The organism is Novosphingobium indicum, assembly GCF_014645195.1.
Taxonomy (GTDB): Bacteria; Pseudomonadota; Alphaproteobacteria; order Sphingomonadales; family Sphingomonadaceae; genus Novosphingobium; species Novosphingobium indicum.
This window is the reverse complement of record NZ_BMLK01000006.1, coordinates 1-114,628: the sequence shown is the minus strand read 5'-3', so window position 1 is coordinate 114,628 and position 114,628 is coordinate 1. Positions and strand designations below refer to the sequence as shown.

Below are 114,628 nucleotides of genomic sequence, written 5' to 3'. Positions count from 1 at the left end.
TCCGCATGAAGCTGCTTGGCGCCGAGGTGGTGCCGGTGGAATCGGGCGCCAAGACGCTCAAGGACGCAATGAACGAGGCGCTGCGCGACTGGGTCGCCAACGTCCACGACACCTTCTACATTATCGGCACCGCCGCCGGACCGCACCCCTATCCGGAACTGGTGCGCGACTTCCAGAGCGTCATCGGTACCGAGACCAGGGCACAAATGCTGGAGGCCGAGGGCCGCCTGCCCGACATGCTGCTCGCCTGCGTCGGCGGCGGATCGAATGCGATCGGCATGTTCCATCCCTTCCTCGACGATCCCGAAGTGGCGATGGTCGGTGTGGAAGCGGCAGGCCACGGCATCGAAACCGGCCAGCACGCCGCCAGCCTCACCGGCGGCAAGCCGGGCATCCTCCACGGCAACAAGACCTACCTGCTGCAGGACGAGGATGGCCAGATCACCGAAGCGCACTCCATCAGCGCGGGCCTCGACTATCCCGGCCTCGGCCCAGAGCACTCGTGGCTGCATGAAAACGGCCGCGTGCGCTACGTGCCGATCACCGACGATCAGGCGCTGGAAGCTTTCCAGCAGTGCTGCGCGCTGGAGGGGATCATTCCGGCTCTCGAAAGCGCCCACGCTCTCGCAGCCCTGCCCCAACTCACCACAGAGATGGACGAAGACAAGATCCTCGTCGTCAACGTCTCGGGCCGCGGCGACAAGGACATCTTCACCGTCGCCGAGGCACTGGGGGTGGAGCTTTGAGCGCACACTGCTGCGACATGATGGATGCTCAAATCAGTTTGACCTGCAAACAGCACCCTGAACGCAGCGACTGCCCAGATTGCCTAATCAGCTACGACCCAGCCTTTTTGCGTTATGGGATCATGATCCACGATGGTGGCTCGTCTATGATCGCGATTGATTACTGCCCTTGGTGCGGGTGCAAGTTGCCCGAACCGGAAGATAACAACGAGGATTACCCGATCCATGAGTGATCGCTTCGAAACCGCCTTCTCCAAGGGACCCGCCTTGGTCTGCTTCATCACCGGGGGTGACGGTGACACCGCGACCAACCTCGACGCGCTCGTCGAAGGCGGCGCCGATGTGATCGAACTCGGTATGCCCTTCACCGATCCCATGGCGGACGGTCCGGCCATTCAGGAAGCCAACCTGCGCTCGCTCGGCAAGGGCACGCGCACGGACGACATCTTCCGCTACGCCGCCGAGTTCCGCCAGCGCCACCCGCAGATTCCGCTGGTGCTGATGGGCTATGCCAATCCGATGACCATCCGCGGTCCCGAATGGTTCGCCGAAGAGTGTGCCAAAGCCGGCGTCGATGGCGTAATCTGCGTCGATATTCCGCCCGAAGAGGATGCCGCACTTGGCCCCGCTTTGCGGGACGCAGGCGTGTCGCTGATCCGCCTCGCCACGCCGACCACCGATGCCGCTCGGCTTCCCGCCGTGCTCGAAGGCTCCTCGGGCTTTCTCTACTACGTCTCGGTGGCCGGTATCACCGGCATGCAGCAGGCCGCACAGGGCTCGATCGAAGAGGCCGTGGCCAAGCTCAAGGCCGCCAGCGATATTCCCGTTGCCGTCGGCTTCGGCGTGCGTACGCCCGAGCAGGCGAGCTCGATCGCCAAAGTTGCGGACGGCGTGGTCGTCGGCTCGGCGCTGGTCGACCTCGTCAAGCAGCACGGGGACAAGGCCGCAGGACCGCTCAAGGAGCTGACCTCGGCGCTGGCCGAAGCGGTGCATTCGGCGCGCTGAAGGTGGGCGACTTCGCGGTATCGGACGATCCCCGCGTACAGGCCCAGCTAGACCGCCTGGACGCCCTTTCCGTTCCGCAAGGACGGCTGGGGCTCGACACGATCCGTGCGCTGCTGAAGCGGCTCGGTAACCCGCAGCGCCGCCTCCCGCCGGTGTTCCACGTCGCCGGCACCAACGGCAAGGGCTCGACCTGTGCCTTCCTGCGCGCCGCTCTGGAAGCGGCCGGGCACCGCGTCCACGTTTTCACCAGCCCTCATCTCGTGCGCTTCAACGAGCGCATGCGGGTGGCGGGCACGCTGATTTCCGACGAGATGCTGGCGGACCTCCTCGCGGAAGTGCTCGATGAAGCCGAGGCGGCCGGCATCGGCGCCAGCTTCTTCGAAGTCTCCACTGCTGCAGCCTTCCTCGCCTTTGCGCGGACACCCGCTGATGCCTGCGTGATCGAAGTCGGGCTCGGCGGCCGTTTCGATGCCACCAATGTGATCGAGACGCCGACAGTCTGCGGCATTGCGTCGCTCGGGATCGATCACGAGGCTTTTCTTCTGTCTCCCGATCCCGAGGCGCCCAAGGAACCCCACATCCGCATCGCCTTCGAGAAGGCCGGCATCGCCAAGGCCGGCGCGCCGCTGGTCACGCTCGATTACAACTTCGGCATGAACGAGGCTATCGACGCCAAGGCGCTGCAAGTCGGCACCGAGGTTATTCGCCGCACGCGCGACTGGTCCATCGGGCCCACCCAGAGCGGCTTCGCCTATCGCGACGACAAGGGCTCGCTCCACCTCCCGCTTCCCGCGCTGGCCGGCAATCACCAGGCCGTCAATGCAGGCCTCGCCATTGCCATGCTGCGCCATCAGAACGCGCTCAGCGTGCCCGACGCCGCGCTGGTAGCCGCCATGGGATGGGCGCGCTGGCCCGCCCGTCTGCAACGTCTGGGTGAAGGACCGCTGACCGCGCTGCTGCCGCCCGGTACGCCTTGCTGGCTCGACGGCGGGCACAATCCGGATGCGGGGAAAGCACTGGCCCTGCACTTTCGCGAGCGCCGCCCGCACATTCATCTCGTCATCGGCATGCTGGCGAACAAGAATCCGAACGCCCTGATCGCCCCACTGGCCGATCGCCTCGCCAGCGTGACGGTCGTCCCGGTGCCCGGCCATGCCTGCCATGAAGCCTCGGCGTTCAATCACGTCTTCGCGCCCGAAGCCTCCGCTTCAGATAGCGTGGCCGAAGCGCTCAAACGGATCGAACCGGCCAAGGGCGAGTGCGTGCTGATTGCCGGTTCGTTGTACCTTGCCGGGGGCGTCCTTCGCGAAAACGACGAACAGCCGGACTAATCCCGCGCGTCGCCCTCGCCGACTTCGCCCGCCGTGCCCATCGCATCGTCGACAAGGCCGGTGCGCATCATCCACCAGAACAGCACGATGCCGGGCAGTGCAGCGACCGTGGTGAGCAGGTAGAAGTTCACATACCCCATCATCTCGATCAGCGAGCCCGCAGTCGTACCGGTCAGGAAACGCCCGACGATGCTCGCACCCGCCGAGATCAGCGCATATTGCGCGGCAGTGAAGCGCAGGTCGCAAAGCGCCGAGAAATAGGCGACCACCACGACACCGCCGTACCCGCTGGCGAAGTTCTCGAAACCGATGGCCCCGGCCATGCCTAGATTGCTGTGCCCCGCCGCCGCGAGCATCGCGAAGCTGAGATTGGAAACAGCCATGAGCACCAGCGCGATCAGGACCGAACGCTTGAGGCCCATCCGCGCGTAGATCACGCCGCCGACGAAGACGCCGATGATCAGTGCCCAGAAGCCCACACCCACGTCGTAGAGCGCGATTTCGTTGTTTGTGAACCCAAGGTCGTTGAACAGCAGACGGAACGTCAGGTTCGCCAAGGTGTCGCCAATCTTGTGGACCAGAATGAAAAGCAGAACGAGCAATGCGCCGTTGCGCCGAAAGAACTCCTGAAACGGGCCTACGATAGAGGTCCAGACTTCCGAAAGCTCGCGCTTTTCATACACCACCTGATGCCTGATGGGTTCGCCCATCACGATCGCGGTGATCATGGCAGGCAGTGCAAAGACGGCGCAGGCGGCATAGGCCATGTGCCAGTCGAACCGCGATGCCAGCACGAGCGCCACGGCGCCCGCAGCGGCTGCGCCGATGCGCCAGCCGTACTGGCTCATGCCGGAGCCGGTACCGAGCTGATAAGGCTTCAGGGTCTCGATTCGAAAGGCATCGATCACGATGTCGAAGCTTGCGCCGGCCAGCCCGAGCAATACTGCCGCCAGCACCGTGGGTCCGATATTGTCGGGCGACGGATTTACAAGCGCGAGGTTCACGGTCGCCGCCATGACCAGCAGACCGATCACGATCATCCACGAGACGCGCTGCCCCATCCGAACCAGAACGGGGATCTTCACGCCATCGACCACCCAGGCCCAGAACGGCTTCAGATTGTAGACGAAGAACGCCAGCGTGAAGGCGGTGATCGTCGACTTCTCGATCCCGTCCTGCGCCAGCCTCGTCGTCAACGTGGCCGCCAACAGCGCGAAGGGATAGCCCGAAGACACCCCGAGGAAGAAGGACGCAAGGGATTCCTTTTCGAGGTAAGGCTCGATCGAAGCCGCAATGCCACGCCGTTTGCTGGTATTTTCGGCGCTCACGCCATTCTCCCCGAAACCAAACCGCCAACTTAGCGTCGCACGAAGCGATGGGAAGGCTGGATGAAGCCGCGATCAACAGGTATGGCGCCGCAAATGTCCAAACCACCTCACAAATCGGGCGGCTCACGGCGCGGCAGCCCTTCTCAGGGGCGCCCCTCGCAAGGCCCCAGCCGCGGTGCCCCGCCGCGTGGCGCCAGCAAGACCGGCAAACCCCGCTCCGCAAGCTCCGCATCGAAGGCGCCTGCGCCCCCTCCGCGCCCCAAAGACCGCGAAGGAGACCGGATCGCCAAGCTGCTCGCCCGCGCGGGCGTAGCCAGCCGCCGGGAAGCCGAGCGAATGATCGCGGAAGGGCGCGTGAGGCTGGGCGAGGATTTGATAGAGACGCCCGCCACAGTGCTCACCAGCCTGAACGGCGTTACGGTCGACGGCAAGCCGGTTAAGGAAGCGGAAGCCACGCGTCTCTTCGCCTTCCACAAACCCGCAGGCCTGATCACCGCCGAACGCGATCCGGCCGGGCGGCCGACCATCTATACCGCCCTGCGTAATGCCCTGCCTGCCGGAGCCGGGCGCGTCATGCCCGTGGGTCGCCTCGACTTCAGTACCGAGGGACTGCTGCTGCTCACCAACGATGGCGAATTCAAGCGCCAGCTCGAGCTGCCTGCTACCGGCGTTCCGCGCACGTACCGTGCACGGGCCTTTGGCGATGTCACCCAGAAGCAACTCGAGGACCTGATCGACGGCATCGAGATCGACGGCGTGCGCTACGGCAAGATTAACGCCAACATGGAGCGCAAGACCGGCCGCAATCAGTGGATCGAAATGACGCTGACCGAGGGCAAGAACCGCGAAGTGCGCCGTGTTCTCGAACACCTGGGCCTCAAGGTCAGCCGCCTTATCCGTGTGGGCTACGGTCCCTTCGCACTCGACGAGCTACCCAAAGGCAGCGCGGTCGAGATCGCCACGCGCGATCTGGAGGCTTTCCGCCGTACGCTTGGCGGCGCTAAGGCATGAGAAAAGGCGCCAACGCGGGAATGCGCATCGTCGCCGGCGAGTGGCGCGGCCGGAAGCTGGCCGCTCCCGAAGGCGACGCCACCCGGCCGACTGCCGACCGGACGCGCGAAACGCTGTTTTCGATGCTCACCAGCCGGCTCGGCACTTTCGAGGGGCTCAAGGTCGCCGATCTGTTTGCCGGATCGGGTGCGCTCGGACTGGAGGCGCTTTCGCGCGGGGCAGCGCATTGTCTTTTCGTCGATCAGGACCCGGCAGCGATTCGGGCCATTCGCCGCAACATTGCCAATCTCAATGCCCAGTCGCGGTCGGATGTGAGGACCAGCTCCGTGATGGCCATGGGCGCGGGTAAGGAACCGCTCGATCTGGTGCTGCTCGACCCGCCGTACGAGACCGGTGCCGGCAGCGTCGCAATCGACAAGCTGGCGCGACTTGGCTGGATCGGAGAGGCGACTTGGGTCAGCCTGGAGACGGCCAAGCAGGAATCCGTGTCGATAAAGGGCTTCGTGGCTGAAGCGACCCGCGACGTCGGCAAGGCCCGTATCCACATTCTGCGCCGCGAAGCCTGAGGCGCATACGCAAAGGGTTACCCAAAGCCGGCGCCCTTATCCAGAACACGTCGGGAGAAGCGGCCTAGGAACCCTGCATCTGGCCGGTTCACCCGAGTTCCCTGCAGGGCGATCCTGAGAAAATTGCCACACCTGACAGATCACAGGAAAATGGGCGCCATCAGCTGGCGCCCATCCTCGTCGCAGATTGTAAACGAAGTCAGATACTGCCGGGATTGCGGCAGCTATCCTGAATGTCCTTGCTGCAGACCGGATAGTCCTTGTTCATGGCCGAAGCCGGGGGCGGGGTCAGTGCGCCCTTGTAGGGTCCGCCCTGATAGCTTTCGTCAGCCGGCATCGCTGGCGGCACATCCTGGCTTGCCGTCTTGGGAGCAGGCACGCCCTTCGTCGGCATGCCCTTGCCCGGAGGGTTGGCCTGTCCCGGCGGCGTCGTGGGGGTCTGTCCCGCCAGCTGCTGAACGACCGACTGCCATGCCAGCTTTCGCTGTTCGGGCGTCATGTCGTAGATCCGGCCCCGCTGGTCCGGCGTCAGGGCCCAGTAGCCCTTCTGCTGTTGGGGCGTCAGCGTCCAGTAGTAGACCTTGTATTCGTTCGGCCATGCGTCGTAGTCGGACTGCAGATCGGCAGCCCAGGCATCGTACGCGGCTTGCTGTTCCGCGGTGAGCACTGGCGCCTCGGCCGTCGCCTGCGAAGGCATGGCTGCACCGGACGTATCCGTGGCCATAAAGCCTTGGGCCAGCACCGCCGTGGGGGCTGCTGCCAGGGCGAACACGGCGGCGCCGTTCAGTAGAAGTTTGCGCATAGGATCTCTCTCCTTTGTCGATTGTCGTGTCGCCCTTTCGACGAACCGACACCGCCAATGTTTCCCCACTTGCGACGAAGCGACCTTGCGCAGCGTCTGTCCGTTCCCTAGTTGTTCGCGGGTGAACGACCTGCAATCCCCCCTGCCCACCAATGCCCAAGACCCTTTGCTGGGCGGATTGAACGCGCCGCAACGCGATGCCGTTTTGACGACCGAAGGCCCCGTCCTGATGCTGGCCGGAGCGGGAACGGGGAAGACATCGGCGCTCACCCGGCGGCTGGCGAACCTCGTGCGCAGCCGGCTTGCCTGGCCCAGCGAGATCCTGTGCGTGACCTTCACCAACAAGGCGGCGCGCGAGATGCGCGAGCGCGTGGGGCACCTGATCGGGCCTGCGGTGGAAGGCATGCCGTGGCTGGGCACGTTTCACGCGATTGCGGCCAAGATGCTGCGCCGTCACGCCGAACTGGTCGGACTGCAATCCAACTATACAATTATCGACACCGACGATCAGCTCCGCCTGCTCAAGCAGCTCATCCAGTCGGAAGGGCTCGACGAAAAGCGCTGGCCGCCGCGCCAGCTGGCAGGCTGCATCGATCGCTGGAAGAACCGCGGCCTCAACCCGGAGGACCTCGATGCCGGCGAGAACGAGGCCTATGCCAATGGCAAGGGCCAGCATTTCTACCGTCTCTATCAGGACCGGTTGAAGGCCCTGAACGCCTGCGACTTCGGCGATCTTCTGCTGCACATGCTCAACATCCTGCGCACCAATCGCGAGGTTCTGGAGCAGTACCAGCAGCGCTTCAAATACGTGATGGTGGACGAGTATCAGGACACCAACCAAGTCCAGTACCTGTGGCTGCGCCTGATCGCGCAGGGCCGCCAGAACATCTGCGTGGTGGGTGACGATGACCAGTCAATCTATTCATGGCGCGGCGCAGAAGTTGCCAATATCCTGCGGTTTGAAAAGGATTTTCCGGGCGCCAAGGTCATCCGTCTGGAACAGAACTACCGCTCCACGCCGCAGATCCTCGCAGCCGCTTCCGGCCTCATCAACGAGAACAGCCAGCGCCTCGGCAAGACGCTGTGGACCGAAAAGCACCCCGGCGACAAGCTGCGCGTCATCGGCGTGTGGGATGCCCCAGAGGAAGCCCGCCGCGTGGGTGACGATATCGAGCGGCTCGAACGCGAAGGCGCCCCGCTCGATCAGATCGCCATCCTCGTACGCGCGCAGTACCAGACCCGCGAGTTCGAAGACCGGTTCATAAGTATCGGCCTCAAGTACCGGATTATCGGCGGTTTCCGCTTCTATGAACGTGCGGAAATTCGCGACGCGCTGGCCTATCTTCGGGTGATCGCCCAGCCGGCCGACGATCTTGCGTTCGAACGCATCTACAATTCGCCCAAGCGCGGCCTTGGCGCCAAGGCACTCGAAAAGCTGCACCTGCTCGCCCGGCGCCGGTCGATCCCGCTGGCGGCAGCCGCGATCGAGATCATCGACACCGACGAGCTGCCTGCGCGCGCGCGCAACACGTTCCTTTCGCTGATGCGAGACTTCGCCCGCTGGCGCGATCTCGAGAAGACCGAGAACCCGGCCGATCTGATACGCACGGTGCTCGATGAAAGCGGCTACACCGATGCCCTGCAGGCGGAAAAGACCGCCGAAGCTGCAGGCCGTCTCGAAAACCTCACCGAGCTCGCAAGAGCCATGGAGGAATACGAGAGCCTAGGCGATTTCCTCGAACACGTCAGCCTGGTGATGGACAACGAGGCCGCCTCGGAAGAGGAAAAGGTCACGATCATGACCATGCACGCCGCCAAGGGGCTGGAATTCGACCACGTCTTCCTGCCCGGCTGGGAGGAAGGCGTTTTCCCCTCGCAGCGCTCGCTCGACGAAGGCGGGCTCGCCAGCCTCGAAGAGGAACGCCGGCTCGCCTACGTGGCAATTACTCGCGCGCGCCGGAAATGCACGATCCTGCACGCCGCGAACCGCCGCATCTATGGCCAGTGGACCAGTTCGATCCCCTCACGCTTCATTGCCGAGCTGCCCGACGACCACGTCGACAGCGAAACGACGCTGACCGGCGGTGCGTCGCTCTGGCGGGCGCAGTGGTCCGAACATGCCGATCCCTTCGCCGATGTCGCTCGCGCGCAGCCTGCCCGTACCATTACACGCGGTCCCGGTTGGCAACGGGCAGCCCGGCAGGAATTCGATCCCAAACCGCGCCGCATCACCGAAAGCACGCGCAGCGCCGCCAGCTTTGCCGCCAAACCGCGCACCGACCTCACCATTGGCGCGCGCGTGTTTCATGAGAAGTTCGGTTACGGCACGATTGCCGAGCAGGAAGGCAATAAGCTGGAAATCGAATTTGAGAAATCCGGCCGCAAGCGCGTACTCGACAGCTTCGTGAAGGTGGCCGACTAGACGCCCCAGCGCGTCAGCCGTTCGGCCAGCCACTCCACGCTGCGCGCGATTGCCGTCTCGTATCCCTCTGCTTCGATAGCCGGACCGAGAAACTCGATGTCGAAGTACCCGCAGTAGCCTGCATCGAGAAGTTCGCCAATGAGCCATTCGAGCGGGATGGAACCATCGCCGGGCACGCGGCGATTGAACTTCAGATCCTCGCCGACTTTGAAGTCGCTGACGTTGACGATCAGAAATCTTTCGTGATGTTCCCGAAACAGTCGCGGCAGATCGCGCTCGTGCCAGCAGTTCTGCAGTTCCACCACCACACCGAGGTCAGCGCGCACGCCCAGTTCGCAGGCAGCAGCAAGCGAACTCACGAAACCGAGTTCGCGATTGGCGATGGAGTTGTGCTCCACCCCCAGCCGCACGCCAGACTGGATCGCATAGCCATTGGCGAGCCCCATCATCGCGACCAGACGATCAAACGCTTCGTCGGTCGGCATGCGCTCGGGCGCGGGCCTGGATACAGTGAAGGCAGAAGGGCAGTTCAAAGCGACCGCCGCGTCGATCAGCGGGCGCAGATGGCCCAGCGTTGTTTGGGCATCATCGATCAGCGAGGCACCGCCGGTTCCGACAGACGCCACTTTCATACCGCTCCCGCCAACCAGGTCGATCACCTCATCCGGCGGATCGCCAAGCCGTGCAGTCGTCAGCGATATGGCGCCTACGCCAAGGCCGGAAAGAAAATCGAGGGTCCGGGCAACGGGCCAGCGCATGGCCGAAACCACGCTGACCGAAATGCGGGGATGAACAGCGGCTGAAGTCATGGCTCCAGCCTAACGGCCAGAGCTGTGACTTGTCGCGGTGATTCGTTCAGACGAGAGCGGAAACGTGAAGGAATTCGGGGACCGGACCGTTCCAGCCATCGTCAACCGGCTCGGGTTGGGAGCGACGCGGACGACGTTCCTTGCGCGGCTCTTCCGAACGCGCTTCCTTGGCTTCCTGGCGGGGAGCGGCCTCGGCACGCTCTGCGCCCTCGTCCTTCCTGGCTCGCCGGGGACGCTGTGCCTTTGGCTTTTCCTCGACAGCTTCAGCAGCCTCGGCAGGCTGCTCTCCGGAGAACTCGAACAGCGGTATCTCACCGCCAGTCAGCTTCTCAACGTTCTGGACAGCTTCTGCATCTTCCGGAGTAACGAACGTGAAGGCACGTCCGCGGGCCCCGCCGCGACCAGTGCGGCCGACACGGTGAACATAGTCGTCCGGATGCCAGGGCGTATCGAAGTTGAAAACATGGCTGACGCCTTTGACATCGAGACCACGCGCAGCGACGTCCGAGGCGCAAAGGATATTGATCTCACCAGCCTTGAAACGATCAAGCTCTCCGATGCGAGAGGACTGATCCATGTCGCCATGAATCTCGCCAGCACCAAAACCGTGCTGTTTGAGGCTCTTGGCCAGTTCACGCACCGTGGTCTTGCGATTGCAGAAGACAATAGCCGTCGACACATTGTCCGTGCGTAGCAGGTGACGCAACATCTCGCGCTTCTTGCGGGCCGTTACCGGGACCTTGTACTGCACAATATTGATGTTCGTCGTCGCCGGACGTGCAACTTCGATATATTTCGGATTGGAGAGGAACTTGTCCGACAGCTTCTTGATCGGCGGCGGCATCGTCGCCGAAAACAGCATCGTCTGGCGATTGGTCGGCAGCTTGGCGCAGATGCTTTCGATGTCCGGGATGAAGCCCATGTCGAGCATGCGGTCCGCCTCGTCAATCACGAGCAGTTCGCAGCCGGTCAGCAGGATCTTGCCGCGTTCGAACAGGTCCATCAATCGGCCGGGCGTGGCGATGAGCACGTCAACGCCTTCGGACAGTGCCTTGATCTGATCGCCCATCTGCACGCCGCCAATCAGCAGCGCCATCTTGAGGTCGTGGTTCTTGCCGTATTTCTCGAAATTTTCGGCCACCTGAGCCGCGAGTTCGCGCGTCGGCTCGAGGATGAGCGAGCGCGGCATCAGCGCGCGACGGCGACCGTGCGCAAGAATATCAATCATGGGGAGCACGAAGCTGGCGGTCTTGCCGGTACCGGTCTGCGCGATGCCGATAAGATCCTTCATCATCAGGACCGGCGGGATCGCCTGTGCCTGGATCGGAGTCGGTTCGGTATAGCCTGCGGCTTCCACCGCTTGCAGCAATTCGTCAGACAGGCCGAGATCGGCAAAACTCATAGGCAGTAAATTTCCGGAAAATCAGAGGTGGCCACACTTTACAGATCCGCGCGGGAATTTGACATCCCATAGGAACCCGACGTGCGATTGCGCGCGCCCTATGCGGACAAGGGCACTAAAGTCAAGGAAATCCCGCCAGTCTGGCGTGCACGAATCAGCGATCTGTCTCGACGAGCTGGCGAATTCGCGTCAGCTTGCAGTTCATTCCGTTACGCGAGAGCAAGGTATCGCGATCGACGCAGAGATTTCCGTCCGACGTCTTCGCGAGATAGAAACCCGAATAGAAATCTCGCGCCCGACAGGACCGTTCGAGCTCCGCCGCAATCAACCTTCGATCCCGCAAATAGAGCATCAGACGATTGCCCCGATCGGGATGGACACCGGCGATGTCCGTAATCGCGAGGCACTTGCCAATCTTTCGTTCGGTGAAATGTACGCTGAAGTCGCCATCGGGGATACCGACAAACATGTCCTGCGGTCGCGGCGCCCGGCCACGCGGCGAAATGCGGATCTGCACGCGCTGCTCGATATGCACCTGCCAGCCCGGACGCGGCTCTACATCCTGCAACATGCGCACGGAGAAAGGCCGTCGCGGCATCAGCACCTGCGGCGGCAAATCGGGCCAGACATAGTGCGGGGCTGGCGTCTCGGTTTCCGACGCCACCACCGGCTCGTCCGCTTGGGAGTCGCTATCGACCGCCCCGGCCGCAGGCAGCAGCAGGGCAATCGGATAGAGAAGTGCGGCAGCGAGATTCATTCTTCAGTGGGTCCCCGGAATACGGCCATGCCGTTGTCCCTGCCTTACGACAAGAGCTTGAACCGTCGCTTAACTCGACAGCTTCGTGGGATGAAACGCTCCACGGTCTGTGCCATAGGGCCTGCATGATGACTTCAAACGTATTTCTGGACGAAGCCGCCGCCATCCTGGGGCCGCGCGGCCTGACCCGCGACGCGGAGCTTGTTTCCCCCTGGCTTACCGACTGGCGCGGCCGCTACACCGGCAAGGCATGCGCAATGGCATCGCCTGCGAGCACCGAAGAACTCGCCCAGCTCGTGAAGCTGTGCGCGGCACATGGCGTACCGATCGTGCCGCAAGGCGGGAACAGCGGCATGTCGGGCGGCGCCACCCCCGACGAGACGGGCAATGCCATTCTCCTTTCGATGCGGCGCATGAATGCGATCCGGGAGATCGACGTCGAAGCGCGCCGGGTGACCTGCGAAGCCGGGGTCGTGCTCCAGACACTGCACGAAGCCGTCGAAGAGAAAGACCTGCGTTTTCCTCTGACACTGGGTGGCAAAGGCTCCGCAACGGTTGGCGGCCTGATCTCCACCAATGCGGGTGGTTGCCAGGTTTTGCGGCATGGATCGATGCGCGCGCTCGTTCTCGGCCTCGAAGCCGTGCTGCCGGATGGGCAGGTGTACTCGATGCTCACACCGCTGAAGAAGGACAACCGCGGCTTCGACCTCAAGCAACTGCTCATCGGTTCGGAAGGCACGATGGGCATCGTCACGGCAGCCACTCTGCAGCTGGTTCCCGCACTGGCGGACCGCGTGGTGATCTGGGCAGGCCTACCCTCGCTCGGCATCGCGCGCAGCCTGCTGCTCCATTGCGAGGACATGGCCGGTGACGCTCTGGAGGGCTTCGAAGTCATGCCGCAGGCATGCCTCGATGCCGTCCTTACTCATCTGCCCGCAGCACGCGCGCCTCTGGAAGGCAGACACGCCTGGCATGTACTCATCGAAGTGGTAGCCGACAGCGCGTCTGCGGCAACCTTGCGCGAGCGATGCGAGACGATGATGGCCGAGGCCTTCGACAAGGATCTGGTCGACGACGCCGTCCTGTCCACCAGCGAAACACAGGCGGAGGCGTTCTGGCTCCTGCGCGAATCGGTGGCACCAGCCGAGCGCGAACGCGGCCCGGCGGTTCAGCACGACATTTCCGTACCGGTCGAGAAGATGCCCGACTTCGTGGAGACGACCGTCCCAATGCTTGAGGCAGAGTGGCCAGGCACGGAAGCCGTTGCCTTCGGACACCTGGGCGACGGCAATGTCCATTACCACATCATAGCCCCCACCGTTACCGACGGGCCTGCCTGGCAAAAGAACGAAGGCAAGGCGATCAGCCGCCGCGTGCACGATCTGGTGACGGAATGGGGCGGATCGATCAGTGCTGAGCACGGCATCGGACAGGTCAAGCGGGACGAACTGGCCCGACTCGGCGATCCGGTCGCCCTGTCGATGCTGCGCGCCGTCAAGAACGCCCTCGACCCGCAAGGCCTGCTCAATCCGGGAAAGCTGGTTTGAGGTTTTGACTCCAGCGCTTCTCTGGCAACAGCAATCCCCGAACCGCAAAGGCACCGTGCTTGCGCGGTTCGGAGCCAGCCTCTAAAGCGACGCCACGTTTTTCAAGAGCCCTATCTCGCGGAGAGTACAAAATGGCGACCGCGCCGCAAAATCCTGCCCTGCCCCTGTTCTACAAGGACCTCATTCCGCTCAATTCGCAGCAGCACGCAAACTGGAAAACCCGCTCCACTGACAAGGCCACCTGGCTGGTGGGCGTCAATTCCATTCCGCTGACCGTCGAAGAGTTCCCGCAGGCGCAGCGCAATTTCCCGATTATCTTCACTTCGGGCGACAATCCGATCCCTCTCGCCCTCATGGGCATGAACGAAGGCATCAACGTTTTCGTCGACGAGGACGGCACGCTGAATACTCCGGTCTACGTTCCGGCGTACGCCCGTCGCTACCCCTTCATGCTTGCCAAGCTGCGCCCGGAAGCGGAAGAGCTTTCGCTCTGTGTCGACCCGTCCAGCGATCTGGTGGGTGAAATCGAAGAAGGCGAAGCCCTGTTCGCGGGTTCGGAGCCGACCGACGCCACCAAGAACATGCTGAAGTTCTGCGAAAACTTCGAGGTTGCCGGCAACAAGACCGCCAACTTCATGGCCGAACTCAAGAAGCATGACCTGCTGATGGACGGTGAACTGAACATCGACACCGGCAACGGCCAGCCGTTCAACTATCGCGGCTTCCAGATGATCGACGAGAACAAGCTGCGCGAAGTACGCGGCGACGTTCTGCGCCAGTGGAATCAGAACGGCATGCTGCCGTTGATCTACGCCCACCTGTTCTCGCTTGAACTCGTTCGCGACATTTTCGGACGCCAGATGGCGCAGGGCAAGATGCCCCAGCCTGTCGCAAACGTTTGATTTATAAAGATAGCGCGGAAGTTATTGCTATTTTGTCACACTTCCGCCCAATCTTTTTAAGAACGCAAAGCAGGGCTGGACAAAGAGCCCTCATTTTGCATCAACGAATCTCTTGAATGTCAGATCAGGCATGCGTATGCTGGCTATGCCTGATCGGCGCTACCCTCATGGCCCGTTCAGGTTGGTGCACATCGTGCACCTCCTCCCTGAACCTTGGCCACCTCGCGCATAGCGCGGGGTGGTTTTTTATGTGCGGTAGCGATCGGATGCGAAAAGCGCGCTATTCCGCCGCCAGCGGCCACTCTCTGTCGCTCGAATCCTGACCCAGGTCGGACACCACTGCTGCCAACTGGCGGACAAGTACACTCAGATCCTGGATCATTGCGGCCATACCGGCGCCCGGTTCGACCATGTCAGCATCGAGGTAGCGACTGCGGTCGATTTCAACCTGCAAGGCGTGAACCCCCGCTTGCGGATCGGCATGGCGTTCGAGCACATAGCCGCCTGCATAAGGACGATTGTGCGCTGCCTCCCGCCTGAACGCGGCCAATTGGGCAAAGGCTGTGGCGACTACACTGCCGTGACACGTCGCACCGAAACGATCGCCTATGACAACTTGCGGTCCCGCTGCGCCGATCCGGCCCTGCAGGGGCGGCATCGAATGCAGGTCTATCAGCAAAGCCGCACCCCATCGTTCTCGCAGAGCAACCAAGGCATCGGCCAGAGCTGCATGATAGGGCCGGTGGACTCCATCGATCCGCCCCTTCAAGTCTTCCTGCCGGAACCGCCGTCGCCAAAGTTCGCCGATGCCCGGCAGCCGGCGTGGGATAACACCAAGGCCACTGCGGACCCGGCGGCTCGGTAGCCCCAGAGGCCCCGAAGGACGCTCCGACCGCAGGAACATGTCCCAGTCGACATCGTCGGGCGCCCGGTTGAGATCGACCATCGCCCTTGGCGCATTGGCGACCAGCAGATTGGCCCCGGTCTCGCGTGCAATTCCATGCGCCAGGTGATCGACGTAGCGATCCTCCAGCCGCAACGCGACGCTTTCCGAATGACGCATGTCGTCGAGAAGAGCGCGCGGGTAAGCCCTGCCGCCGTGCGGTACCGCGATCAGAACCGGGACGGCCGATGGCTCGGTAGCCTGCAGCGTGAAGGCGGGCAGCCCCGGCGCGCCGGGAATCCATCCGCCACGCTCCGTCTGCGAATCACTCTCACCTCGGGTTTCGACCATGGTCACAAAGCTGGCCGTTTCATCTTGTCGAGTCAAAGCGTCCCGTTACCGGTCAATCTGAAATCCGGGCGAGAAAATTAACGGAGGAACGGTTATGGGTCTGCTCAGAACACAGTCGCACTAGCACGCAATGAATTGGATTTTGACGCGATGATCCGCATCCTCCTTGCCGAAGACGATCAGGCCATGCGCACTTATCTGGCGCGGGCCCTTGAGAACGCCGGGTACGATGTGGTCTCGGTCGACCGGGGCAGCGAAGCCCTGCCCTATCTCGAATCCGAAGAGTTCGACTTGCTGCTGTCCGACATCGTCATGCCCGAAATGGACGGCATCGAGCTGGCCCAGCGCTGCGCCGAAGTATCGCCAATGACCAAGGTCATGTTCATCACCGGATTCGCAGCCGTCACCCTGCGCGCCAGCCGCGAGGCACCGCAGGCCAAGGTTCTTTCCAAGCCCTTCCACCTGCGCGATATCGTGATGGAAGTGCAGCGCGTTTTCGGCCTCAGCGCCCACGCGCAGCTCTGACGGAAATTTTCCTGCCAAAGCGGCTTGCATCGGCAAGATCACGACGCTAAAGGGCCAGTCCTCCGAGCGGGATGCCCCGCCGGACGCTCGAATGGAATGGGCGTATAGCTCAGTGGTAGAGCACTATGTTGACATCGTAGGGGTCGCAAGTTCAATCCTTGCTACGCCCACCATTCCCTGAAAACCCGCCGCGCAAACGGCGGGTTTTCTGCTTTCTAGCGCCCCTTCCATTCCGGCTTGCGCTTCTCCGCGAAAGCCTGCGCGCCTTCCTTGGCGTCTTCCGAGGTGAAGATGTGGGCGACGTAGGGGTTCTGGTGCGTGTTTATGTCCTCCACCGGCCAGAGCCACGAATCGCGCACGATGCCCTTGGTGGCCATGATCGCGAGCGGACCGTTGGCGACGATCGTCTCGGCCAGGTTTCGTGCCCCCTCGATGGCCGGCCCCTTGGTCACGCGGTTGACCATGCCCAGCTCATGCGCCCGCACCGCACCCATCGGATCGCCCGTCAGCGCCAGTTCCATCGCCAGCGGGCGCGGCAGCATCCGGGGGAGCTGCACCGCCCCGCCCCCCGCCGCGACGAGGCCGCGCTTCACTTCGGGGATGCCGAACTTCGCATCCTCGTGCGCGACGATGAGGTCGCAGGCAAAGGCCAGTTCCATCCCGCCCGCCAGCGCGTAGCCATCGACGGCTGCGATCACCGGCTTGTTCGGCGTCCACGTCGTGATGCCACCGAACCCGCCGCGCTCGTCGACCGGCAGTTCCCCGCGCAGGAACCCCTTGAGGTCCATTCCCGCGCAGAAGGTGCCCCCTGCCCCTGTCAGGATCGCGCAGCGCAGCTCCGCCTCTGCGTCCAGCCGGTCCATCGCCGCCGCGATTGCCTGCGCCGCCGCCTTCGTCATGGCGTTGCGCTGCGCGGGCCGGTTGATCGTCACTTCCAGCACGCCGCCGCGCACCTCGACCAAGACCTCTTCGCTCATTCGATCCTTCCTCCCTGCGATTTGTATCAGGCTGGCCGCCCCAACCCGGCCTGTAAAGCCGATACTTGCCTTGCTAAGCGCAATCGGCGTGCCTAAGAGACGCCCAAATTCTCATCCCCAGGGGAGCTATCCGAATGGCAAAGATCAAGGTTGTAAATCCCGTCGTCGAGATGGACGGCGATGAAATGACGCGGATCATCTGGCAGTGGATCCGTGAACGTCTCATTCTCCCGTACCTCGACATCGACCTGAAGTATTACGACCTTTCGGTTGAGAAGCGCGACGAGACCGACGACCAGATCACCGTCGATGCAGCCAACGCCACCAAGGAATTCGGCGTTGCCGTGAAGTGCGCGACGATCACGCCCGACGAAGCCCGCGTCGAGGAATTCAGCCTCAAGAAGATGTGGAAGTCGCCCAACGGCACCATCCGCAACATCCTGGGCGGCGTCGTCTTCCGCGAGCCGATCGTGATCTCGAACGTTCCCCGCCTGGTTCCGGGCTGGACCGACCCCATCGTCGTCGGCCGTCACGCCTTCGGTGACCAGTACCGCGCCACCGATACCCTGATCCCGGGCCCCGGCAAGCTGCGCCTGGTGTTCGACGGCGAGAACGGCGAGAAGATCGACCTCGACGTGTTCGACTTCCCGAGCGCCGGCGTCGCGATGGCGATGTACAACCTCGACGATTCGATCCGCGATTTCGCCCGCGCCTCGTTCAACTACGGCCTCAACCTCAAGTGGCCCGTGTACCTGTCGACCAAGAACACGATCATGAAGGCCTACGACGGCCGCTTCAAGGATCTGTTCCAGGAAGTGTTCGACAGCGAAGGCTTCGCCGAGAAGTTCAAGGAAGCCGGCATCACCTATGAGCACCGCCTGATCGACGACATGGTCGCCTCGGCGCTCAAGTGGTCGGGCAAGTTCGTCTGGGCCTGCAAGAACTACGACGGCGACGTCCAGTCCGACACCGTCGCGCAGGGCTTCGGCTCGCTGGGCCTGATGACCTCGGTCCTCATGGCGCCCGACGGCAAGACCGTGGAAGCCGAAGCGGCTCACGGCACCGTCACCCGCCACTACCGCCAGCATCAGGCCGGCAAGGCGACCTCGACCAACCCGATCGCCTCGATCTTCGCCTGGACCCGCGGCCTCGCCTATCGCGGCAAGTTCGACGGCACCCCGGACGTGACGGCCTTCGCCGAAACGCTCGAGCGCGTCTGCATCGAGACCGTCGAGGAAGGCAAGATGACCAAGGACCTCGCGCTGCTCATCGGCCCGGACCAGAGCTGGATGACCACCGAGCAGTTCTTCGAGGCCATCGTCGAGAACCTCGAAAAGGAAATGACCAAGCAGGGCCTCGGCTGAGCCCCCTGCCTGACGGCTGAAAAGCCAGTCTTTCGAAGGCCCCCTTCCGGAAACGGGAGGGGGCTTTTTCGTGGCCAGCCGCCCGCAGACTTCAATTTTCAAACTTCGCCCACTCCAGCCATGAAGACTTCGAAAAAGGCCTTGTTTTTCATATCCCTGCACGGTGCGTAACTTCTCACCCCCGCGAGGGCCCGAAGGAAGGATCTGAACAGTTCAAAGAGCACGGCAAGACAGATGCCGCGCGCAGTGTGGCAGGGGTTGGCTGAGTAGGAAAATGGCGGGAAAGAAGATGAATGCGAGGGCCATCGCCCTCGCGCTCCCCATACTTGGCAGCGTTGGGCGCGATTGGTGATCTCATGAATGGGCCAGTTGAGGAATGTCCGGTTCAGAGCCGAAACGTGAAGATGGCTGCCACCCCCACCATGTCGGCTCCCGACCATTGTCGGTCGTTCAGTTGCCAATTTTTGTCCCCATCATGGGAATGCTCTGGTCCTCATCAAGTCCGTCATGTTGGACGAAACGGTCTTTCCGGAATCAGCGAGAAGGTCAGTGAAAAGCAGCCACTTGTACAGATCTGTACTGGACTGAAGTGGCCGCCAACCCAAACTACCTATGTCGCTCCCTCAGCTTCCGCGCTGTCATCTGGAATATGTTGGCCGAACCACTCCGCAAAAATGGTGAGCTTGTTTCGGCGCACCGGTTCCGAAGCTTCGGCAAGCTTAAGCATCGCGTCGCGCAGGGATTTCGCCCAAAGCAGCTCGTCCTCAAGCTCACGGCCTAATGCGCCGTGATTGTATCGTGAGGCGAGGCACTGAAACACCTGACATTCTACCAGCGCTGGTTGATGCTGGACAGCCGCAAGAAATTCGGCAGGGTCGATCTCTCTGAGAACCGGCCCTTCGATCAAGTCCGATCCTTCTCCGCCAGGCCCCACAAGGCGTCGGCAAAACAGGTCTGGATCTTCGCCTAGCTCGTCCATCAGACGTGCTGCGAGTGCAGGTAACCGCTCGATACTCGCTAGCTGCCGCTGCTCATCGAGGAAACCGTAGATTTCCCGGAAGTATTCCGATCCCACATCGATAAAACCGAGACCTCCCCACGCACCGTGCCTGCTATTCTCCATGAACGAGTTTGCGTTAAGGGGGGGCAATTCACCTCGTTCGCGTAAGGCGACGATATAAGTCTTTGCGCTTTCGACGACGCTGTCACGGTCACCTTCGAGAAGATTGACATCGGTCATCATCAGCATCATGCCGAAAATGTGCAGGATTTCACCTGGATCGCGATATTGGAGCTTGGCCAGTTCACGTTGCAGCATTCCGATGGCTTCTACGACTGCGCCGTCATCTCGTTCGAAACGATGCCATATCGTGCGCCAGGATGGCTCATCAGCCGGCTCCAAGAACCAGGCACTGCTATCCAGATCGCGCTTGATTAACAACTCGTCGATGACGCCATTGACCAGCAACTCGATCAGAAGCTCGTCTGACAAAGTCGTGTCGCTCAAGTCGATCCCTTTATAGCGTTCAAAGGAAGACTTTATTGGAGCATCTTCGTTGCTATCCATCATCGCCGTGATCCAGTGATCTTTACGACCTCTGATCTGCCCAGCATTCAACCGTCCAAGCTTGATCTCAAACGAGAGTGCGAAGAGCAGGCGCAGGATATGCAGCATTGCTCTGGCGTGCTGTCGATGGTGGGGCTCAATAGCCTGATAGAACCGTTCGAAGTCCCAAAGGGTCTGCTTGAGAACCCGTAGGTTATTGACCTCGCCCTGTTCGTAAAGTTCGACGATATGGTTCTCGACCGATCTAAGGTGATCGCGCGCCTCAGCATGTGCCACGTCGACGAGAAATGCAGAAAGCGCGCCCCGCACCGCAGACTTGGCTTCCAAGGTCTGTCCGACCAGCTTTTCCCGCTTGCGGCGATAGCCGTCTGAGCTCTCTAGTTCTGCTTCGTTGGCGACGAGGATAACTCGACACCCTGAGTGCTCCACGAATTGATTGATGTAACCGAAGATGGCGTCAGACGACATCGACGATCGCTCGATGTCGTCGAAGACGTAGATCGCACCGGTGGTCCTGCGTTCGAAATCTTGGATCGTTATCGGGTTTTCAATCCCCTTGAATTGCAAGCCTGCGTTCAGTGCCCGTCCAACAACTTTCGCAGCCTTCGACCCCAAAATCGGATGGGTCGCGGCAAAGATGGCCGTGTCAATTTCAGAGGGGGCATCAACGCCGTAGAGGCTAACGTAAATATATGCTTTCTCGTCATCGAAGAGCTGGGCGAGGATTTGACGGATCAGGAATGTCTTGCCGATACCCCACGGCCCGCGAATCATTACTGCATAGCCAGGCGGGCTCGAAAGGCTAAGGTAGTAGCTCAGATATTCACGAATGTGGCGGTTGGGATCAGCCACTTCAGACATTGTCACCATCGAGCAGGTAATGTCGATTACAGGTCGGGCCTGATCCATCGGACGACCATCCCACACCGCCTTGAAGAGCCGACTTATGCGTTGCCAAATCAATTGTACGCCCGTTCCCTTGACAGATACACAACTGGTTTCACCTCTGTTCTTGTGTGGCACTTCACCATGGCGGCGCAGTCGTGATCGATGCAGTAGATCATTCCCCAAAAAATATCAGTCATTATGGACGATCCCGCAAGTTAGCGAACCTCTATCGAGGATCGCCATTCTCACTTAAAGCGGCCCGGTAACACTTGATGAAGGTGCCGCAGCTTTCAGGCGCTCCCAATCGCCGATCGAACTCCGGCTATGTTGGCGGCAACTGACGTCAGCGCCTTGAGGTGGGAGCGTCGGCTATCCGGCTAACGGAGCACTGAATCGGACCGACCGGAAAGTCCCAGACGCAGTCATAACGCATATGCCGGATTGTGAGTGCGGGAAAATCGCTGCTCAACGGTGAATGCCCCGCCCCTACCCCTCAACCCCCACCATGATCCCCGAGCGCATCACCGCCGCATCGCGCCCCGGTGGTTCGCCGAACAGGCGGCGGTAGTCGCGGCTGAACTGCGAGGGGCTTTCGTAGCCGATGGCATAGCCGACCGAGGCGACTTCCACCCCGTCGGCGAGCAGCATGCGGCGGGCGGCCTGCAGGCGGATCTGCTTCTGGTACTGCACCGGCGTCATCGCCGTCGCGGCGCGGAAGTGGCGGTGGAAGCTGGCAGGGCTCATCCCGGCGAGCGCGGCCAGATCGGGCACGCGCAGTGGCTGGTCGAAGTTGTCGCGGATCCAGCTCACCACCCGCGCGATCCGGGCCATGCGACTGTCGGCCAGCCCGATCTGGCGCAGCATCGCGCCGTGCGGACCGCCCAGCAGCCGCCAGACCATCTCGCGCCGGATCAGCGGTGCCAGCACGGCCAGATCGCGCGGGCTGTCCAGCAACGCGAACAGCCGGGCGAGCGGATCGAGCAAGCCCTCGTCCAGTTCGCCCACGGCCACCGTGGTCAGCGAGGCGGCGGGCCCGGTGCCCTGCCCGCCTTGCCCGTCTTCCAGCACCAGATCGGCGATCGTGGCCGGATCGATGGCCAGGCTGAAGGCCATGTAGGGCCTGTCCGGGCTGGCCTCGACGATCCGCGCCGTCACCGGCAGGTCCATCGAGGCGATCAGGCACTTGCCCCGGTCGTAGCGATAGGCCCTCTCGCCCAGAAAGCTGACTTTCGCCCCCTGCAGCACGCCGCAGAACGAGGCGCGGTAGACCGAATGGATCAGCTCCGATGGCTGCTGCTCGACCATGATGCCAAGCCCTTCGAGCGGCGTTTGGCGGCCGAAGCGCTCCCATTGGCGCAGCAGCAGGGCCTTGAGGCGGTCGAGAGGGGAATCCGTCATGCCTCACTCTACCCCATGGCCGGAACAGCGAAAGGGCCGGAACGTTGCCCTGAGAGAATCGGGCAAGAGTTTGCGAGGATATGCGTCGCAGGCCCGCCGGGCGCTGCCTATCTGGCCAGCATCCCCCCGCATGAAAGGAGCGTCCCATGCAATACCGTCAACTCGGCCCCAGCGGCCTTTTCGTTTCCGAACTGTGCCTTGGCACCATGACCTTCGGCGGTAGCGAGGGCATGTGGGGGCAGATCGGCCAGCTCCGGCAGCATGAGGCCGACGTGCTGGTGAAGAACGCCGTCGATGCCGGCGTGAACTTTATCGACACCGCCAATGTCTACGCGGGCGGCGAAAGCGAGCGCATCCTCGGCAAGGCGATCCGCAACCTCGGGCTCGATCGCGACGATCTGGTGATCGCGACCAAGGTGCTCGGCCCGATGGGCGAAGGCCTCAATGCCCGCGGCGCCTCGCGCAAGCACATCATGGACCAGTGCAAGGCCAGTCTGGAGCGGCTGCAGCTTGACCACATCGACCTCTACCAGATCCACGGCTTCGATCCGGCCACGCCGCTGGTCGAGACGCTCGAGGCGCTCAACACGCTCGTGCAGCACGGTCATGTCCGCTACATCGGGCTTTCGAACTGGGCGGCGTGGCAGATCGTCAAGGCCATCGGCATTGCCGAAGCGCGCCAGCTCGCCCCGATCCTCTCGCTGCAGGCCTACTACACGCTGGCCGGGCGCGATCTGGAACGCGAGGTCGTGCCGATGCTGAAGTCGGAGGGCATGGGGCTGATGGTCTGGAGCCCGCTGGCGGGGGGCTTTCTCTCGGGCAAGTACAGCCGCGAGGACGAGAAGTCCGCCGATGGCCGCCGCGCGAATTTCGACTTCCCGCCGGTGAACCGCGACCGCGGCTATGCGGTGGTCGACGCCATGCGCCCGATTGCCGAAGCGCATGGCGTGAGCGTCGCGCAGATCGCGCTTGCATGGCTGCTCCACCAGCAGGCGGTGACCAGCGTGATCATCGGCGCCAAACGCCCCGACCAACTTGCCGACAACCTCGCGGCGGCCGACGTGCGCCTGTCCGAGGACGAACTGGTGATGCTTGATTCCGTCAGCGCCCTTCCCGCCGAATACCCCGGCTGGATGCTCGAACTGCAAGGCGAATACCGCGTACACATGGCCGCCAACGGGCGGTAGGTGTACAGTCCGGCGTTCGGGCCTCCATTCGGTTTGACACGGAGGTCCGAACGCCACCATCTTCACCCCTAAGCACAGGGCAAGGCAGAGGATTGAGCGTGGGACCGGTAGGCAGCAAGGCGATGCGCGTTCTTCGCGCCTTGGCAACAGCGCTCCTGCTCTGGCTGGTCGCGCTGCCCGCATCGGCAGCGCTCCTTCCCGATCCGCCTGCCGAACCTGCCGCCTCGCCCACCCCGGCGCAGACCATCGGCGACACCAGCGTCGAAGGAGCTGACGAGCGGATCGCGCGGCGCATCGAGGGCATCTTCGCCGCCGTCCCCGCGCTGCAGAACGTCACCGTCTCGGTGCGGCAGGGCGTCGTGACGCTCGACGGCAAGGTCCCCACCCCCGAGGACATCGGCCGCGCCGAGCAGATCGCCTCCCGCATCGTCGGCGTGGTGACGGTCGAGAACGGCATCGAACGCAGCCTCTCGGTGGAGGACAGCGTCCAGTCGCTCGGCGGCTTTTCGGACAAGGCCGCGAACTTCGTGAAGATGCTGCCGCTGATCGCGGCCGCGCTGGTGGTCGCGGCGATCATCGCGCTGATCGGCTATGTGCTGGCATCCTTGACATGGCTGTGGCGGCGGCTGGCGCCCAACACCTTCCTCTCCGAACTGATTTCCAGCGCGATCCGCTTCGTGTTCGTGATCGGCGGCATCGTCATCGCGCTGCAGATGGTCGGTGCGGGCGGACTGCTCGGCGCGGTGCTGGGCGGCGCGGGCATCGTCGGCATCGCGCTCGGCTTTGCCATGCGCGACACGATCGAGAACTACGTCGCCTCTATCATGCTCTCGGTCCGCCAGCCCTTCCGCGCCAACGACTGGGTAGTGATCGATCACTACGAAGGCCGCGTAATCCGCCTGACCAGCCGCGCCACGGTGCTGATGACGCTCGACGGCAACCACCTGCGCATTCCCAACAGCATGGTCTTCAAGGCCGTGATCCTGAACTACACGCGCAACCCGCAGCGGCGCTTCGAATTCGAACTCGGCATCGATGCCGACGCCGATCCCACCATGGCGCGGCGCCTGGGCGTGGAAGCCCTCACCAAGCTCGATTTCGTGCTCGACGAACCGCCGCCCAGTGCGCGGGTCGAGCAGGTCGGCGATTCGAACATCGTCATCAAATTCCTGGGTTGGGTCGATCAGGATCAGGCGGACTGGTACAAGGCGCGCAGCAAGGCCATCCCGGCGGTGAAGAACACGCTGGAAGCCGCCGGTTTCGGTCTGCCCGAGCCGATCTACCGCTTGCGCTTCGATCCCAACATGCCGCTGCCGCTGCGCAACGTCACCGATGCCGCTGCACCCGCCGAGCCTAAGCGACCCGTGGCAGCCGCGAAGGTCGAGGAACCGAGCGAGCGCATCGCCCCCGATGCCGTGATCGCCGAAATGGTCGAGAAAGAGCGGAAGGAGGGGCCGGAAGCGGACAAGGACCTGCTCGATTCCCGCCGTCCGGTGGAATAGGCCCCGCCCTTACGGCCGCCTTAGGATCAGGATCGGTCGGTCTGCGTGCCACCCAGCGAGGCAATTACGGCCGCCAGCTTCTCGCGGACCTGCTCGGCGGCGGCCTGCAGGGTCGGGTTGTCGATGGCCTGCATCGAGGCGACCGGGTCGATTGCCGCCACCTCGCTGCGTCCCGGCGCGGTTTCCTGCACGACGACATTGCACGGCAGCATCGTCCCGACCTTGTCCTCGGCCTGCAGCGCCTCGAAGGCCAGTTTGGGATTGCAGGCCCCCAGAATCCGGTAGGGATGCACGGTCTCGCCGATCTTTTCCTTGAGCGTCTTCGCAATATCGATCCGGGTCAGAACGCCGAAGCCCTCCTGCGAAAGGGCCGCCTCCACGCGCTCGGCCGCTTCGTCGATCGGAAGGTCCAGAGTGGTCGCGATATAGTAGGCCATCGAAATCTCCTGCGTCTCTGATTGCCGGGCTCGCGCTTTATTAGCAGAGCCCCATACAAGGCAGAACCGATCTAGATTAGCTGCGGTTCCTCGGCTTCAGCACCGCCCGTCGCCTGGGCCCCACGCAACACCGCCCGGCCCCGGCATTCCGGAATACCCGGGCCTGGAGGAGCAACTCTAGTCGCGCTGGCCGAGGGTCTGGGCGATGCCTTCGTGCCATTCGCTGCTGCGAATCTGGCGCAGGAGCGCGATGTCGATCGACTCTCGCATCTCACTGCCCTGCTTGAGCGCAATTCCGTAGTCCTGCCGCCCGAAGGTGCCGGGCAGCAGCCGCAGGTCCTTCGCATCGCCCTTCCGCACAAGATAGCGCAGCAGCGGCGCGTCATAGACGAAGGCGTCGATCTCACCGTCATGCAGGGCCGTGAGCCCCGCTTCCACCGAGGGATAGCCGGAAAAGGCGATGCGCTCGCGCCTGAGCCAGTCATCGGTCGCCGTGTCGCTGATCGAACCGACGGTCACGCTGTCGAGATCGTCCGGGCCCGCGATAGCCCCCGCCAACCGTCCCGCCGTCAGCGAGGAGGCGATCATGCCGGTGAAGGTGGAAATGATGATGATCGCCGTGAACATCCACACCAGCGCGATCAGCTTGCCCGGAACGGTGCGCGGTGCCTTGTCGCCATAGCCGACTGTCGTCATCGTCACGGCCGAGAACCAGAAACCGGAAAAGATGCCCCTCGGGCCGTCGGCGAATTCCTCGGTATTGTGCTTGCGCTCGGCGAGCCAGAACAGGAAGCCGACCAGCAGCAGCAAGGCCGAGAGCGCCAGTACCGCCTTGAAGAATCCCCAGGTGAAGAAGTTCTGCACCAGCGAGAGCCAAACCGTGGGCGACTTGCGCACGGCAATGCCGAAACCGGTGGTGTAGAAAGGCTGCGTGAAATCGACCTTTTCCTCACGGTCGGCAGTGATCGTCAGCGCGCCGACGCTGGCATCGTAGCGGCCATCGGCGACGCCATCGATCATCGAATCGAGATCGGTTTCGGCGAAACGATAGTCGAACCCGCGCTGGGCAGCGATGTTGCGCCACAGGTCGATAGCAATGCCGTGCCATTCGCCGTCCTCGCCCTTCATGGCGAATGGCGGGGCCTCACGGGTTGCCACGACCATGCCGCCCTGCCCGTTTCCGGCGCTCTCCTGTGCCGCTGCGTGACCTGCCGGCAAAGCCAGCGCGGCGAGCATGAGCGAGACAAGAGCGGCCAGCGATTTCAGCCTCTTGGGCAGGGGTCTTCTCCTCGTTTCGACTGTGTGCAAGGCCGCGTTCTTCAGGCCGCAGGGCACCGAGCATAACAAAAAGCCCGCCGCTTCCAAGGAAGGGCGGGCCTTTCTGTGTCAGCCTGAAGCGGCGGATCAGAGCGTCCAGGGCTCCTCACCCTCGAGCTTGGTGCGCAGCATCATGCGGCCGCAGTTGGGATCATACCACTCGGCGCGGTGCATCGTACCGGTGTTGTCCCACATCACCAGATCGCCCGGTTCCCATTCGTGGCTGTAGGTAAAGTCGGGGCCGGTCGCCCATTCCCGCAGACCATGGATGATCTGGGCGCTTTCCATGTGATCGACGTCGAGCACGTGGTGCGCGGTGCAACCCAGGACCAGCGACTTGCGGCCCGACTTGTGCTCCCACACCAGCGGCAGCACCTTTTCGCCGATCGCCTGCATGCCCTTGATCTTGGCCAGCGGCGGCTCGGGCTCGTAGTAGAACAGCGATGCCCACGGCGCGTGAAGCACCTTCATGTCGTCGTACTTCGCCTTGTCGGCGTCGCTGAGCGCCTCATAGGCAGCGTAGGTATTCGAGAAACCGGTGTTGCCGGTGCCCTTGGGGCTCGGCACCTTGCACGAGAGCAGCGAGGCCAGGATCGGCACCTCGTTGCGCGTGCCGTCGATGTGCCAGTAGAGCGAACCCTTGAGGTATTCGGCCGCCGACGGGTTTTCCTTCACGTCGAGCGTGATCTTGCTCACCGAACCATCCGGGTTCTCGGACGCGTACTGCCCCAGAGTCTTGGTGAAGGTGATCTGCTCGTCTTCGGTGAAGTGGATGCCCGGGATCACGATGACGCCGCGCGCTTCGAACTCCTCACGGATTTCGTCGGCGAGATCGCCGGAGAGCAGCTCTTCCTTGCTGTTGAGAATACGGCTGCCGATTTTGGGCTTGATGTGTTCGGTGCGAAGCTTGGTCTGGGTAGCAACCGACATGGCAAATACTCCGGGATTCAGGGGCGAGAACTATGTTTCCAAGTGTCCGCGAACATGGGCCGCGGGTCAAGTGGTCCGTAACGATCAGCGTGATCGGCCGAGCCGCTTGTGCCACGAATGACACAACCTACCGGCACAAATCCGATCAGACGGTTTATGCTTATATAAGTGCGATAGCCTGAAATGAGTATGGCCGCCGCAACTTATCGCTGCGGCGGCCATCGGGGGGGCGCCTCGCCTGCAAGCGGGCCAGACGGTTGGAAGAGCCCCCTGTTCAGTCAGTGCGGCCGGTCAGCCCCAGCTTTCACCCTTGATGATCGTGCGGTGCAGCAGGCGGCCGCAATCCGGATCATAGGCCATGGCGCGGTGCAGCGTGCCGGTGTTGTCCCACATGACCGCATCGCCCAGGTTCCATTCGTGCGCGTAATGATAAGGCTCGCTGGTGGCATGCTCGCGCAGACCGTGCAGCAGCTTCGCGCTTTCCTGGCTCGACATGTCGACGACGCGCTCTGCGGTGTTGCCGAGGATCAGCGACTTGCGGCCCGAGGCGTGCTTGTAGACCAGCGGCAGTTCGCGCTCGCCAGTGCCGTCCTCACCCTTGTTCATCCAGTCTTCGAGCTGGGCGAGCGTCGGTTCGGGGCAATGGTAGAGCTGCGAATTCCACATCGAGTGGACCACGCGCAGATCGTCGATCTTGTCCTTCGTTTCCTGCGGCAGGTCCTCATAGGCGGTGTAGCAGTTGGCGAATTCGGTGTTGCCGCCCCAGGTCGGCAGGACCTTGCTCGAAAGCACCGAGCCGCGGATCGGAATGCGGTTCATCGTGCCGTCAACGTGCCAGAACAGCGAACCCTTGAGGTACTCGACCGCTTCCTTGTTCACGTTCTTGTCGAGCGAGATCTTGAACACCTGTTCGCCGCGGACTTCCTCAGCGTTGCCGCCGACCGAATTGGTGAACTTGACCTGCTCCTCGTCGGTGAAGTCGATCTTCGGGAAAACGAGCACACCCACTTCCTCGAGCAGGTCGCGGATCTCGCCCGACAGATCGCCGGAAAGAATCTCTTCCTTCGAGTTGAGGATGCGCGCGCCCACCTTGGGCTTGATGCGCTCGAACTTCAGGCGGGTCTTATCAATAACTTCGGCCACGGCAGGAACTCCCATATCGTCTGCGGGGCTGCGTGCTGAACACCAGTTCAGCCCCTTCATGGGCGTTCATGACTCGCTTCGGGGTGCGTTAGCTTTGATCTGGCGCAAGTTTCTCCAGCCAGGTCTCCACGACCCTGCGGGCTTCCTCGTGGCCGGTCTTCACGCCCAGCCCCTCTTCCATAACGATGGCGCGGCCGATCCCGGCGAGCACCAAGCTGAGCCCGGCGGGATCGAACCCGTCCAGCCGCGCGATCCGGTCACCCAGGATGTGCTTGAGGATTTCCGTCTGCCGCCTGCGCATCGCCTCGCTGTGCTCGGCCATGTGCTTGCGCACTGCCTCGCGGTGGTTGGCCATGGCCATGAATTCCAGCGCCATCGCGGTGCGGCTGGTGTCCATGAAGAAGTCCCACAAGGCGCGCAGCGGATCGTCCGAAGCCAGTGCCTCCTCGATCATCCGGTCGCTCTCGTCCGCGCCGTGACGCGAAACCTCGACAAGCAGATCGTCGGTCGTGGGGAAGTAGTAGTGCACAAGCGACGGCTTGAGCCCCGCCCGCGCGGCCACACGCCGCGAGCTGATCGCGGCATAGCCTTGCTCACGGATAAGCTGCGCCGTCGCCTCGATGATAAGCGCCCGGGTGGCGGACGTCTCGGCCCCCACCCTGCGCGTTGCACTCGCCATGATCGTCCCCTTTGGCCCAGACCTACGTGCCGCGCCTGCGAAGATCAACCGAAGCCGGCATGACCGCACACGCATAGTCCTGCCCGCATTTGACTGAATGTTCTTTATATGTTCTAATTCAGCATGGTTGCAATCAAGGGCAGAGGCGCTGTGAGCGGAGCGGCGAGTGCGCGCTTCAACCTGCCCGCGCGCGAAAGCGACGGGGACTGGCTGGACGCTGCCGAGGCCATCGACGGACCGCCCCGCCACCCCGCCACGACGGTGACCGAAGAACACCCGCGCTCGATCCTGTCGTTCAACAAGTCACCCGATGTGCCTTTCGACCGCTCGGTGAATGCCTATCGCGGCTGCGAGCACGGCTGCATCTACTGCTTCGCCCGGCCCACGCACGCCTATCACGATCTCTCGCCGGGGCTCGATTTCGAAACGCGGCTCTTCGCCAAGCCCGAGGCGGCAGACCTGCTGCGCAAGACACTGGCCAAGCCGGGATACCGCCCTGCCCCCATCGCCATGGGCACCAACACCGACCCGTATCAGCCGATCGAGGGGCGCTACCGGATCACCCGGCAAGTCCTCGAGCTGTGCCTTGAAACGCGCCATCCGGTGACGATCACCACCAAGTCGGACCGGGTGCTGCACGATCTCGACCTACTCGCCGAACTGGCACGCCACCGGCTGATCGCAGTGGGCATTTCGGTAACGAGCCTCGATCCGCACCTCTCGCGCCTGCTCGAACCGCGCGCGGCGGCGCCCGCCAAGCGGATCGCGGCGCTGGGGCGGCTGGTCGAGGCGGGCGTTCCGGCGCACGTGTCGGTCGCACCGGTCATCCCTGCGATCACCGATAGCTTTCTCGAAGGCATCCTCGCCGAGGCATCGGCGGTGGGCATCGATTCCGCCATGTGGATCATGATCCGCCTGCCGCAGGAAGTGGCGCCGCTGTTCCGCGAATGGCTCGACACCCACTTTCCCGACCGCGCGGGCAAAGTCATGGCCACCATCCGCTCGATGCGCGACGGGCGCGACAACGATCCCGACTTCTTCACCCGCATGAAGCCCAACGGCGTCTGGGCCGACCTCTTCCGCCGCCGGTTCCGCGTCGCGGCGAAGCGTTATGGCATGGGAGGACCGGATATCGAACTGGACTGCTCGCGGTTCCGCAAGCCGTCGCTCGATGGGCAGTTATCGCTGCTTTAGGGTTTGGCTGATCCCAGTCCCAAGTGCGGTCACGGAAAAGTGCAGGTAATGCTGAAAGGCCAACTTTCCGGGCGCTCCGACATTACTGGCATTCAGAATTTGACGTCATGCCAACGCAGGCTGGCATCGCTATCACCACCACCTAACCTCACGCCGTAATGATGCAGAACGGGGGAACAGGATCGGCGTGTTGCCGGAAAATGCGGCTTGTGGAACAGAGCGGTCCGGGCTGGAGTGACCTCTTCGAGCATCTCGTTAAGAGGCCAACAATCCCAGCCTTCGCCGGGATGACTATCTCGGTAGCCGCCCGCCTCCCACGATTTGCCCCACCCCAGCGTCAAACGCGATTGCCGCACCGTGATTGGCACGTCGGCCCTGCGCCCTCTATGGCAAGCCTGAACCTGAGGCAGTGCAAGGAGGAGAGCGAGGTGACAGGCAGCCCCACGAGCGAAGGCCCGATCCACATCGAACGGCGCGGGGCGATCGAGATCCTCTCGCTCGACCGTCCCGATGCGCTCAATACGCTGGACGAGCCGCTGACCTTCGCGTTGCGCGACTACTTCGCCGGACTGGCCGAGAGGCTGGACGTGCGCGTCGTGGTCCTGCGCGCGGAAGGCCGGGCGTTCTGCGCCGGGCTCGATCTCGCGGGCTGGGAGAACGACGGATCGCGCGGCGAGTTGCAGCACTACTGGCGGCTGCAGCGCGCCATCGCCGGCCTGCTCGAACTGATGCGCGCCTGCCCGCAGCCGATCATCGGCCTCGGCCACGGCGCGGCCTGCGGCGCGGGTTTCTCGATGCTGCTTGCCTGCGACGTGCGCTACGGCGCGCCCAACCTCAAGATGAATGCCGCTTACATCAAGGTCGGTCTTGGCGGCTGCGACCTGGGCTGCAGCTACTTCCTGCCGCGGCTTGTCGGCGCCTCGGTCGCATCGGAGTACATCCTCACCGGGCGCTTCATGGCGGCGGACAAGGCGCTCTCGTGCGGCCTGCTCAGCGAAGTGGTTCCGGTCGAAGAGCTGCTCGACAAGGGGCTCGAACTCGCGGGCGAGATGGTCGCCAACGCCCCCATGGGCCTGCGCCTCACCAAGGATGCGCTCAACCGTAACCTCGATGCGCGCTCGCTCTCCGATGCGATGGCCGTGGAAGACCGGCAGCAGGTGATGATGCTGATGAGCGAAGACTTTGCCGAAGGCGTGGCCGCGTTCCGTGAAAAACGGGCGCCGGAATACCGCGATCGTTGACCTCGACGGCCAGGAGGCACAGGGCCTTCGGAAACCGAAACGGTCAAAGCGCGTTTCATTCGCCAACCATCACATTCAACAGGAACCCTGCTCATGGCGGAAGAAACCGTAAAAACCGATAGCCCGGCCGAACCGCCGACGATCACCCACACCACCGTCATCAAGGAAAAGTCCCGTGGCAGCGGCATGGGCATCATCATGGCCGTGCTGCTGCTCGCAGTCGTGATCGGCGCGATGTATGTGTTCGGCATGCAATCTTCGAGCGAGGACGCAAAGAACAATGCCATCGCGCAGGCGGCCAGCGATGTCGGGAATGCCGCGTCCAAGGTCGGCGATGCCGCGCAGAGCGCTGCCAAGAAGGTCAATCCCGACTGATCGCGCTATTCGGGAAGGCGGTAGTCTTGATACTGGGCCCGCAGGTCCTTCTTGCTGATCTTGCCCGTTCCCGTGTGCGGAATGCTCGCCACGAACTCCACGGCGTCGGGCAAGGACCATTTCGCCACGCGTGAAGACATGAACTCGCACAGGATTTTCTGAGAGACCGCCGATCCCGGACGTTTAACCACGATCAGGATCGGCCTCTCGCCCCAGCGCGGGTGCGATACACCGATGGCGGCCGCCTCCAGCACGTCAGGATGGCTGACCGCTGCGTTTTCCAGCTCGACCGAACTGATCCACTCGCCGCCGGACTTGATGACATCCTTGGTCCGGTCGGTGAGTTTGAGCACGCCGTCGGGTGAAATGGTCGCGACATCGCCGGTGTCGAACCACTGCCCTGCCCCGACGGCATCCTCGTTATCGCCGAAGTAACGCCGCACTGTCCACGGGCCGCGAACCTGTAGCGCGCCGGACGTCACGCCGTCGCGCGGCAATTTCCGGGTATTGTCGTCGAGCGAGACGATACGCACTTCGCTGCCGCAGATGCCCCGGCCCTGCGTGCTCTTGTAGGCGACCTGCTCGTCGAAACTCATATCGTCCCACTCAGGCGGCTCCCAGGTCACTGTGGCGATAGGGGAGGTCTCGGTCATGCCCCAGGCCTGCATGACCCGGACGCCCGCCCGCATCAGCCGCGCTACCACGCTGGCAGGCACCGCCGATCCTCCCGACAGCGCCACCTTGATCGGCGGCATATCCTGCCCCGCGTCATCCAGATGCTGGAACAGCGAGAACCACACCGTGGGCACCCCGCCGACGTGGCTTACACCCTCGGACGTCATCAGATCGCACAGCACCGCCGGATCGTTGACCTGGCTATAGACCATCTTCGCGCCGGTCGCCGCGCTGGACCAAGGCAGGCCCCAGTTGTTGGCATGGAACATGGGCACGATGGGCAGCACGCAGGAACGCGGCTCCACGGCCAGGCATGCCGGCGCGATCGTCGCCAGCGTGTGCAGTACGTTCGAACGGTGCGTGTAGAGCACGGCCTTGGGATGCCCGGTGGTGCCGCTGGTGTAGCACAGCATGCAGTTTTGACGCTCTTCGCCGGGGCTCCAGATGGCCGCGCCATCCTCGGAGCCGATCCAGTCCTCAAAGGCGGGCGCGTGATCGGCGGAGTCGAAACAGATATAGTGCTCGATAGTCGGCCAGCGGCTTTTCATCCGGTCCACGAGCGGCTGGAAAGCCGCATCGTAGAGCAGCACCCGGTCGCGCGCATGATTGATGATATAGTCGAGCTGGTCGTCGAAAAGCCGCGGATTGACGGTGTGCAGAACACACCCCGCGCCTGTGGCGCCGAACCACGAAACGAGATGCCGGGCATGGTTCATGCCCAGCGTCGCAATGCGGTCTCCGGGATAGATATCGAGACGGCGCAAGGCCTGCACCATCTTCAGGGCATCGCTGCGCACGGTGGCCCAGTTGGTGCGGGTTCGGGTGCCGTCTGCCCAGTGAGTGACGATCTCGCGCGTCGCGTGCTCGCGCGCAGCGTAATCGATCAGCGCGGATACGCGCAGTTCCCAATCCTGCATCGTCCCAAGCATGTGAGCCTCTCCTCAACCGGGTCGGCGCCTTGTGTTCACTTATGAACTTATAGAGCTATCAGATAGGGTTGGATTGTAAAATCCGACCATTCGGTTGGATTGTCGCCATGCGACAAAACACGTGCCGGCGATGGCAACGGGACCGGCGCTAGGCCGCCCGCTGCATCCGCTCGGGCCCGCGCTTGGCCTTGAACTCGCCGATCGTCAGCCCGTCCACATTGGCCAACTGCTCCACGAACTCGCCATCGAGCGCGAAGTCGCGGCCCAGCCGCACCAGTTGCTTGCGGCCGCCATCGAGGTTCAAGGTCGCGATAATCTCGCCCGCACCCGACGTCCCCGGCCTGAGCAGCAAGGCCAGTTCCTGCACCGCCTCGACCCGGTCGATTTCGAGCTTGAGCAACATCCGCGCGCTGGCCGTGACTTCGGCAAGCGGCCGCGCCCCGCGTACGGTAACGCGCGGGGGTTCGTCCGGGCTCGGGCTGTCGAGTTCGACGTTGAGCAGGACGCAGGCGCTTTCCCTGGCCCACTTCACGAAGTTCTCGACCAGGCTTTCCTCGAAGCAGGAAGCCGAGAAATTGCCGGTGGAATCGGAGAAATCGGCCATCACGAAGTCCTTGCCCTTGCGAGTCTTTCGCTTCTGGACGTTCTCCACCATGGCCGCCATCACCGCGCCGGTACGCCCGCCACCGGCCCCACCGGCCATCAGACTGGTGTAGGTGCGCGCGCCGTTGGACGAGGCGACATGGCGGAACTGCTCGACCGGATGGGCAGCGAAGTAGAAGCCGAAAACCTCGCGCTCCTTCGCCATCTGGTCCATGCGGCTCCACGGTTCGGCATCGACAAGACGCAGCCCCTGCTCGGCATGATCGTCGCCGCCAAACAGGCCAACCTGATCGCTCGCCCGTTCGCGCGAGGAGCGGTCTGCCTCGGCCAGCAGCGTATCGGCGTTTGCCAGCACTTTGGCCCGGTTCGGCTCCAGACTGTCGAAAGCGCCGGCGGCGGCAAGGCTTTCCAGCTGGCGGCGGTTCATCGAGCCGGCGGGGGCGCGGCGGAACACGTCGTCGAGGTCGGCGAACTTGCCGTTCGCCTCGCGCTCGGCAACCATCATCTCCATGGCCTTTTCGCCGACATTGCGGAGCCCGGCGAGCGCGTAACGCACCGCATAGCTCTCGGTCGTTTCCTCGACCGTGAACTCGGCTTCGGAGCGGTTGATGTCGGGCGCGGCCAGTTCGATGCCGTTGCGCCGCGCGTCGTCGACGAAGATCGCCAGCTTTTCCGACTGGTGCATGTCGAAGCACATCGAAGCGGCGTAGAATTCGTGCGGATAATGCGCCTTGAGCCAGGCGGTGTGATAGGCCAGCAGCGCGTAGGCGGCGGCGTGCGACTTGTTGAAACCGTAGCCCGCGAACTTGTCGATCAAGTCGAACAGTTCATTGGCCTTGGGGGCATCGATGTCGGAGTTTTCCTTGCAGCCCTTCACGAAGATCTCGCGCTGCTTGTCCATCTCCTCCTTCTTCTTCTTGCCCATCGCGCGGCGCAGCATGTCGGCCCCGCCGAGCGAGTAGCCCGCCAGGACCTGCGCGGCCTGCATGACCTGTTCCTGGTAGACGAAGATGCCGTAAGTCTCGGAGAGGATCGGCTCGAGCTTTTCGTGCGGGTAGAGGATCTCCTCCAGCCCGTTCTTGCGGCGGCCGAACAGCGGGATGTTGTCCATCGGGCCCGGACGGTAGAGCGAGACGAGCGCAATGATGTCGCCGAAGTTGGTCGGCTTCACGGCCGCCAGCGTGCGGCGCATGCCTTCCGACTCCAGCTGGAACACGCCGACGGTGTCGCCGCGCTTGAGCAATTCGTAGACGCCGGGATCGTCCCACTTGAGCGCGGAAAGATCGATGGTGATGCCGCGCCGCTCGAGCAGATCGGTGGCCTTGCGCAGCACCGAGAGTGTCTTGAGGCCGAGGAAGTCGAACTTGACGAGGCCCGTGTCCTCCACCGACTTCATGTCGAACTGCGTCACCGGCATGTCCGACCGCGGGTCGCGGTAGAGCGGCACCAGTTCCGCCAGCGGGCGGTCGCCGATGACGACGCCGGCCGCATGGGTTGAGGAGTTGCGCGGCAGACCCTCGAGCTGGACGGCAAGGTCGACCAAGCGCCGCACTTCGGGATCGTGATCGTATTCGCGGCGGAATTCGGCGACCGGCGGGTCCTTGGTCACGCCGTGCGCCTTGCGGCCGTGCAGCGCTTCGGTGAGGTTCCACGGATCGGTGGGATGGTTCGGGACCATCTTGCACAGGCCGTCGACGCGGCCGTAGCCCATCTGCAGGATGCGGCCGCAGTCGCGCAGCACGGCGCGGGCCTTCATCTTGCCGAAGGTGATGATCTGCGCGACGTGGTCATTGCCGTACTTGCGCTGAACGTAACGGATCACTTCGCCGCGCCGGGTTTCGCAGAAGTCGATATCGAAGTCCGGCATCGAGACGCGTTCCGGATTGAGGAAGCGTTCGAACAGCAGGTTCAGCTGCAACGGATCGAGGTCGGTGATCGTCAGCGCCCAGGCGACCAGCGAGCCTGCACCCGAACCACGGCCCGGCCCCACCGGAATGCCGTTGTCCTTTGCCCACTTGATGAAGTCGGCAACGATCAGGAAGTAGCCGGGAAAGCCCATGCCGATGATGATTTTCGTCTCGAAATCGAGACGCTTGGCATAATCGAGGAAGTCCTCGGTGACACCCTTTTCCTGCAGCGTGCTTTCGTAAGCGGCTTTGCGATCCGCATCATCGAGCGCGAGCACGGCATCGAGTTCGGCTTCGGTAACGTCCGGCCAGTAGGGCACGAGCCGCCGGGCGAGGCCAGCGCGCGCATCGTCCACGAGCATGCGCTGCTCACCCTCGATATCACCGGCAAGGCTAGGGAGCAGCGGCTTGCGCTTGGGCGGCGCGTAGGCGCAGCGCTGGGCGACGACGAGCGTGTTCGCCATTGCCTCGGGCAGGTCGGAGAACAGCTCCTCCATGTCTTCGATCGGCTTGACCCAGCGTTCAGAGGAAGATCGCGGACGCTCCTCCGCATCGACCTGCGTCGAATGCGCAATACAGAGCATGGCGTCGTGCGCGGCGTGGAAGGTCTTTTCGGCAAACTGCGCCGGGTTGGAGGCCACCAGCGGAATGTCGCGCGCATAGGCGAGCGTGATCAGGTCTTCCTCGCTGGCGTCTTCCTCGGGCTCGCCGGTGCGGGTAATCTCGATATAGAGGCGGTCTCCGAACAGCGCCTCCAGTTCATCGCAATACCGTTCTGCCGCTTCGCCCTTGCGGTCAGCATAGAGCCGGGCCAGCGCCCCCTCGTTGCCGCCGGTGAGGCAGATCAGGCCATCGGTATAGCCGCGCAGCGTTTCCAGCTCGACGTGCGGATCGAGTTCCAGCGGGCGGTCGAGGTGAGCGCGGCTGACATGGCGGCACAGGTTAAGCCAGCCCTGCTCGTTCTGCGCGAAGAGCGCGAGCCAGTCGATCGGGAAGTCCTGCCCCTGCACGGCGGTACCGGGCCGGGCAACGGCCAGATAGGTCCCGACGATGGGCTGGACCCCCGCGTCCATGCAGGCCTGCGCGAAAGTAGGGGCGCCGTAGAGGCCGTTGCGGTCGCAGATGGCGGCAGCGGGAAAGTTGCGCGCCTTGGCCAGCTTGGCAGCCGCTTTCGGATCGATCGCACCGTCGAGCATGGTGAAGCTGGAGAAGATGCGAAGCGGAACGAAAGGAGCGAACGGCATCCCCGAAATCTATGCGCCTGCCTCGCCCGCGATCAAGCCCGAAGAGGCAAAAGGCCGGGGGTAACGAAGACATGAAAATGTCCTTCATACTTTCGGCGACAACGATTCCATGGCTTTGCATTTGACCATCGATGTGTTTCCCTCCGGCTGGGCACACAATTGAGGAGGGCAATCCATGGATTCCGGCACGAATACGGGGGGCAAATCACTGGTTGAACGCGCCAAGGCGATCATCCTCACCCCGAAAAGCGAATGGCCTGTGATTGCCGCTGAGAAGGAAACGACTGGCAGCATTCTGAAAGGCTACGTCCTGCCGTTGGCTGCAATTGGTCCGGTAGCCAGTTTTATCGGCGGACAACTGTTCGGATACGGCGCACTGTTCGTGCGGTTCCGCCCCGGACTGATGAGCGGCCTGACCTCTGCCATCATCAGTTACATCATGGCGATCATCAGCGTGTTCATCATCGCCTGGATCGCCAACATGCTCGCCCCCAAGTTCTCGGGCGTCGAGGACAAGACCGGATCGTTCAAGCTGGTTGCCTACAGCATGACGGCGGGCTGGCTCGCGGGAATATTCAGCCTGCTGCCCGCGCTGTCCATTCTCGGCATCGTCGGGCTCTACAGCCTTTACCTTTTTTACGTGGGCGCGCCCGAACTGATGAAAGTGCCGGCGGACAAGGTACTCGGCTACACAGCCGTCACCGTGGTCTGCGCGATCGTTCTCGGTTTCATCGCCTCGGCCGTGACGGCATCCGTGGTCGGCATCTTCGCCGGGCCGGCACTGTTCTCCTCGGACGAATCGAGCTCATCGGGCACCATCTCTGTACCCGGCGTCGGGAGCATCGATACCGGCGAGATCGAGAAGATGGGCAAACGGATGGAGGATGCCGCCAGCGGCAAGACCAAGGCCGTGCCGGTGGGCTCGCTCAAGGAATTGATGCCCGAATCGATCGGCCCCTACACCCGCACGTCCATGGAGACGTTCGGTGCGGGCAGCATGGGCGCCTCCGCGCAGGCGGAATATACCGCCGGTGCCAAGTCCTTCACCCTGCGCATCGCCGACTTCCACGGCATGGGCGCGATTGCCGCCATGGGATCGGCTATGGGCATCGAGCAGTCCAAGGAAGACGAAGACAGCTACGAGAAGACCGGCACGGTAAACGGACAGATGCAGACCGAAGCCTGGAACACGCGGACCGAGCGCGGTAAGTTCGGCCGCATGGTGGACGATCGGTTCCTGGTGGAAGCAGACGGATCGGCCAACAGCATCGAGGAACTCAAGGCCGCCGTGAGCGCCATCGACCCTGACGATCTGGAAAACCTGGTCGACTGACCAGGGGACGCGTGAGCCTCAGAGAAGGGCTTCGATGTCCTTCTCGAGGCTTGCTGGCTTGTCGGTCGGGGCATAGCGGCGCACGACCTTGCCGTCGCGCCCGATCAGGAACTTGGTGAAGTTCCACTTGATCCCCTTGCTGCCGAACACGCCGGGTGCTTCGGCCTTCAGCCAGTCGTAAAGCGGATCGGCATCGGCGCCGTTGACGTCGATCTTGCCCATCAGCGGAAACGACAGGCCGAAATTCACGTCGCAAAAGCTCGCGATCTCGTCCGCGCCACCCGGTTCCTGCTTGCCGAACTGGTTGCAGGGAAAGGCGATCACTTCGAAGCCGCGGTCGCCATATTTGCGCCACAGCGCCTCCAGCCCCTCGTACTGAGGGGTGAAGCCGCACTTGCTGGCGGTGTTGACCACCAGCACGACCTTGCCGAGCCTGTCCGCCAGGCTCACCTTCTCCCCGTTGGGAAGCGTGGCGGCAAAGTCGGCGATGGTGGTCATCGCGGTCAAAGCCCCGATCAGACCTGCCCGGTCGGGAAGTCCGAACGACGATAGAGGCTGCGGATCTCGCCGATCTTGAAGGTCCGGTCGCCGTCCTTCTGGATCGCGTAGTCCTGACGCTTCTCTTCGGGCAGATCCATCACGAAATGGATCAGTTCCGCCATCGTGCCGCGACGGATCGTCTTGAAGCGGTGAAACAGGCCGCCACCGTCCTCGCACTTGTGCAGTTCAGCCGAATCGTTCCAGCCGAAGCCCTTGGGGGCGCCGTCCTCGTTCTGGATTGTGGACGGGGTGTCGCTCATCGCCGGGTCCTTTCGTTCAATACTTGAATAGCGATTTGGAGACTGGAAACCGCAAAATCAACGCAATTCCAGCCTTAAAATGTCTATGTCAGCACACCATCGTGCAAGCGGACGACGCGATCCATTTGCGCTGCCAATCTTTCGTTGTGCGTCGCGATCAGCGCCGCGCTGCCCTCCTCGCGCACGAGCGAAAGGAACTGCCGCAGCACGACGTCGGCCGTCGCTTCATCGAGATTGCCGGTCGGCTCGTCCGCGAGCACCAGCCGCGGCCGGTTTGCCAGCGCGCGGGCGACCGCGACGCGCTGCTGTTCGCCGCCCGACAGCTTGCTGGGCCGATGCTCCAGCCGCTGCCCGAGACCGAGCGCGGTCAGCAATTCCTTGGCCCGCTCCTCGCATTCGGTGCGCGGTTTCCCGGTGATCAGCTGCGGCAGTACCACGTTCTCGATGGCATTGAAGTCCGGCAGCAGGTGGTGAAACTGGTAGACGAAACCGATGTGATCGCGCCGCACCGCCGCGCGCTGGTCCTTGCCCAGCTTGCTGGCATCGATCCCGGCGATCTCGATTTTCCCGCCGAAGCCACCTTCCAGCAGACCGATGGCCTGAAGCATGGTCGACTTGCCCGATCCCGATGGGCCCAGCAGCGCAACGATTTCCCCCGGCGACACGGCGAGGTTCACGCCGCGCAGCACGTCGATAGTGACGCCGCCCTGTGCAAAACTGCGGGTGACATCGGTCAGGCGGACGACGGCGTTTGCGGGATCACTCATAGCGCAGCACCTGCACGGGATCGGTACTCGCCGCCTTGAAGGCCGGATAGAGCGTGGCGAGGAAACTGAAGACCAGCGCCATGACGCAAATCACCGTGATCTCGACCGGATCGGGCCGGCTGGGCAGCTCGGTCAGGAAGCGGATCGAGGGGTCCCACAGGTTCTGGCCGGTCATGCGCTCGACGCCGTGGACAATTGGCTGGCGGAAGTAGAGCGAAACCAGCCCCAGCACGAGGCCCAGCAGCGTCCCCAGCGCACCGATGCAGAAGCCGGTCGTGACGAAGACCTTGAGCAGCGATCGTCGCGTCGCCCCCATGGTTCGCAGGATGGCGATGTCTCGCGTCTTGGCGCGCACCAGCATGATCAGCGAGGAAAGGATATTGAACACCGCAACCAGCACGATGATCGACAGCACCACGAACATCACCACCCGCTCGACAGCCAAGGCCTCGAACAGCGAGGCGTTGATGGTCTTCCAGTCGTTGATGACCGCCCTGCCCGCCAGCTTGCGCTCAAGCGGCGCGAGGATTTGCCCCACCTTGTCCGGGTTGGTTGTCGTCAGTTCGATCATGCCGATGGTGTCACCCGTCAGCAGCAGCGTCTGCGCATTGGGAATCGGCATAACCACGAAAGCGCTGTCGTAGTCGTAGACGCCCACCTTGAAGATCGCGGCGATGCGGTAGGCGATCTGTCGCGGTACCGTGCCGAAGGGCGTGGACCGCCCCTGCGGATTGATCACCGTGATCGTATCGCCGACCTGCGCGCCGAGATTCTGCGCAAGCTGAGAGCCGATGGCGACGTTGTCCTCGCCCACTTTCAGCGCGGCGAGACTGCCGGCCTGCACCTTGCCCTTCAGGCGGTCAATGTCCGGCTGCGTATTGCCGCGCACGAGAATGGCCTCGACCCGGCCATTGAAGCTGGCGAGCAGCGGCTGTTCGATCAGCGGCGAGGCGCGGGTAACGCCCGGCGTCTCGCGCACGTCCTTCAAAACGTCCTGCCAGTTATCGAGTCGCCCGCCATAGGCCTGGATGATCGCGTGGCCGTTTAGCCCGACGATCTTGTCGAACAGCTCTGCGCGAAAGCCGTTCATAACGCTCATGACAATCACCAGCGCCCATACGCCGAGCATCACCGCCACAAGGCTGATGCCGGCGACAAGCGCAATAAAGCGCTCCCCCTTGCCGGGAAGCATGTAGCGCTTGGCGATGGTCCATTCGAAAGGTGAAAGGATCAAGCGACGGGTCCGTCTGTGATCGTTAGAATGGTGCGGCATTAGGGACCTGAACCGGGACTGGCAACCCGCGCCCACAGGGAGCACGGGCGGGATGGCAAAAACCCCTGCAATCCGAAACGGTTCCCTCCCGCCATTACCGTCATCCGCGCGTCATGAATTCGCGCCATGCGGAATGCCGGTCGCGAAACGGTCCCTTTCCCCTCTTGCAATTGGAGGCAATCCCTTCCAAATGCGCGGGCGTTTTGAGGCGCCAGCGGGCCGGACCAATTCATGAACCTTACTCATCCCTTTCGTGATGCCGACGGGGACAAACTGCGCGAAGAGTGCGGTGTTTTCGGCGTAATCGGAGCAAGCGATGCGGCCAATGTCGCTGCAGCCGGACTCCATTCCCTGCAGCACCGCGGACAGGAGGCGGTGGGCATCACCAGCTTTTCCGGACGCGAGTTCCACTCGCACCGTGGCATCGGCCACGTGGCGCAAGTGTTCTCGCAGACGGAACTGGATGCCCTGCCCGGCACGATGGCCTCGGGCCATGTGCGCTATTCCACCACCGGCGGTTCCGGCCTGCGCAACGTGCAGCCGCTGTTCGCCGATCTCGCGGCGGGCGGCTTCGCTATCGCGCATAACGGCAACATCTCGAACGCGATGGCGCTCAAGCGCGATCTCGTCTCGAAGGGCTCGATCTTCCAGTCGACCTCGGACACCGAGGTGATCATCCACCTCGTCGCGACGAGTCGCTATCCGACCCTGCTCGACCGCTTCATCGATGCGCTGCGAATGGTCGAGGGCGCCTATTCGCTGATCTGCATGACCAGCGAAGGCATGATCGCCTGCCGCGACCCGCTGGGCATCCGCCCGCTGGTGATGGGCCGTCTGGGCGATGCTACCGTGTTCGCATCCGAAACCGTGGCGCTCGACGTGATCGGCGCCGAGTTCACCCGCGCGGTAGAGCCCGGCGAACTGGTCCAGGTCGATCACAAGGGCACGATTTCGAGCCACCGGCCGTTCGGTACGCCGGCTTCGCGCCCCTGCATCTTCGAGCACGTCTATTTCAGCCGCCCCGACTCGGTGATGGACGGTCGCTCGGTCTATACCGTGCGCAAGCAGATCGGCGTCGAGCTGGCAAAGGAAGCCTTCGCCGATGCCGACGTGGTGATCCCGGTTCCGGACAGCGGCGTACCGGCCGCGATCGGCTATGCGCAGGAATCGGGCATCCCCTTCGAACTGGGCATCATCCGCTCGCACTATGTGGGCCGCACCTTCATCCAGCCCGGTGAACAGAAGCGTCACAACGACGTGAAGCGCAAGCACAACGCCAACCGCGCCGTGGTGGAAGGCAAGCGCATCATCCTCATCGACGATTCGATCGTGCGCGGAACGACCTCGAAGAAGATCGTCGAGATGATGCGCGATGCCGGTGCCGCCGAAGTGCACATGCGCATCGCCAGCCCGCCGACCGAGCATTCCTGCTTCTACGGCGTCGACACGCCCGAGCGTTCCAAGCTGCTCGCCGCGACGATGGACACGCAGGCCATGGCCGACTTCATCGAAGCCGACAGTCTGGCCTTCGTCTCGATCGACGGTCTCTACCGCGCCGTTGGCGAAACCGAGCGCAACAGCAAGTGCCCGCAGTTCTGCGACGCCTGCTTCTCGGGCGACTACCCGACCAAGCTGACCGACTTCACCGAACGCTCGCTGACCAAGCTCAACGCGGCGTGAGTGACGGCATGAGCGAAAAGGCATTCGAGGGGCAAGTCGCCCTCGTCACCGGCTCCAGCAAGGGCATCGGCGCGGCAACCGCGCTCGCCTTGGCCGCGGCCGGAGCGCACGTTGTCCTGACCGGACGCAACACCGCAGCGCTCGAAACGGTCGAAGAGCAGATCTTCGCGGCTGGCGGCTCGGCGACTATCGCGCCGGTCGATCTGGTCGAGCCGGACGGCATCGCCCGCCTTGCCACCGCGATTTCGCAGCGCTGGGGCAAGCTCGACATGCTCGTGATCAACGCAGCGATCCTGCCCGAACTGACCTCGGTCGCCGACATCGACCAGAAGGCGTTCAACAAGGCGCTGACCACCAACGTCCTCGCCACGCAGGCGCTGATCGCCAATTTCGATCCGCTGCTGCGCAAGAGCGAGAATGCGCGCGTCATCGGCTTGACCTCCACCGTCGCGGCCAAGCCCCGTGCGTTCTGGGGCGCCTATGCCGCCACCAAGGCCGCCTTCGAAGTCCTGCTCGATTGCTATGCGCAAGAGACCGCCAATGTATCAAAGGTTCGCGTCGCCATCGTCAATCCCGGCGCCACCCGCACCGACATGCGCGCCCGCGCCTATCCGGGCGAGGCTCCCGCTTCTGTGAAACCACCGGAAGTCGTCGCGGAACGGCTGACCGCCCTGCTCGGTGAACAATTTGTAACGGGGCACCGCGAGGCTGTTAACCAGTCTTAATAAACCGTTGGTAACTGCTGCCTGACATCCTTTCTGCGATATTCGGCCAATTGCATCATGGCTATCGTCGCACGGGACAAGGACAGCATGGTCCACACCGAACAAGAAAAGTACGCAGCGGCAGCGCAGGAAGACCGTAGTGCGCCGCGCGTTAAGATTTCGATACCCGCCACTCTGCGCGCCTCGGGCTCCAAGGGGTACCAGACGGCCGTGCGCGACCTGTCGCTATCGGGTTTCTCCTGCACCGCGATGTCGCGCATCCATCCGGGCACCTATTGCTGGCTGACCCTGCCGAACATGGAGTCGCTGCCGGCCAAGGTGGTATGGTGGGACAACGGCCTTGTCGGCGCCGCGTTCGAGCGGCTGCTCAGTCCTATCGTGCTCGACAACATCATGACGCGCTGGCGCGGCGACGGCTACTGAGTCAGCGTCAGCCTGCTTTCACCAGCGTCACCTGCGCAACGTCGATGCCGCCACCCAGGAAGCCGCCCTCGCAATACATCAGGTAGAAGCGCCAGAGCCGCACGAAGCGCTCGTCGAAGCCCGCGGGCAGGCGCCCTTCCTCCACAGCCTCATCGAAATTGGTCCGCCACTGCCGCAAGGTTCGCGCGTAGTCGTGCCCGAAGCCGTGGCGGTGCTCCCAGGCCAGGCCGCGTTCCTCGGCCAGACGGCGGAATTCGCTCTCGTTGATGAGCATGCCGCCGGGGAAGATGAAGGTCTGGATGAAGTCGGCGCTGCGCGCGTAGCTTTCGAAGATCTCCTCGCGCATCGCGATGTACTGGATCGCCGCCCGACCACCGGGCTTGAGGTTGCGCGCCACGCTGTCGAGAAAGTCGGGCCAGAACTGGCGCCCTACCGCCTCGACCATCTCCACCGATATGACCGCGTCGTATTCGCCGGCGACGTCACGGTAGTCCTGCTTGCGGAAATCGACGCTGCCTGCGCCGAGCGACCAGCGCTCCCGCGCGAAGGCCAGTTGCTCGTCGGAAAGGCTGATCGCATCGACATGGACCTTGGCATTGTCGGCCACGAAAGCAGCCAGTGTGCCCCAGCCGCAGCCGATCTCCAGCACGGAGTTTCCGGGCTCCAGATCCAGCCTCTCGACGATCGCCCCGACCTTGGCCGACTGCGCTGCATCCAGATCGGTGACGAACTGGGTCAGGGCATTGGGGCCCTCGCCGCCCATCGCGGAATAGAGCGCGCTGGAGTAGATCATCGTTTCGCCCAGCCACTGCTGGTAGAAATCGTTGCCGAGATCGTAGTGCGCGTGAATGTTGCGCAGCGAGCCCGAGCGAGTGTTGCGGTGCAGCCAGTGCACGAAACGCGTCGCCAGCCGCCACGGTCCGCGCGCGCGGGCAGCGTCGCCGAGCGAGACGGCATTTTCCATGAACAGGGCGAAGAGCGGCACCGGGTCGGGACTGTCCCATTCACCGGCCTCCCACGCCTGATACCAGCCCACCGAGCCGGCGGTCGCCAGCCGCAGCAGCGCGCGCCACGACTTCACCTCGACAATCGCGCCGAACCCCGGCGCCCGCCCGCCCAGCAGGCGCGTCATGCCGCCGGGCAGCGTCGCCTGGATCGAGCCGCGTACGAGCCCTGCATCGATACGGTCGAGAATGCGGTGAATGCCGCCGGCCCAGAGCTTGGCCAGCCACTGCGGCCCGACACCGATGGCCCGGCCACCGGCTACGAGTTCCTCTCCTCTTCCCGGCAGATGCGCGTTCATGTGTGCGTTATTAACCGGAAAAACCCGCCGGGCAATGGATTCACTCGCCCTTTGCCTCGTCCCATGCCGCCAGCGCACGCTCGCGGGCCGCGCGATGTTCGATCCGCCGGTCAGGGTAATCCTTGGGGCGGCAGACCGGGCTGGGATCGTGGATCTCGCCATCGGGCAGATTGGCCAGTTCGGGCACCCATTCGCGGATGTAAGCCGCCGCGTTGAACTTCTCCGACTGCGTCAGCGGCGCCATGATCCGCACGAACATGTTCGAATCGACGCCCGACCCGGCAGTCCACTGCCAGTTCACGGAATTGGAGGCGTAGTCGGCATCGACCAGCGTATCCCAGAACCACTGCTCGCCCTCGCGCCAGTCGATCAAGAGGTGCTTGATAAGAAAGCTCGCCGCGATCATGCGCACGCGGTTGTGCATCCAGCCGGTGTGCCATAGCTGGCGCATCCCGGCATCGACGATGGGGTAGCCGGTGCGGCCCTGCTGCCATGCCTTCAGATCGTCCTGCGCCGCCTTGCCCGAACGCCAGGGGAACGACTCGAAATTGTCGCGCGCCGATTTGCTGCCGTAGTCCGGAAACTGCAGGATCACATTCTGCGCGTAGTCGCGCCAGCCCAGTTCGCCGAGGAAGGTCGACACCGTACCGCCCTTGCTGCTGACGGCATGCCAGGCCTGCGACGGCGAGACCTCGCCGAAATGCAGATGCGGCGAAAGCATCGATGTACCCTCGACCGCGGGAAGATTGCGCTGGCTTTCGTAGCGCGCCGCCTCGTCCTTGAACGTCCGCAGCCGCTTCTTCGCGCCCTCCTCGCCCGGCTCCCACATGTCGCGCAGCCCGCCCGCCCAGTCGGGCTTGGTCGGCAGGAGGTTCCAGTGGCCCAGATCGTCGGACTTTGGCCAGCTATCGGGCGCTTCCATCTTCTGCGGACGGCGCTGCGGTTCGGACGGCGGCATCCGCTCGTTGAGCGCACGCCAGAACGGCGTGTATATCTTGTAGGGCGAGCCCGAGCCCGTCGTCACCGATCCCGGCGGGGCGAGGTAATTCCCATGGTGCAGGCAAAGCGTGACGGCCTTGCCTACAGCCTTCTCGGCATTGCGCCACCAGGGCTCGTAGTGGCGCAAGGCATGAACCTCGCAAGCCCCGGTTTCCTCGACGAGCCGAGGCAGCACGTCCTCACACTTGCCGCGCCGCAGGATCAGGCATGATCCCTTTTCGCGCAGGGTCGCATCGAGGCTCGCCAGCGAGTGATGCAGCCACCAGCGCGAGGCGCCGCCCATCACGCGATGCTTGAGTGTTTCATCATCGAGAATGTAGACCGGGATGACCGGGCCTTTGCCAGCGGCCTCGGCAATGGCAGGCTGGTCCGAGAGACGCAGGTCGCGTCGCAACCAGACGATGACGGGAGAACTCATGACTTCGGAACGCCTCCTTAGACACCGCGTTCCCTAACCCATGGTTCTTCATGCGGAAACAGTCCAGCTTCCCGCGCGGAGCTTCCGGATCGATCCGGGCAAGGCACTCGTCGTCGCGGCCTTGTGCTGGCTGGCCTTCGCGGCGGTCGCGTGGGCCGTTACCACCGGACACACCACCACCATCGACAAGGCCGGGCTGCTGTTCTGGCGCGACAGCGACCTGCGCCCTTCCGGTTCGACGCGGGTGCTGGAGATGGTGCGCGACGTTACCGCGCTGGGCGGGGTATTGCTGCGCAACCTCTTCGCCCTCGGCGCGGTCGTGGCGCTGCTGTTCCTGAAACTGCGGCGCGAAGCTGCACTTCTTGCGCTCACCGTCGTCGGCGGCTGGATCGTCAACAGCCTGCTCAAGGCTCTTGTCGGGCGGGCGCGGCCGGAAATCGTGCCGCACCTCATGGAAGCGGGCGGAGACAGCTTTCCGAGCGGGCACAGTTTCAATTCGGCGGTCGTCTACATTGCCATGGCCCTGGCTTTCGCCGCCTTAAGCCGGCGCGAAGCGGTGCGCTACACGATCGTCGGCACGGCCGTCGCGGCCAGCATGGCGATTGCCTGGAGCCGCGTCTGGCTGGGTGTCCACTGGCCAAGCGATGCCATTGCCGGCTGGTTAGGCGGCGCCGGCTGGGCCTTCCTTGCCAGCGCCCTGCTCTATCGCCCGGCCCGCGCCGCCGTCCACCGCGCGGAAAAGATCAGCGAGCCGGACAGCCCGCCGCACGAAGCGGCACATCCACCGTCCGGGTAAAGCCATCGGCGACGAGAGGGTCGCTGAAACGGGCATCCGCGAACACGACCTGCGCCGAGCATTCTCCCCGCCCGACTTTCGCCATGGGCATCTGCGACCACGCCAGAAACTCTTCGATCTCCGGCGTTGCATGGGCCGCACGCTGAACGACCGGATCGGTCATGTTGTCCGCCTGCGCCGGTTCATGGTCGACCAGCGTCAACAGGCTGTGCAGCGGATCATAGCTCCCACGGGCAATCGTCTCGTTCTCGTGCCAGATCACCTCGCGCCGCCAGAAGAACAGCGGCTCCGGCGCAGCGAACACGCGGTCGGGCTTTGCGAAGGGCGCACCTTTGGCCGGTGCATTCCAGGCCAGCGCGGAAATGCCGATGTTGATCGCAATGAAACCGACGACACCGGCAAGCGCCCGCAGCGCCGGCGCCCCTGCCCGCGTCTTGCCCGCTTTGAAGCGGGCCCGAGAAAAACCGATGCCCGCCGCGAGCATGGCCAGCAGCCAGGGCGAGACAATGAACAGGCCATCGGTATGGAACCAACGGCGCGTCAAAGGCGAGAACAACTCGACCGCATAGACATTCTGCAGATCGAGCAGCGGGTGGGTGATCGCGCCGAGATAGCACAGCGCCGACAGCCAGCCGAAGTGCATCGGCAGACCGCTCTTGAAGGCAGTCCCGCGCGAGACCTGCCAGCGGTCGAGCAGCCAGAGCACGGCGGCCAGCAGCAGCGGCATCACCAGCACACCGCCCACCAGCCCATGGGTAAACCCGCGGTGCATGGCCAGCGGCGCCCAGGCCGCCCAGCCGAAGAATACATCGATGTCCGGCATATTGGCCGCGAGCACGCACGCGGCCAGCCCCTTGCGGGTACGGCGCTTCAGCCCGGTTTCGGCAAGCGCCCAGCCGACAAGACTGTGGGTGAGATTATCCAAGCTCTGGACCGATTATCGTCGTCATTGCGAGGAAGCGAAGCTTACGCGGCAATCCAGAGCCGGCGCGAAACCGCCCTGGATTGCTTCGGCCCATGGCCTCGCAATGACGAGTGCCTGTGCAACGTTTCCCTCAGGGGAGACTCGCGGTCAGTCCATCAGCCCGTGGGCCGCGTCCTTTTCTTCGACAGTCCAGGTCTGGCCCTTGGCGAGCAGTTTGCCGAGATCGGCGGTCTTGCCGTCGATCAGCTTCGCGCGCTCGGCCACGACTTCGCTTTCGAAGGTCGGACGCGGATCGTCGTAGATCACGCCCAGCGCCATCGGGAACGGGCCGAACGGCATTTCCACCAGCATGTGGGCAAGGCCGCGATTCTTGACGTTGTGCACCATGACGCCGGCTGCCTGCCAGTCGCCATCGACGACATCGACGACCTTCAGCGAAAGCGTCTCGTGATCGAGCGCGAGGCCCTTGGTGCCCTTGACGAAGAGCAGCGGCTCCCCGTCGTTGCACCAGACCTGCGTATCGGCGGCGACCTTCTTCTGCGTGAAGTCGTCGAAACGATCCTTGTTGTAGACGATGCAGTTCTGGAAGATCTCGATGAAGGCCGCGCCCTGGTGGGCATGGGCCGCCTTGAGAACCTCGGGCAGGTCCTTCGACACGTCGTAGCCGCGCGCGATGAAGCGGGCGCCCGAACCCAGCGCAAAGGCGCAAGGCAGCGCGGGCCGGTCGACCGAGCCCACCGGGCTGGTCGGCGAATTTGTGCCGGTGCGGCTGGTCGGCGAATACTGGCCCTTGGTGAGGCCGTAGATCTCGTTGTTGAACAGCATGATCTGGCAGTTCACGTTGCGGCGAAGCACATGCATCGTGTGGTTGCCGCCGATCGACATGCCGTCACCGTCGCCCGTCACCAGCCAGACGTCGAGGTCGGGATTGGCGAGCTTGATGCCGGTGGCGAAAGCCGGGGCGCGGCCGTGGATCGTGTGGAAGCCGTAGCTCTCGACGTAGTACGGGAAACGGCTGGAGCAGCCGATGCCCGAGACGAACACGGTGTTCTTGGGATCGGCGCCGATCATCGGCAGCGTGCGCTGCACGGCCTTGAGGATCGCGTAGTCGCCGCAGCCCGGGCACCAGCGAACTTCCTGGTCCGATTCCCAGTCCTTGAGCGTGGTTTCGATGGGGGTCATGTCATTCATGGCTCAAGCCTCCGGGTTCGGGAGCTGGGTTTCATTGACGGGCACTTCGCCTTCGGCGTGGCCGGGAATGCCGTCGAAATAAGTGGCGATGGCCTCCTCGATCTCGGCAATCGCGAAGGGCTGGCCGCTGGTCTTACTGAGCGGCGTCGCGTCGACAAGGAACTGGTCGCGCAGCACCGTCTTGAACTGGCCGGTGTTCATCTCGGGCACGAGCACACGGTCGAAGCCCTTGAGCAGATCGCCCAGATTGGCGGGTAGCGGCCAGACGTGGCGGACGTGGATGTGCGAAACGTCCATGCCCTTGCGGCGGGCGCGGCGCACGGCCTGGTGGATCGGCCCGAAGGTCGAGCCCCAGCCGACGACGGCGAGCTTACCGCTCTCTTCGCCCAGGCACACGTCCTGCGGCGGGATCGCGGCGGCGACGCCATCGACCTTGGCCTTGCGGGCGTCGGTCTGCGCCTGGTGAACCTGCGGTGCGTAGTCGATGTTGCCCGTATCGATGCCCTTCTCGATGCCGCCGATGCGGTGCATCAGGCCTTCGGTGCCGGGCTTGATCCACGGACGCACACCGCGCGCGTCACGCTTGAAGGGCAGCACATTGCCGCCGGGGTTGTTGTTCTTTTCCAGGAACGAGACCGGGAACGGCTCGAACGAAGCCGGATCGGGCACCTTCCACGGTTCGGAGGCATTGCCGATATAACCGTCGGTGAGCAACATGACCGGGGTCATGAACTGCACCGCGATGCGGCACGCTTCGATGGCACATTCGAAGGCGTCACCCGGCGAACGCGCGGCGACAACCGGCAGCGAGGCATCACCGTTGCGGCCATAGACCGCCTGATAGAGGTCAGACTGCTCGGTCTTGGTCGGCAGGCCGGTCGAGGGACCGCCGCGCTGCGAGTTGACGATGACCAGCGGCAGCTCGGTCATGATGGCAAGACCCATCGCCTCACCCTTGAGAGCGATGCCCGGGCCGGAGGACGAGGTGACGCCGAGCTGGCCGGCATAGGACGCACCGATGGCGGCGCAGATCGCCGCGATCTCGTCTTCCGCCTGGAACGTGGTGACGCCGAATTCCTTCATCTTCACCAGGTTGTGAAGAATCGCCGAGGCCGGGGTGATCGGATAGCCGCCGAAGAACATCGGCAGATCGGCAAGCTGCGCGCCAGCCACAAGGCCAAGCGACACGGCCTCCGCGCCGGTGATCGTGCGGTAGAGACCGGCTTCGGACGGAACCGGATCGACGTGCAGCTTCTTGAGCGGCCCGGCCAGTTCGGCGGTCTCGCCATAGGCATGGCCAGCGTTGAGCGCGGCGATGTTGGCGTCGGCCAGAACCGGGTTCTTGGCAAACTTGTTCTTGAGCCAGTCCACCAGCGGCTGGCGATCACGGTCGAACATCCACAGGGCAAGGCCCAGCGTCCACATGTTCTTGCAGCGCAGCGCTTCCTTGTTGCCGAGGCCGAACGGCTTCACGGCTTCGAGCGTCAGCGCGGAAATGTCGAAGGCCAGCACGTCCCACTTGGCAAGACTGTCGTCCTCGATCGGGTTGCTCTCGTACTTCGCCTTTTCCAGGTTACGCTTGGAGAACTCGCCAGTGTCGACAATCACCAGACCGCCGGGTTTGAGCGCCTGCACGTTCACCTTGAGCGCGGCCGGGTTCATTGCCACCAGCACGTCCGGCGCGTCACCCGCGGTGGTGATCTCCTGCGAGCCGAAATTGATCTGGAAGGCCGAAACGCCGAACAGCGTGCCCTGCGGCGCGCGGATTTCGGCGGGGAAGTCCGGGAAGGTCGCCAGGTCGTTGCCGGCCAGCGCGGTCGACAGGGTGAACTGGCCACCCGTGAGCTGCATGCCATCGCCGGAGTCGCCCGCAAAGCGCACGACCACCGCCTCGGGCGCAGTGTCCTGTACGGAAGCGTCGGTTTCGTGCTCGGCTGAGATTGTCGCCATTGTAATCCTCTTCGGCCATGTGCCGATATTGCTGTCTTGTCCCCACTGCGGGTGCAGGCGCCGCGACGCAACTTAGAAAAACTCTCAGGGGAACAATCCTGTCATTCCGCCTTGAGAACCATAAAACCACCTAGTCAAGAGTGGAGGCTTGGGCCATTCTCGTTTTCATGCAGCGCAAAGCAGTCATCGCTATGCCGAACGTTCGTACGATATTGCGAATATCCAACAATACATCCCCGATCACGTTCAGGATTTCCTTTTCCAGATGAAAGATTTTTCCAACCTGCCTTATCGTCCCTGCGTGGGCGTGATGCTCGTGAATTCCCACGGCAAGGTCTTCGTCGGCAAGCGAATCGACAACCGCGAGGGAGACTGGTGGCAGATGCCGCAAGGCGGCGTCGACGACGGCGAAGACCTCAAGGACGCAGCCCACCGCGAGCTATGGGAAGAGACCGGAGTGACCGAGAAGCACGTCACGTTCCTCTCCCGCACGCGTGAAGAGGTTCTGTACGACCTGCCCGAAGAGCTGCTGGGCAAGCTGTGGGGCGGAAAATACCGCGGCCAGCGCCAGCACTGGTTCCTCGGCCGCTTCGAAGGCGCCGATGCGGACATCAACCTCAAGGCGCACAACCCGCCGGAGTTCTGTGAATGGAAGTGGATCGAGGCGGAGTTGCTGCCGGACCTGATCGTGCCGTTCAAGAAGCGCGTCTACCGCACGGTGCTGGAGGAATTCCGCGAGCTGATCTGACCGGGTAGCGGGCTCCGCAATGACAGAGGCGAACGGACATTCTCCGGGAGATGAACCCACCATCACGGAAGACTGCGATCAGTCTCTAGGCAGATCGCAGCGGCGGTTGCTGCGTAGGATTTACAACGGCCGCACGACCCCCATCATCATCGATGGGCAGCCGCTTCTGACCTACAAAGACGCCAGCCGCTACCTTCTGTCTTTGATGCCCGACGAACGAGAGAAGGCCTATGCGGAAATGAGAAACAGCGCGCCCAGAGAGTAGGTACCCAAGCCCAACTCGCCCCTCATCAGGTGCAAAGGGCTGTTCGAACTGAGTCGATCACGGATCACTTGTTTCAGAAGTCAGACCGGCAGAGATTGTTTCTGCGGCCGCGCCGGCTTCAGCGGCGAGTTCGCTCAATGCGTTCGCGGTATCCAGAAGCAGGCCGTCGCTGATGGGGCGCTCACCATTGATAAACCGCCGAATAGCTCGCTCATCTATCCTGAGGCGCCGCGAAAACGCTGTGGTACCCCCAAACAGTTGAACACAGTAAGCGAAGTAGTCCTGACGATCTTGCATGTCGCAGATCCTAGCTTTTCTTGCGATAGAGGCAATGCGGGCTGTTCGTGAAGCAGGTCAACGACCGCTTTCAGGCCTGCTCCGACGGGCGGGATATGACTGCTTCGCAGAGCCAATCCGCCAAAACTGTCAAACGACCACCCCTCAGTTCTCGCTAACCACCGGCTTCGGCGTCACAGCCTCCGCCGTGACCACGCGCTGTTGCGAGGGCCCCTTGGCGATGGCGGCTGCTAGGGACTTCGTCTCGCTGCAGTCGTTGCCGCACAGCGTCTGCAGGCGCGCGAGATTACGGCTGGCCTTTTCGGTCGCGCCCTTTTCGGCAAGCGCCATGCCTTCGCCGGCGAGCGCAGCCAGATTGCGCGGGTCGTCGGTCAGTGCGACTCGGTAGTAGTGCAGTGCCTTGCCCTGCAGGCCTTCGCGCCGGGTGGCGTCGGCCAGCGCAAGCAGAACCCTGGTGCTGCCCGGCTCGACCGTCAGCGCGGATTCGAAGGCATCGACCGCGGAATTGTAGTCGCCACCCGCAACTGCCGCGCGTCCTTCGCTCAAGAGCATCTGCGCCCGCGGATCGAGTTCGCGGGTCGGTTCTGAATAGGAAACGCTGGAAGAAACGGCGGCAATCAGGGAAAGAGCAACGGCAACAGGCGTGTAACGCATCAGCAAGTCCTTGACCGAGGGTTTCGTCCTCATCATGGCCGCGACGCTATCACAGCAAAGCGAAACGTGCGACGAAAAACCCGTCGGTTCCGTCACAATGCGGCGACAATCGCAGCCCGACGCCTCTCGGTGTGCCGGCGGCAAGCGTGGGCGCCTGCCCCTGCCAATCAGCGTGGCGGGCGAGGAAACCCTCGGCCTGCGATGCACCTTCCTCATCGAGCAGGGAGCAGGTCACGAACACGAGCCGTCCGCCCGGCCGCACCAGATCGGCAGCGATATCGAGCAGCCGCGCCTGCGTCTCGACATAGCGGGCGAGTTGGCGCTCGGTCAGCCGCCAGCGCGCTTCGGGATTGCGCCGCCAGGTGCCCGTGCCCGAACAGGGCGCATCGACCAGAACCGCATCGGCCTTGCCCGTAAAGCGCTCCAGCGCCTCCATCTCGCGGCCCGGATTGAGCAGGATCGTCTCGATGCAGCTTGCACCGGCGCGCTCGGCACGCGGTGCCAGCCGCGAGAGACGCGGCCGGTCGGTATCGCAGGCGATCAGCGAGCCGGTGTTTTCCATGGCGGCGGCCAGAGCAAGCGTCTTGCCTCCTGCCCCGGCGCACAAGTCGATCACGGTCTCGCCGGGAACAGCGGCCACCGCTTCGCACGTGAGCTGCGAGCCGGTGTCCTGCACCTCGATCGCGCCGGACTTGTAGGCATCGCTCTGCTCGATCCTTGTCTCTGGCGGATAGCGCCAGCCGTTGGCAGCCACGGTGCGTTCGGCGCCTTCGGGAAGCGATAGCCGCCCTGCCCGCAGCGTGTTGACGCGGATGTCGAGCGGGGCGCGGTCGAGCAAGGCCGCGGCCTCAGTTTCCGCGACGCCACTGGCCGCCAGCCGCTCCATCAACCAGCGCGGCGCTATCCCGGACTGCGCCACTGGTTCGCCCGCCTCGATCGGCTCAGGTGCGTGGCGCGATCCGTCGAACAGCGCGGCCACCTGCTCATCCTGGGCGGCGACCTGCAGCATCGCCGCCCGGCCGTTCTCCGGGATCTCGCTGCAGATGCGGATGGCGCGATAGGCGAGTTCGCGCACGGCACGCCGGTCTCCGCTGCCGGCGAAGCGGCGCGGGCGGAACCAGTCGGCAATCAGTCGATCGGCAGGCGCGCCATTACTGCGCGCCGCCTCGATCACGAGATCGAGCACCTCGATGGCAGCCTGAACGCGGGCGGCGGGCGTCATTTTCTCCCCTCCCGCCTGTGGGAGGGGGCGGGGGTGGGCTTGCCAGAACGATCGTGCCGGGATGCCCACCCGGCTGCGACTAGGCCTTGCACAGCAAGACCTAGTCTCGCTGCCCCTCCCGCCTGCGGGAGGGGAGAGTAGCGCCTTGCCGTCACTTTACCGCGAGGGATAGTTCGGCGCCTCGCGGGTGATGGCCACGTCGTGGACATGGCTTTCGCTGAGGCCGGCATTGGTGATGCGGATGAACTGCGAATTCTTGCGCAGGTCCTCGATCGTGGCCGAGCCCGTATAGCCCATTGCCGCCTTGATGCCGCCGACGAGCTGGTGGATCACGTCCTTGGCCGGGCCCTTGTAGGCGACCTGCCCCTCGATGCCTTCAGGCACCAGCTTCATCTGGTCCTTGATGTCGCCCTGGAAATAGCGGTCCGCCGAGCCGCGGCCCATGGCGCCGACCGAACCCATGCCGCGGTACGACTTGTAGGCGCGGCCCTGATACAGGAACGTTTCGCCGGGCGCTTCTTCGGTACCCGCCAGCATCGAGCCGACCATGATCGTCGAGGCGCCGGCGGCAAGTGCCTTGGCGGCATCGCCAGAGGTGCGCAGGCCGCCGTCACCGATGATCGGCACACCCGATTTGTCGGCCTCTTCGGCGGCTTCCATGATCGCGGTGAGCTGCGGCACGCCGACACCGGCAACGATGCGCGTGGTGCAGATAGAGCCCGGACCGATGCCCACTTTCACGCAGTCCGCACCGGCATCGATCAGCGCGCGCGCAGCGGCGCCGGTCGCGACGTTGCCGGCAATCACCTGCGCCGAATTGGAGAGCTTCTTCACGCGCTCCACAGCCAGCGCCACGTCCTTGTTGTGGCCATGCGCGGTGTCGATGACGACGACGTCGCACTCGGCGGCGAGCAGCGCTTCGGTGCGCTCGAACCCCTTGTCGCCCACCGTGGTCGCAGCGGCAACGCGCAGGCGGCCGGCGCCATCCTTGGTCGCATCGGGGTAGGTCACGGCCTTCTCGATGTCCTTCACCGTGATGAGGCCGACGCAGTGGAAGGCGTCATCCACCACCAGCAGCTTTTCGATGCGGCGCTGGTGCAGCAGGCGGCGCGCCTCTTCCTGCGTCACTCCCAACCCGACGGTCGCGAGGTTCTCGCGCGTCATCAGTTCGCAGACCGGCTGCTTGGGATTGTCGGCAAAGCGCACGTCGCGGTTGGTGAGAATGCCGACCAGCTTGCCCGAGGCCTCCACCACGGGAATACCGCTGATCCGGTTCGCCGTCATCAGCGCCTGCGCATCGCCCAGCGTGGCGTCGGGCGCGATTGTGATCGGATTGACGACCATGCCGCTTTCATAGCGCTTCACGGCCCGCACCGCCGCGCACTGTTCCTCGATGGTGAGATTGCGGTGGAGCACGCCGATGCCGCCCATCTGCGCCATGACGATCGCCATGTCGGCCTCGGTCACGGTATCCATGGCCGAGGAGATGACGGGAACGTTGAGCCCGATCTCGCGGGTCAGGCGGGTGCGCGTATCGGCTTGGGTGGGCACGATTTCGGACTTCGCGGGACGCAGCAATACGTCGTCAAATGTAAGTCCGAGCTGGATATCCATGTTTGCCACCAATGCCTTTGCGGGGAGAATCGTGGCGGCCCATGTAATCAAGCCGAGGGGATTGGGCTAGGGGGGAGTTTGCCTAAGCCACGGTATCTTTCGCGCTGCCTACTGCACGATGTCCGTCGGGACCTTTTTTGGATCGGCAAACCATCGCCCGAGAGCGGTCAGCATCTTCACGTCATCGAGCTCGCCGCCAAGCTCCAGCGGACGGCTGAGGTGCTCCAGATCGTCGCTCGGCCGGTGGTAATCGCTGTCGTAGAAGGCGCGCATGCGATCGATATCGCCATAGGCGGTCGTCACCATCACCGTCGGAATATCATGCTGCAGCAAGGCCCAGCCATCCTGCCGGCGCACGTACTCGTTGGCCTCGTCGCTCTTGGTGATCTTGAAGCGCTCGGCCTTGGCGACTTTCTCGATTTCGGCATCGAGTCCGGTCATGCCGCGCCCGACAATGGCGAAAGGCGTGCCGCTGGGCGCGATGGCATCGGAATCGATGTTGAAAGCCGCCACGATGCGCTCGAGCGGCAACGGCGGGTTCTCGGCAAAGGCATGCGCGCCGAGCAGGCCGAGTTCCTCGGCAGTCGTCGCCAGAAAATAGATGTCGCGGTCCAGTTGCGGCCCCTTGGCAAGCCGGCGCGCAACTTCGGTCAGCGCGGCCACGCCGCTGGCGTTGTCGATCGCGCCATTGCAGATGCGGTCCTCTGCCGTGGACTCGCCGCACTCGCCGAAATGGTCCCAGTGCGCCACGAAAAGTACCGCCCCCTCCTCCGGGTGCTTACCGGGGAGCCTCGCGATCAGATTGTGCGTATGGATAGTGGTTTCGCGCGTTGTCGCCTCCAGAGACGCTGTGACATCCAGCGTGATCGGCGAGAAATCCGGGTTGGCCGCCGCTTCCTCAAGCGCGGTGAGCGTGTGCGCCGTGCCCTGCAGCAGGGTCGCCATCGAATGGCGGCTGATGAAGGCCTCCAGATCGCCGCCCAGTGAATCGTCGGCCAGCGCATATCCCGAGCGCTGCCGGCGCGCGACCACCGAGTCGATCGTGCGGTCGCCATCCAGCACGGTAAGCACTGCTGAGGCCCCCAGCGCCAGAAGCTCGTTCTGCCGCTGGCTGTCTGGCGTATCGCCATCGAGTACCACCGCCACGCGTCCGGCCAGTTCATTGCGGGTAAAATCGAGGCCCCGCGCCTTGCCCACGAACAGCAGCGGGGCATTCCGCACGAGGCTGCGCTTGCCCGAGGTCAGCACGAGCACATCGTCCGGCGAAATCGGCGTGCGATAGCCCTTGCGCATGAACTGCGCGCTGGAGGCCGCAGGCTCGCGCGCAACCAGCGTGACGGGCGCGAACCACTGGTTGCCGGGATCGTTCGTGCCCGAAACGAGGCCGATGTCGTACCATTGCCGTCCAAGATAGCGCAGGGTCTTGGCCTCGCCCTCGGTACCCGGTTCACGGCCGTCGAAGTCGTCGCTGGCAAGCGTTTCGATGTGGGAACGCAGGCGCGCTTCCAGTTCGCGATCGGCACGGCTGGGCCGGGCCTGCACGGACACGGCAAGAAGCATCACGCCCAGAGACGCCAGCCCCGCCACTTTCGCCAACCGTTCCACCAATCCCGGAATCATCAGGAACAGTCTATACGACGAATTCGCCCAGCGGGTGAGAAAATTGCAACGCCTGCACGCTTCGAAGGGTGTTGTGGTATCCCTGCAGCACGAGGCGGCGCCCGATACTACTACCCGCTGCGCAGCGCCAACCGTCCTTCGCGCGAAACGATTGCCGCTTCGCCATGAGATGGGCCATAACGCCCGCCCCTATCCCAAGAAGGACGCTGCACAGATGCGCTTGAAGCGATTCGATCCCGGCAACATTCGCGTAAGCCGGGGCGGCGGCGGAGGTGGGCGCTTTCCCGGCGGAGGCGGCGGAAAGCTGGGATGCGGCACGCTGGCGATCGTGCTGATCGGCGCGGTGGTCTTCGGCGTCGATCCGGGTCAGATGCTCGGCACCATTGAAAGCGTGCAGCAGCAGGTGCCGCAAAGCGCACCCATGCAGCAGGGCGCCTCGAACGACTCGGCACAGGTCTGCACGGCCAATGCCTATTCGCTGGAATCCTGCAATGCGCTGGACTCGCTCAACAGCACCTGGGAACCGCTCTTCCGGCAGGCGGACATCCGCTTCGAGCAACCGATGCTGCGCTTCTACAACGGCACCGACCGGTCGGGCTGCGGCGCCGCACAAAGCGCCATGGGGCCCTTCTACTGCCCGGCTGATCAGGGCATCTACATCGACACCAGCTTCTACGACCAACTGAAGCGTCAGCTCGGCGCGGGCGGCGACTTTGCCCGTTACTATGTCATCGCGCACGAGTACGGCCATCATATCCAGTACCTGCTCGGCACCAACCGGCAGGTGCGCGAGGCGCAGCAGCGCAATCCCTCGCAGTCAAACGCGCTTCAGGTCCGAATGGAGCTGCAGGCGGACTGCTATGCCGGGGTCTGGGCCGGCAAGCACAAGGACCTGATCGAGCCGGGTGACCTCGAAGAAGGCCTGACCGCGGCGAGCGCCATCGGCGACGATACGCTGATGCGCAACGCAGGCCAGCGGGTAAGCCCGGAGAGCTTCACCCACGGATCGAGCGCGCAACGCATGAAGTGGCTCAAACGCGGGCTCGACACAGGGAACGAGGACGCCTGCGATACGTTTAGCGATATGAGCTGATTACGGCTTGCGGCCCCGGGTCTCATCCCCCGACTGATCCGGGCCGAACAGGAGGACAATAGGATGCGCCGTGTGTTGTTGAGTGCCGCTATCACGGCCTCGCTTGTCGCCATGCCGGCTGCTGCCCGGCAGCAAGGCAAGCTGATGAACAATCAGGATCCTGACGTCGAAGATGTCGCCCGGACGCCGATGACCGATCTCAACGTCGGCCGCGACGACGAAATTCCCCCCGTCCTCAACGCAGCCGTAGCCGAACCCTATTCACTGAGCGGCCTTGGCAAGTGCAGCCAGCTCTCCGCCGCGATCACCGATCTCGACGAAGTGCTCGGCCCCGACATCGACCTGCCGCAGGAAGAGCGTGACCGCATCAGTGGCGGGCGCGTGGCCAAGTGGCTGGTCACTTCCTTCATTCCCTTCCGCGGCCTGATCCGCGAAGTCTCCGGAGCCAACGACAAGGACCGCGAAATCAACGCCGCTATCCAGGCCGGCCTGACCCGTCGCGGCTTCCTCAAGGGCGTCGGCGAGGCGCGCGGCTGCAAGTACCCCGCATCGCCTGCTCCGCCGCATGTGGTCCAGGCGCGCAAGGAGAAGCTGGAAGCCGAAGGCAAGCTGGCCGACGACGGCAAGCAGGAAGAGCCGAAAAAGAAGAAGCGCGACAAGAATAGCGAGAAGACCGAAAGCGGCGTGCCCTATGTCGCCCAGCCGGTTGTTCAGCCTATTCCTTAGTCGCAATTGCAGCTTGGCTGCAGCGTGCTAAACGCACGCCATGCGCCTGTCCGATTGCCACAACATCGCCGATTTCCGCCGTCTTGCGAAGCAGCGCCTGCCGTGGCCGGTGTTCGACTACATCGACGGTGCAGCCGATGACGAGCTGACCAAGAGCCGCAATACGGCCGCGTTCGACGACGTCGATCTCGTGCCTGACGTGCTGGCCGGCGTGGAGACGATCGACACTTCTCTGACGGTGATGGGGCGCAAGAGCGCGCTGCCCCTCATCCTCTCGCCCACGGCGCTGCAGCGGGTGTTTCACTGGCAGGGCGAACGCGCTGTTGCGCGGGCCGCCGAGAAGTTCGGCCTGTGGTTCGGCATTTCCAGTCTCGCCACCGTGTCGATCGAGGAAATCGGCGCAATGGGGAACAACCCCAAGATGTTCCAGCTCTACGTCCACAAGGACAAGGAACTCAACCGCTCGATGATCGAACGCTGCAAGGCGGCAAAGTTCGATGCCATCGCGCTGACGGTCGACACCATCGTCGGCGGCAAGCGCGAGCGCTGCCTGCGCTCGGGCTTTTCCTCGCCCCCGCGCTTCACGCCTTCTTCGTTGCTGTCTTACACGCTCAAGCCGCGCTGGGCGCTCGATTACGTGTTCCGCGAGAAGTTCGCGCTGCCCAATCTCGACACCCACGTCAGCGCGGGCACCCGCGAGCCGGTAAGCATCCAGCGCTATTTCTCTGAAATGCTCGATCAGTCGATGGACTGGAAGATGGCCGCGCAAATCCGCGAGGAGTGGGGCGGCACGTTCTGCCTCAAGGGCGTGATGAGCGTCGCCGACGCGCGCCGCGCGGTCGAGATCGGCGCCGATGCGATTATGATCTCCAACCACGGCGGCCGCCAGCTCGACGGCAGCCGCGCGCCCTTCGATCAGGTCCGCGAGATCGTCGATGCCGTGGGCGGCGAAATCGAGGTCATCTGCGACGGCGGCGTGCGGCGTGGGACGCATGTGCTGAAAGCGCTGGCCAGCGGCGCCACCTGCGCCTCGGGCGGAAGGCTGTACCTCTACGCCCTCGCAGCAGCGGGACAGCAGGGGGTAGAACGCGCGATCACGATCCTGAAGGAAGAGATCGAACGCGACATGAAGCTGATGGGCGTGACCAGCGTCGACCAGCTGACCCGCGACCGGATGCGCTGGCGGTAGTTCCGCAAAACAGAAGCGCACCCAATTTTGTCGCCCCCGCGAAGGCGGGGGCCCCGCTGCCTTTTCTCAAGGCACGCGACAAGAAGCGGGATCCCCGCCTGCGCGGGGATGACGAGAGAGGTTAGGCTACCCCCTCACCCCTCCGCTTCGCCGGGCGAATGCCGTCCGACACTCGACCAGTCGACATGGCGCGTGGCGTACATCACGCCGGCGAGCGCGACGAAGAGCAGCACCGATCCGATCATCAGCGACCACGCCTCGAGATTGAGCAGCACGAAGAGCAGCGCATAGAGACCGACCAGCAGCGCGCCGATAAACCGCGCCCGCTTCCAGCTCTTGAGCACGGCGGCGCTATAAGCCGTCAGCAGCCCGATCACGGCGGCACTGGCCACGAGATAGGCAGCGGTGAAGCCGATCACTTCGGCAAAGGCCAGCAGCAGCACGAAGAACAGCACCAGCCCTGCACCGGTCAGCAGATACTCGACCGCAGCCACCCTCGCCCCGGCGACGATGTCGAACAGGAAGAAGGCGAGGAACGTGAAGCCGATGAACAGGAAGCCGTACTTCACCGAACGGTCGACCTTGGAATAGAGATCCACCGTCTCGATCAGGCTGACGCTGACGGCCCGGCTGGGGCCGGCGACCGCCTCTGTCGTCCCATCCGGAATGGCAATCGTCGTCGAGACGCGCCCATTGTATCCATAGGCCGACCCACCCTGCGGCGGACCGTAATCCTCCGTGGACAGCGGCGGCTGGCCAAGGGCCAGCTTGTCGATGGTATATTCGGCCTTGAAGCCCTTGTCGGTCACGCTCGGCTTTTCGGGCAAGAAGGCGCCGTCGAAGCTCGGGCTGGGCCAGGGCGAGGACACGTTCCACACCGTCGATCCGCCGCGCGGAACCAGACTAATCGTGCGGCTGCCACGCAGGCCGAAGGCATAGTCGATGTTGAGCCTGCCGCTGCCATCCCAGCCAAGGAAGGCGAAGAAGCCCTGCCCGCCCGATGCCGCCGGCCCCTTGCCGGGCTGCACCTCAAGCGGCTTGCCGTTGGCAACGATGGTGCCGCCGGTGGTCAACCCGCGCGCATCCGAGGCGCCGATACGCACTTCTGCGCGGTCCCACAGCAGCTTGTCCGGCGTGACACCGAACCTTTCGAGGTCTTCCGGGAGCACGAACGCCGCCTTGCCCTCGGTCTTGGCAGTGAAGAGCACCGAGCGATAGATCGACTTGCGCCGCTCCTGCGGCTCGATCCGGGTCGAAACCGTGTTGGTCAGCGGCGAGATGTAGAGCAGCTTTTCGACTTCGACGACGCGGCTGACCTGCTTGCCGTCGACCGTCTCGTTTTGCGTCTGGGTGGTCTTGAACGGCACCACGACGATGGGCCCTGCCAGAACCTGCGGTCCGCCCCACCCTGCATTGATAGAGGCCTGCGCGGTTTCGGACTGATCCTGCCGGTCATAGACCAGCGCATAGACGAGCAGCAGCGGCACGATCAGCACGGCGCTGACGAGCCCCACGAACAGCAGCTTCATCCCCGGCGAGCGTTCGCGATGCGGTGCCTTCTCGTCCATTGCCTATCCCCTCTTGGCGCGGACGCGCCCGAGCCCTGCATCTCCCATCCCGCCTTGCCCCCGGCTGAACGCGATCAGGACGCCAGGGCAGGCCGCGGCACATCCGCCGGGAACGGCGTGAGCGACAACGGATCGGGCGAGAACCATGCTTCGGCAAAGGAAGACGGCGCGTCGAGCTCGCCGATGGCGCGCGCGAACTTCTGCCCCTCGTAAGTCGCCGCCGCCAGCATCCGCGCCGCCAGCGCATCGCCGATGGTGAAGAGTTGCGCAACCTTGCCTTCCAGCGCCCGCGCCAGAGCATCCTGCGGGACGCGGCCCGTTGCCAGCACGACTGCATCGGCCGGCTCGCTACGCTCCTCGCCCGTATGAACATCGCGCAGGGTCACGGCGCCTTCGCCAATGCGGCGTACCCAGGTCGAAGGGACCAGCCGCACACCCGCGCGCTTCATCCGCCCGACGATATAGTACTCTTCCCAGTTGTCGGTGTTGCGCGCGGAGACTGGCGAGTAGCCTGCGGTCACAAAGTTCACCTCGGCGCCGCTTGCAGCCAGCATTTCGGCAATGCCGGTGCCGGTGTGATAGCCCTCGGCATCGAAAATCCAGACCTTGCCGCCCGGCCGCTTCCCACCGAGCAGCACGTCTTCGGGGCGCAGAACGTGCGGCAGATCGGAACCCGGAATGTCGCCATCATGGGTGATCGACCGGCCTCCGGGACTGTAACTGGCACCCGTCGCCACGATGACCGCATCGGGCTTTTGCGCGAGTACCGCTGCTTCATCGGCCGCCGCGCCCAGCCGCACGTCGATGCCCAACCGAGCGACCTCGCTCTGCCACCAGTCGATTGCCGCGCGGTAATGCCCGCGTCCCGGCAGATCGGCCCAGAGCGCCATGGCGCCGCCCAGCGCATCGCGAGACTCGAAAAGAGTCACCCGATGCCCCTTCTCCGCCGCAACCCGCGCCGCTTCCATGCCGCCTGGGCCGCCGCCGACGATGACGACGCGCTTAGGCTCGGCCACCGGCTCATAACTGTGCCGTCCCCATATCCGGTCGCGGTAGGATGCGGGATTGATCGCACAGCCCTGCGCACCGTCTCCGCCCGCCGCGGTACACCAGTTGCAGGCAATACAGGTACGGCTGCGATCCTCATGCCCTTCCCGCGCGTTCCGCACGAAGTCGGGCTCGGCGATGAGTTGCCGCGCCGCGCCGATCACGTCGCACACGCCCGCCTGCAGCGCAGCCTCGGCCTGTGCCATGTCGGTCACGTTGCCCAGCACCGAGAGCACCGGCACATCGCCCGCCGCGCTGCGCACCTTTTCGACCCATGGACGATAGTATTGCGCGGGCTCGAAGCCCGTCGGCATGCCGTGGCGGAACTGCTGCGGCTCCAGCCCGACGTCAAGATCGATGTAGTCGATCAGCCCCTGCTCGACGAGACGGGCAACAACTTCGCGCGCCGTGTCCGGGCCATAGCCGCCCTCCAGTTGCTCATCGCAGTTGAGGCGCAGTCCCACGGCGAACTGGTCCCCGCCGCCCTCGCGCGCAGCACGCAGGCTCTCGACCAGAAAGCGCATGCGACCTTCCAGCGAGCCTCCGTATTCGTCGTCGCGCTCGTTGAACCAGGGCGAGAGAAACTGCTGGATCAATGCTGCATGGCTGACGTGCAGCATGATCCCGTCGAACCCTGCCTCGGCCATGTTGGCAGCCGTAACGCGCGTGGCCTCGATCATGCGGGCAATCTCGTCGCGCGACATGGCGCGGGTGGAATGCGCCCGCCCGCCGTGGCCGAACTGCCGGACCGATGGCGCCATGGCCGGTGCAGGCGGACTGAAAACCTGCCAGTACCCCGCTCCGATCCAGTGGTAAAAGGGCTCGCCAAAGATCTTGCCTCCGGCGTCGTGGATGGCATCAGTGAGTACGCGGAAGGCCGGGATGTTGACGGCCTCGTGCGGGCTGGGCTGCCGGGTGCGTCCGCGCTCATGCATGGCCAGTGCCACCACCACGAGGCCGCAGCCTCCGCCTTTCACGCGCTCAGCGCTGTAGGCCACCAGATCGTCAGCCGGCTTGGTACCGGCCGAAAGGGCGCTGCCATGAGGTGCGAAGAAAAACCGGTTGGGCAGTTCCACCGGCCCCAGCTTCACAGAGGAGAATACCGCGGGATATTTTGCATGCACGTCCAGATCCCTCCCACATTTCAGGGGAGGATATGGCGAACAAAAACCATGCACAACTGCCAAAAACGAAAGCACCGGGACGATGAAACGATCCCGGTGCTAAATCGTGCCTGAAATACCCCGGATCAGTTGACTTCGTGCATTTCCTTGAAGGCGTCGGCGATTTCCCTGTCGAGGTCGGCAAGGATCTCGGCCCGCACGTCCTCGCCCAGGTTGCGTTCGGATACGATGGCCTGACGGGCGGACTTGAGCGCCTTGATCGTGGCCGTCATCGCCACCTTGGGAGCACCGGTGCAGATCACCGTCCAGGAGTGCGAACCGTCACGCGTGGAGCGCGGACTGTCTGCCGGACAATCTTCGTCCAGCACCATTTCCTGCTTGACCACCTGCTTGCCATCCCTGCTCTTCTGGACAATCCGGATCACCTTCTTGCCGTCGCGGGTTACCGATTCCTCTACTTTGGGAGCACGCGCCATGGCCTCTGCCGCCATCCGCTCGGCCTGAGCCGCCTGACGTTCGGCTTGGGCAGACTGGCGTTCGACCTGCCGTTCCATCTGACGCTGGCCCCGTTCCGCGCGGCGTTCAGCCTGGGCCGCCTGGCGCTCGGCAAGAGCGGCACTGCGTTCGGCTTCGCGATCGACCGACTTGTGAATCCAGACGGTCTTGTGCTCGGCTGGCGGAGATGGCGGAGCCGGAGGCGCGGGCACCTCGGCCTCGGAGCCATCCCAGCGCGGCGGTTCGGGGGCGGCGGGCGGTTCCGGTGCATCGAGTGCGGCGACAAGCGTCGGGGCTTCGGGAGGGGCGGGCGCTGCAGGTACCTCCGGCACGTCGACCGGCTGCAGTTCCTCAGCCTCCTCCATGGCCGCATAGCTGACCGTGGCGGTGGCGGGGACAGCAACGATGGCCATCGCGAAGAGACTGCGGCCCAGCACGCGCCGCGCGGGCGTGACGTCCTTGTGCGCCAGCGCCTTGAGGCGGTGGATGATCGGCTTGTCGCCGGTCAGCGGTCCGGCCATCGGCGCGGCAAGGGCAAGCCGGGTCCCGGCGGCATAGGACGCAATCAGCTGGCCATAGCGAGCCCGGATGCTGCGATCACGGCCAGCGACGACGCGGGCGTCGCAAGCGACTTCCTGATCGCCGCGCAGCGCACGCCATGCAGCCCAGGCCAGCGGATTGAACCAGTGTAGCGCAAACAGCGGCTGCATCACGATGATCGCCAGCAGGTCGTTGCCCGCGTGGTGCTCCAGTTCGTGCGCAATCGCGAAGTCCGAGCTTTCGGAGTCGGTGTTCGCAAGAAAACCGGTCGGGAGCGCCACCACCTTGTCGAACACGCCGAATGCCAGCGGTGCGGCAGCCGCCGGGGTCTCGACAATGCGCACGCCATCAGCCTGCGCGACCTGCCGTGCTTCAGCAAGCAGTTCGCGCCGCATGGTGAAGTAATTCCATGTGCGCCAGCCGAGAAAAGCCAGCACGCCGAGAATCCAGATCGTCAGAAACACCGTGGTCCACGGCACCTGCTCCAGCAAACCAGGCTGGGCGGGAACGATCGGAGTGGTATCAACTGGCGCCGTCATCATCGAAGCACCGCCGACACGAACCGGTTCCACCGTCGTCGCACCGCCCACGATGGGCTCGATCGAGACCTTCGGCAGCGGCAGGAGATTACGCGGCAGAGCCAGCGGCGGCAGCACCAGCCGGATCATCGGCAGCGCCCAGAGCGCATAGGCGGCATGCGGCCCGAACCAACGCCCCACGGGCTTGCGGACCAGAAGGACCAGCGCCAGCAGCGCGCCGGTCATCACGAGCGTATCGGTCAGCCATTCGATCATGACTTCAGCTCCTTCAGCAGGGCCTCGATTTCGGCGATGTCATCGGGGGTCAGCGCCTCGGACTGGGCCAGATGCGCGAACAGCGGCGCCGCGCGGCCGCCGAAAAGGCGGTCGACCAGACGGCGGCTTTCGGTGCCGAGATAGTCGGACCGGGCGATTCGGGGGGAATAGAGGAAGCGCTTGCCGTCCGGCTGAGTCGCCACCGCCTGCTTGGTCACCAGACGGGAAAGCAGTGTCTTGACCGTGTTGAGGCTCCAGTCGCGCTCGGCGCAGACATGCTCGCAAACTTCCTGCGCCGTCAACGGAGAGCGCTGCCAGAGCGCCTCCATCACGGCCTGCTCTGCTTCGGAAATGCGTTCCGGCTGATCGGACTTTTCCGCCACTCGCCACTCCATCGTTTACGTATGTAATCGACTACGTCTGTAAACATGAACGCCGAATTAACGCAAGCCGCTAGCTGGCCAGCCGGTAAGCGCGCGCCGCACGGACCACTTCCCGGTTGCCGATCAGGTCGTCGGGATTGTCGTCGAGCACGGCATTGATATCCGCCGTCACGGCGGGGCTGCGGATGTAATAGGAATGCAGGACCCTGGGGTCGGCAATGGCGGCAACCCTGCTGCAATCGACGATGACCACCTTCTTGGGAAGCATGTCCAGCATCCGTGGCCCTTCGGACCCGAGCCGATCCGGGTTGGACTTGGTTCGGTCGGAGATCAGCAGGGCCCGGTCACGATGGTTGTGATAGACCGTCACCCGGCGCGAGAGGATGGGCAAGTCGCGAAGCTTGCTTTCGAATTCGAACGTGTCGTCATCCTCATCCGCCGCCGCGAGGATGACCTGATCGAACATGCGAACGATCTTGCGGGGGTCCTTCGCCTTTATGGCCTGAACACCGTGCCGCAGGACGTAATTCCCCATGGAATGGGCCAGCACGTGGATGCAGCGTTCGCACAGCTCGGTCTCTGCTGCCGCTTCTACCGGGTCAGCGCCGGCCGCCGTCCGGTTGCGCACTTCTGTCTCGCGCAGGGTCTTCACGAAGTCGAAGAGCTTGAGGTAGGCGCGGGCCAATGCCGCGCCGGATGCACGCGCGTCCTCGCGATCGCTGTAATAGGACATGTAAGGCACCGCAGTGCCGTCCGAGGGCCAGGAAAATACAACCAGATTGATGTCCTGCGGCAACCCGGCGGCCAGAAGCGCGCCGGCCTTGAGCGCCTCCGTGAAAGAGACGTTGTATCCGTGAATGAATATCAGGGTATCACGACCCTGACGCATTTCGCCGCGCAGATCGTCCAGAAAACTGCCGCTGCCTGCTGGCGGAACTGTCGTTTCTCCGGCCATGACCTTAGCATCGGGATAAACGTGAATGTCTTCGAATGAGGCATTGCGCCCTTCGACGTTATACACGGCTTTGCCAAACCGCAGTGCAGCAACCCCGTCCGGGTTAAAGTGAGGCCCGAACACGGCGCGCTTATTTTCAGGCAAGTAATTGCGGTTAGTTATAAAATATATTTCAACGTTTGCCACAAAGACCTCCTCTCCCGAATAAAGAGGAAAAGTCCGCCAAATTATCACTTCAGGCAAGTTACTTTCTTGGAAGAAGCCCTGCGCACCAAAGAAAATGGGAGCGATCCTTTCGGACCGCTCCCACCAAAATCTCTTATTTGAAAGTATCTTAGTACACGCGCGCCTTGGGCTTGATGTACTCGACATCATCCGTCAGCGTGAATTCGTGGACCGGGCGATAGTCGATGCGGACTTCGCCGCCCTCGCCGCCCCAGCCGTTGAACCACGTCGCGGTGTGCTTCATCCAGTTGGCGTCGTCGCGGTTCGGGAAGTCCTCGTGCGCGTGAGCGCCGCGGCTTTCCTTGCGGTTGTGCGCGCTGTGGAGCGTAACCGTCGCCTGAGAGATCAGGTTGTCCAGCTCCATCGTCTCGACGAGGTCGGAGTTCCAGATCAGGCCGCGATCGGAAACGTGGATGTCTTCCATCCGCTTGTAGGTGGCGGCGAGCTTGTCCTTGCCCTCTGCCATCAGTTCGTCGTTGCGGAACACCGCAGCGTGCAGCGACATCGTGCGCTGCATCTCGGTGCGGATTTCCGCCGTGGGCGAGCCGCCCTTGGCGTTGCGGAAGTGATCGAGGCGGGTCAGCGCCAGGTCGGCCGAATCCTTAGGCAGTTCCGGCTGCGAGCCGTTCGGCTTGATGTTGTCCTTGAGGTACAGGCCGGTAGCGCGGCCAAAGACCACAAGGTCGATCAGCGAGTTCGAGCCCAGGCGGTTGGCGCCGTGGACCGACACACATGCCGCCTCACCCACCGCGAACAGTCCGGGGACTACGGTTTCCGGATCGCCATCAGGGCCGATGGTCATCACGCGGCCGTTATAGTCGCACGGAATGCCGCCCATGTTGTAGTGGACGGTCGGCACCACCGGCAGCGGCTGGCGCGTCAGGTCGACGCCGGCGAAGATCTTGCCCGATTCGGTGATTCCCGGCAGACGCTCGCCCAGCACCTTGGGATCGATGTGATCGAGGTGCAGGTAGATGTGATCCTTGTGCGGGCCGACGCCGCGGCCTTCGCGGATTTCCAGCGCCATCGAGCGGGAAACGACATCGCGCGACGCCAGATCCTTCGCCGAGGGGGCATAGCGCTCCATGAAGCGCTCGCCTTCGGAGTTGGTGAGGTACCCGCCCTCGCCGCGTGCACCCTCGGTGATGAGAACGCCGGCGCCGTAGATGCCGGTCGGGTGGAACTGCACGAACTCCATGTCCTGCAGCGGCAGGCCCGCGCGCAGCACCATGCCGCCGCCGTCACCGGTACAGGTGTGGGCGGATGTGGCGGTGAAGTAGGAACGACCATAGCCGCCCGTTGCCAGCACGACTGCCTGCGAGCGGAAGCGGTGGATCGTCCCATCGTCCATGCACAGCGCGATCACGCCGCGGCACTGGCCATTCTCCATGATCAGGTCGATCGCGAAGTATTCGATGAAGAAGTCCGCCGCGTACTTCAGCGACTGCTGGTACAGCGCGTGCAGCATGGCGTGGCCGGTACGGTCGGCCGCAGCGCAGGTGCGCTGCACCGGCGGGCCTTCGCCCATGTTCTGCATGTGGCCGCCAAACGGACGCTGGTAGATCGTGCCGTCGGCGTTGCGGCTGAAGGGCACACCGGCGTGCTCCAGCTCGTAAACGGCCTGCGGGGCTTCGCGCACCATGTATTCGATGGCGTCCTGGTCACCCAGCCAGTCCGACCCTTTCACGGTGTCGTACATGTGCCAGGTCCAGTGGTCCGGCGTGTTGTTCTTGAGCGAAGCGGCGATGCCGCCCTGCGCCGCAACGGTATGCGAACGGGTCGGAAAGACCTTGGTGATGCAGGCCGTCTTGAGGCCGGCCTCGGCCGAACCCATCGTGGCGCGCAGGCCCGAACCCCCGGCGCCGACGACGACGGTGTCGTAAGTGTGGTCGATGATCTTGTAGGCAGGCGCGGACATCAGGCGGAAGCTCCCAGCGCGAGGCGGACGACGCAGAACACGCCGAATGCGGCGCCTGCGAATGCGGCAAGGTTCAGGGCGACGATGCAGGCGAACTTGTTCGCATGCTCATGCACGTAGTCCTCGACCATGACCTGCATGCCGAGGCGCGCGTGCCAGAAGGTCGATACGAGCAGAAGGATCATCGCCACGGCGGGGATCGGCGACGACAGCCAATCGATCACCGCAGCGTAGGACAGGTCCTGCAGCAGCACGATCGAGACGACCAGCCACAGCACCAGCAACAGGTTGCCGATGGCGGTGAAGCGCTGCAGCAGCCAGTGATGCGTGCCGTTCTTGGCGGAGCCGAGGCCGCGCACGCGGCCGATGGAAGTTCCGTTACCCATGTTTTCCGTCCCTCAGCGAAGCAGCAGGAGTGCCCAGAAGGCAGCGGTGAGCAGAACACCCAGGATCGGCGAAATGATCGACCAGATCTTGTTGATGTTGAGCTCGAAACCGGCGCCCACGTCGAGCACGAAATGCCGCAGGCCGCTCATCATATGCGTGAAGAAGGCCCAGGAGATGCCCACCAGCACGATGTAGCCGATCGGCGTCGTCATGGCCCAGGCGAAGGTCGCGTAGGCTTCGGGGCCGCTTGCGAGTGCGCCCAGCCACCACATAAAAACGCCCAGCCCGGCAACTGCGAGGCCGTTTCCGGCAACGCGGTGCAGAATGGAAACGAACATGTGCGGGCCCCAGCGCCAGATCTGGAGGTGGGGCGAAAGCGGTCGGTTCTTGGTGCCGGCGGTGGCCATGCTCTTGCGAATCCCCTTGCCTGCGGCAGCGCACAAAGGCTGCCCTCGTCGATGTCCCCTTAGCCAAATCGTGGCATGGTGCAAGTTCCGCAACGCGAGTTAGTGCTAGGGCTGTCTGGCCTATCGCACGAGCGAGGCCTAAAGCGAGGGCCATGAGTCGCACCTTCAAGCCGCTTCTGCTGGCCGCGTCGCTGGCAGCCATGTCCTCCGCAGCACAGGCAAAACCCGCGCCGGAAGACGCGTTCACCGCCTCCAAACTGGCGCAAGCCTGCGTCGGCAAAGAGGGCTGGCTCGATCCCGCGCCGCCTGCCCATATCTACGGGAATACGTGGTATGTGGGCACCTGTGGGATCGGCGCGATCCTGATCACGGGCGACGACGGCCACGTGCTGATCGACGGCGGAATGGCCGATGCCGCGACGCTGGTTCTCGCCAATATCGAAAAGCTGGGATTCAAGCCCGGCGACGTGCGCTGGATCGTCTCCAGCCACGAGCATTTCGACCATGTCGGCGCGCTGGCCGCGCTCAAGGACGCGACCGGCGCCAGCGTCGCCGCACTGCAGCCCGCCGCTGCCCTGCTCGAATCGGGCGCGCTCTCGCTCGACGATCCCCAGCACGACATCACCGATGGCTTTGCCCCGGTCTCCATCGACAAGGTTCTGGAAAACGGCGACAGCGTTGTCGTTGGCAAGCTGGCCGTCACGGCGCATGCCACCCCGGTGCATTCGCCCGGATCCACGAGCTGGACCTGGCAGTCCTGCACCGCGGATTTCACCTGCCGCATGATCGCCTATGCCGACAGCGCCACGACCATCTCCGCGGATACCTATCGCTTTTTCGACCACCCGGACCGCGTCGCGCAGATCAGGGTCGGCCTGAATGAAATCGGTGCCCTGCCCTGCGACATCCTGCTGACGCCGCATCCCTCCGCGAGCGCGATGATGCCTCGTTTTGCCGGTGAAACTCCGCTGGTCTCGGCATCGGCCTGCACAGACTACGCCGCCACAGCCCGAAAGCGCTTCGAAAAGCGGCTCGACAAGGAAGCCCAAGCCATGGAAGCCGGAACCGAGACACCATGAGCTGGAAACTGACCGCCCTCGCCTCACGCGAAGTCATCGAAGGCGCGCTCGTGGCGCATGAAGATGCGCTCGATTGGGATCCGGAAATCGTCCTGTCCGGCAGCGAGATCGCCGAAGACCGGCCCGACGACTGGCAGCTCGAAGCCTGGCTTTCGCACAAGCCCACGGAAGCCGACCGGAAAGCGCTGGCGGACCTGTTTGCAGGCGGGGCGCCCGAATTCGTGGAAGAACAGCTTCCCGACACCGACTGGCTCGTCGCCAGCCAGCAGGATCTCGAGCCGATCCAGGCCGGGCGTTTCTATGTCCACACGCCGGACCACCCGGCCAGTACGAACCCGAAGCTGGTCGACTTCACCATACCCGCCAGCCAGGCCTTCGGAACCGGGCAACACGCCACCACGGCCGGATGCCTCGCGATGCTCACGCACATGAAGGCGCAGGGCGTGGTCGTGCGCAACTGCGCCGATATCGGCACCGGCACCGGCCTGCTCGCCTTCGCCGCGCTTTCGCTCTGGCCGCGCGCATTGGCGACTGCCAGCGACATCGATGCCGTCTGCGCCGACGTGGTCGAGGCCAATGCCCGCGCCAACGGCATCCGCATGGGATCGGGCAACGGCCAACTGGTCATGACCATCGCCGACGGCATGGCGCACCCGCTATTGGCAGCGCGGGGCCCCTACGACCTCATCATGGCGAACATTCTTGCCGGCCCGCTGGTCGCGCTGGCGCCAGACTTCGGCGCGGCGCTGGTACCTGGCGGGCATCTCGTGCTGGCCGGCCTGCTGCAGACGCAGGAAGCCGCCGTCCGGGCGGCGTGCCGAAAAGCCGGGCTGCGCCTTGCGGCGCGTCTTACGAATGGGGACTGGTCGATCCTCTGGCTGCGCAGGCGCCGCAGGTAATCACGCCTCAGGCGAGGAACAGTTTCAGACCGTGAACGGTGCGGCAGTGCTCGCTCAGGGCCTGCTGGCATGCGCGCGACAGCGGACGGTCGAAGGCGAACCCGACGCGGTCTGTCACCACCCAGCGTACCGTGCCTATGACCGGATCGAACCCTTCGAGCTTGAAGCGGAAACGCTGTCCCGGCGCGACGCGCTTTTCGTTGAAGACGAACTGGCACCCTTCGGCCGAGACGTGCTTGGCCAAGGCTGCCGAAAATGGAGAATCGTCGCTCTTGCCCACGTCTCTGAAAGTCCCGTTCGAATGCTCAACTGCGCTTGCCCGCAAATCTAATTAAAGGAGGTAAACGGCCCGTAAACGAGTTTTGAAACTATTTTATAGGCCTATTTTTATTATAAATCATATACTTAAGTGAGTCGGTGCAATTTTTTGTTAACCATATGCAGTGAGCCCGCATTAACGATTTTAGCCAAGAATCCAGAGCCAAGGGGGGTTGGTATCAACTATTTCGAGAGACCAACCATGCTTCAGTCTGATGTTGATCGTCCCGATACGGTCATCGGTCCGCTTGGCGAGGCGCTAAGGGAAGAGAATCTACCGCCGCCGTCCACATCCCGCTGGGTTGTCCGGCGCAAGGCCGAAGTGGTCGCAGCCGTGAATGGCGGCCTGCTGACCATTGCCGAAGCGTGCGAACGCTATGGCCTTACGCTGGAAGAACTCGCCTCGTGGCAACGCGCCATCGACCGCGAGGGAATGGCGGGCCTGCGGGCCACGCGGGTCCAGCACTACCGCCAGATACACGAACGTCAGGGCCGCTTTTCCTGAAGAGGTGTCCGAAGCGGAGAGGACGGGGCGGAAATCACGGGGGGCTTGCCGACAGCGCCCATCAGCCGGCAGCTTTCACGATTTCCGCCCAATCCGCCTCGTCGATGACTTCGATACCGAGCTCGGCGGCCTTCTTCAGTTTCGAGCCCGCGCCCGGCCCGGCCACGACGAGATCGGTCTTGGCAGACACCGAACCGGCAGCCTTGGCCCCCAACCGTTCCGCCTGCGCCTTGGCCTCGTCCCGGCTCATGGTCTCAAGCTTGCCGGTAAAGACCACCGTCTTGCCCGCGACGGCGCTGTCCCTGGTTTCCACCACATAGGGCGGCGGAGAGACTTCGGAGAGCAGATCGTCCCAGACCTGCTTGTTGTGCTCCTCGTGGAAGAAATCGCCGAGCGCCTCGATCACGACCGGGCCGATACCGTCGATGGAGACGAGTTCGGAGTACGCCTCGCTCCCCGCCTCGGCCCGCTCCTCGCCTTCCTTGGCATGGGCCGTTTCGGCGATTTCGCGTAGCGCGGGCAGCGTCTCGAAACGCTTCATCAGGTCGCGCGCTGTCACCGCGCCGACATGACGGATACCCAGTCCGAACAGCAGCCGCGCGGCATCGGGCTCGCGCTTGCTCTCGATGGCCTTCAACAGGTTGTCCACAGACTTGTCCTTCCACCCTTCGAGCGCGAGGATGTCGTCCCGGCGCTTGCGCAGGCGGAAGATGTCCGCGGGGCTTTCCAGCCAGCCCTTGGCGAAGAATTCGTCGATGGTCTTCTCGCCCAGCCCTTCGATATCGAGTGCCGCACGGCTGACGAAGTGCTTGAGGCGTTCGGTCCGCTGCGCCGGGCAGATCAGGCCGCCGGTGCACCGCACATCGACTTCGCCTTCCTCGGCCACGGCTTCCGAATTGCACTCGGGGCAGTGATCCGGAAATTCGAAGGCGGGCCGGTCTTCCTCGCGCGTGAGATTGTCGACCACCTGCGGAATCACGTCCCCTGCCCGCTGCAGGACGATCCGGTCGCCCGGACGGACACCCAGCCGCGCGATCTCATCGCGGTTATGCAGCGTGACGTTGGTCACGGTGACACCGCCCACCAGCACCGGCTTGAGCCGACCCACGGGCGTCAGCTTGCCCGTGCGGCCGACCTGGATGTCGATCGATTCGAGCACTGTCTCGGCGCGCTCTGCCGGGAACTTGTGCGCCAGCGCCCAGCGCGGCGCCTTGGCGACGAAGCCGAGCCGCTGCTGCCAGTCAAGCCGATCGATCTTGTAGACCACGCCATCGATCTCGAAGGGCAGATCCGGCCGCCCGTCGCGAATGGCGCGGTAGGCCTCGAGCATGTCGTCCAGCGTCCCGCACTGGCGGAACTGCGGGGAGACCGGCAGGCCCCAGGATTCGATCTTCCGGATGACCTCGTGCTGCGTCGCGCCCGGCACGCTCGACACCGCTCCCCAGCCATGCGCCCAGAACCGCAAGGGGCGCCGCGCGGTCACCTGCGGGTCCTTCTGGCGCAGCGATCCCGCCGCCGCGTTGCGGGGGTTGGCGAACTGGCGGACCTTGCTCTCGTCGAACGGCTCTTCCTTCGCCTCGGCCTGCGCGCGCGCATCGGCCATGAGCTGCTCGTTGAGCGTCAGGAATGCCGCCTTTTCCATGTAGACTTCGCCGCGCACCTCGAAGACCTCGGGCACGTCGTCGCCCTTCAGCTCCTGCACGATGTCCTCAATGTGGGCGACGTTCGGCGTGACATCCTCCCCCACCTGCCCGTCCCCGCGCGTGGCCGCACGGACCAGCTTGCCCTTTTCGTAGCGCAGCGAGCAGGAAAGGCCGTCGATCTTGTCTTCTGCCGTGACTGCCACCGGTTCATCGCCAGACAGCGCCAGAAAGCGCCGCACACGGGCAATGAACTCCTCCACCTCCTCGTCGGTAAAGGCGTTGTCTAGGCTCATCATGCGAACCTCGTGCGTCACCTTGGACAGCGGCGAGGCGGCAATGGCATGCCCGACCTTGCGGCTCGGGCTGTCCTCGCGCACCAGATTCGGAAAGGCCGCTTCCAGCTCGGCATTGCGCCTTACGAGCGCGTCGTACTCCGCATCGGTGATCTCGGGCGCATCCTCGGCGTGATAGAGCCGGTCATGGCGCGCGATCTGCCGGGCCAGCCGCATCAGTTCGTTGGCGGCATCCGCCTCGCTGATCGATTCGCTGTCAGAAGCCACTTTGCGTTCCGTTTCCTAGTTTGTGCCGGCTCGTGGTACCTTTGGACCGGGCAACAGGGAGATGATGATGATCGACAGGCATCTCAAAGCGCTAGTCGCGCTCATTCTGGGCGCAATGGCAATACTCTACGTCATCCACAATATCGCCAACTTCGAAGCGGCCAGAACGTTCTTCACATATGTGACGAGCCATGCCGATCAGGAAGCCTATCCCTTAACACTTCTGCCGGTTCCGCCGCCTGCACTCGTGCTGGTAGCGATGATGCTGGTGTTTGCGCTGGAGATCGCCGCGGGATCGCTGCTCATCTGGGCCAGCTTCAGGATGTTCGCTGCGGGCAATGACGCGCTTGCTTTGGAACGCGCTATCCGGATCGCCAAGGTCGGCATCGGATGTGCCCTCGCCAACTGGTGGGGGCTGTTCCAGGCCCTTGCCGGAGCCGGATACCAGATGTGGCAGATACAGGCCGGGCGCGATCCGTTCTTCAGTTCATTGCTGTTCGGGGCGATGTACATGCTGCTGCTACTGTACCTCAACCAGAAGATCGAACCCGCGCCTGCCTAAAGGCCTACACGCCTTCCAGCAGCCGGTCCGCCTGGGCGCGGGCCTCGTCGGTAACTTCTGCACCGGAGAGCATCCGCGCAATCTCTTCCTTGCGGGCGCTGTCATCGAGCTGCGTGACCGAGGTGCGCGTGACGGTGCCTTCGCTGGACTTCGCAATCATGTAGTGCCGCGCCCCGCGCGCGGCGACTTGCGGGCTGTGCGTCACGGCGAGCAGCTGCCCGCTGCTCTGGGCGCCATTGCCCGCCAGCCGCGCCAGCCGTTCGCCGATGGCGCTGGCAACCGCGCCGCCGACGCCGCGGTCGATCTCGTCGAAGATCACGGTGGCCGCCCCGCCCTCTTCGGCGAGCGCGACCTTGAGCGCGAGGATGAAGCGCGAAAGCTCGCCGCCCGAGGCGATCTTGGCGAGCGGCGCGAAATCGGCACCGGGGTTGGTGCTGATGAGGAATTCGACCGCGTCCATGCCCTGCGCCCCCCAGCGTTCCTCTGGCAGCCTCACGACCGACGTCTGGAACCGCGCAGCGTCGAGCTTGAGCGGCGCAAGTTCCGCAGCAACTGCCACATCGAGCCGCTTGGCTGCCGAGCGCCGCAGATCGTGCAGCGCCTCGGCCTGCTTGCGATAGGTGAGCGCGGCCTTGTCCGCCGCCTTTTCCAGAACGGACAGATGCTCGGTGCCGCCTTCGATAGCATCGAGCGCACTGCGCATTTCCTCCATCTTCGCAGGCAGATCGTCGACCTGGCAGCCGTGCTTGCGAGCCGCCGCGCGCAGATCGAACAGGCGCGTTTCGATGCGGTCGAGTTCGGCCGGGTCGAAAGAGAGCGCCTCGGCGGCCCGTTCCAGCTTGTCCTCGGCTTCGCCTGCCTCGAGCACGGCGCGGTCGAGCGCGGCCAGTGCCTCGGCCAGCAGCGCGTGTTCACCGGCAATTCGATCAAGCCGCCGGGCAGCGCCGCGCAGGCTCGCCAGCGCCGAATCGGACCCGCTCCACAAGTGCTGGAGCGCGGCGAGATCGTCGGTCAGCTTCTCGCCCTTCTGCATGTCCGCGCGGGCCATGGCGAGTTGCCCTTCCTCGCCCTCTTCGGGGGCAAGCGCGTTCAGTTCCGACAGGTGCGCCAGCAGCAGGTCCTGATCCTCGGCCGCCTTCTCGACCTGAGCTCGTGCCGCATCGAGCGCATCGCGCGCCACGCGCCATTGCTTCCATGCTGCCTCCACACCGGCCACCTCGCCCCCGGCGAAGCGGTCGAGCAGGGCCCGGTGTCCGCGCGGATTGACGAGCCCGCGGTCGTCGTGCTGGCCGTGAATTTCGACAAGCGCCGGGGCGATTTCGCGCAGCAGCGCCACGCCGACAGGCTGATCGTTGAGGAAGGCCTTCGATCCGCCGTCCGCCTTGAGCTGGCGCTTGAGGATCAGCGGTTCGCCGGGCTCGATCTCCAGTTCGGCATCCTCGATGACGCTGCGCACCGGCTCTGGAAGCGCTCCGAATTCGAAGCTGGCCGTCACGCTTGCCCGGCCTTCGCCGGCGCGCACGAGTCCGCTGTCGGCCCGATTGCCGAGCACCAGCCCGAGCGCGTCGAGCAGGATCGATTTACCCGCACCGGTCTCGCCGGTGAGGACGCCGAGGCCCCCGGCAAACTCCAGGTCGAGCGCCTCGATCAGGACGATGTTTCGGATGGAAAGTCGGGTCAGCATGTTCGCGAAGCGTTCTAGCGAAGGGCAATGCCTTCGTCACCCCGCTTCGCGCTTGCCAAATACCGAATTGGAAGCCGCGCCAAAGCACGGCCAAGTTCCTGAGCGGCTTTACTGTCAGCCCATTGCGTGAAAGAGCTGGAACATGCCTGCAAGCCAGGTGGCGACAAGTATTGCGCCGATGATTTCCAGTTCCCAGCTACTGCGCCAGCTGCCTGTACGCAGCGATTCACTCGTTTCGAGGCTATTCGTCTTGTTGCCCTTCATGGCTCAGATCCTCGCGACCATTATCTCACCCGGCATTTGTCGCCGGACAGGGATTCCTTTCCCACACTTGGAAGTATTACATCGCACAAGTGTTCAAATGGTAAATCGGGAGATAGCGCTAAAGTTCCCGAATACGCGCAAATGCACCCGCGGATCGTCGATCCGCGCGGCAACCGGTCACCGGAATTGGCCGATCAGGCCGCGACGTTCTCCGGCGCGTGCTTCTGCATGAGCTTGTAGGCGCGGGCGTACCACTTGCTGCCCGGATAGTTGGCTTCCAGCACGGCGGCAGCCTTCTGGGCCTCTTCGGGGATACCCAGCGAGAGATAGCCTTCCACCAGACGGAACAGCGCCTCGGGCGTATGGCTGGTGGTCTGGAAGTTGTCGACAACGTTGCGGAAACGCAGAGTCGCCGCAAGCCACTTGCCACTGCGCTCGTAGGAACGACCGATGGTCATTTCCTTGCCGGCGAGGTGATCGTTCACGAGGTCGAGCTTGAGCTTGGCATCGGCGGCATAGCTCGTGGTCGGATAACGGCGAACGATGTCGGTGAGCGCCGCCTTGGCCTGCTCGGTCGTCTTCTGGTCGCGCGTCACGTCGCTGATCTGCTCGTAGTAGCTGATCGCGATCAGGTAGTAGGCGTAAGGCGCGTCCTTGTTGCCCGGGTGTATCGACAGGAAGCGCTGCGCGGACTGGATCGCCTTGTTGTAATCACGCGCCGCGTAATAGCTGAAGGCGCTCATCAGCTGGGCGCGGCGGGCCCAGGGCGAATAGGGGTGCTGGCGCTCCACTTCGTCGAACAGCGCCGCGGCCTGTTTGGTCCGGCCTTCGTCGAGCCGCTTCTTGGCGGCAGCGTAGAGCGAGTCCACGTCTCGCGCGACATAGGCGGTGTCCTTGTTCTTGCCCCCTCGCCCGGCACAGCCGGCAGTAAGGACAAGGGCTCCCGTAGCAGCAGCAAGGAGGACGGTTTTCAGTCGCGAGCGTTCGAGCATGGGCAGGGTCTATAGACAGCACGATGCTGAACGCCAAGTGAAGTTGCGTGGTCTGGTGCCGCCTGTCCCCAAGCATAAACACCGCGGATGACAAACGCGCGCATCATGCCATAGTGACCGGACATGGCCGGCAGCAGCGATCTCTATTCCCCCGTCATGTCCGACGCCCTGGTGATTCTGGGGTCTGCGGGCATCGTGATTCCCGTATTCAACCGGTACCGCATCACGCCGGTTATCGGGTTTATCCTCGTCGGATTGCTGGTCGGCCCCTTCGGACTTGGCCGGCACGTCTTCGACCACCCATGGCTGTCCTACGTCACGATCACCGACCCGGCCGGGCTGGAAGTCTTTGCCGAATTCGGCATCATCCTGCTGCTGTTCTCGATTGGGCTCGAGCTTTCTTTCGGGCGCCTTTGGGAAATGCGGCGTATGGTTTTCGGGCTCGGCTCGCTCGAACTGATCGTCATCGGTTCGGCGCTAACGTTCATCCTCACGGCCATCGGCCAGGGATTCGCAGGGGCGTTGGCGCTCGGCCTTGCCCTGGCGCTGTCCTCTACGGCGCTGGTTCTCAAGATCACCAATACGGCCACGCCGGTCGGCCGCGCGGCGCTGTCCATGCTGCTGTTCGAGGATATCGCGCTGGTTCCGATCATCTTCCTGCTCGGCGCCCTCGCCCCCCATGCGGACAGCGACAGCATGGGCAACCTGCTGAACACGCTTATGTGGGGCAGCGCCGCGGTAATCGGCCTGCTTGTGTTCGGCCGCTATCTGCTGCCGCCGCTGTTCGCGCAGGCCGCCCGGACCAAAAGCCCCGAACTGTTTCTCGCTACCAGCCTTCTGGTGGTGATCCTCGCCTCGCTGGCGACGGCAGCGACCGGCCTTTCGCCCATCGTCGGCGCTCTGGTCGCGGGCCTGCTGATCGCCGAGACCGAGTACCACGCCGAAGTCGAGCAGATCACCGAGCCGTTCAAGGGCCTCGCTCTCGGGGTCTTCCTCATCACCATCGGCATGAGCATCGATATCCGCGTGGTATGGGAAAACCTCGCCTCCATCCTGATCGCGACGGTGGGCGTCATCCTGCTCAAGGCGGCGGTTACCGGCGTCCTGCTGCGCCTCATGGGCGCACGGCGGGGCACCGCAACCGAAACGGGCATCCTCATGTCGAGCCCTTCGGAGACGACGCTGATCGTTCTCACGGCCGCCGGGTCGGCCCAGCTCATCCAGCAGGGCACCGCGCAGTTCTGGCAGATCGTCACGGCCATCGGTCTTACGGTCACCCCGCTGCTCTCGATGATGGGCAAGTTTGTCGCGCGGCAAGTGGAACGGATCGACCTCTCGTCCGAGCCGGCCGAAGATCCCGACAAGCCGCGTACGATCATTATCGGCTTCGGCCGCGTCGGCCGACTGATCGCGGACATGCTGAAGAAGCACGACCGCCCCTACATCGCCATCGATGCCGATACCGACTTCGTCACCGACGGGCGCAGGCAAGGTTATGCCGTGACGTTCGGCGATGCCGGCCGCGGCGATGCCATGCTGCGGCTGGGCGCAGCCAATGCTTCCGCGGTCATCCTCACCATGGACCAGCCGGTGATTGCCCAGCGGATCGTGCGCAAGCTGCGCATCCAGTATCCCGACCTCCCGATCATCGCGCGTGCCCGCGATGCCGATCACGCCGCCCAGCTCTATCGCGCCGGTGCCACCCATGCCGTGCCCGAAACGCTGGAAAGCTCACTGCAGCTGTCCGAAGCCGCCCTCGTCGAAACCGGCGTGGCGATGGGACCGGTGATCGCCTCGATTCACGAAATGCGCGACGAATTCCGCGAGCGAATCATGGAACAGGGCGGACTCGACAAGAAACCCGCGCTCAGGTCAGGTCAGCTGCGCGAAGCGGAAGACGCCTGATCAGCCGCCGCGCGGCTCGAATACGGACCAGCCCGTGCGGTGAACGAGCCGCTCCAGCGCCAGTTGCCCGAGATGCGAATTGCCACTGGGATTGAGTCCCGGCGACCATACGGCGATGCTGGCAATTCCGGGCGCCACGGCAAGGATGCCGCCGCCCACGCCCGACTTTCCGGGCAGACCGATGCGATAGGCGAAGTCGCCGGAATTGTCGTAGTGCCCGCAGGACATCATCAGCGCATTGATGCGCCGCGCCCGGCGAGCCGAAATCACCGAATGGCCATCGGCGCGCCCGTCATCCATCAGATAGCGCCCGGCCAGCGCCAGTTGCCGGCAGCTCATGCTCAGCGCGCAGAAGTGGAAATAGGTGCCCAGCACCAGCTCCACAGGCGCATGGACATTGCCGAAAGCCCGCATGTAGTTGGCCAGCGCCATGTTGCGAAAGCCCGTGTCCTGCTCCGCCCGTGCCACGGCTTCATCGATGGCAATGGTCTCGTCACCGGCCACCGTACGGACAAAGCGCAGCATCTGCCCGATCGCCTCGCGTGGCTGCAGACGGCCGAGCAGCACGTCGCACACGACGATGGCACCGGCATTGATGAAGGGATTACGCGGAATGCCGTGCTCGGTTTCGAGCTGGACGATCGAATTGAACGCCGTTCCCGAAGGCTCACGCCCCACCCGCCGCCAGAGCTGATCGCCCACCGCGCCCAGCGCCAGCGTCAGCGCAAAGACCTTGGAGATCGACTGGATCGAGAAGGGCTCTTCCGCATCGCCTGCAGTGTGGACAGAGCCATCGTGCAGGACGACGGCGATGCCGAACTTGCTATCAGGCACACAGGCGAGCGGCGGAATATAATCGGCCACCTTGCCGCGATGCGTGTGCGTACGCGTCTCCTCGGCGATTTCGGCGACGATGGTGTCAATCGAACCCAATTGCACGCGACCCTCGTTCCGCTCGTGTCGAGCGAGGAATATCCTGGGATATTACCCCGCCAGCGCCGCCTTCACCGCGGCAATGGCCTGAGCGCCCTTGTCACCATCGGGGCCACCGCCCTGCGCCATGTCGGGACGGCCGCCGCCGCCCTTGCCGCCCAGCGCCGACACGCCAGCGCGGACCAGATCGACAGCGCTGACCTTGTCCTTGAGGTCATCGGTCACGCCCACGGCGATCGAGGCCTTGCCTTCGTTCACCGCGACAATTGCCGCGACGCCCGAGGTCATGCGCTGCTTGGCCTGATCGAGCAGGCCGCGCAGTTCCTTGGGATCGAGGCCGTCGAGAACCTGGCCGGAGAAGGCCACACCGTTGACGTCCTCGTCTGCCGGCCCGGATGCGGCACCGCCGCCGCCCAGCGCCAGCGCCCTCTTCGCCTCGGCCAGTTCGCGCTCGAGCTTCTTGCGCTCGTCGAGCAGTGCGGAGATGCGGGTTTCGACATCCTCGGGATTGGTGCGCAGCAGGCCTGCGGCGTTCTTGAGCGCATCCTCGCGGCCGACCAGCCACTGGCGCGCGCCTTCGCCGGTCAGCGCCTCGATACGGCGCACGCCCGAGCTGACGGCGCTTTCGGAAACGATGCGGAACACGCCGATGTCGCCGGTCGCGCGCACGTGGGTGCCGCCGCACAGTTCGACCGAATAGGTGCGGTCGCCCGAGGAGCGGCCCATCGAAAGGACACGAACCTCGTCGCCGTACTTCTCGCCGAACAGTGCCATGGCGCCCGCCTCGATCGCATCGTCGGGCGTCATCAGGCGCGTAAGGACCGTTTCGTTGGCGCGGACTTCGGCATTCACTTCGGCTTCGATGGCGGCGATGTCCTCGTCGGACAGCGCTTTGGGGTGCGAGAAGTCGAAGCGCAGGCGATCCGCGGAAACCATCGAGCCCTTCTGCGTGACGTGATCGCCAAGCCGGTTGCGCAGCGCCGCATGCAGCAGGTGCGTGGCCGAGTGGTTGGCGCGAATCGCATCGCGGCGCTCGGCATCGACGGCGAGATTGACGACGTTGCCGACCTTGATCGCGCCTTCCTCGACCTTGCCCGTCATCGCGTGGAGGCGGCCGAGCGGCTTGGAGGTGTCGGCGATTGCGATCTTCAGACCCTTGCCGGTGATCGTGCCGGCGTCGCCGACCTGGCCGCCCGATTCGCCGTAGAACGGGGTCTGGTTGGTCAGCACCGTGACCTCGTCACCCGCGCTCGCTGTTTCAACTTCCTTGCCGTCCACCACCAGCGCGACCACACGGCCCTCGCCGCTGGTGGAGGTATAGCCGGTAAACTCGCTGGTGCCTTCGCGCTCGGCGATGTCGAACCAGACTTCGCTGTCGGCGGCCTGCCCCGAGCCTTTCCAGGCCGCGCGGGCGGCTGCCTTCTGCCGGGCCATGGCGGCATCGAAGCCGTCCTTGTCGACCGTGATCCCGCGCGAACGCAGCGCGTCTTCGGTCAGGTCGTAGGGGAAACCGTAAGTATCATAGAGCTTGAAGGCGGTTTCGCCGGGCAGTTCGCCGCCCTCGCCCATGTCGCCCGTCGCTTCGTCGAGCAGCTTGAGGCCATTCGCGAGCGTGCGGCGGAACTGCACTTCCTCGCGCTCCAGCGTTTCCTCGATCAGCGGCTGCGCGCGGCCGAGTTCCGGATAGGCCTGCCCCATCTCCGCAACCAGCGCGGGCACCAGACGGTGCATCAGCGGGTCCTTCGCGCCGAGCAGGTGCGCATGGCGCATGGCGCGGCGCATGATGCGGCGCAGCACGTAGCCGCGGCCTTCGTTCGAGGGCAACACGCCGTCAGCCAGCAGGAAGCTGGTCGAGCGCAGGTGGTCGGCAATCACGCGGTGGCTGGCCTGCGTCTCGCCCTCTGCGGCAACGCCGGTGAGGCTTTCCGAGGCAGCGATCAGCGCCTTGAAAGTGTCGATGTCATAGTTGTCGTGCACGCCCTGCATGACGGCGGAAATGCGTTCCAGCCCCATGCCGGTGTCGATCGAGGGCTTGGGCAGATCGCCGACGATCTCGCCCGCGGCCTGCTCGAACTGCATGAACACGAGGTTCCAGATCTCGATGAAGCGGTCGCCGTCTTCCTCCGGCGATCCCGGCGGGCCGCCCCAGATGTGGTCGCCGTGGTCGTAGAAGATTTCCGAGCACGGGCCGCACGGGCCGTCGTCGCCCATCGCCCAGAAGTTGTCCTTGGTGGGGATGCGGATGATCTTGCTCTCGGGCAGACCGGCGATCTTCTTCCACAGGTCGAAGGCCTCGTCGTCGGTGTGATAGACGGTGACGAGCAACTTCTCGACCGGAAGGCCCCATTCTTTCGTCAGCAAGGTCCAGGCGTGGGTAATCGCCTGTTCCTTGAAGTAGTCGCCGAAGGAGAAATTCCCCAGCATCTCGAAGAAGGTGTGGTGGCGCGCGGTATAGCCGACGTTGTCGAGATCGTTGTGCTTGCCGCCGGCGCGCACGCACTTCTGCGATGACGTCGCGCGCGGTGTGGCGCGGTTCTCAAGGCCCGTGAAGACGTTCTTGAACGGGACCATGCCAGCGTTCACGAACATCAGTGTCGGATCGTTGTAAGGCACGAGCGGTGCACTCGGCACCACTTCATGGCCCTGCGAGCCGAAGTAATCGAGGAAGGACCGGCGGATCTCGTTCGTCGTCTGCATGTTCGCGCCGATAAGCCACGCGCGCGAGGTCGGCAAGCTACAAGCTGCGGTCAGACTGTTCGGGAATTGCGATGGATGGCCCGGAGCATGGCCCGTCAGCCCGGTTTCGCGATTTTCAGTTCGCCCGATGTTGCCGAATATATTCCAGTTCCGACTTGGCCACCGGATTGTCGGGCTCGATTTTCAACGAACGCTTGTAGAAGTCTTCCGCAGCGTCAAAATCGTTCTTGTCGATGGCGACATAACCGAGGCCGCGGAGCGCGGCTGCGCGATAGTGTCTGGCCTTGTCCTTGTCGCCAAAGAACTCCGCGTAATCCAGAGCATTCTGATAGGCGGCTTCCGCCTCGGAAATACGGCCAGTCTTGATGTAGGCGAATGCAAGTTCACTCGCATATTGCGCATCCATGGGAGACAGGCCGCGAAGAATTTGCAACTCCCCAATAGCCTCGTCCCGCCGGCCCAGTTCGGTAAGGACATAGGCCTCCAGAAAATAGGCGGAGCAGACTTCCGGGCCGAACACGACCGACGGCTTATTCTCCTTGGCGCCCATGGCCGAATAGAGAACGGCCAGTGTTATGTCCGAAGCGCAGAAGGCCAGGCCATCTTCGCGCGCTTTGGCAACACTGTCATTGGCCACAGCCACAGCGGGCTCAAGCATGGCAAGCGCCTCTTGCGCCTTGTGTTCTCGGATCAATTGAGTGGCCTGCGAGATCGACGCCTTCGCCGCCGTATCATCACTCTCTGTCTGCGCACGTGCCGGTTGAGCGAGAGTGAGGAGCGCAAGTGCAGCCAGCAATGTTCGCTGTTTCATTGTAAGCCCTTCTCCCCTGAAGCCTTGCTTCAGCAATCTGTGTCCGGAATGCATAAACCCCGGCCACCAGGGGCCGGGGCTTGAAAGTGCTCATCCGGATTGCGGAGCAGCTTTCTATTCTTCGTCCGCCGAAGGACCTACCATCATCTCTTCCGAAAGGTCTTCCCTCTGGCCGCGGATCGCCTTTTCGAGACGGTCGCAGACTTCCGGGTTTTCCTTCAGGTAGGTCTTGGCGTTTTCACGGCCCTGCCCGATGCGGATCGAATCGTAAGAGAACCACGATCCGGACTTCTCGACGATGCCGGCCTTGACGCCGAGGTCGAGGATTTCGCCAATCTTGGAAATACCCTCGCCGTACATGATGTCGAATTCGACCTGCTTGAACGGCGGCGCGACCTTGTTCTTCACCACCTTCACGCGGGTCGCGTTGCCGATGATGTCGTCGCGGTCCTTGATCTGGCCGGTGCGGCGGATGTCCAGACGCACTGAAGCATAGAACTTGAGCGCGTTACCGCCCGTCGTCGTCTCCGGGTTGCCGTACATGACACCGATCTTCATGCGCAGCTGGTTGATGAAGATCACCATGCACTTGGAGCGGTTGATCGAACCGGTCAGCTTGCGCAGCGACTGGCTCATCAGACGGGCCTGCAGGCCGACATGGCTGTCGCCCATCTCGCCCTCGATCTCGGCGCGGGGGACCAGCGCGGCAACCGAGTCCACCACCAGCACGTCGATGGCATTCGAGCGGACCAGCGTGTCGGTGATTTCGAGCGCCTGCTCACCGGTGTCGGGCTGCGAAACGATCAGTTCATCGATATCGACGCCCAGCTTCTTGGCGTAGACCGGATCGAGCGCGTGCTCGGCGTCGATGAAGGCAGCGGTGCCGCCCGCCTTCTGCGCTTCGGCAATGACGTGCAGCGCCAGCGTGGTCTTGCCCGAACTCTCCGGGCCGTAGACCTCGATCACGCGGCCCTTGGGCAGGCCGCCGACACCGAGTGCGATGTCCAGCCCCAGCGAGCCGGTCGAAATCGCCTCGACCTGCATCGTTTCCTTCGAGCCCAGCTTCATCGCCGAGCCCTTGCCGAACGCGCGGTCGATCTGGGCGAGCGCCGCTTCCAGCGCTTTTTGACGGTCCATGGAGTCCTTGTCCTTGCCTTCCTGGATCAGCTTGAGCTGAGCAGCCATTTCTCTTCCCCTTTGCTACCGGTCTGACCGGAAAGGTCAACGTCACGGGAAGCAATGTATCGTATTTGTTCACGGTGAACAAGAGGGGAACATCGGGAGTTTTCCCAAATTTAATTCGGCCCCCGCTGCGCCGCCTACTTCACGGTGCGCGCCAGGACCTCGCCGACCTTCTCGCCCAGCTGCTGCACCGAGAACGGCTTGGGCATGAACCACGCGTTGGGAATGCCGATTTCCTTGCGCAGCTGTTCCTCGGCATAGCCGGACATGAACAGCACCGGCAGTTCGGGCGCCAGTTTGCGGATCTCGCGCGCCATCGCGGGGCCGTCCATCGAGGGCATGACCACGTCCGAGACGACGAGATCGAACTGGCCGCCCTCCTCGACCATGACCAGCCCTTCCTCGCCGTCGCGCGCGCTCGTCACTTCGTAGCCCTGCCGCAGCAGCGAGCGTTCGGCGACCATGCGCACCGGATCCTCATCTTCCACCAGCAGGATGCGACCGCCGCCAGCCCATTTGCTCGGCGCGGGCTCTTCCTTGATCACGGCCGGTTCAGGCGCGCTGCCGGGGGCCACGTGATGGACCGGCAGGTACACAATGAAGCGCGTGCCCTTGCCCGCTTCGCTCTCGGCGAAAATGAAGCCGCCCGACTGCTTGACGATGCCGTAAACGGTCGAGAGGCCGAGGCCCGTGCCCTTGCCCTGCTCCTTGGTGGTGAAGAACGGCTCGAAGATCTTGCCGAGATGTTCGGGGGCAATGCCGCCACCGGTATCCTCGACGATAAGCGCGGTATATTCGCCTGCGGGGATAATCTCGCTGCGCATGGCGCGAACGTCGGTGGTTGTGACCTTGCGCGTGGCGAGCGTGAGCTTACCCGCACCATCGCCGCGCGACTGCATGGCATCGCGCGCATTCACCGCCAGATTGACGATGACCTGTTCGAGCTGCGTCGGGTCAGCCCGCACGGGGCCGAGATCACGGTCGTGGGTGACGACGAGCTGGATCTTCTCGCCGATCAGGCGGCGCAGCATCTGCGAGACATCGGCGACCACATCGGGAAGCTGCAGCACTTCCGGACGCAGCGTCTGCTGTCGGGAGAAGGCAAGCAGCTGGCGCGTGAGCGACGCCGCCCGGTTCGAATTGGCGCGAATCTGCTGAATGTCGTCGTAGTCGGAATCGCCGGGCGAATGGCGCATCAGCATCAGATCGCAGGTGCCCAGAATCGCGGTGAGCACATTGTTGAAATCGTGCGCCACGCCCCCCGCGAGCTGGCCGACAGCCTGCATCTTGGTGGCCTGTGCGACCTGCCGCTTGAGGCGCGTTTCCTCCGACGTATCGGTGAGGCCGAGAAGCACTGCCGCTTCGCCCAGACCGCGCACACCCGCCAGGCTCAGCGAGACGGGATCGTCGGGCTGCGTGGTCAGGCGAATGGCAATGTCGCCTGCGGTCGCGGGCCCTTGCGCGAAACGGCGGATCGCCTCGCTGAGCGCGCGCTTGTCTTCGCGGACAACAAGGTCGGTGGGATATGTCGGCGGCAACTGACCATCGCGGCCGGCCGCACGCATGAAGGCCGGATTGGCGAAGAGCAGGCGACCGTCGCGGTCCGCCATGGCCAGGCCGAGCGGAAGCTGGCTGAGCAAGGCCTCCAGATGCGGTGCAGCGGCGTTTCCGCCGGCACTGGCGCCGATGCCCTGCCCCGCCTCTACCACCAGCATGAGCGATGGCGTGGTGTCGGGGTCCGGCTCCACCGGCAGGTCGGGATCGGCCACGGGAACGTGGTAGAGCACGAGCGCACTGCCGCGTCCGGCATCACGCGCCCAGCCGATCCGCTCGCCTTCGTCCTGGCTCAGCAGCGCCACGAAGTCCTGACCGGTCATGTCGGCCAGTTCGTCGCCCGTCGCCTGAAGCGCAAAACCGGCGCTGGCAGCGCGGATCATGCCGTCAGGATCGACCAGAGCGGCTGCTACGCCCGCCTTGGCGAGCCCGCGCCCGAGCTTGCCATCGAGATGCGTGACCAGATCGGCCACCAGATCGACCGAGCTGACCGGCACGATCCGCCAGACGAGAAAGTCGTCACCGCGGCCCGACCGGGCCACTTCGGCGCGCCACTGTTCGCCATGCGTGCCCTTGATCGTCGCGCGGGCCATGCCGTCGCGCCACGCCGTGCGTGTGGCATCGGCCAGCGCATCCAGCGAGGCAGGGTCAACGGACAAGCGGGGCGGGGCGCTGGCCACGCCGAACCACGCCTCGTGCGCCGCATTGGCGCAGGTCAGCCGCCCTGCCCGGTCGGTCACGGCGATGGCCATGTCCGGCCTGTCAATGGCAGCCACGGTCACCGACCAGTCTGGCAGCGCGAATTCGGGTTCGGGCGCAGGCTTGCGCCGCGTCGAGATCATCCAGGCCAAAGCCGCGAACACCGCCATGGCCGCGACGAACACGACCGTAAGGACGGTATCGCCCGATACCACCCAGACCAGCCCAGCGCTCAGGGCCAAAGCGAGAGCGATAAGGATCGCATCGGGCCAGCGCCCGTTTCGCTCGGCCAATGGCTTCATGCGGAGGTGTCCGGCCCGGTACTGTCGGAAGGTGTCACTTCGCTCGTGCGGTGATGCCAGCGCATCCGGCGCGCAACGTGCTTGCGGCCGATCCAGTAGCGCCAGAACAGCGATGCCAGCACGTAACCGATAGAAGCCGCAACCGTCGAAATCGCAAAAAGCCCGATGAGCAGCGCAGGCGCGGCATCCGAAAGCAGCCAGTGAGACCAGTCTCCCAGCCCTGCACTACGCTCGTAGAGCGCATAGAACGTCGACAGATCGGCATGGAAGCCGAGCATATTCCCCACCCAGATCGAAGCCGCGAGGATCAGCGGCGTAGTCGCGGGATTGGACAGGAATGTCATCGCCGCTGCAATCGGGATGTTCCCGCGGCAGGGCACGCACAACAGCGCCGCACCGATGATCTGGACGCCCGGAATCAAAGCGAAGATGCCGACCAGCAGCCCGACCGCGACACCGCGCGGCACCGAACGGCGGGTAAAACGGAACAGTTCCTGCCGGCGCGCGACCGAAGCGGTGAAGCGGTTGGCCTCGAGCTGCTCGTGCGTCGGCATCTGGCTGTGCAACCAGCGCGACAGGCGGGTAAATATCGTACTCATCGATTGTCCCGCAGAATCCGTGCCTGATCGCGCTTCCAGTCGCGCTCTTTGATGGTGTGCCTCTTGTCGGCCGCGTTCTTGCCCTTGGCGAGCGCCAGTTCCACCTTCGCCCGGCCGCGGCTGTTGAAATAGATCGACAGCGGGACCAGCGTCATGCCCTTGCGCTCCACCGCGCCTTGCAGCTTGTCGATCTCGCGCGCGTGCAGCAGCAGCTTGCGCGGCCGCTTGGGCTGGTGGTTGAAACGGTTGCCGTGGCTGAATTCGGGCACGTTGGCATTCACCAGCCAGCATTGGCCGTCCTTCACCTCCGCATACGACTCCGCGATGGAGCCCTCGCCGAAACGCAGGCTCTTTACCTCGGTGCCGGTCAGCGCAATGCCTGCCTCGAAGGTATCTTCAATATGATAGTTGAAGCGGGCCTTGCGGTTTTCAGCGACGCTTTTCTGCTTGTCGAATGTCTTGTGTTGCGGACGTGCCATGGTGGAGCGGCATGTAGGGATACATGCAGCAAAAGAAAACGTCCCTTTCGGCGAATGACGCTCGCAAGGCGGTATGCGTCATTCGTGCTGCAGATAAATGTCCAGATGCACCAGCTTTCCGGCATCGTCGAACTGGTAGACGGTGCAGGAATTCACCACCGTCTCGTCGCCCCCGCGCGGGTGATTGTGCTCGGTCAGCTCAAGGTAGACACGGTTGCCAACTTCGCTGATTCGATGAAACTCGGCCCAGAAGTCGGTGGTCGTGCCCCACATCATCAGCAGACCGCGATAGACGTCCCAGCCCATTCCCGCCTTGTCGTTGCCGACGCGGCGGAACTTGTCCGTATCGAGCATGGCAGCCAGCTCGTCCCAGCCGGATTCGGCGAAGCCGGGCTCCTTGGCTTTTTCAACGGTGCGCTTGATGCAATCGGTATAGGCGAGAACCTTCTTCGCATATTCGCCGGTCACGGCCTCGCGGTCGGTCCAAGTGGCGGCACTTGCCTGGCTCGTCATAACACTCTCCCAAAGATGATTCGTATTTACAGAACAGTGTTCACGACAGCGAAGGACAAGGCAACCGTTTGCCCTGATCCGAACCTCGCCCGGCAGGCCTCGATTAATTCGCTGTAATCGACCGTAAAACACTTGCCATTTTTCCATGCTCCAGACGAAAGTCATTCGTAACAGGGGTTTGAAATGTGGGGGATTATGCGGTTTTCCGATGTGCTGCGTCCGGCGTTGTCTGCGCTCGCTATTGCTGTGGCTTGCGCGCCAGCCGCACTGCCGGCCAAAAGCGAGAAGCCGATCCCGCTGGAAGCCTACGGCGACCTTCCGACTGTTGAGGATATCGCCATCTCGCCCGATGGCTCCAAGTTCGCGGCGATCCGCAGCATAAAGGGGGAACAACGACTCATCGTCATCACCGACGAGGGCAAGGTTCTGGTCAATTCCTCTGCCGGAACGACCAAGGTGCGCGGTGTCGACTGGGCGGACAATTCCACGATACTCGTCACCAACAGCGCGACGATCTCGCTCGGCCCCACCTTCACCGCATCCAAGTACGAGCTCACGGGCACGATCATCGTGAGCCTAGACACCGGGCAAAAGCCGGAACTCGTCTTCTCAAGCCGGCGCGATATTGCCGACACAACGCGCGGGGCCTACGGAATACGCCACATCAACGGCGAGACGATCGGCTACTTCGGAGGCATCGCTCTCGATGTCCAGACCAGCAACACCGCCACGTTTCGTCACGGCCGAACCACGCTTTACGCGGTGGAGCTTCCAAAAAACAAAGCGCGCCAGATTTCCCGCGCTCCGGGGGAAGGCCACTATCGCGACTGGCTGATCGATGCCGCCGGCAACGTGGCGGCGATTCTCGATATCGATGAGCAAAACGGCAAGTGGACGCTGGACAACGCCGCAAACAGCGAACTGGCCCGCGGTGTCGACCCGACCGGTGACGTCCGCCTGATCTCATTCGGAAAAGACAATACGACAGTGATCTACGGCATCCGGGACGAGAACGAGGTAGACCGCTGGTTCGAAGTGCCGCTGGCCGGAGGCACCCCTACCGAATTCCTGCCCGACATACCGATCGAGCGGCTCTATATCGACAGCGAGACCGGGCGGCTCCTCGGCTATCGCAAGGACGACAAGAGCGGCGCGACAGTGATGTTCGATCCGGCATCGCAGGCAGCGATCGACAAGATTTTCCGGGCCTTCCCGAAGGTGAACGTTCGCCTGATGAACTGGACCAAGGGCTTCGAACGGGTAATCCTGCGCACCGACGGCAACGGCGACAGCGGCACATGGTTCTTCGTCGACGTGGCCAACCGCCGCGCTGATCCGATCGGCAATGAACGTCCGGACATCTGGGGCCAGGACGTGGGACCGGTCTCCAGCGTCGAATATACAGCGGCAGACGGACTGGAACTCGACGGTGTCCTGACCCTGCCGCCGGGGCGGGAAGCGAAGGACTTGCCGATCATCCTTCTACCCCATGGCGGCCCCCATTCCGCGGACGAAGTCGGCTTCGATTGGTGGGCGCAAGCCTTCGCCTCACGCGGTTATGCCGTCTTCCAGCCCAACTTCCGTGGTTCCACGGGACGCGGCGACGCACTTCGCAATGCGAGCTACGGGCAATGGGGGCGCAAGATGCAGACCGACATCTCCGACGGTCTTGCCGAACTGGTGAAGCGCGGCATCGCCGATCCCAAGCGGGCCTGCATCGTCGGGGGGAGTTATGGCGGTTATGCTGCCCTCGCGGGAGTCACGCTGCAGCATGGTCTCTACCGCTGCGCTGTTGCCGTCGCACCGGTCGCGGACCTCGACATGCTGATGGACACCGAGCTCTACGAGAGCGGACGCTCGAGGATGGTCAAGAAGTCCTGGCTCGAAGAACTGGGCGATCCCAAGCACTTCGACGAGGTCTCACCGCGCAAGCATGCGGACGAAGCCGATGCACCTATCCTGCTGATCCATGGCAAGGACGATACGGTCGTACCCTTCCGCCAGAGCAGCGCCATGGCCGACGCGCTTAAGGATGCCGGCAAGCCCTACGAACTGGTGAAGCTCAAGCAAGAGGACCACTGGCTCTCCCGCGCGGAAACACGCAAGGAACTGCTCAGCGCCACGATTGCTTTCGTGCAAAAGTACAACCCGGCGGAGTGATCCGCCGGGCAGAATGGCTTAGAGCAGGCCGGCGTGCACCAGCGCTTCGTCGACGGCCTTGCGGGCCGCCTCGTTGCAGGGAACGAGCGGCAGGCGCAGTTCGTTCTCGATCCAGTCGTGAACCTGCGCGAGCGCGTACTTGCACGGGCCCGGCGAGCTGTCCTCGAACATGGCGTAGTGCAGCGGATAGAGCTTGTCGTTGAGCTCGCGCGCGAGCAGCAGATCGTTGGCTGCGCAGGCGGCCTGAAATTCGGCGCACAGCTTGGGCGCCACGTTCGCCGTCACCGAGATACAGCCCTTTCCCCCGGCCGCGTTGTACGGCAGCGCAAGCTCATCTTCGCCCGAGAGCTGGCAGAAGTCCTTGCCGATGCCCGTGCGGTGATCCGTCACGCGGGCGAGATCGCCGCTGGCGTCCTTGATGCCGATGAAGGTCTCGGGGAAACGGCGCGCCAGTTCGCACACGGTTTCCGGCTGCAAGTCGGTGACCGTCCGGCCGGGGACGTTGTAGAGAATGATCGGCAGGTCATTGTGTTCGGCGAGATAGGAGAAATGGGCCAGCAACCCTTCCTGGCTCGGCTTGTTGTAATAGGGTGCAACAACCAGTGCCGCAGCCGCTCCCGACTTCTTCGAAAAATTCATGTGGAGAAGCGCGTTCGTCGTATCGTTGCTGCCGCAGCCGGCGATCACCGGCACGCGGCCCGCGGCCTGTTCGATGCAGACTTCGATCACACGATGGTGTTCGGCATTGGAAAGCGTGGAATTCTCGCCCGTGGTACCGCAGGGAACAAGGGCCGAGGAGCCGCATTCAATTTGCCAGTCGACGAGACGACGAAATGCCTGCTCGTCGAAAGCGCCATCGCGAAACGGTGTGACAAGCGCCGGAATGGACCCCGAGAACATGGACTTTACCTCTGCTGACGTTCAATTATCCGACCCCGGCGGAGATCTCCTCCAACCGCCCAAGCCAGTGCGTTCAGCGCCTGATAAGGAGCCTTCTTCCACAATGTCCAGTATGTTGCGCGCTTCCCCCCTGCTTCTGACGGTTTCTCTGCTCGGTTTCGGGACGCCCGCGATGGGCGAAGACGGCCATGAATGGGACGTTGCCCGCGCCCGTTCGATGCAGGCGCACGACCTTTCCGTGCACCAGTCGGTGGACCGCTGGTCGCAGCTTGTCGGCAACAGCCGCATGGGCTTTTCCGCCTATGCCAGCTTCCTGCTGACCTATCCGGGCTATCCCCGGGAAGAGCAGATTCGCGAGTTCGCCGAGAAAGCGCTGCTCGACGAATCGCCTGATCCTTCGACCGTCATCGCGTTCTTCGATCGCTATTCGCCGCTGACCAGCGAGGCGGCTGGACGCTACGCTACCGCGCTGGCTTCGGTGCGCCGATTCGACGCGCGCGACAAGGCCGTCGCAGCATGGCGCGCCGGCAGCCTCACCCCCAATGCCGAAGCCACACTGTTCTCGCTCTATCGCGACGTGCTGACGCCGGCGGACCACGATGCCCGCATGAACGCGCTGCTCTGGCAAGGCGAGACCCAGCAGGCAGAACGTCAGATTTCCTTCGTTTCGAGCGGCAAACGCAACGTGTTCATGGAGCGGCTCGCGCTGCTGCAGGGCTCCGCGCCGGGCAGCCTCGGCCTTTCGCTGCCCTCGAACATCGCCTCCGATCCCGGCTATGTCTACAGCCGTGCCGTTCAGGCGCGCCGCTCGGGCAATCTGCCAGCCGAGATCAACATGCTGACCAACCGCCCGCTGCTCAGCGAACCCGTTCCCGAACCGGAAAAGTGGGTGAAGGAGCTGCTCACTGCCGCACGTGGCGCCGGCTCGGAAAGCGCCGTGAAGATCGCCAGTTCGATCGACGATGCCTTCGCGCCGGGCACCGACATCAGCCAGGGATCGTACCGTCTGCGCGACGACTACACCTCGCTGGTCTGGCTAGGCGGCACCGAGGCCTTATGGGACCTCAACGACCCGCGCCGCGCCGCGCCGCTGTTCTATCGCTACGGCGCTGCCGCCCAGACACCGGGCACCCGGTCGAAGGGCTTCTATTGGGCCGGGCGCGCGCTCGCCAAGGCGGGCGATACCGCCGGGGCGAACCGCTATTTCGAAATGGCGGCGCAGTATCCGCACTATTTCTACGGCCAGCTCTCTCTCGAGCGTCTTGGCCGCCCGCTGCCCGATCTCGACACGCAGCCCAAGGCTGTTCCCACCCGTGAAGAGCGCAAGGCCTTCATGGCGCGGCCGATCGTTGATGCGGTGCGCGATGTGTCGCGTGACGGCGACTGGCGCACGGCCGTGCAGTTCTTCCGCGAGATTGCCGATCAGGCCGAGACGGAGGCCGATCACGTGCTGGTTGCCGAACTGGCGCAGAAAATCGGCCGCCGCGATCTGGCCGTCATCCTCGGCCAGAGCGCCCATGCCGACGGCTTCGGCGAGTTCGGCGAGATCTCTTATCCGCTAATCCCGAATCCCCCGGGCACGAACTGGACCATGGTCCACGCGCTCACCCGGCAGGAAAGCCAGTTCGCGCAGAACGCGCTGAGCCACGCCGGCGCGCGCGGCCTCATGCAGCTCATGCCGGGGACGGCACGCGAACAGGCGGGCAAGATGGGCCTGGGCTACAGTCTTTCGGAACTGACCAACGACGCGACCTACAATATCCGTCTGGGCGACGGCTATTTCGGCCGGATGATGGACTATTACGGCGGCGCCACCCCGCTTGCCGTCGCCGCCTACAACGCCGGGCCCGGCAACGTGAACAAGTGGCTGCGCGCCAACGGCGATCCGCGCACCGGCGCCGTCGACTGGATCGACTGGCTTGAGCGCATCCCGATCTACGAGACCAAGAACTACGTTCAGCGCGTGCTGGAAAACGCCGTGGTCTATGAAGAAATCTACCCGCAGAATTCAAGCTATCGCGGCCCGAACAAGCTGACCCGCCTCATGCCCGGCAAGCGAACGCCGGGCTGAGGATAGCGGCGTGCGGATGCTTGGCGTCCGCCGCCGCCCTGCCCTAATGGCATGCCCATGACACCTGCAGGTCCCCCGATTACCCCAGCCGGCATGGCCGCGCTGCGCGCCCGCTACGATCATCTGCTGGGCACGGAGCGCCCGGAAATCGTCGAGATCGTCTCATGGGCGGCGGGCAATGGCGACCGCTCTGAAAACGGCGACTACATCTACGGCCGCAAGCGCATGCGCGAGATCGACCGTGAACTGGCGCACCTCGCGCGGCGGATGAAGAAGCTTCGCGTGGTCGATCCGGCGCGGCAGGAGGAGCGCGGCAAGGTGTTCTTCGGCGCCACGGTCGAACTGGCCGACGAGGACGACGAGCGCATGACCGTGACCCTCGTCGGCGACGACGAACAGGATGCCTCCGCCGGCCGCATCGGCTGGAGCGCGCCCCTCGCCCGTGCATTGCGCGGCGCCACCATCGGCGACCTCAGGACCGTGCGGCTTCCTTCCGGCGAAAGGGAATGGGAAGTGGTGGCGATCGAATATCCGAACAGTTGACAGCTTTGCGTTCGATCAAAGTTCTGAATGCCGACACCGGAGTAAACCGCTCTCAGTGAACAGTGCTGTTGATTAGCGGCACTCTGCGACATCGCACGGGAGCGGAACGATGAACGAACTGAGCAAGGTCGAAGCGGCCACCGACACGACCCCCGAACCGGTCGTTATCCCGGTAGAAGCCTATATTTCAGAAGATTATGCCCGCGCCGAGCGCGACAAGCTGTGGCGCAATTGCTGGCTCCAGGCCGGCCGTGTCGAGGACCTGCCCGAGGTCGGCAGCTACATCACCTACGAGATTCTCGACGACTCGGTCCTTATCGTGCGCGTTGCCGAAGGCGAAGCCGCCAACGGCGCCGAAGGCAAGATCAAGGCCTACCGCAACGTCTGCACCCACCGCGGCCGGCGCCTCGTCGATACGCCCAAGGGCGAGCGCAATGCCCATGGCCGCCGCAACAACTTCGTTTGCGGCTTCCACGCCTGGACGTTCGAGATCGACGGATCGTGCAGCTACATCCAGTCCAGGGAAGATTGGGGGCCGAAGCTCTGCGAGGACGTGACGCGCCTCGGCGAAGTGCAGATCGACACCTGGGGCGGGTTCGTATGGATCAACCTCGATCCCGAAGCCGAGCCGCTGCGCGCCTATCTGGAACCGGCTGCGACTATGCTCGACCCGTTCCAGCTTCAGGACATGCGCCCGCGCTGGCGCAAGTGGACGATCTTCGACTGCAACTGGAAGGTCGCGCTCGAAGCTTTCGACGAAACCTATCATGTCCCCGGAACGCACCCCGAATTCACCGAATTCGGCGACTTCGTGGGCTGGGGCCGCCAGCAGGGCAAGCACAGCCACATCGGCTACGACACGGGCGACGGGCCCAAGGAAAACGCCTCCAAGCTCCGCCTTGGCGCGGGTGATCCGCGCGTTACCACCGCGCAGATGCAGAAATACACCTGGGAAGGCGTGAACACCAATACGACCCAGACGCTCGTCGACGTCGCGCAGCGTCTGCCCGAGGAACTGCCCGAGGGCACTTCGGCAACCGACGTGCTCAAGTACTGGCTCGAAACCTCACGCCAGATCGATGCCGAGCGCGGCGTGATCTGGCCCGAGGTGGACGCCGCTCATGTCGCGGCGAGCGGCACGGCCTGGCAGATCTTCCCGAACCAGCAGATCGGCCACGCGGTCAACAACATGCTCTGCTACCAGGCGCGTCCCTGCGGTTACGACCCGGACAAGTGCATCTTCGAGGTGGCGGTCTACGAATTGTACCCCGACGGGGAAGCGCCCGAAACGCAGTGGGAATATGCGGATCCTTCCGCCTTCCCGCATGTGTTGCTGCAGGACTTCTCCAACATGGCTGCGGTCCAGCAGGGCATGAAGATGGGCGGTTATGCCGGCAACATTCCCAATCCCAAGGCGGAAGGCGCGGTGATCAGCCTGCACCGCAATCTCGCCCGCTACATGGGTACCGGCGAGCCGCAGGAGCTCGGCTGACGGAAGAAGGGCCCCTTGCCTGCGTTCAGGGCAAGGGGCTTTGCCGCTTAGGCCGCCGAGACATGGCGCCCTGCACGCTGCGGCAGAACAACGATCAGCACGATCATCACTGCGCATAGCGTAATCGATGCCATAGGTCGGCTAAGGTCGAGCCCGCCGTGCGACAACGGTTTGTCGAGGAAATCACCGACCGTCGCACCGAGCGGACGGGTCAGGATGAAGGCGCTCCAGAACAGGAGCACCGTGCTCACGCGGCTGGTCTTCCACAGCACGACCAAGACGAGCAGGAGGCCACCGAACAGCAAGGCGCCGCCCAGATAGCCGAAACCGCCGTCGTCGGCGGCCCAGTCGCCCACCGCCGTGCCGAGCGTCTGCGAAAACGTGATCGTCAGCCAGTAGAACACCTCTGACCGCGTCGTCGCCACCGTTTCCACCGAGACCGAACCGAGCACGGCCTTCCACGCCGCCAGCGAAGCCGCCACGCATGCTGCGAGCAACAAGGCGCCGCCCGGATAGCCGATGCCCAGCGAACGCGTCGCGAAGTCGGCCATGGTCGTGCCCGCGGTGGTCGAGGCGACAATGGTCGCCCAGTACAGGAAGGGGCGATATTCCTTTGCACGGATCTGGGCCGCCACCAGTGCAAGCAGGGGCACGACGAAGATGGCCGTGCTGACCAGATACCCCATGTCGTAGGTCATCGACAGGGTGTCGCCGCCAGTTTCTCCCAACGTGGTAGCCAGTATCTTGATGATCCAGAAACCGAGCGTCACCGCCGGAACCTTGGTCATTGCAGCAGTGGGATTTGGGTTCATCGCCAGCCTTTCTGTTATCGCACAACGGCACCGGGGAGGTCAGGTTTAACGCCCGCCGCACGCCCATCACGAGCGCCGCATCTTGCAACCAGACGCCGCCGCAAGGCGTTGCCCTCAGTTCGTGTCTGGTGCCGGTGCCGGTGCCGGTTCCCCTTCCCTGCAAATGCCGCGTTCAGCGCGCCATGCGGTTCCAGGCATCGAGCGCGGCGATCTTGTAGGCTTCGGCCAGCGTCGGGTAGTTGAACGTGTTCTCGATGAAGTAGTCGATCGTGCCTTTCAGGTTCAGAACGGCCTGCCCGATATGGATCAGCTCGGTCGCGCCCTCGCCGATGATGTGGACCCCCAGCAAGCGGCGGGTCTTGTTCGAGAAGATCATCTTCATCAGCCCCTGCTCCAGCCCCATGATGTGCCCGCGCGAGGTTTCCCGGAACCGGGCAATGCCGGTTTCGTAGTTGATCCCCCGCTCGCGCACTTCCTGCTCGCTCATGCCCACGGTCGATATCTCGGGCACGGCATAGATGCCGTAGGGAAAGAACGCTGGCGCTGGCGGCAAGGGCAGGCCAAAGGCATGGCAAGCGGCGATGCGGCCTTGTTCCATCGACGTGGAAGCAAGGCTGGGAAACCCGATCACATCGCCGGCCGCATAGATGTGTTCGACTTCGGTCTGGTAGGTCTCGGGATTGATCGAGAGCCGGCCGCGCGCATCGGTGGTGAGCCCGCACTTGTCCAGTCCAAGGTCCGCCGTCGCGCCCATGCGTCCCGCGCAGTAGAGCAGCATTTCCGTGCGCACGACGCGCCCGTCCTTGAGCATGGTCACCACCCGCCCGTCGCTGCCCCGCTCAACCGTCTCGACCGGCACGCCGAGACGGAAGGTGACCCCGCGATCCCGAAGCTGGTGGACGAATTCGTCGATAATCTCGCGATCCACGAAATCGAGAAAGCTGCTGCGCGGCTCGATGACCGTCACGGCCACATCCAGCGCCGAGAAGATCGTGGCGTATTCGATGCCGATCACGCCCGCGCCGACGACCGTAAGCGAGCGCGGCAAGCGGGGAACGTCGACAACCTGATCGCTGTCCATGATCTCGGGGTCGGTGAAATCGATGTTGTCGGGATGGAAGGGTACAGTCCCTACCGCGATCAGGAAGCGCTCACCCTCCACGATCAGCTCGCTGCCGTCGGGCGAGGTCACCACCAGCCGATGGGGATCGAGGAAGCGCGCGAAGCCGGCCATGGTCGCCACGCCATTGCGCAGGAACTGGTGCTCGAGCACGTCGACTTCGTAGTCGAGCGTCTTGCCCAGCCGGATCGACAGATCCTCGCTGCCGATCTCCTTCTTCACCCGGTACGAGCGGCCATAGAACCCGCGCTCGCGCCAGCCGGAAAGGTTCAGCGCGGTCTCGCGCAGGGTCTTCGACGGGATCGTGCCGGTATGGACCGACACCCCGCCCACTTTCATCCGCCCCTCGATGACGAGGACGGACTTGCCCAGTTTCGCAGCCTGAATGGCCGCGCGCCGGCCCGAAGGCCCGCTACCGATAACGACGAATTCGTAACGCCCCGCCATATATGCCCCCGGAAGCCTGACCCGCCTTTCGGCCGGGCCGGTCCCTCTCCTCCGCAAGCAAGCCGAGTGTGCGGTGTGCCGCGCTGCAACGCAACAAGGATATGCCCCTGTTCCAAACTTTTCGCTTGGTCGGGACCCGGCGGCAGTGGCAATATGCTGAGCGTGCTTAGTATTGATCGCAGGCTGGACCGCCGGACAGGCCGGAAGGATCCATCCGCTTTGTGGACGGGATGATGAAAATGGCCGGACTTACCGTTAAGAAACTGGACGAGAATCTCAGCTTCGGCGCCGCCGTAGAGGGGCTAGACTACGAGGCGCTCGCCGACGAGAAGGTCCGCCAGCAGTTGCGCGACCTCTTCGTGGACCGCGGTATGATCGTGTTCCGCGACGTCGAACCGAGCGCCAAGATGCAGGTGGAACTCAGCAAGGTCTTCGGCCCGCTCAAGGATCACCCGACCACGACGACCCCGCGCGACGAGGAAACCGGAGACCACGCCGAAGGTGTGATCGACATGCACTATCGGCCCAGCGACGATGTGGCCAAGGGGGAAGGCCTCGTCGAGATGAACGGCGAGGTGATCGCCCGTTTCTCGCCCTGGCATTTCGATCACTGCTACAACGATGAGCTGAACTATGCCGGCGTGCTGCGCGCGCCGATCAATGCGCCGGTCGGCGGCCGCACCGGGTTCATGGACGGGATCGAACTCTATCGCCAGTTCCCCAAAGACCTGCGCGATGCGCTCGAAGGCAAGAACGTGATCTACACGCTCGACACCCGCCTCTCGACCATGAAGTTCGGCGTGAATTTCACGCCGCTGACCGAGTATGCGACTACGCCGCAACTGCTCAAGGAAGCCGCCAAGTTCCCGCGCGCCATGCATCCCGCGATCTGGACGCGCGAAACCGGTGAGAAGGTCCTGCACTACGGCCCATGGATGGCCATTGGCCTCGAAGGCCACGAAGACCCGGACGGCGACCGCCTGCTCGACGACGTCGCCCACGAGATCAACCGCATGGGCAGCGGCACCAGCGCCTACTGGCACGAGTGGAAGCCCACCGACATGGTGATCTGGGACAACCACCGCATGCTCCATGCCGTCGAAGGCTGCGATGCCAAGTACGAGCGCCAGACCCTGCGCACGACGATCAAGGGCGACTATGGCCTCGGCTATTTCGAGGACGGCAAGAAAGTCGGCGAAGCCGAACGCGAAATCGCCTGAAAAGCTGCGTTGACGAAGTAAGGGCACTGCGGGCAAGTCGGCAGGATGAAGCCGCCGGCCCGCATTGTCCTTGTTTCCTTGTCTCTGCTGCTTGCGGGTGGAGGCTGCGGCAGCGGAGCTGCGCGCCTCCCGCTGAGGCTGCACTTCACAGCGATTCCGCTACACAGGCCGCCGGTGAGGAACTCCGTGTTCAGGGCCGTGTAACCGACGCCGCAGGGATTCTCGCACCCGATGTCGAGACGCGGCTGGCGAGGAAACTCGAAGCGCTGGAGCAACAGACAGGCCACCAGATGGTCTTGGCGACCACGCCCTCACTCAATGGAGAGGAAATCTCCGACTACGCGCAAAAGCTGGGCAACCGCTGGGGCATTGGCCGGAAAGAGCACGATGATGGCGTGATCATCCTTGTCGCGCCGAATGAACGCAAGGTGCGCATCGCCGTGGGATACGGCCTTGAAAAGACGCTGACCAATGCCTTTTGCGGTCAGGTGATCGCAGACGACATGCTGCCCAGGTTCAAAGAAGGTGACTTCGCAGCCGGAGTCGAAGCCGGTGTTGCCGCGATTTCGGCGAAAATCTCCTGAAGCGTTTGCGGCTGCATCAATTCATGCCATGAGCCCCGCGTGAGCAGACACCCGAAATTTCTGGCCTTGGCCGCCGCCTCGATGTTCAGCGCCTTTGCCGGCGTAGCGCAGGCTCGCGACAGCCTTGGCCTTTACGGCGACTGGGGGGCCTTTCGCGACCCGCTGGTGCCGCGTTGCTATGCGATTGCCATGGCCGCGCCGAGCGCGCTTCACCGCGATTATCAGCCCTATGCCGCCATCGGCACATGGCCGAAGCGTTCCGCGCGCAATCAGGTGCATTTCCGCCTCTCGCGCAAGATGGCAGACGGTGCGCCGATGGTCCTGCGGATAGGCAGCGAGCGCATCGAACTGACAGGCGGCGGCGGTGATGCCTGGCCCAAGGACGACAGCGACAACGCCGCCATCGTCGCGGCCATGCGCTCGGCAACCCGCATGACCATCTATTCGCGCGATTCCAGCGGGCGCCGGTTCTCCAACACCTGGCAACTGGCAGGCGCGGCATCGGCCATGGACGCGGCCGCTATCGGATGCGCCCAGCTGCGTTGAAACGAAAAGGGCGAGGCCTTGCGGCCCCGCCCTTCCCTTATTCCGGCATGGGTTTGATCAGAACCGCACGCCCACACCGGCCACGATCTGGTGCCGGTCGAGATCGAGGTCGAAACGCTGGCCGTCGGGAATGTCGCCCCGATAGTCCAGTTCGCCCTTCTCGTAGTTCGAATAGCGGTATTCGAGCTTGGCGAAGACGTTGTTGCTCACCGCCTGCTCCACACCGGCGCCGATCCGCCAGCCGTCGGCATCGATGTCGGTGTTGGTTTCCACCGAGCCGTCACCATTGCGAACGTCGAATTTGGCGTTGGTATAGCCGCCCTTCGCGTAAACCATGGTCCTTGGCGACACCACGTAACCGACGCGCGCGCCAACATAGAGGTCGCGGTTGGTCTTGACGTTACCGACTCCGAAGCCTTCGAAATCGCCATTCGTGAACTCGGTCTTCGCGGTCGACCAGGTCACTTCGGCTTCGGGGCCGATTACGACATTGCCCATCCGGTAATCGTACCCGGCACCGACGCCGAACAGGGCGCCGTCGATCGACTGGTCGTTGTCGATGTTGGAATCGTCGTCGACACTGCTGCCGGCCTTGGTGATATCGTAACCGGCAAGGCCCTCTACGTGAAAGCCGTCGAACGCCTGAGCCGGGCCGGCATCCTGTGCCATGGCCGGAACTGCAGCGAGAGCGCTACCGGCGGCGAGACTGACAAGGATCTTCTTCATGATTTACTCCAATCTTAATCCAGAAACGGGTCATACCCGCTTGGACCGATGGAATGCTCCAGGGCCGACAGGAGTTTCATTAACCTAACATAACGAAATCATTGATGTTTTTATGTCACACCCTTGCGATGAAGCGCAGCCAGCCCACGCCGGACCGTAGGAACCGAAACTCGTCGAGAGATGTTATCGCGTGCCCGCATCGCGCGTAACAATCGTGCGCCCTTCCGAAATGGCCCGGCTTACCCTATATGGTCGCCAATCATGTCAGACACGAAACTCATGCAGATCCCGGGGCACATCGACCCCGTGCCCGTCCCGCGCGACGTAACCCCGCGTGAGGATGGCCGCGTCGACCTTATCGGTCTGCCCAAGAAGCGCATTGCCGAGCTGTTCGAAGTGGCCGGGCTCGATGCCAAGGCCGCCAAGCTGCGCGCCAAGCAGGTGTTCCACTGGCTCTACCACCGCGGCGTGACCGATTTCGCGGCGATGACCGACATCGCCAAGACCATGCGCCCCTGGCTCGCCGAACGTTTCGTGATCGGCCGCCCGGAGGTGGTCGAGGGGCAACATTCCACCGACGGCACCCGCAAGTGGCTGCTGCGCACGGCCGACGGGCACGATTTCGAGATGGTCTTCATCCCCGATGCGGACCGCGGCACGCTGTGCGTTTCCTCGCAGGTCGGCTGCACGCTCAACTGCCGCTTCTGCCACACCGGCACCATGCGGCTGGTGCGCAACCTGACGGCGGGGGAGATCGTCGGGCAGGTCATGCTGGCACGCGACTCTCTGGGCGAGTGGCCCAAGTCCGGTCAGGCGGACCTTGCCGCGCTCGATGACGATTTGGTCGATGAGGACGGGGGCTACTCCGCAGACGGCCGCCTTCTCACCAACATCGTGATGATGGGCATGGGCGAGCCGCTCTACAATTTCGACAACGTGCGCGATGCGCTCAAGCTGGTGATGGACGGTGACGGCCTCGCCCTCTCAAAGCGCCGCATCACCCTGTCCACGTCGGGCGTGGTCCCTCAGATGGAGCGCTGCGCCGAGGAAATCGGCGTCAACCTCGCGGTCTCGCTCCATGCGGTGACCAAGGAGGTGCGCGACGAAATCGTGCCGATCAACAAGAAGTACGGCATCGAGGAACTGCTGCAGGCCTGCGCAGACTACAAGGGCGCCAGCAATGCCCGACGCATCACCTTCGAATACGTGATGCTGAAGGACAAGAACGACAGCGACGAAGACGCGCGCGAACTGGTCAGGCTGATCAAGCACTACAAGCTTCCAGCCAAGGTCAACCTGATCCCGTTCAACCCCTGGCCGGGCGCGGCCTACGACTGCTCCACGCCCGAGCGGATCAGGTCCTTCTCCAACATCGTTTTCGAGGCAGGCATTTCCGCTCCTGTGCGCACCCCGCGCGGGCGCGACATCGATGCCGCCTGCGGCCAGCTCAAGACCGCCGCGGAAAAGAAGAGCCGCGCCGAACTCGAACGGCTCTACGCCGAAAAGGAAAAGGCACTGGGCTGACAGCCCGCCGTTCGGTGCATCTCAGGTAGTCGAGCGGACGCAGGCCCATGCCTGCGCCCGCAAGAATGCTTGTTCGGCAGCCCTGACGGGATTGCACAAAACCCCTCGACGACACTAGACAAGTGTCAAACAGGATTCGGGGGTGAGGTTATGGCGGCCGAGGATGTGCTGGTGGAAACGTGCGGCAGCGTGATCACGATCACGTTGAACCGGCCGGCAAAGCTCAATGCCATAACCTCGGAAATGCACACGGCGTTGCACGAAGCCTTCGAAGGCTTCGCAGCCGATCCCGCACTTCAGCTTTGCATCCTGCGCAGCGCCAGCGACCGGGCGTTCTGCGTCGGCAGCGATCTGGCGGCCTTCGATCCGGAACGCGGGATGCCTTATGCCGACAAGGGCTATGCGGGCCTTGCCGAGAGGTATGATCTCGACAAGCCGGTGATTGCCGTGGTCGATGGCCTGTGCCTTGGCGGCGGCTTCGAACTGGCCCTTGCCTGCGATCTTATTCTGGCCTCCACGCGCGCGAGTTTTGGCCTGCCCGAACCGCGGCGCGGCATGATTGCGCTGGCCGGGGGCATCCACCGCCTCGTCCGGCAAGTCGGCATGAAGCGCGCGATGCTGCCGCTCCTGACCGGGGAACCGATCAGCGCCGAGGATGCCTTTGCCATGGGCGTCGTCAGCCGGATGGCCGCGCCGGACGATCTCGAGGCGACGGTCGAAGCCGTCTGCAACCAGATACTCGCCAATGCCCCGCTGGCTATCCGGGCGACCAAAGCGCTTGCCGAATGGAGCCTCGACCAGCCCGGCCTTGCCGACGCCATTACGCACCAGGAAGAGCATCCCGCCTTCGGCCGCTGGATGGGATCGGAAGACGGCTGGGAAGGCATCCGTGCCTTCGTCGAGAAGCGCCCGCCGGTATGGAAGGGCTCCTGAGCCTCAGCGCGTAAGGTTCGGCGCCAGCATCGGCAGGTCGGCCGTCTCCAGAATTCCCGGCGGCGCATCGCAGACATAGGGCACGGCATTGATCACCGGATGCGCGGTAAGGCCAGGGGAATAGGCCGGGTAATCCTCCGACGAGACGTCGAAACCGATGGCGATGTCCAGCGAGGTATCCCCCTTCACCTGCACCCGCCAGCCGGAATCCCGGTACTCCCACGCGGGGTCGGTATCCCGGGTCACATACCATAGCGAATAGCGCGTAAGGATTTCCTCCCCACCGCGCCACCCCCGCACCGCCATCCGGATCGCTCCGATCGTGCCCGCGTCGATCCTGCCGATCGCGATATCCGCCGGGGTGCTCGCAAGCGCATATTCGATGGTGGTCGTCACGTCGTCGAGGGACAGGCCGATCGCATCCGCGAGCGCATGAAAGGTCGGCGGCGTGCTTGTGGCCGTGCCCAAAGGTCGATCGACCGGGCGACTGGCCGGATCCGTTCCGAAGCCCAGGCGGTTCACCAGCATGTCATGGGAGTCGCGCGAGGCCATGTCGGCATAGTCGGTGATGATGTAGCGATCGAGCCGGCGCTGCATGTTGAGCATGGCGAGAGGCACAAGCTCGGTAATCCAGCCGGGGCTCGATCCCGTCGCATAGAGCGAGGAGCGGCCCTTGGCGCAAGCATCTTCCAGCCGCACGCGGTCGTCCCGCGGAATGGAGTCGCGATGATTGAATCCGACGCAGGCGGTGGCGATGCTGATGCCCGCCTCCAGTAGGGCGCACATATCATCGATATTCGCCTGATTTGGCATGTAGACCGCGCAGTCCGGCGATGCAGCGATCACCGCGTCGATATCGCCCGCCGCCGGTACACCCAGCGGCGCCTTCCCGCAAAGCGTACCGGCATCCTGGCCGACCTTTTCCGCCGAGAACACCCGCAGCGCCGCCAGGTCCATTGCGGGATGCTCGATTATCGCGGCCAGTGCCCGCATGCCAACATTGCCGGTGCCCCACTGCGCGACCCGATAACGCCGATCGGTCATTTCCTCTCTCCCACCATGGTTCAAACGGTCATTCCACCGTTCCTTGATCCTTGGGCTTCGGGCATGGCGACTGCCCGGACAAGCACTCTCTTCCACCCCAAAGTCCTCAGTTGCCGCCTATTCGTACACAATTATCGCCACGGACAAGGCAGCCAAGGACTATGAGACCGTGAGCGGTTTCCCGGAACCGGCAAGGAAATGGGAACCATTTGACGGTATGTTAGGCAAACCAGCGAAGGCAGAGATGAGAAGCGACACACCGCTACGTCAGGATCAGGGTGCATGGATGCCAAATTGATGTCGGTGGCATTGGCGCAATTGGAGCAGGCGCTTTTCAACCACGACCAATGGTCCGAAGCGATCAACCAGACGCTCATTTGCCGCTTGCCGTTCGACGAGCGGGACGTCGATCCAGAAGCGCACAAACACTGCCGGTTCGGCCAATGGTATTATGGCCCCGGAGCCGCGACTCTGCAGCATCACCCTGGCTTTGCCGAAATCGCGGTAGAGCACAGACGGATGCACCAACTCGCAGCTGAGCTGCTGCGCCGTTCTGCCCATTGCGATGCGCCTTCGCTTGAAGACTACGAGCGCTTCATGGCCGCCACCAAGCGCATGCGGCTCGAAGCACAGACCATGAAACATGAGCTGGAAGATGCGCTCCGCAACATCGACCCGCTTACCGGCGCGGAAAACCGCACCAGCATGCTGCCCAAACTGCGCGAAGAGCGCGAGTTGGTGAAGCGCGACGTTCATTCCTGCGCGCTCGCCATGCTCGACATCGACAAATTCAAGGCCGTCAACGACGATTACGGCCACCTCGCAGGGGACAAGGTTCTCAGCACTTTTGCAGCGCTTGCGATCTCGGACCTGCGATCGAACGACAGGTTGTTCCGCTATGGCGGTGAGGAATTCCTGATCTGCGCCCCCGGCGCCGACCTCGACAAGGGAACGGTGCTCCTCGAACGCCTGCTGGCCCACTTTGCCGCCCAGATTTTCGAGTTCGCGAACCTGCCGCCTTTTCACGTTACCGTCTCGGCCGGGCTGACCATGCTCGATCCGGCCATTACCGTCGAAGAGACGATCCACCGGGCAGACAGGGCGCTCTATGCGGCCAAGGCTGGCGGAAGGAACCGGGTGATGGTCTGGACCCCGGACATGACCTGAAACGGGCTGACTAGGCCGCTACGCGCACACCGCCACGGCCACGCCGCTTTGCTTCCTGAAGCGCGGCATCGGCGGCATCGAACACATCGTCACGGTCCATGTTGCCGCCATAGGCAGCAATACCGCAGCTGATCGACGCCAGCACGGAAACCACCCCGTCGTTCACCACCGACGTTTCCCGCACGGCCTCGACCATGCGCTGACATACCCTCATAGCCGTCTCGAGATCGCAGCGAAGCAGGATGGCGAACTCGTCACCTCCCATTCGGGCGACGATGTCATCGGCGCGCGTGGCCGCTTGCAGCCGCTTTGCGATCTCCGCCAAAACGGTGTCTCCTACGCCATGCCCATAAGTCTCGTTGATCGACCTGAAGCAATCGACATCGACGAGCGCCAACGTGGCGGGACGCCCCTCGTCCAGCAGAGCCGTGCGCAACTTCTTGCGGAAGCCCGCGCGATTGAGCAGCCCGGTAAGATCGTCGCCATGGACTTTCGAACGCATGGCGACCTCTTTCGCCTTGCGTTTGGTGACATCGCGCAGCGTCACGACGGTACCCACCGCTGATCCATTCTGCTGGGGCGCCGCGAGAGATGCCTCCAGCGTCAGGTGCGGGCGCAGGACGGGCGAAAATTCGAAAATCGTGGGCGTATCGCTCAGCGCATCCTTGCGTTCGATAATCCGCGAAGCCAGCCCCGGCGCGCGCAAAGCCAGGGCATCCAAGGGTTTGCCGATCATCGCGCCGGCATCGACACCGAGATAGGCCGCCAGCGGCCCGTCGGCCCACCGGCAGACGCCTGTAGCATCGAAGCTGAGGATACCATCCGGAGAATGCGCCATCATCAGGCGCAGAGCCTCTTCGCGCTCGGCGAGGTTCTTCAGCGCTTCCGCCCGCGAGGAAACGGTCGCTGCCACCGGAAGCGTCGTTGCCAGGACTACCGCGATGTAGAACTGGAAAACGAATTCCTGGACTTCCACGCCGCCGCGAACGAGGGAAACCGGCCCATGCCCCATGTAGGTGGCAGCGGCCCCGATAATGGCGATGGCAAGTGTACCGACGATCACGCCCAGCCGGCCGAGCCTGAAGGCGAGTATCAACGCCGTCGAAACCGGCAGGAACAGCATCGGCACGACGTTTTGGGCAAAGACCGTTCCCGTCAGGGCAATATGCAGCGCATGCAGGCCAATGACTTCAAGCCGACTGGCAGGAGTGCGTTCCTTGAAGCACCGGACATAACTGCCGTCGAACAGCGCCATCAGAAACGGCGTGAGGATGAGAAACCCCAGCGCGTTGCTGATGTACCAGCGCACGAACGACGACAGAACCGGCTCGCCAAAGATCAAAGCGGTCGCAAGCGTGCCCGTAAGCGCCCCCAGCAAAGGCGCGATAACGCCCGCGTAGAGCACGAACCGCAGAACTGTACCGATATCGGCAAGGAGGTTGTCGCATCGCCCGGTCCGACAGATCAGCATCGCCGCAAGCAGCGTCTGGCCCATGTTTATGCCGCCATAGACGATCAGGCCCGGCGCCCAGTCGCGCGTCACGGCATTGGCCAGCAAGTTGGCCATCCAGCCGGCCATCAGCACGGCTGGCCAGCTCGCCCGGTCATTCTTTAGCAGAAGCGCCAGGATCAGCGCATCGGCCGGCCACATCGTCGCGTGGTTCGTTCCGTTGCTGGTGAGCAGGATCGTCCCGCTCGCGAGCAGGAAATACCCTGTTACAGCTGTAATGGCATTGTCGGAGCGCTTCTCGAGCGTCTCTCCAATACCAGCGAATTTAGCGACCATGGCAGCCGTTTGACATGTGTGCAGTTAAAAGTCAGTTGCACCGGTATCCCGGAACACCGCCCTTATGGGCCACTTCCGTTCAATTTTGAATGGTCCCACGACACAGTTTGTTCCGGCAACACCGCCACCACCACGCGTTTTTCCGCCATGCGCTCACTCATGAGGCGCAATTGCCCGGGTTCGAGATCCGGAAAATGGTGTCCCAACAGCACTTGCATCAGCTCACCGCGGCGCGGCTGATCCTCGACGATCTCTGCCGTTCCGTTGATCGAAACGCCGCGCAAGCTGTCGTAGGTATCGCCATCCTCAACCAGCACCGCGAGACGCGGATCGCGCTTGAGATTCACGATTTTCTGAGACTTTCCATAGGTTTCGAACAGGATTCGCCCATCGTGCACGACGTACCATACCGTCGTGAGGTGCGGCGCCCCGTCCTTGCCTATGGTGGCGACCTGCAGGTTCCTCTGGCTGTCCAGAAACGCGGCGATCTCGTCTTCGGACATGCGGATCGCGTCGCGCTGCTTGGCCATCAGGTGATCACTTTCAGAAATTCGAGCCTTTCTTCCCGAGCTTCCGTGTGAAGCGCCACGAGGTCAAGCTGGAAGACCATATCCTCTATCGGCGTCTGGACCTTGGGGTTGCCCGTCCAGAAAACGACTCGACAGGTCCGCTTTGCCACTCGCCAGCCTTCCGGGGTCCGCACAAACTGGTCGTCGTAGTATCCGCTACCGTCCCAGACGGGCGGATCGCCGGCCGCGTGGCGAATCAGGCGCCAGCTTCCATAAGTATGGGCCGCAGCCGTATCGCCATCGACCTGCACCAGATGATTGGTCATCACGTGCTGGGTCGCGTCGAACAGCTCGTGAAAGGTGCCGAAGTCGGTCTTGAACTGCTCACGATCCTGCCAACTCGATGTCGGACCGTAGTCGACATCGCAATCGGCCGTAAAAATCCGGTCGAACAGGTCCCAGCGGCGGGTATCCATGGCGAACCCGTAGAGGTTCAGCACTTCGATAATGTCCTCGCGGTCGGCCATGCGCTCTCCCTTTCGCATTGGCGAGATGCGGCTGAACGGCGAGGCATCAGGCCCCGCCGTTCACACCTGTCAGACAGGCAACGAAACCGTTGCCGTGCCCTTGAGGATCGTCGAGCCGTCCTGCGTCGTCATCTTCGACTGGACGACAACCACCGGCATGCCGAATTCTGAAGTCTCCTTCTTGTCGATCACTTCGCAATCGACATAGGTGACGTCGCCCTCGAACGCGGGGCTGCGGAACTGGGTCTTGGAGTGCCAGATGTAGCCGTCGTGACCCGCCCAGTAGGCGATGGTATCGACGTGCCAGGCATTCATCGACGAGCCGTAGCCATAGACGCCGCCCATGCCGACCTTCTCGCCCTTCTCGGCATTGATGTGGCCGGAGGACGGGCCGTGGAACAGGCCGTCGCCGTGGCGCGGGTCGATCTTGCGAGCCTCGAAGTCGTAGGTCATGTCCTCGCCGAATCCGGCGTCCTCGGTCGCCGGGTCGTGGACGCCTTCAGGCACGTTCCAGCGCCAGGTGCCCCAGATATTCTGACGGTGCGCGCGGCATTCCAGCGCGAAAGTCACGCGGCTGTGCGGGCCGATCACGCGGCGCGGCAGCTTGTCGCCCACCTTCACGTCCGCGAAGCGCGGCGAAATGCCATCGCGGCCCGACTTGATCCATTCGAGGCGCAGCTTGGCAACTTCGTCCAGTTCTTCCTTGGTCCAGAGCTTGGGCGCACGGTTCTCCTTGTCGTAGACCTTCCGCTTGGCCGCCTCGTCGACGAGGTAACGGATGGAGGTCGCGCGCTCCTTGGCGACGAGCGAACCGTGCTGGTTGCGGTGCACGGTATCGCCATCCGCAAACATCGTCGGTCCGGCAAAGGCCGTGTCGGAGAGCTTGTAGCCGGCGAAGGAACGCTCCTGCGTCAGCTTGTCGCCGGGGCGGACGGGCGTGCCGTAGAACCACCATTCCTCACCCGCGAAGATGAGGTGCGATCCGGGGATCTTGCCCACGCACGAGGGGTGGCAGCCGTGGCCGTAATCCATGGCGACCGTGAAGCTCTGCGGCGCGACGATGCCGCCGAACTTCGAGTTGCGCGCGAAATTCTCATCCCAGTGCAGCGGGTTGGCATAGTCCATCGCCTGCACCCAACGGCGAATGTCGGTTGCGTTGCAGGGGTCCCAGAATTCCGCGAAGATAATCGGCTTGCCGACCCACTTGTCGACATCGCTGGTATCCAGAGTCACGTCACCTTCAGCCATCATTCTCTCCATCTCACGGCACAACGCCGGACGCGTGCCGCCCGTGTGTCTTGGCAATGCCGTGCTGTTTCGGCGCAGCATCCAAGGCTTGCCTGCCCGTAGGCGCAAGCCCATCGTCAATCGGTGCAAGCGCGATTGCCGTCTCGGAACAGCGCGTTGCACAGACGCTCGCTCCGGCGATACTTGCACTGTGCAAGCATCTGCTTTTCGACATCGGCGTGCCGATTAGGCTAGCCAAGCGCCCAATTCGATTCGACAGATCCGGGAGACTTACCAGTGAAGATCGACAATACCCTCGCCGCCATCGTCACCGGCGGTGCCTCGGGCCTCGGCCGCGCCAGCGCCCAAGCGCTCGCGGACGCTGGCGTCAAGGTCGCCATCTTCGACATCAGCGAAGAAGCGGGTGAGGCCTTCGCAGCTGAAATCGGCGGCGTGTTCTGCAACGTCAACATCATGGACGAGGAAAGCGTCGAGGCCGGTTTCGCCAAGGCCCGCGAGGCCCACGGCCAGGAACGCATCGTCGTCCACTGCGCCGTCGTCGCCGGCGGCGGCAAGACCGTCTCGTGGGACAAGAAGAACAACTGCTACAAGCGCACCGCGACCGAGCAGATCGCCAAGTCGGCGGAAGGCATCTTCACCGCCAGCTACCGCGTCGCATCGATCGCGGCGCTGGGCATGGCTAATGCCGATCCGCTCAACGACGACATGGAGCGCGGCTGCATCATCCTGACGTCCTCCGCCGCGGCGCAGGACGGCCAGATCGGCCAGGTCGCCTACGGCGGCGGCAAGGGCGCGGTGAACGCCATGGTCCTGCCGATGGCGCGCGACCTCATGGACCTGGGCATCCGCGTCAACGCGATCATGCCCGGCACATTCGCCACGCCGCCGATGCTGCGCGTCAAGGAAATGGCACCGGAAGTCTTCGAAGGTCTCGGCAAGGCCGTCCCCTTCCCGCGCCGCCTCGGCAAGCCGGAAGAGTTCGCCAGCCTTGTGATGGAACTCTCGCGTAACACCTACTTCAACGGCCAGTGCATCCGCCTCGACGGCGCGATCCGCATGCCGCCGAAATAAGCACCGGGGGGAAACTTACCCAGTGCGGGGGGCCGTGTCGGGGGGCACGGCCCCTTTTTCGTGCGCGCAACCAAGGCACGGAAAGTAGCGGGCCGCTCGTTTTCATGTGAGCGCCGAACAAGGCCGGCCTGAAGCAACGGAGATGATTGGGAGATGGTGAGCCCTGCTGGGTTCGGCCTGGGCGTCTCTTCCGAGGTGACGTCCTCCGGCTTCCTTACCC

The 114,628-nt window shown here is 63.7% G+C and carries 101 protein-coding genes and 1 tRNA gene (1 of these 102 cut by a window edge); 42 read left to right on the top strand and 60 right to left on the bottom strand.

Annotated features, from left to right (window positions below):
* The 4 genes in view from trpB to IEX64_RS07660 are tightly spaced (at most 17 nt apart) and all read left to right on the top strand, a layout consistent with a single transcriptional unit that may run on beyond the window.
* A protein-coding gene (gene trpB / locus IEX64_RS07670) for a tryptophan synthase subunit beta (RefSeq protein WP_188819070.1) crosses the window boundary here: on the top strand, window positions 1-746 show its 3' portion. The gene continues 496 nt to the left of window position 1, outside the view; only the last 746 of its 1,242 coding nucleotides appear in the window; its start codon lies beyond the left edge, outside the window; it ends in the stop codon at window positions 744-746.
* 17 nt (window positions 747-763) lie between these two features.
* Complete coding sequence (locus IEX64_RS24750; protein WP_373290132.1) at window positions 764-979, top strand: DUF6980 family protein; 216 nt, start codon at window positions 764-766, stop codon at window positions 977-979.
* A complete protein-coding gene (trpA, locus tag IEX64_RS07665) occupies window positions 972-1,751 on the top strand; it encodes a tryptophan synthase subunit alpha (protein WP_188819069.1) in 780 nt (259 codons plus the stop codon). Before IEX64_RS24750 ends, trpA begins: the two co-directional genes overlap by 8 nt.
* A gap of 2 nt (window positions 1,752-1,753) precedes the next feature.
* Entirely contained in the window at window positions 1,754-3,082 is a 1,329-nt protein-coding gene (locus tag IEX64_RS07660) for a bifunctional folylpolyglutamate synthase/dihydrofolate synthase (RefSeq protein ID WP_188819068.1), read from the top strand.
* Here IEX64_RS07660 and IEX64_RS07655 read toward each other — a convergent pair.
* Window positions 3,079-4,410: an AmpG family muropeptide MFS transporter gene (locus IEX64_RS07655; protein WP_188819067.1), complete on the bottom strand. Its 1,332-nt coding sequence runs from the start codon at window positions 4,408-4,410 to the stop codon at window positions 3,079-3,081. The genes IEX64_RS07660 and IEX64_RS07655 overlap by 4 nt on opposite strands.
* 93 nt (window positions 4,411-4,503) lie before the next feature.
* On the opposite strand from IEX64_RS07655, the gene IEX64_RS07650 reads away from it, so the two are divergent.
* Window positions 4,504-5,421, top strand: a complete 918-nt coding sequence (locus tag IEX64_RS07650) for a pseudouridine synthase (RefSeq protein WP_188819066.1) — start codon at window positions 4,504-4,506, stop codon at window positions 5,419-5,421.
* 20 nt (window positions 5,422-5,441) lie between these two features.
* Window positions 5,442-5,987 (top strand): 16S rRNA (guanine(966)-N(2))-methyltransferase RsmD, encoded by a 546-nt coding sequence (gene rsmD, locus IEX64_RS07645; protein ID WP_188819202.1) that lies wholly within the window; start codon window positions 5,442-5,444, stop codon window positions 5,985-5,987.
* A 199-nt stretch (window positions 5,988-6,186) separates the two neighbouring features.
* Here rsmD and IEX64_RS07640 read toward each other — a convergent pair whose 3' ends face one another.
* Complete coding sequence (locus IEX64_RS07640) at window positions 6,187-6,789, bottom strand: hypothetical protein (protein WP_188819065.1); 603 nt, start codon at window positions 6,787-6,789, stop codon at window positions 6,187-6,189.
* A 121-nt stretch (window positions 6,790-6,910) separates the two neighbouring features.
* Between IEX64_RS07640 and IEX64_RS07635 the strand changes: the two genes are divergently transcribed.
* Complete coding sequence (locus IEX64_RS07635; protein WP_188819064.1) at window positions 6,911-9,211, top strand: ATP-dependent helicase; 2,301 nt, start codon at window positions 6,911-6,913, stop codon at window positions 9,209-9,211.
* Here IEX64_RS07635 and IEX64_RS07630 read toward each other — a convergent pair.
* The 3 genes from IEX64_RS07630 to IEX64_RS07620 all read right to left on the bottom strand — a co-directional run bounded on the left by IEX64_RS07630 (window position 9,208) and on the right by IEX64_RS07620 (window position 12,179).
* Window positions 9,208-10,020 carry a sugar phosphate isomerase/epimerase family protein gene (locus tag IEX64_RS07630; RefSeq protein ID WP_188819063.1) on the bottom strand — a complete coding sequence of 271 codons (813 nt, stop codon included), beginning with the start codon at window positions 10,018-10,020 and terminating at the stop codon, window positions 9,208-9,210. The genes IEX64_RS07635 and IEX64_RS07630 overlap by 4 nt on opposite strands.
* Window positions 10,021-10,066: 46 nt before the next feature.
* On the bottom strand, window positions 10,067-11,422 hold the full coding sequence (locus IEX64_RS07625) for a DEAD/DEAH box helicase (RefSeq protein WP_188819062.1): 1,356 nt from the start codon (window positions 11,420-11,422) through the stop codon (window positions 10,067-10,069).
* Window positions 11,423-11,576: 154 nt separating this feature from the next.
* Window positions 11,577-12,179, bottom strand: a complete 603-nt coding sequence (locus tag IEX64_RS07620) for a hypothetical protein (RefSeq protein WP_188819061.1) — start codon at window positions 12,177-12,179, stop codon at window positions 11,577-11,579.
* A 125-nt stretch (window positions 12,180-12,304) separates the two neighbouring features.
* On the opposite strand from IEX64_RS07620, the gene IEX64_RS07615 reads away from it, so the two are divergent.
* On the top strand, window positions 12,305-13,726 hold the full coding sequence (locus IEX64_RS07615) for an FAD-binding oxidoreductase (protein WP_188819060.1): 1,422 nt from the start codon (window positions 12,305-12,307) through the stop codon (window positions 13,724-13,726).
* Between the two features lie 131 nt (window positions 13,727-13,857).
* Window positions 13,858-14,628, top strand: a complete 771-nt coding sequence (locus IEX64_RS07610) for a SapC family protein (protein WP_188819059.1) — start codon at window positions 13,858-13,860, stop codon at window positions 14,626-14,628.
* 280 nt (window positions 14,629-14,908) lie between these two features.
* Here the strand turns inward: IEX64_RS07610 and IEX64_RS07605 are convergent, their stop codons facing one another.
* The gene (locus IEX64_RS07605) at window positions 14,909-15,862 is read right to left on the bottom strand and encodes an N-formylglutamate amidohydrolase (protein ID WP_188819058.1); all 954 of its coding nucleotides are present in this window, start codon (window positions 15,860-15,862) and stop codon (window positions 14,909-14,911) included.
* A 150-nt stretch (window positions 15,863-16,012) separates the two neighbouring features.
* Between IEX64_RS07605 and cpdR the strand changes: the two genes are divergently transcribed.
* Both cpdR and IEX64_RS07595 read left to right on the top strand, forming a co-directional pair.
* Window positions 16,013-16,387, top strand: coding sequence for a cell cycle two-component system response regulator CpdR (cpdR, locus tag IEX64_RS07600; protein ID WP_188819057.1), 375 nt, complete (start codon window positions 16,013-16,015; stop codon window positions 16,385-16,387).
* 98 nt (window positions 16,388-16,485) lie between these two features.
* Window positions 16,486-16,560: transfer RNA gene (locus IEX64_RS07595), tRNA-Val, on the top strand.
* 42 nt (window positions 16,561-16,602) lie between these two features.
* On the opposite strand, the gene IEX64_RS07590 is transcribed toward IEX64_RS07595, so the two are convergent.
* On the bottom strand, window positions 16,603-17,364 hold the full coding sequence (locus IEX64_RS07590; RefSeq protein ID WP_188819056.1) for a crotonase/enoyl-CoA hydratase family protein: 762 nt from the start codon (window positions 17,362-17,364) through the stop codon (window positions 16,603-16,605).
* A gap of 134 nt (window positions 17,365-17,498) precedes the next feature.
* Here IEX64_RS07590 and IEX64_RS07585 point away from each other — a divergent pair, with 134 nt between their 5' ends.
* Window positions 17,499-18,728, top strand: a complete 1,230-nt coding sequence (locus IEX64_RS07585; RefSeq protein WP_188819055.1) for an NADP-dependent isocitrate dehydrogenase — start codon at window positions 17,499-17,501, stop codon at window positions 18,726-18,728.
* 610 nt (window positions 18,729-19,338) lie between these two features.
* On the opposite strand, the gene IEX64_RS07580 is transcribed toward IEX64_RS07585, so the two are convergent.
* Both IEX64_RS07580 and IEX64_RS07575 read right to left on the bottom strand, forming a co-directional pair.
* Window positions 19,339-21,204, bottom strand: a complete 1,866-nt coding sequence (locus tag IEX64_RS07580; RefSeq protein ID WP_188819054.1) for a P-loop NTPase fold protein — start codon at window positions 21,202-21,204, stop codon at window positions 19,339-19,341.
* 465 nt (window positions 21,205-21,669) lie between these two features.
* Complete coding sequence (locus IEX64_RS07575; protein WP_188819053.1) at window positions 21,670-22,581, bottom strand: AraC family transcriptional regulator; 912 nt, start codon at window positions 22,579-22,581, stop codon at window positions 21,670-21,672.
* 146 nt (window positions 22,582-22,727) lie between these two features.
* Between IEX64_RS07575 and IEX64_RS07570 the strand changes: the two genes are divergently transcribed.
* Together IEX64_RS07570 and IEX64_RS07565 are read left to right on the top strand one after the other, a co-directional pair.
* Window positions 22,728-23,768, top strand: coding sequence for an aldo/keto reductase (locus tag IEX64_RS07570; RefSeq protein WP_188819052.1), 1,041 nt, complete (start codon window positions 22,728-22,730; stop codon window positions 23,766-23,768).
* A gap of 122 nt (window positions 23,769-23,890) precedes the next feature.
* Window positions 23,891-25,270, top strand: a complete 1,380-nt coding sequence (locus tag IEX64_RS07565) for a mechanosensitive ion channel family protein (RefSeq protein WP_188819051.1) — start codon at window positions 23,891-23,893, stop codon at window positions 25,268-25,270.
* Window positions 25,271-25,296: 26 nt separating this feature from the next.
* On the opposite strand, the gene IEX64_RS07560 is transcribed toward IEX64_RS07565, so the two are convergent.
* The 5 genes from IEX64_RS07560 to IEX64_RS07540 form a co-directional block, all read right to left on the bottom strand.
* Window positions 25,297-25,707, bottom strand: a complete 411-nt coding sequence (locus IEX64_RS07560; RefSeq protein ID WP_188819050.1) for a DUF302 domain-containing protein — start codon at window positions 25,705-25,707, stop codon at window positions 25,297-25,299.
* Between the two features lie 177 nt (window positions 25,708-25,884).
* On the bottom strand, window positions 25,885-27,015 hold the full coding sequence (locus tag IEX64_RS07555; protein WP_229710141.1) for a transporter substrate-binding domain-containing protein: 1,131 nt from the start codon (window positions 27,013-27,015) through the stop codon (window positions 25,885-25,887).
* A gap of 96 nt (window positions 27,016-27,111) precedes the next feature.
* The gene (locus IEX64_RS07550) at window positions 27,112-27,954 is read right to left on the bottom strand and encodes a TauD/TfdA dioxygenase family protein (protein WP_188819049.1); all 843 of its coding nucleotides are present in this window, start codon (window positions 27,952-27,954) and stop codon (window positions 27,112-27,114) included.
* Window positions 27,955-28,245: 291 nt separating this feature from the next.
* Window positions 28,246-29,097 carry a TauD/TfdA dioxygenase family protein gene (locus IEX64_RS07545; protein WP_229710140.1) on the bottom strand — a complete coding sequence of 284 codons (852 nt, stop codon included), beginning with the start codon at window positions 29,095-29,097 and terminating at the stop codon, window positions 28,246-28,248.
* A gap of 88 nt (window positions 29,098-29,185) precedes the next feature.
* Entirely contained in the window at window positions 29,186-29,776 is a 591-nt protein-coding gene (locus tag IEX64_RS07540; RefSeq protein WP_188819047.1) for a TetR/AcrR family transcriptional regulator, read from the bottom strand.
* A gap of 123 nt (window positions 29,777-29,899) precedes the next feature.
* Between IEX64_RS07540 and IEX64_RS07535 the strand changes: the two genes are divergently transcribed.
* The 3 genes from IEX64_RS07535 (at window position 29,900) to IEX64_RS07525 (ending at window position 32,586) form a co-directional block, all read left to right on the top strand.
* Window positions 29,900-30,970, top strand: coding sequence for a PA0069 family radical SAM protein (locus IEX64_RS07535; RefSeq protein WP_188819046.1), 1,071 nt, complete (start codon window positions 29,900-29,902; stop codon window positions 30,968-30,970).
* 428 nt (window positions 30,971-31,398) lie between these two features.
* Complete coding sequence (locus IEX64_RS07530; protein WP_229710139.1) at window positions 31,399-32,211, top strand: enoyl-CoA hydratase/isomerase family protein; 813 nt, start codon at window positions 31,399-31,401, stop codon at window positions 32,209-32,211.
* 93 nt (window positions 32,212-32,304) lie between these two features.
* A complete protein-coding gene (locus tag IEX64_RS07525; RefSeq protein ID WP_188819044.1) occupies window positions 32,305-32,586 on the top strand; it encodes a hypothetical protein in 282 nt (93 codons plus the stop codon).
* A 5-nt stretch (window positions 32,587-32,591) separates the two neighbouring features.
* On the opposite strand, the gene IEX64_RS07520 is transcribed toward IEX64_RS07525, so the two are convergent.
* Both IEX64_RS07520 and dnaE read right to left on the bottom strand, forming a co-directional pair.
* Window positions 32,592-34,190, bottom strand: a complete 1,599-nt coding sequence (locus tag IEX64_RS07520; RefSeq protein ID WP_188819043.1) for a long-chain fatty acid--CoA ligase — start codon at window positions 34,188-34,190, stop codon at window positions 32,592-32,594.
* Window positions 34,191-34,338: 148 nt separating this feature from the next.
* Window positions 34,339-37,944: a DNA polymerase III subunit alpha gene (dnaE, locus tag IEX64_RS07515; RefSeq protein ID WP_188819042.1), complete on the bottom strand. Its 3,606-nt coding sequence runs from the start codon at window positions 37,942-37,944 to the stop codon at window positions 34,339-34,341.
* A 175-nt stretch (window positions 37,945-38,119) separates the two neighbouring features.
* Here dnaE and IEX64_RS07510 point away from each other — a divergent pair, with 175 nt between their 5' ends.
* The gene (locus tag IEX64_RS07510; RefSeq protein WP_188819041.1) at window positions 38,120-39,277 is read left to right on the top strand and encodes a Yip1 family protein; all 1,158 of its coding nucleotides are present in this window, start codon (window positions 38,120-38,122) and stop codon (window positions 39,275-39,277) included.
* A gap of 18 nt (window positions 39,278-39,295) precedes the next feature.
* On the opposite strand, the gene IEX64_RS07505 is transcribed toward IEX64_RS07510, so the two are convergent.
* The 4 genes from IEX64_RS07505 to IEX64_RS07490 all read right to left on the bottom strand — a co-directional run bounded on the left by IEX64_RS07505 (window position 39,296) and on the right by IEX64_RS07490 (window position 42,078).
* Window positions 39,296-39,775 (bottom strand): glutathione peroxidase, encoded by a 480-nt coding sequence (locus tag IEX64_RS07505; protein ID WP_188819040.1) that lies wholly within the window; start codon window positions 39,773-39,775, stop codon window positions 39,296-39,298.
* A 17-nt stretch (window positions 39,776-39,792) separates the two neighbouring features.
* A complete protein-coding gene (locus IEX64_RS07500) occupies window positions 39,793-40,077 on the bottom strand; it encodes a hypothetical protein (protein WP_188819039.1) in 285 nt (94 codons plus the stop codon).
* Between the two features lie 83 nt (window positions 40,078-40,160).
* Complete coding sequence (locus IEX64_RS07495; protein WP_188819038.1) at window positions 40,161-40,844, bottom strand: ABC transporter ATP-binding protein; 684 nt, start codon at window positions 40,842-40,844, stop codon at window positions 40,161-40,163.
* Window positions 40,837-42,078 carry a lipoprotein-releasing ABC transporter permease subunit gene (locus IEX64_RS07490; protein ID WP_188819037.1) on the bottom strand — a complete coding sequence of 414 codons (1,242 nt, stop codon included), beginning with the start codon at window positions 42,076-42,078 and terminating at the stop codon, window positions 40,837-40,839. The genes IEX64_RS07495 and IEX64_RS07490 overlap by 8 nt, the downstream gene beginning before the upstream one ends.
* 270 nt (window positions 42,079-42,348) lie before the next feature.
* Here IEX64_RS07490 and purF point away from each other — a divergent pair, with 270 nt between their 5' ends.
* The 3 genes from purF to IEX64_RS07475 all read left to right on the top strand — a co-directional run bounded on the left by purF (window position 42,349) and on the right by IEX64_RS07475 (window position 44,945).
* Window positions 42,349-43,797, top strand: a complete 1,449-nt coding sequence (gene purF / locus IEX64_RS07485; protein WP_188819036.1) for an amidophosphoribosyltransferase — start codon at window positions 42,349-42,351, stop codon at window positions 43,795-43,797.
* Between the two features lie 8 nt (window positions 43,798-43,805).
* Window positions 43,806-44,522 (top strand): SDR family NAD(P)-dependent oxidoreductase, encoded by a 717-nt coding sequence (locus IEX64_RS07480; RefSeq protein WP_188819035.1) that lies wholly within the window; start codon window positions 43,806-43,808, stop codon window positions 44,520-44,522.
* 87 nt (window positions 44,523-44,609) lie between these two features.
* Window positions 44,610-44,945 (top strand): PilZ domain-containing protein, encoded by a 336-nt coding sequence (locus tag IEX64_RS07475; protein ID WP_188819200.1) that lies wholly within the window; start codon window positions 44,610-44,612, stop codon window positions 44,943-44,945.
* A 7-nt stretch (window positions 44,946-44,952) separates the two neighbouring features.
* Here the strand turns inward: IEX64_RS07475 and IEX64_RS07470 are convergent, their stop codons facing one another.
* Both IEX64_RS07470 and IEX64_RS07465 read right to left on the bottom strand, forming a co-directional pair.
* On the bottom strand, window positions 44,953-46,248 hold the full coding sequence (locus IEX64_RS07470) for an SAM-dependent methyltransferase (RefSeq protein ID WP_188819034.1): 1,296 nt from the start codon (window positions 46,246-46,248) through the stop codon (window positions 44,953-44,955).
* A 40-nt stretch (window positions 46,249-46,288) separates the two neighbouring features.
* Window positions 46,289-47,665 (bottom strand): cryptochrome/photolyase family protein, encoded by a 1,377-nt coding sequence (locus IEX64_RS07465; protein ID WP_188819033.1) that lies wholly within the window; start codon window positions 47,663-47,665, stop codon window positions 46,289-46,291.
* Window positions 47,666-47,705: 40 nt separating this feature from the next.
* On the opposite strand from IEX64_RS07465, the gene IEX64_RS07460 reads away from it, so the two are divergent.
* On the top strand, window positions 47,706-48,461 hold the full coding sequence (locus tag IEX64_RS07460; RefSeq protein ID WP_188819032.1) for a phosphatase PAP2 family protein: 756 nt from the start codon (window positions 47,706-47,708) through the stop codon (window positions 48,459-48,461).
* On the opposite strand, the gene IEX64_RS07455 is transcribed toward IEX64_RS07460, so the two are convergent.
* From IEX64_RS07455 to IEX64_RS07445, 3 genes are all read right to left on the bottom strand, one after another.
* Window positions 48,409-49,386, bottom strand: a complete 978-nt coding sequence (locus IEX64_RS07455; protein ID WP_188819031.1) for a metal-dependent hydrolase — start codon at window positions 49,384-49,386, stop codon at window positions 48,409-48,411. The genes IEX64_RS07460 and IEX64_RS07455 overlap by 53 nt on opposite strands.
* Before the next feature lie 147 nt (window positions 49,387-49,533).
* Complete coding sequence (locus tag IEX64_RS07450; protein WP_188819030.1) at window positions 49,534-50,577, bottom strand: 2-oxoacid:ferredoxin oxidoreductase subunit beta; 1,044 nt, start codon at window positions 50,575-50,577, stop codon at window positions 49,534-49,536.
* A 3-nt stretch (window positions 50,578-50,580) separates the two neighbouring features.
* On the bottom strand, window positions 50,581-52,527 hold the full coding sequence (locus IEX64_RS07445) for a 2-oxoacid:acceptor oxidoreductase subunit alpha (protein WP_188819029.1): 1,947 nt from the start codon (window positions 52,525-52,527) through the stop codon (window positions 50,581-50,583).
* 265 nt (window positions 52,528-52,792) lie between these two features.
* Here IEX64_RS07445 and IEX64_RS07440 point away from each other — a divergent pair, with 265 nt between their 5' ends.
* Window positions 52,793-53,275, top strand: coding sequence for an RNA pyrophosphohydrolase (locus tag IEX64_RS07440; protein WP_188819028.1), 483 nt, complete (start codon window positions 52,793-52,795; stop codon window positions 53,273-53,275).
* A gap of 322 nt (window positions 53,276-53,597) precedes the next feature.
* Here the strand turns inward: IEX64_RS07440 and IEX64_RS07435 are convergent, their stop codons facing one another.
* The 5 genes from IEX64_RS07435 to IEX64_RS07415 form a co-directional block, all read right to left on the bottom strand.
* Entirely contained in the window at window positions 53,598-53,837 is a 240-nt protein-coding gene (locus IEX64_RS07435; RefSeq protein WP_188819027.1) for a hypothetical protein, read from the bottom strand.
* A gap of 144 nt (window positions 53,838-53,981) precedes the next feature.
* Complete coding sequence (locus tag IEX64_RS07430) at window positions 53,982-54,527, bottom strand: tetratricopeptide repeat protein (RefSeq protein ID WP_188819026.1); 546 nt, start codon at window positions 54,525-54,527, stop codon at window positions 53,982-53,984.
* A gap of 13 nt (window positions 54,528-54,540) precedes the next feature.
* Entirely contained in the window at window positions 54,541-55,713 is a 1,173-nt protein-coding gene (locus IEX64_RS07425) for an RsmB/NOP family class I SAM-dependent RNA methyltransferase (RefSeq protein WP_188819025.1), read from the bottom strand.
* A 156-nt stretch (window positions 55,714-55,869) separates the two neighbouring features.
* Complete coding sequence (guaB, locus tag IEX64_RS07420; RefSeq protein WP_188819024.1) at window positions 55,870-57,327, bottom strand: IMP dehydrogenase; 1,458 nt, start codon at window positions 57,325-57,327, stop codon at window positions 55,870-55,872.
* Window positions 57,328-57,435: 108 nt separating this feature from the next.
* Complete coding sequence (locus tag IEX64_RS07415) at window positions 57,436-58,887, bottom strand: M28 family metallopeptidase (protein ID WP_373290133.1); 1,452 nt, start codon at window positions 58,885-58,887, stop codon at window positions 57,436-57,438.
* 274 nt (window positions 58,888-59,161) lie between these two features.
* Between IEX64_RS07415 and ypfJ the strand changes: the two genes are divergently transcribed.
* From ypfJ to IEX64_RS07400, 3 genes are all read left to right on the top strand, one after another.
* The gene (gene ypfJ, locus IEX64_RS07410; protein ID WP_188819022.1) at window positions 59,162-60,040 is read left to right on the top strand and encodes a KPN_02809 family neutral zinc metallopeptidase; all 879 of its coding nucleotides are present in this window, start codon (window positions 59,162-59,164) and stop codon (window positions 60,038-60,040) included.
* 63 nt (window positions 60,041-60,103) lie between these two features.
* Window positions 60,104-60,766: a hypothetical protein gene (locus IEX64_RS07405; RefSeq protein ID WP_188819021.1), complete on the top strand. Its 663-nt coding sequence runs from the start codon at window positions 60,104-60,106 to the stop codon at window positions 60,764-60,766.
* Between the two features lie 40 nt (window positions 60,767-60,806).
* On the top strand, window positions 60,807-61,955 hold the full coding sequence (locus IEX64_RS07400) for an alpha-hydroxy acid oxidase (protein WP_188819020.1): 1,149 nt from the start codon (window positions 60,807-60,809) through the stop codon (window positions 61,953-61,955).
* Window positions 61,956-62,089: 134 nt separating this feature from the next.
* Here the strand turns inward: IEX64_RS07400 and creD are convergent, their stop codons facing one another.
* The 8 genes from creD to sdhC all read right to left on the bottom strand — a co-directional run bounded on the left by creD (window position 62,090) and on the right by sdhC (window position 71,798).
* The gene (gene creD, locus IEX64_RS07395) at window positions 62,090-63,523 is read right to left on the bottom strand and encodes a cell envelope integrity protein CreD (RefSeq protein ID WP_188819019.1); all 1,434 of its coding nucleotides are present in this window, start codon (window positions 63,521-63,523) and stop codon (window positions 62,090-62,092) included.
* Window positions 63,524-63,597: 74 nt separating this feature from the next.
* Entirely contained in the window at window positions 63,598-65,694 is a 2,097-nt protein-coding gene (locus IEX64_RS07390) for an oxidoreductase (RefSeq protein ID WP_188819018.1), read from the bottom strand.
* A 125-nt stretch (window positions 65,695-65,819) separates the two neighbouring features.
* A complete protein-coding gene (locus tag IEX64_RS07385) occupies window positions 65,820-67,523 on the bottom strand; it encodes a M56 family metallopeptidase (protein ID WP_188819017.1) in 1,704 nt (567 codons plus the stop codon).
* Window positions 67,520-67,918: a BlaI/MecI/CopY family transcriptional regulator gene (locus IEX64_RS07380; RefSeq protein WP_188819016.1), complete on the bottom strand. Its 399-nt coding sequence runs from the start codon at window positions 67,916-67,918 to the stop codon at window positions 67,520-67,522. Before IEX64_RS07380 ends, IEX64_RS07385 begins: the two co-directional genes overlap by 4 nt.
* 58 nt (window positions 67,919-67,976) lie before the next feature.
* A complete protein-coding gene (locus tag IEX64_RS07375) occupies window positions 67,977-69,095 on the bottom strand; it encodes an alpha/beta hydrolase (RefSeq protein ID WP_229710151.1) in 1,119 nt (372 codons plus the stop codon).
* A 100-nt stretch (window positions 69,096-69,195) separates the two neighbouring features.
* Window positions 69,196-71,004, bottom strand: a complete 1,809-nt coding sequence (sdhA, locus tag IEX64_RS07370) for a succinate dehydrogenase flavoprotein subunit (protein WP_188819015.1) — start codon at window positions 71,002-71,004, stop codon at window positions 69,196-69,198.
* Window positions 71,004-71,390: a succinate dehydrogenase, hydrophobic membrane anchor protein gene (gene sdhD / locus IEX64_RS07365; RefSeq protein WP_188819014.1), complete on the bottom strand. Its 387-nt coding sequence runs from the start codon at window positions 71,388-71,390 to the stop codon at window positions 71,004-71,006. The genes sdhA and sdhD overlap by 1 nt, the downstream gene beginning before the upstream one ends.
* A 12-nt stretch (window positions 71,391-71,402) precedes the next feature.
* A complete protein-coding gene (gene sdhC / locus IEX64_RS07360; protein WP_188819013.1) occupies window positions 71,403-71,798 on the bottom strand; it encodes a succinate dehydrogenase, cytochrome b556 subunit in 396 nt (131 codons plus the stop codon).
* A 152-nt stretch (window positions 71,799-71,950) separates the two neighbouring features.
* Between sdhC and bla the strand changes: the two genes are divergently transcribed.
* Together bla and IEX64_RS07350 are read left to right on the top strand one after the other, a co-directional pair.
* Complete coding sequence (gene bla / locus IEX64_RS07355) at window positions 71,951-72,877, top strand: subclass B3 metallo-beta-lactamase (protein ID WP_188819012.1); 927 nt, start codon at window positions 71,951-71,953, stop codon at window positions 72,875-72,877.
* Window positions 72,874-73,776 (top strand): 50S ribosomal protein L11 methyltransferase, encoded by a 903-nt coding sequence (locus IEX64_RS07350; RefSeq protein ID WP_188819011.1) that lies wholly within the window; start codon window positions 72,874-72,876, stop codon window positions 73,774-73,776. Before bla ends, IEX64_RS07350 begins: the two co-directional genes overlap by 4 nt.
* A 7-nt stretch (window positions 73,777-73,783) precedes the next feature.
* Here the strand turns inward: IEX64_RS07350 and IEX64_RS07345 are convergent, their stop codons facing one another.
* Window positions 73,784-74,056 carry a PilZ domain-containing protein gene (locus IEX64_RS07345; protein WP_188819010.1) on the bottom strand — a complete coding sequence of 91 codons (273 nt, stop codon included), beginning with the start codon at window positions 74,054-74,056 and terminating at the stop codon, window positions 73,784-73,786.
* 240 nt (window positions 74,057-74,296) lie between these two features.
* Here IEX64_RS07345 and sciP point away from each other — a divergent pair, with 240 nt between their 5' ends.
* A complete protein-coding gene (sciP, locus tag IEX64_RS07340) occupies window positions 74,297-74,599 on the top strand; it encodes a CtrA inhibitor SciP (RefSeq protein ID WP_188819009.1) in 303 nt (100 codons plus the stop codon).
* A 61-nt stretch (window positions 74,600-74,660) separates the two neighbouring features.
* Here the strand turns inward: sciP and ligA are convergent, their stop codons facing one another.
* On the bottom strand, window positions 74,661-76,802 hold the full coding sequence (gene ligA, locus IEX64_RS07335) for an NAD-dependent DNA ligase LigA (protein ID WP_268238442.1): 2,142 nt from the start codon (window positions 76,800-76,802) through the stop codon (window positions 74,661-74,663).
* Window positions 76,803-76,869: 67 nt separating this feature from the next.
* Here ligA and IEX64_RS07330 point away from each other — a divergent pair, with 67 nt between their 5' ends.
* Complete coding sequence (locus IEX64_RS07330) at window positions 76,870-77,364, top strand: DUF2165 family protein (protein WP_188819008.1); 495 nt, start codon at window positions 76,870-76,872, stop codon at window positions 77,362-77,364.
* Between the two features lie 4 nt (window positions 77,365-77,368).
* Here the strand turns inward: IEX64_RS07330 and recN are convergent, their stop codons facing one another.
* From recN to IEX64_RS07315, 3 genes are all read right to left on the bottom strand, one after another.
* Window positions 77,369-79,048, bottom strand: coding sequence for a DNA repair protein RecN (recN, locus tag IEX64_RS07325; protein WP_188819007.1), 1,680 nt, complete (start codon window positions 79,046-79,048; stop codon window positions 77,369-77,371).
* A gap of 114 nt (window positions 79,049-79,162) precedes the next feature.
* Window positions 79,163-79,312: a hypothetical protein gene (locus IEX64_RS07320; protein ID WP_188819006.1), complete on the bottom strand. Its 150-nt coding sequence runs from the start codon at window positions 79,310-79,312 to the stop codon at window positions 79,163-79,165.
* 194 nt (window positions 79,313-79,506) lie between these two features.
* A complete protein-coding gene (locus IEX64_RS07315) occupies window positions 79,507-80,304 on the bottom strand; it encodes an outer membrane protein assembly factor BamD (RefSeq protein ID WP_188819005.1) in 798 nt (265 codons plus the stop codon).
* Window positions 80,305-80,427: 123 nt separating this feature from the next.
* Here IEX64_RS07315 and IEX64_RS07310 point away from each other — a divergent pair, with 123 nt between their 5' ends.
* Window positions 80,428-82,209 carry a cation:proton antiporter domain-containing protein gene (locus IEX64_RS07310; protein ID WP_188819004.1) on the top strand — a complete coding sequence of 594 codons (1,782 nt, stop codon included), beginning with the start codon at window positions 80,428-80,430 and terminating at the stop codon, window positions 82,207-82,209.
* On the opposite strand, the gene IEX64_RS07305 is transcribed toward IEX64_RS07310, so the two are convergent.
* From IEX64_RS07305 to IEX64_RS07270, 8 genes are all read right to left on the bottom strand, one after another.
* Window positions 82,210-83,142, bottom strand: a complete 933-nt coding sequence (locus tag IEX64_RS07305; RefSeq protein ID WP_229710138.1) for a glutaminase — start codon at window positions 83,140-83,142, stop codon at window positions 82,210-82,212.
* A gap of 51 nt (window positions 83,143-83,193) precedes the next feature.
* Window positions 83,194-85,839, bottom strand: coding sequence for an alanine--tRNA ligase (gene alaS / locus IEX64_RS07300; RefSeq protein WP_188819002.1), 2,646 nt, complete (start codon window positions 85,837-85,839; stop codon window positions 83,194-83,196).
* 115 nt (window positions 85,840-85,954) lie between these two features.
* The gene (locus IEX64_RS07295; protein ID WP_188819001.1) at window positions 85,955-86,650 is read right to left on the bottom strand and encodes a tetratricopeptide repeat protein; all 696 of its coding nucleotides are present in this window, start codon (window positions 86,648-86,650) and stop codon (window positions 85,955-85,957) included.
* Window positions 86,651-86,764: 114 nt separating this feature from the next.
* The gene (gene recA, locus IEX64_RS07290; protein ID WP_188819000.1) at window positions 86,765-87,835 is read right to left on the bottom strand and encodes a recombinase RecA; all 1,071 of its coding nucleotides are present in this window, start codon (window positions 87,833-87,835) and stop codon (window positions 86,765-86,767) included.
* A 134-nt stretch (window positions 87,836-87,969) separates the two neighbouring features.
* On the bottom strand, window positions 87,970-90,387 hold the full coding sequence (locus IEX64_RS07285) for a hybrid sensor histidine kinase/response regulator (RefSeq protein ID WP_188818999.1): 2,418 nt from the start codon (window positions 90,385-90,387) through the stop codon (window positions 87,970-87,972).
* Window positions 90,384-90,986, bottom strand: a complete 603-nt coding sequence (locus tag IEX64_RS07280; protein ID WP_188818998.1) for a DUF2062 domain-containing protein — start codon at window positions 90,984-90,986, stop codon at window positions 90,384-90,386. Before IEX64_RS07280 ends, IEX64_RS07285 begins: the two co-directional genes overlap by 4 nt.
* Entirely contained in the window at window positions 90,983-91,465 is a 483-nt protein-coding gene (gene smpB / locus IEX64_RS07275) for an SsrA-binding protein SmpB (RefSeq protein ID WP_188818997.1), read from the bottom strand. Before smpB ends, IEX64_RS07280 begins: the two co-directional genes overlap by 4 nt.
* A 78-nt stretch (window positions 91,466-91,543) precedes the next feature.
* A complete protein-coding gene (locus IEX64_RS07270; protein WP_188818996.1) occupies window positions 91,544-91,978 on the bottom strand; it encodes a nuclear transport factor 2 family protein in 435 nt (144 codons plus the stop codon).
* Between the two features lie 183 nt (window positions 91,979-92,161).
* On the opposite strand from IEX64_RS07270, the gene IEX64_RS07265 reads away from it, so the two are divergent.
* Window positions 92,162-94,138, top strand: coding sequence for an alpha/beta hydrolase family protein (locus IEX64_RS07265; RefSeq protein WP_229710137.1), 1,977 nt, complete (start codon window positions 92,162-92,164; stop codon window positions 94,136-94,138).
* Between the two features lie 18 nt (window positions 94,139-94,156).
* Here IEX64_RS07265 and dapA read toward each other — a convergent pair whose 3' ends face one another.
* A complete protein-coding gene (dapA, locus tag IEX64_RS07260) occupies window positions 94,157-95,038 on the bottom strand; it encodes a 4-hydroxy-tetrahydrodipicolinate synthase (protein WP_188818995.1) in 882 nt (293 codons plus the stop codon).
* 103 nt (window positions 95,039-95,141) lie between these two features.
* On the opposite strand from dapA, the gene IEX64_RS07255 reads away from it, so the two are divergent.
* The 3 genes from IEX64_RS07255 to IEX64_RS07245 all read left to right on the top strand — a co-directional run bounded on the left by IEX64_RS07255 (window position 95,142) and on the right by IEX64_RS07245 (window position 99,144).
* Complete coding sequence (locus IEX64_RS07255) at window positions 95,142-97,109, top strand: lytic transglycosylase domain-containing protein (RefSeq protein WP_188818994.1); 1,968 nt, start codon at window positions 95,142-95,144, stop codon at window positions 97,107-97,109.
* Between the two features lie 57 nt (window positions 97,110-97,166).
* Complete coding sequence (gene greB, locus IEX64_RS07250) at window positions 97,167-97,652, top strand: transcription elongation factor GreB (protein WP_188818993.1); 486 nt, start codon at window positions 97,167-97,169, stop codon at window positions 97,650-97,652.
* A gap of 109 nt (window positions 97,653-97,761) precedes the next feature.
* Window positions 97,762-99,144, top strand: a complete 1,383-nt coding sequence (locus IEX64_RS07245) for an aromatic ring-hydroxylating oxygenase subunit alpha (RefSeq protein ID WP_188818992.1) — start codon at window positions 97,762-97,764, stop codon at window positions 99,142-99,144.
* Window positions 99,145-99,191: 47 nt separating this feature from the next.
* Here the strand turns inward: IEX64_RS07245 and IEX64_RS07240 are convergent, their stop codons facing one another.
* Window positions 99,192-99,956 carry a COG4705 family protein gene (locus tag IEX64_RS07240; RefSeq protein WP_188818991.1) on the bottom strand — a complete coding sequence of 255 codons (765 nt, stop codon included), beginning with the start codon at window positions 99,954-99,956 and terminating at the stop codon, window positions 99,192-99,194.
* 172 nt (window positions 99,957-100,128) lie between these two features.
* Window positions 100,129-101,523, bottom strand: coding sequence for a Si-specific NAD(P)(+) transhydrogenase (gene sthA / locus IEX64_RS07235; protein ID WP_188818990.1), 1,395 nt, complete (start codon window positions 101,521-101,523; stop codon window positions 100,129-100,131).
* A 239-nt stretch (window positions 101,524-101,762) separates the two neighbouring features.
* Between sthA and IEX64_RS07230 the strand changes: the two genes are divergently transcribed.
* The 3 genes from IEX64_RS07230 to IEX64_RS07220 are packed head-to-tail and all read left to right on the top strand — an operon-like array spanning window position 101,763 to window position 103,873.
* Window positions 101,763-102,743, top strand: a complete 981-nt coding sequence (locus IEX64_RS07230; RefSeq protein ID WP_188818989.1) for a TauD/TfdA dioxygenase family protein — start codon at window positions 101,763-101,765, stop codon at window positions 102,741-102,743.
* Window positions 102,629-103,327: a TPM domain-containing protein gene (locus tag IEX64_RS07225; protein WP_229710150.1), complete on the top strand. Its 699-nt coding sequence runs from the start codon at window positions 102,629-102,631 to the stop codon at window positions 103,325-103,327. Before IEX64_RS07230 ends, IEX64_RS07225 begins: the two co-directional genes overlap by 115 nt.
* Window positions 103,328-103,366: 39 nt before the next feature.
* Window positions 103,367-103,873 (top strand): hypothetical protein, encoded by a 507-nt coding sequence (locus tag IEX64_RS07220; protein ID WP_373290131.1) that lies wholly within the window; start codon window positions 103,367-103,369, stop codon window positions 103,871-103,873.
* Window positions 103,874-103,930: 57 nt separating this feature from the next.
* On the opposite strand, the gene IEX64_RS07215 is transcribed toward IEX64_RS07220, so the two are convergent.
* Window positions 103,931-104,599 carry an outer membrane protein gene (locus IEX64_RS07215; RefSeq protein WP_188818988.1) on the bottom strand — a complete coding sequence of 223 codons (669 nt, stop codon included), beginning with the start codon at window positions 104,597-104,599 and terminating at the stop codon, window positions 103,931-103,933.
* A gap of 261 nt (window positions 104,600-104,860) precedes the next feature.
* On the opposite strand from IEX64_RS07215, the gene rlmN reads away from it, so the two are divergent.
* Together rlmN and IEX64_RS07205 are read left to right on the top strand one after the other, a co-directional pair.
* Window positions 104,861-106,123 (top strand): dual-specificity RNA methyltransferase RlmN, encoded by a 1,263-nt coding sequence (gene rlmN, locus IEX64_RS07210; protein ID WP_188818987.1) that lies wholly within the window; start codon window positions 104,861-104,863, stop codon window positions 106,121-106,123.
* 150 nt (window positions 106,124-106,273) lie between these two features.
* Window positions 106,274-107,056 carry an enoyl-CoA hydratase-related protein gene (locus tag IEX64_RS07205; RefSeq protein WP_188818986.1) on the top strand — a complete coding sequence of 261 codons (783 nt, stop codon included), beginning with the start codon at window positions 106,274-106,276 and terminating at the stop codon, window positions 107,054-107,056.
* A gap of 3 nt (window positions 107,057-107,059) precedes the next feature.
* Here IEX64_RS07205 and IEX64_RS07200 read toward each other — a convergent pair whose 3' ends face one another.
* On the bottom strand, window positions 107,060-108,100 hold the full coding sequence (locus IEX64_RS07200) for an NAD(P)H-dependent amine dehydrogenase family protein (RefSeq protein ID WP_188818985.1): 1,041 nt from the start codon (window positions 108,098-108,100) through the stop codon (window positions 107,060-107,062).
* A gap of 282 nt (window positions 108,101-108,382) precedes the next feature.
* Here IEX64_RS07200 and IEX64_RS07195 point away from each other — a divergent pair, with 282 nt between their 5' ends.
* Entirely contained in the window at window positions 108,383-109,267 is an 885-nt protein-coding gene (locus IEX64_RS07195; protein WP_188818984.1) for a diguanylate cyclase, read from the top strand.
* A 10-nt stretch (window positions 109,268-109,277) separates the two neighbouring features.
* Here the strand turns inward: IEX64_RS07195 and IEX64_RS07190 are convergent, their stop codons facing one another.
* The 4 genes from IEX64_RS07190 to IEX64_RS07175 form a co-directional block, all read right to left on the bottom strand.
* Window positions 109,278-111,053, bottom strand: coding sequence for a diguanylate cyclase domain-containing protein (locus IEX64_RS07190; RefSeq protein ID WP_188818983.1), 1,776 nt, complete (start codon window positions 111,051-111,053; stop codon window positions 109,278-109,280).
* A gap of 62 nt (window positions 111,054-111,115) precedes the next feature.
* Window positions 111,116-111,583 carry a pyridoxamine 5'-phosphate oxidase family protein gene (locus IEX64_RS07185; RefSeq protein WP_229710136.1) on the bottom strand — a complete coding sequence of 156 codons (468 nt, stop codon included), beginning with the start codon at window positions 111,581-111,583 and terminating at the stop codon, window positions 111,116-111,118.
* Complete coding sequence (locus IEX64_RS07180) at window positions 111,583-112,089, bottom strand: nuclear transport factor 2 family protein (RefSeq protein WP_188818982.1); 507 nt, start codon at window positions 112,087-112,089, stop codon at window positions 111,583-111,585. The genes IEX64_RS07185 and IEX64_RS07180 overlap by 1 nt, the downstream gene beginning before the upstream one ends.
* A gap of 69 nt (window positions 112,090-112,158) precedes the next feature.
* A complete protein-coding gene (locus IEX64_RS07175; protein WP_188818981.1) occupies window positions 112,159-113,337 on the bottom strand; it encodes an FAS1-like dehydratase domain-containing protein in 1,179 nt (392 codons plus the stop codon).
* A 276-nt stretch (window positions 113,338-113,613) separates the two neighbouring features.
* Between IEX64_RS07175 and IEX64_RS07170 the strand changes: the two genes are divergently transcribed.
* The gene (locus IEX64_RS07170) at window positions 113,614-114,408 is read left to right on the top strand and encodes an SDR family oxidoreductase (RefSeq protein WP_188818980.1); all 795 of its coding nucleotides are present in this window, start codon (window positions 113,614-113,616) and stop codon (window positions 114,406-114,408) included.
* The last annotated feature ends 220 nt before the right edge of the window (window positions 114,409-114,628 follow it).

Bases quoted from the DNA above. Each gene is read 5' to 3' on its own strand.
- sdhA (WP_188819015.1), bottom strand. From the start codon at position 71,004: ATGTCCGCGCCTGCCTACAAGATCATCGACCACACTTACGACACCGTC.
- rsmD (WP_188819202.1), top strand. From the start codon at position 5,442: ATGCGCATCGTCGCCGGCGAGTGGCGCGGCCGGAAGCTGGCCGCTCCC.
- IEX64_RS07540 (WP_188819047.1), bottom strand. From the start codon at position 29,776: ATGGCGAGTGCAACGCGCAGGGTGGGGGCCGAGACGTCCGCCACCCGG.
- IEX64_RS07450 (WP_188819030.1), bottom strand. From the start codon at position 50,577: ATGAATGACATGACCCCCATCGAAACCACGCTCAAGGACTGGGAATCG.
- IEX64_RS07605 (WP_188819058.1), bottom strand. From the start codon at position 15,862: ATGGTCGAAACCCGAGGTGAGAGTGATTCGCAGACGGAGCGTGGCGGA.
- IEX64_RS07270 (WP_188818996.1), bottom strand. From the start codon at position 91,978: ATGACGAGCCAGGCAAGTGCCGCCACTTGGACCGACCGCGAGGCCGTG.
- IEX64_RS07440 (WP_188819028.1), top strand. From the start codon at position 52,793: ATGAAAGATTTTTCCAACCTGCCTTATCGTCCCTGCGTGGGCGTGATG.
- IEX64_RS07330 (WP_188819008.1), top strand. From the start codon at position 76,870: ATGATCGACAGGCATCTCAAAGCGCTAGTCGCGCTCATTCTGGGCGCA.
- IEX64_RS07565 (WP_188819051.1), top strand. From the start codon at position 23,891: ATGCGCGTTCTTCGCGCCTTGGCAACAGCGCTCCTGCTCTGGCTGGTC.
- IEX64_RS07580 (WP_188819054.1), bottom strand. From the start codon at position 21,204: ATGGATCAGGCCCGACCTGTAATCGACATTACCTGCTCGATGGTGACA.
- IEX64_RS07550 (WP_188819049.1), bottom strand. From the start codon at position 27,954: ATGTCGGTTGCTACCCAGACCAAGCTTCGCACCGAACACATCAAGCCC.
- IEX64_RS24750 (WP_373290132.1), top strand. From the start codon at position 764: ATGATGGATGCTCAAATCAGTTTGACCTGCAAACAGCACCCTGAACGC.
- IEX64_RS07505 (WP_188819040.1), bottom strand. From the start codon at position 39,775: ATGACCACCATCGCCGACTTTGCCGCCACGCTTCCCAACGGGGAGAAG.
- IEX64_RS07255 (WP_188818994.1), top strand. From the start codon at position 95,142: ATGTCCAGTATGTTGCGCGCTTCCCCCCTGCTTCTGACGGTTTCTCTG.
- IEX64_RS07215 (WP_188818988.1), bottom strand. From the start codon at position 104,599: ATGAAGAAGATCCTTGTCAGTCTCGCCGCCGGTAGCGCTCTCGCTGCA.
- sdhC (WP_188819013.1), bottom strand. From the start codon at position 71,798: ATGGCCACCGCCGGCACCAAGAACCGACCGCTTTCGCCCCACCTCCAG.
- dnaE (WP_188819042.1), bottom strand. From the start codon at position 37,944: ATGCCGTTCGCTCCTTTCGTTCCGCTTCGCATCTTCTCCAGCTTCACC.
- IEX64_RS07630 (WP_188819063.1), bottom strand. From the start codon at position 10,020: ATGACTTCAGCCGCTGTTCATCCCCGCATTTCGGTCAGCGTGGTTTCG.
- IEX64_RS07315 (WP_188819005.1), bottom strand. From the start codon at position 80,304: ATGCTCGAACGCTCGCGACTGAAAACCGTCCTCCTTGCTGCTGCTACG.
- IEX64_RS07180 (WP_188818982.1), bottom strand. From the start codon at position 112,089: ATGGCCGACCGCGAGGACATTATCGAAGTGCTGAACCTCTACGGGTTC.
- IEX64_RS07640 (WP_188819065.1), bottom strand. From the start codon at position 6,789: ATGCGCAAACTTCTACTGAACGGCGCCGCCGTGTTCGCCCTGGCAGCA.
- recN (WP_188819007.1), bottom strand. From the start codon at position 79,048: ATGCTGACCCGACTTTCCATCCGAAACATCGTCCTGATCGAGGCGCTC.
- IEX64_RS07240 (WP_188818991.1), bottom strand. From the start codon at position 99,956: ATGAACCCAAATCCCACTGCTGCAATGACCAAGGTTCCGGCGGTGACG.
- sthA (WP_188818990.1), bottom strand. From the start codon at position 101,523: ATGGCGGGGCGTTACGAATTCGTCGTTATCGGTAGCGGGCCTTCGGGC.
- IEX64_RS07585 (WP_188819055.1), top strand. From the start codon at position 17,499: ATGGCAAAGATCAAGGTTGTAAATCCCGTCGTCGAGATGGACGGCGAT.
- IEX64_RS07500 (WP_188819039.1), bottom strand. From the start codon at position 40,077: ATGAGCGACACCCCGTCCACAATCCAGAACGAGGACGGCGCCCCCAAG.
- IEX64_RS07510 (WP_188819041.1), top strand. From the start codon at position 38,120: ATGGATTCCGGCACGAATACGGGGGGCAAATCACTGGTTGAACGCGCC.
- IEX64_RS07400 (WP_188819020.1), top strand. From the start codon at position 60,807: ATGCGCCTGTCCGATTGCCACAACATCGCCGATTTCCGCCGTCTTGCG.
- IEX64_RS07445 (WP_188819029.1), bottom strand. From the start codon at position 52,527: ATGGCGACAATCTCAGCCGAGCACGAAACCGACGCTTCCGTACAGGAC.
- IEX64_RS07350 (WP_188819011.1), top strand. From the start codon at position 72,874: ATGAGCTGGAAACTGACCGCCCTCGCCTCACGCGAAGTCATCGAAGGC.
- smpB (WP_188818997.1), bottom strand. From the start codon at position 91,465: ATGGCACGTCCGCAACACAAGACATTCGACAAGCAGAAAAGCGTCGCT.
- sciP (WP_188819009.1), top strand. From the start codon at position 74,297: ATGCTTCAGTCTGATGTTGATCGTCCCGATACGGTCATCGGTCCGCTT.
- IEX64_RS07200 (WP_188818985.1), bottom strand. From the start codon at position 108,100: ATGACCGATCGGCGTTATCGGGTCGCGCAGTGGGGCACCGGCAATGTT.
- IEX64_RS07265 (WP_229710137.1), top strand. From the start codon at position 92,162: ATGTGGGGGATTATGCGGTTTTCCGATGTGCTGCGTCCGGCGTTGTCT.
- IEX64_RS07195 (WP_188818984.1), top strand. From the start codon at position 108,383: ATGGATGCCAAATTGATGTCGGTGGCATTGGCGCAATTGGAGCAGGCG.
- IEX64_RS07405 (WP_188819021.1), top strand. From the start codon at position 60,104: ATGCGCCGTGTGTTGTTGAGTGCCGCTATCACGGCCTCGCTTGTCGCC.
- IEX64_RS07185 (WP_229710136.1), bottom strand. From the start codon at position 111,583: ATGGCCAAGCAGCGCGACGCGATCCGCATGTCCGAAGACGAGATCGCC.
- alaS (WP_188819002.1), bottom strand. From the start codon at position 85,839: ATGCAGACGACGAACGAGATCCGCCGGTCCTTCCTCGATTACTTCGGC.
- bla (WP_188819012.1), top strand. From the start codon at position 71,951: ATGAGTCGCACCTTCAAGCCGCTTCTGCTGGCCGCGTCGCTGGCAGCC.
- IEX64_RS07175 (WP_188818981.1), bottom strand. From the start codon at position 113,337: ATGGCTGAAGGTGACGTGACTCTGGATACCAGCGATGTCGACAAGTGG.
- IEX64_RS07245 (WP_188818992.1), top strand. From the start codon at position 97,762: ATGAACGAACTGAGCAAGGTCGAAGCGGCCACCGACACGACCCCCGAA.
- IEX64_RS07415 (WP_373290133.1), bottom strand. From the start codon at position 58,887: ATGCTTCTTGCCGTGTCCGTGCAGGCCCGGCCCAGCCGTGCCGATCGC.
- IEX64_RS07650 (WP_188819066.1), top strand. From the start codon at position 4,504: ATGTCCAAACCACCTCACAAATCGGGCGGCTCACGGCGCGGCAGCCCT.
- IEX64_RS07435 (WP_188819027.1), bottom strand. From the start codon at position 53,837: ATGCAAGATCGTCAGGACTACTTCGCTTACTGTGTTCAACTGTTTGGG.
- IEX64_RS07575 (WP_188819053.1), bottom strand. From the start codon at position 22,581: ATGACGGATTCCCCTCTCGACCGCCTCAAGGCCCTGCTGCTGCGCCAA.
- IEX64_RS07535 (WP_188819046.1), top strand. From the start codon at position 29,900: ATGGTTGCAATCAAGGGCAGAGGCGCTGTGAGCGGAGCGGCGAGTGCG.
- IEX64_RS07320 (WP_188819006.1), bottom strand. From the start codon at position 79,312: ATGAAGGGCAACAAGACGAATAGCCTCGAAACGAGTGAATCGCTGCGT.
- creD (WP_188819019.1), bottom strand. From the start codon at position 63,523: ATGGACGAGAAGGCACCGCATCGCGAACGCTCGCCGGGGATGAAGCTG.
- IEX64_RS07380 (WP_188819016.1), bottom strand. From the start codon at position 67,918: ATGGAGTGGCGAGTGGCGGAAAAGTCCGATCAGCCGGAACGCATTTCC.
- purF (WP_188819036.1), top strand. From the start codon at position 42,349: ATGAACCTTACTCATCCCTTTCGTGATGCCGACGGGGACAAACTGCGC.
- dapA (WP_188818995.1), bottom strand. From the start codon at position 95,038: ATGTTCTCGGGGTCCATTCCGGCGCTTGTCACACCGTTTCGCGATGGC.
- guaB (WP_188819024.1), bottom strand. From the start codon at position 57,327: ATGGATATCCAGCTCGGACTTACATTTGACGACGTATTGCTGCGTCCC.
- IEX64_RS07615 (WP_188819060.1), top strand. From the start codon at position 12,305: ATGATGACTTCAAACGTATTTCTGGACGAAGCCGCCGCCATCCTGGGG.
- ypfJ (WP_188819022.1), top strand. From the start codon at position 59,162: ATGCGCTTGAAGCGATTCGATCCCGGCAACATTCGCGTAAGCCGGGGC.
- rlmN (WP_188818987.1), top strand. From the start codon at position 104,861: ATGTCAGACACGAAACTCATGCAGATCCCGGGGCACATCGACCCCGTG.
- IEX64_RS07620 (WP_188819061.1), bottom strand. From the start codon at position 12,179: ATGAATCTCGCTGCCGCACTTCTCTATCCGATTGCCCTGCTGCTGCCT.
- IEX64_RS07205 (WP_188818986.1), top strand. From the start codon at position 106,274: ATGGCGGCCGAGGATGTGCTGGTGGAAACGTGCGGCAGCGTGATCACG.
- greB (WP_188818993.1), top strand. From the start codon at position 97,167: ATGACACCTGCAGGTCCCCCGATTACCCCAGCCGGCATGGCCGCGCTG.
- IEX64_RS07495 (WP_188819038.1), bottom strand. From the start codon at position 40,844: ATGAGTGATCCCGCAAACGCCGTCGTCCGCCTGACCGATGTCACCCGC.
- IEX64_RS07570 (WP_188819052.1), top strand. From the start codon at position 22,728: ATGCAATACCGTCAACTCGGCCCCAGCGGCCTTTTCGTTTCCGAACTG.
- IEX64_RS07230 (WP_188818989.1), top strand. From the start codon at position 101,763: ATGGCCGGACTTACCGTTAAGAAACTGGACGAGAATCTCAGCTTCGGC.
- recA (WP_188819000.1), bottom strand. From the start codon at position 87,835: ATGGCTGCTCAGCTCAAGCTGATCCAGGAAGGCAAGGACAAGGACTCC.
- IEX64_RS07610 (WP_188819059.1), top strand. From the start codon at position 13,858: ATGGCGACCGCGCCGCAAAATCCTGCCCTGCCCCTGTTCTACAAGGAC.
- IEX64_RS07475 (WP_188819200.1), top strand. From the start codon at position 44,610: ATGGTCCACACCGAACAAGAAAAGTACGCAGCGGCAGCGCAGGAAGAC.
- cpdR (WP_188819057.1), top strand. From the start codon at position 16,013: ATGATCCGCATCCTCCTTGCCGAAGACGATCAGGCCATGCGCACTTAT.
- IEX64_RS07525 (WP_188819044.1), top strand. From the start codon at position 32,305: ATGGCGGAAGAAACCGTAAAAACCGATAGCCCGGCCGAACCGCCGACG.
- IEX64_RS07295 (WP_188819001.1), bottom strand. From the start codon at position 86,650: ATGAAACAGCGAACATTGCTGGCTGCACTTGCGCTCCTCACTCTCGCT.
- IEX64_RS07460 (WP_188819032.1), top strand. From the start codon at position 47,706: ATGGTTCTTCATGCGGAAACAGTCCAGCTTCCCGCGCGGAGCTTCCGG.
- IEX64_RS07480 (WP_188819035.1), top strand. From the start codon at position 43,806: ATGAGCGAAAAGGCATTCGAGGGGCAAGTCGCCCTCGTCACCGGCTCC.
- IEX64_RS07190 (WP_188818983.1), bottom strand. From the start codon at position 111,053: ATGGTCGCTAAATTCGCTGGTATTGGAGAGACGCTCGAGAAGCGCTCC.
- IEX64_RS07590 (WP_188819056.1), bottom strand. From the start codon at position 17,364: ATGAGCGAAGAGGTCTTGGTCGAGGTGCGCGGCGGCGTGCTGGAAGTG.
- IEX64_RS07280 (WP_188818998.1), bottom strand. From the start codon at position 90,986: ATGAGTACGATATTTACCCGCCTGTCGCGCTGGTTGCACAGCCAGATG.
- trpA (WP_188819069.1), top strand. From the start codon at position 972: ATGAGTGATCGCTTCGAAACCGCCTTCTCCAAGGGACCCGCCTTGGTC.
- IEX64_RS07465 (WP_188819033.1), bottom strand. From the start codon at position 47,665: ATGAGTTCTCCCGTCATCGTCTGGTTGCGACGCGACCTGCGTCTCTCG.
- sdhD (WP_188819014.1), bottom strand. From the start codon at position 71,390: ATGGGTAACGGAACTTCCATCGGCCGCGTGCGCGGCCTCGGCTCCGCC.
- IEX64_RS07430 (WP_188819026.1), bottom strand. From the start codon at position 54,527: ATGATGAGGACGAAACCCTCGGTCAAGGACTTGCTGATGCGTTACACG.
- IEX64_RS07560 (WP_188819050.1), bottom strand. From the start codon at position 25,707: ATGGCCTACTATATCGCGACCACTCTGGACCTTCCGATCGACGAAGCG.
- IEX64_RS07310 (WP_188819004.1), top strand. From the start codon at position 80,428: ATGGCCGGCAGCAGCGATCTCTATTCCCCCGTCATGTCCGACGCCCTG.
- IEX64_RS07520 (WP_188819043.1), bottom strand. From the start codon at position 34,190: ATGCTTGGGACGATGCAGGATTGGGAACTGCGCGTATCCGCGCTGATC.
- IEX64_RS07385 (WP_188819017.1), bottom strand. From the start codon at position 67,523: ATGATCGAATGGCTGACCGATACGCTCGTGATGACCGGCGCGCTGCTG.
- IEX64_RS07625 (WP_188819062.1), bottom strand. From the start codon at position 11,422: ATGAGTTTTGCCGATCTCGGCCTGTCTGACGAATTGCTGCAAGCGGTG.
- IEX64_RS07425 (WP_188819025.1), bottom strand. From the start codon at position 55,713: ATGACGCCCGCCGCCCGCGTTCAGGCTGCCATCGAGGTGCTCGATCTC.
- IEX64_RS07470 (WP_188819034.1), bottom strand. From the start codon at position 46,248: ATGAACGCGCATCTGCCGGGAAGAGGAGAGGAACTCGTAGCCGGTGGC.
- IEX64_RS07285 (WP_188818999.1), bottom strand. From the start codon at position 90,387: ATGAAGCCATTGGCCGAGCGAAACGGGCGCTGGCCCGATGCGATCCTT.